This is a genomic window from Nocardia gamkensis NBRC 108242, assembly GCF_001612985.1.
GTDB lineage: Bacteria > Actinomycetota > Actinomycetes > Mycobacteriales > Mycobacteriaceae > Nocardia > Nocardia gamkensis.
Genome location: NZ_BDBM01000023.1, coordinates 1 through 114,243 on the forward strand (window position 1 = coordinate 1; position 114,243 = coordinate 114,243).

Below are 114,243 nucleotides of genomic sequence, written 5' to 3' on the forward strand. Positions count from 1 at the left end.
CCGCGCCCGCGGCCAAGGCAGCCGAGACCGAGGCTCCCGCGGCCGAGCCGGTCAAGGGGCTGGGTATGAAGGGCGCCGCCAAGGCGCCCGGTGGTGGTCTCGCGATGAAGGGTGCGGCCAAGGCGCCGGGCGCCAAGGCGTCCGCTGCCCCGGCGGCCGAGGCAGCGCCCGAAACCGCCGCCGAACCGGCTGAAGCCGAGTCGGCCGAAACCGGGCCCACCGAGACCAAGCCGACGGTGCCCGCCAAGGGTCTGGCCATGAAGTCCGGCTTCAAGCGGCCCGGCGCCAAGGCCCCCGGTAAGCCTGCCGCGGCTCCCGCGGCGTCGGCCCCGGCGGAGGCGGCTCCCGCCGAACCGGCTTCGACGGAGCAGGCTCCCGCCACGGAGACTCCTGCGGCGCAGGCCGAACCAGCTGCCGAGCCGGAGCAATCCAACGGCGTGAGCGGCAACGGCGCGTCCGAAGCCGCGCCGCCCGCCGCCAAGCCCGGCGGTCTCGGTTTCAAGGCGGGTGCGAAGGCGCCGGGCCGGAAGAACTGAGCTAAGAGCCAACTCCACACCGAACATCGGCCGGGTCCAGAAATGGACCCGGCCGAGTCGTTTCGGGCTGTCGCCGACTTCGCCGAGGTGACCAGCGCGCCCGGCGCACTTGTCGCCGGTTGTCATCTCACCGCTCTCGAGATCGGTTACTCGGCTCGGTCTCATGCCGATTACCTAGCCAAGATCGCCGGACAGAAGTCTTTGGTCTGGCTTCCGGTAACGGAAGAAGCGATGGACCGGGCATTGGACGTCCAGGGTCTGCTCGCTGCCCGAGGCGCACATCGCCTGCCGATCCCCGATCTGATCCTCTCTGCGACCGCCGAGGTGCACGGGACGACCGTCCTGCACGTCGACAGCGACTATCAGACGATCGCGGACATCACCGGTCAACCGCACCGGCGGCTCGGGACGAGCTGACGCGGTAACCGGCCGGTACAGCGGACAGCGGAAGTCGGTGCCGGGCCGGGATGACAGCCCCGGCCCGGCACCGGACTACGGGCGGGTCAGTGCGGCGTACCGGGCGAGATGTTCGTCGGTGGAGCCGAATTCGTGCTCGACCACGGTGAGCCGCTTGAAGTAGTGGCCGATGGCCAGCTCTTCGGTCATGCCCATCGCACCGTGCAGTTGCACCGCGTTCTGTCCGATGAAACGCGCCGCCCTGGCGACGGTGACCTTCGCCGCCGAGACGGCGCGTGCGCGGTCGTCGGCGGGCGCCCGCAGCGAGTGGACGGCCAGATGTACTGCCGCGACGGCTTGTTCGAGTTCGATGTACATATCGACCATGCGGTGCTGCAACGCCTGGAAACTGCCGATCGGCTGACCGAACTGCTCGCGCTGTTTGGCGTAGTCGATGGTGTCGGCGAGCACCTTGCGCATGCAGCCGACCGCCTCGGCGCAGATCGCCGCGGTGGCCTCCGCGATGGTCGGCTCGATGACGGTCCAACCGTCCGACTCCGTGCCCAGCAACGCGTCGGCGGGCAGGCGCAGGCCGGTGAACACGAGATCGGACGCGGTCCGGTCGTCGATGGTGCGGTAGGAATGCACCTCGACTCCGGCGGGCGGATCGGACGCGTCGAATTCGAGCCGGAACAGCGAGATGCCCGCCTTGTCGCGCCGTTCGCCGGAGGTGCGCGCGGTGATCAGCAGATCGGTGGCCAGCGGGGCGCCGGTCACCACGGTCTTCGCACCGTCGAGCACCCAGGCGTCGCCGTCGCGGCGGGCGGTGGTCGACACGTCGTGCAGCGCGTGCCCCGACGTCGGTTCCAGCGCGGCGAACGCGATGAGCGCGTCACCGGACACGATCCGGCGCAGCACGGCGTCGGCCTGCTCCCCGCCGGACCGCTCGAGCAGTCCGGCGCCGATCACGACGGTGTCCACGAACGGCTCGACCACCAGTGCCCGGCCGAGTTCCTCGGCGATCACCATGAGTTCGACGGGGCCGCCGCCGGTGCCGTCCACCCGCTCGGGCAGCGTCGCGCCGAGAATGCCCAGTTCGTCGGCGAATCCGCGCCAGACGGCGGGCTGCCAGCCCGACTCCGATTTCGCCGCGGCGCGGCTCTTCTCCAAGTCGTAGCGGGCGCCGAGGTATCCGGCGATCGCGGAGCGGAGCATTTCCTGCTCGTCGGTAAGCGTGAAGTCCATCAGAGCCCCAATGCTGCTTTGGCGAGGATGTTTCGCTGAATCTCGTTGCTGCCCGCGTAGATCGAGCCCGCTCGGTCGTTGAAGTACTTCAGCGGCGCGACGGCCTGCCAGTCCGCGCCGCTGTGGTAACCGTCGGCAGGCGGCGTGAACTGGGCGATCGGCCCGCCCGGCTCGGTGGCGTGCGGCTGGTAGACGCGACCGCGCGGTCCCGCGGCTTCCAGCGCCAGCTCGGTGAGTTTCTGGCTGAGTTCGGTGCCGAGGATCTTGAGTATGGAGGACGCCGGCCCCGGATTCTTGCCCTGCGCCATCGCGGAGAGGGTGCGGTACTCCAGGACTTCGAGCACCTCGGTGCGGATTCGCAGGTCCGCCAGCTTCGCCGCGAACGCGCGGTCGTCGATCAGCGGGTTGCCGTCCGGGCCGGGCTGCTGGGCGGCATTGACGGCGATGTCCCGGGCCATGACCTGGAGCCAGGGCGCCGCCGCTCCGCCGCGCTCGTGCACCAGCAGATACTTCGCGACGGTCCACCCGTCATCGATCCGGCCGAGCACATTGGTCTTGGGCACCCGCACGTTGTCGAAGAAGACCTGGTTCTGCACCTGCTCACCCGAGGTCATCACCAACGGCCGGATCTCGATGCCCGGCGCGGTCATGTCGATCAGCAGGAACGTGATGCCCTGCTGCTTCTTACCCGTGCGCGAGGTGCGCACCAGGCAGAAGATCCAATTCGCCTCGGTGGCGTGGGTGGTCCAGATCTTGCTGCCGGTGCACACGAAATCCTCGCCGTCGTCGACGGCGGCCATAGACAGCGCGGCCAGGTCGGATCCGGCCTCGGGTTCGGAGTAGCCCTGGCAGAAGAAGACCTCGCCGGTGAGGATGCGCGGCAGATAGAACGCCTTCTGTTCCTCGGTGCCGAACGCGATGATCGCGGGCGCCACCATCCTGATGCCCATCGGCGACAGCGCGGGCGCGCCGGCCAGCGCCGATTCCCGCTGGAAGATGTAGTGCTGGGTCAGGCTCCAGTCGCATCCGCCGTGTTCCACCGGCCAGGCGGGCGCCGCCCAGCCGCGCTCATGGAGGATGTGCTGCCATTCCATGCTCGCCTCGTGGTCGGGATACACGCTCGTCGCCAAGCGCCCGGCCCGCCGCAATTCCGGCGTCAGCTTCGCGGCGAGGAATTCCCGCACCTCGTCCCGAAACGCCAGATCCCCCGCTGACCAGTCGTATTCCATCTGCCCTCCCAGAGGGTGTGCACCGTTGCTTCCGTGGCGAATATCCCGCCACCACGAGACAGAATGTACGGCCGCTTCTCTCAGCGAGTCAAACTGACGTCACACGCCCGCAGATTACCGGCGGAGGTGCGGCGAGCGCCGCCGAGAGCCGGGCCCGCATCACGGACCCGGCTACCCATGGGCACACCTGGAGCGTCAGCCGCAGGAACTCGGTTCACCGATCTTGACCACCGACAGCACCGCCTCACCTTCGCCGATCAACGATCCCGGCGCGGGCGCCTGCGCCACCACGATCCAGTTCCGGTCCCGCACCTGCATGCGCCCCTTCCCGGTCGCGTCCTTGGATCGGGAGAAGAAGACACCGGCCGCCTGGATCGTGTCCTGCGCATCCTGCAAGTTCATGCACACGACGTTCGGCATAGGGGCGCGGGGAGCCGCCGGTTGTGATGCCTGCACGGGAGCAGGCATCGGTGCCGCGGGAGCGGCAGGCACCGCCGCAGCGGATGTCGACGAGGCGACCACAGCGCTTCGACCGGCCGGAGTCGCGGAGGTTCGTTGCGACGTCGAGTGGTCCTTGCCGTTACCACCGACAGCACTGCCGATCGCGGCCAGTGCCAGCAGCCCGCCAAGGACGGCCGCCACCCAAACCCATAGCGGCGTCCGCTTCTTCTGTGGCTGCTGCCCGATAGGCGGACCGTACGCGTTCGGCGGTGGCGGATATGTCATCGGCAGTTCCCTTGCTCTCATCCGTTTTCACGCACCGGGGTCGATGCGCACGGGCATCACATCGAGACGTCGATCACATTTGTTACTGATTTGCTATAAATCTAGGTGGGAGCAGGACGAAGCGGTCAGCAATCCTCGAAGAAGGCCTTCGCGAAGCCCACCGACTGGTAGGCGTAGTCGTAAGCCCAGCGTGGGGGGGAGAGGTCGGGTTCGGGGTCGGTGAAGAGGAGTTCTCCGTCCCAGCACTTCCGCAGGATGTAACGGGCGCGGGAGATGTGGGGAGTGAAGGTGACGACGATGACTCGGCGCCAGTTGTTGGCGCGGGCGAGGCGGGCCAGTTCACGGCCCTCGCCGCGAGTGGTGCGCGGCGACGGGTCGAAGCACAGGACCTCGAAGCTGTAGCCGCCGTGGCAGATCCGGTTCAGCACGGCGCTGTTGTCGTAGGGATCGGAGAACACCACGCGCGGCGCGTACCCCTCGCGCGCCAGGCGCAGGCCCAACTGTTCACGGCCGTCGTGCGCCCCGCCCAAGACGAGAACGGCATCCGCCGGAGCGGGCGGGTCGGTGCGCGGACGCACGTACACCGGCCACAGCGCGACCGTCGCGACGACCACCGCCAGACCGGCGCCGAGCACGGTCCAGGCCCATCGATGACGTCGCACCACGCCGATGCTAGCGGGGCCACGACTACCGTTGTGCCAGGTCAGGGCACCCGGTCCGGCGCCGTCGCCGCATGTACATCTGCTGTTGCCCCGACCCTTGCCTCGCTGACGTGGCGTGGCCACCGGCGGGGCTTACCAATCGATCATGCGATGCACAGTCTTCGGAACCGGGTATCTCGGGGCAACGCACGCGGCGTGCATGGCCGAACTCGGGCACGACGTCATCGGAGTGGACGTGGACCCGGGCAAGGTCGCGAAGCTGTCCGACGGAGTGGTGCCGTTCTACGAACCGGGCCTGGAGGGTGTGCTGCGCCGCAACCTCGATGCGGGCCGCCTGCGGTTCACCACCTCCTACGCCGAGGCGGCGGCGCACGCGGAGGTGCACTTCCTCGGCGTGGGCACCCCGCAGAAGAAGGGTGAGTACGCCGCCGACCTGAAGTACGTGCACGCGGTGGTCGACACGCTCGCCCCGCTGCTGGAACGCCCCTCGGTGATCATCGGCAAGTCCACGGTCCCGGTCGGCACGGCGGCCGCGCTCGGATCGCGCGCCCGCGCACTGAGTTCCACCGACATCGAGGTGGCCTGGAATCCGGAGTTCCTCCGGGAAGGCTTCGCGGTCAAGGACACCTTGCGGCCGGACCGGCTGGTTCTCGGCGTCGACCGGGAACGCGCCGCCGCAGGATGGGTGGAAGACCTGGTACGCGAGATGTACGCCGACCTGATCACCGCCGAGGTGCCGTTCTTGCTGACCGACCTGGCCACAGCGGAATTGGTGAAGGTATCGGCGAACGCCTTCCTGGCGACGAAGATTTCGTTCATCAACGCGGTGTCGGAGGTGTGCGAAGCGACCGGCGCCGACGTGACGATGCTGGCCGACGCACTCGGCTACGACGCGCGCATCGGCCGCCGATTCCTCAACGCGGGCCTCGGCTTCGGCGGCGGGTGTCTGCCGAAGGACATCCGCGCGTTCATGGCCCGCTCCGGTGAGCTCGGCGCCGATCACGCCGTCGCCTTCCTGCGCGAGGTGGACAACATCAATATGCGCCGCCGCACCAAGGTGGTCGACATGGCCGCCCGCGCCTGCGGCGGCTCGCTGCTCGGGGCCAACGTCGCGGTGCTCGGCGCGGCGTTCAAACCGGAATCCGACGACGTCCGCGACTCCCCCGCGCTGAATGTGGCCGGCATGATCCAACTGCACGGGGCGGTGGTGACCGTCTACGACCCCAAGGCTCTGGAGAATTCGCGCCGCGTGTTCCCCACCCTCAACTACGCGACCTCGGTCGCCGAGGCGTGCGAACGCGCCGACGTGGTGCTCGTGCTCACCGAGTGGGACGAATTCACCGCCCTGCGCCCGCGGGATCTGGAGGGCGTGGTGCGCGCCCGCTCGATTATCGACGGCCGGAACTGTCTCAATCGTGCCACGTGGAGAGCAGCCGGATGGGTGTACGCGGGACTCGGTACACCGTAGAGTTGCGGGGCGAGGCGGGCTACTGCCAGACAGACGACCAGTCCGCCCTAAGCACAGCTGATCGCCGGCGGTAGGGTCCGTCCAGCGGGCCTCCGCCGACGGACGGCGCAGGCTCGCATGTCGTGCAGTGTGAAACGAGATGGGCAGCTGATGAGTTCGGTACTGGGAGTTTCGGTGGGGGCCGGCACTGTCCGCATGGCGCGACCACACGCCGACAACCCCCACGGACATGTCTCCCCGCATTCCTTCGATCTGCAGACCATTCCGGTTGTCGACCAGAGCGTGGAAGAGCTGGCTGCCGAAGCCATCGGCGTCACCCTGGAAGCCACGCCGGGGATCGGCGCCACCGCGATCGCCTACCGCAGTGAGCAGCACGCCCGCGCCATTCGCGCGGCCATGGCGCGGCAGCAGCTGACCAATTACGAACTCGTGCCGGAGATCGCGGCGGCACTCGAGTTCGCGCAGGCCACCGGCGATATCCGGGGCATCTCCTCGCTGGTCGTCTACGACCTGGGCAGCTCGGGCCTGACGGTGAGCGTGGTCGACACCCACTCCCGCGAGGTGCGCCACAGCGAGCGCACCAGCGACATCAGCGGCGACTATCTCGACTCGTTGATTCGCGAGCAGCAGATCGCCTCCGGGCGGATCGCGCATCCGCCGAACGCCGCGGGCCTGGCCGCCCTGGACGGGCTGTGCCGGGAGGCGAAGGAGCAGCTGACCAGCAACACCGCGGTGGCGCTGCCGAGCGAGCAGGGGCTGGTCCTGCTCGCGCAGGAGAACTTCGAATCGTTGATCATGCTGGCGATCGAGTCCTCGGCGCGGATGGCACGCGACGTGATCGTGCGCTCGGACCGCCCCGTGCACGGTGTGCTGGCCATCGGCGGTTGCGCCCGGATCCCGTTGGTGGCCAAGGTGCTCGAACGCTGGATGGGCGTGCCCGTCATCGTGCCGGACAGCCCGGAGACCGTGATGGCCCGCGGCGCCGCGCTGCTGGCCAGACCGGTGCGCAAGGAGACTCCCGCCGCGAGCGCCGCCCTGGACGACGAGCTGTCGCCCGCCTGGTTGGCCGCCCCCGCCCAGCGTGGCAAACGTGAGATCAGCGGGGCCGTGCTGACGGTCAGCGCGCTGGCCGTGGTCGCCGCGATCGGGCTCGGCCTCGGGTACGGACCGCAGGTGCTGGAACGGGATTCGCACACCAGCGAGGGCTCGCCGTCGTTGTCGCCGACCACCGCACCGCGCACGACCAGCTTGGACCCGCAGATCGCCGTCGCGCCGGGTACCACGGAGTCGCCCGCCCACGAGTCGGTCGCCGCGCCGCCGCCGAACCGGCGGCAGACCACCAGCGAGGCGCCGCCGACGCCCGGCCCGAACACCATCGTGGTGCCCGGCCTTCCGCCGATCGTGGTCCCCACGATCCCGCCGGAGGTCTTCCCCTTCCCTCCCCCACCGCCCCGCTGAGCGAGCGATCGCGCGACTGGGGGCGCGGTGAAATCAGACCCTGACGTGCCGGACTCCGCGACGACGCGGCGGCGGTGAAGTTCAGTCCCTGGCGTGCCGGGCTCGGCGCGGACGCGGGGGCGGTGTGGGCTCTTTGGCCTTGAACGGCCGGGCCAGCAGCACCGCGATGCCCGTGGTCAACGGCACCGACAGCGCCAGCGCGATACCGCCGACCGCCGAGCGCGCGATCTCGATGGCCACCGCGTCACCGGTCAGCACGTCGCGGATCGACCGTCCCGCCACGCTGAACAGCAGCAGCAGCGGCAGCGCCCCACCCGCATAGGCCAGCACCAGCGTGTAGACGGTGCTGGCGATGTGGTCGCGCCCAACGCGCATGGCGGCGGCGAAAACCTCGCGGCGGGAAGCCGATTCGTCGAGGGCGGCCAGCTCGAACGCGGCCGACGCCTGGGTGATCGTGACGTCGTTGAGCACACCGAGCGAACCGATGATGAAGCCGGCCAGCAGCAGGCCGGTGATGCTGACGTGCTCGATGTAGGTCGCGACGTTCGTGTTCTGTTCCTCGGAAAGCCCGGTCAGATGGGTGATCTCGATGGTGAGCCAGGACAGCGCGGCGGCGAGCAGCATCGAGGTCAGCGTGCCGAGCAGCGCCGAACTGGTGCGCAGGTTCACCCCGTGGGCCAGATACAGCACCGCGTAGAGGATCAGGGAGCCCGCGACCAACGCGACCGGGATCGCGGGTTTGCCGTCCAGCAGGGCGGGCAGCAGGAACAGCACCAGCACCGCGAAGGCGAACACCAGGCCCAAGAGCGCACGGACGCCGCGCCAGCGCGCCACCGCGACGATCACCACCACGAAAACTACGAAGATCAGCGCGAGCGGCATCCCGCGTGAGTAGTCCTCGAACGAGTACAGCGGCGTGCCGCTCGGATCGGTCTGGCGGACCAATCGCAGTTCGTCGCCCGCGTGCAGGTCGGGTTGCCCTGGGCCCGGGGCGATCTCCAGCAACGTGCGGTTGCCCTTGTGCGGCCCGGACTCGATCGAGATCAGGCTGCGCTGGCAGGTGTAGGCGGTGCTGCGCGGTGGTTCGGGCTTCTCGACGAACACCTTGCCCAGCGACGGGCTGCCGCACGGACCGACATCTTGCAGCACCACGGTGCCCGCTTCGGTCTGCACCGCGCCGCCGCCCGCGTTCTGCATCGGCAGCGGGATGTCGATGTGCTGCTTGCTCGGCCACAGCACGATCGCGGCGATGACGACGACGACCCCGATCACGGTGAGTAACCCGACGACCACGCGCGCCGCGGTCGCGCCGATCGCGATCGGCCCCGAATGATCGTGGTGATGGTGGTGGTGGTCGCTCACCGCGCTCCTACCTGTCAGATGTGGTTCTGCCCGGAGCGAGCCTAAAGGATTTCATTTTCAAGACCGTCGCGGCGTCGCCGAACACAGTGGATACACGGTCAGAGCGATCCGATCGAAAAGAAAGGGGAGATTTTAGAGGGGGCGGCGGAGAGCAGGGGGATGTCTCCGCCGCCCGCAGGGCAGGCGGCCCAGGGGGGTAGGCGGCCTAACCCGAGGCCGGATGTGCCCAGGGGGGGTAGGCAATCCGACCAGGCACTCAGAGTGCCGAGAACCACTGTACACAAAAGTACTTCTTTTGCGCTAGTTAGTCGCCAAACCCGACATGTATCCGTACGTCGAGTTTGTTTACCGGCTGGAAGCCGGGCGATTATATGGTTCGCCGCCAACTTCTCACTACTGGCGATAGCTGGCGAGGAAGTTGCCGAAGCGTTCGATCGCGACCGCGAGATCGCGGGCCCACGGCAGCGTAACGATCCGCAGATGGTCGTGATCGGGCCAATTGAAGCCGGTGCCCTGCACCATCAGGATCTTCTCCTGCAGTAGCAGATCCAGGATCAACTTGGAGTCGTCGTAGATCTCGTAGACGTTCGGATCCAGCTTCGGGAACGCGTAGAGCGCACCCTTCGGCTTCACACACGACACGCCGGGGATCATGTTCAACCGCTCCCAGGCGACGTCGCGCTGTTCGAGCAGCCTGCCGCCGGGCAGGATCAGATCCTCGATGCTCTGATGACCGCCGAGCGCGACCTGAATCGCGTGCTGCGCGGGCACATTCGGGCACAACCGGGAAGAGGCGAGCAGGTCGATGCCCTCCAGGAAACCGGCCGCGTGCTCCTTCGGGCCGGTGATCGCCAGCCAGCCCGAGCGGTAGCCCGCGACCCGGTAGGCCTTGGACAGCCCGTTGAAGGTCAGGCACAGCAGGTCGGGCGCCATGGTGGCCAGCGAGATGTGCTTGGCGTCGTCGTAGAGGATCTTGTCGTAGATCTCGTCGGCGAGCAGCAACAGCTGATGCTTGCGCGCGAGGTCGGCGAGCTGCTGGAGCACTTCCGCGGAGTACACCGCGCCGGTGGGGTTGTTCGGGTTGATCACCAGCAGCGCCTTGGTGCGGTCGGTGATCTTCGATTCGATGTCCGCGATGTCGGGCTGCCAGCCGTTGGCCTCGTCACACAGGTAGTGCACGGGAGTGCCGCCGGCCAGGCTGGTCATGGCGGTCCACAGCGGGTAGTCCGGGGCCGGGATCAGCACCTCGTCGCCGTTGTCCAGCAGGGCCTGCATGGTGATCGTGATCAGCTCGGAGACGCCGTTGCCGAGGTAGACGCCGTCCACGTCGAGTTCGGGGAAGCCGGGCACGAGTTCGTAGCGGGTCACGATCGCGCGCCGCGCCGACAGGATGCCCTTGGACTCGGAGTAACCCTGGGCGTACGGGAGCGCCGCGATGATGTCGCGCATGATCACGTCCGGCGCCTCGAACCCGAACGGGGCGGGGTTGCCGATATTGAGCTTGAGGATGCGGTGGCCCTCGGCCTCCAGCCGTGCCGCGTGCGCGTGTACCGGTCCACGGATCTCGTAGACGACGTTCTGGAGCTTCGTGGACTGCTCCAGAACACGCGGGGGGCGGTGCGGATGATGAGGACTCACCCGTCCCATGGTGCCATCCGTCGCAACCGGATAAACCGTCACTCCGAGCTGGTCCCCGGGCTCCGCGCCCGCGACGGCGTCCCGGGCACAGCGAAGTGTGACACGTCACTCACTAGGCCGGGCCGCCCGGCGGGATGCCCTTCGCCGCGGTGGAGCCGCAGAATTCCTCGATCCGCTCGTCCAACCGGCGCGCCTCGACCGAGTCACGGAAGGCCGGGGCCGCGATCCCCCTGCGCATATCGGTCAGCCGCTCCTCGAGCTGCGCGATGCGCTTGTCCTCGTCGAGCCCCAGCACCGGTTGCAGCGCCTCGGCCGCGCCGTCCAGGCTGCCGTTGATCAGGTGGGCTGCCGCGCAGTCGACCCTGGCCAAGGCTTCCGCACCGTAGGAGCGCTGTTCGGACGGCCCGTTCGAGTACAGCTCGATGGCCCGCTGCGTGGCGCCGAGCGCGCGCTCCGCCTGACCGAGGTGGATATAGGTGGCGCCGGCGTAGTAATTGGCCTTGGCGTCGTTGAACCCGAAGACCCCGCCGACTTCGTCGTGCAAGGTGTCGGTCGCGGCGATCTCGCGGGCGTCGTCGGCCGCCCGGACGCAGCGATCGGTGTCCGCGGCGCTGCCCAGCGCCGACCAGATGCGCGCCTCGATGTTGAGCAGGCGCACCTGCGCGGTCGCCGACTCGGCGAACTCCTGCCCGCTCTGGGCGAGCTGAACCGCCCGGCGGGGACGCTGCGACCAATACTCGATCAGCGCGTGCATGCCGCGGGTCCAGGCGCGAAGCCCGTTGTGCCCGCACAGCTCCGCGTAGGCCCAGGCGGCACGGACCTGCTCCCCGGCCGCGTCGTAGTAGCCCAGGTCGGTGCTCGCGTTGGCGAGCAGACCCGAGAGCGTGCCCGCCAAGAGATACAGATGACCGGTATCGGCGGGCCGCTGATGGCCTTCCAGCAATCGGTACACCCGGCGGCGCACCCGCACCATGTCCACCATCATCGGCACCGGCGGAATGCGCACGTAGTCGTTCGCGATGCGCATCACATCCGCGTCGAGCTGTTCCAATGTGCTCGCACCGACATTGGTGCTCTCGGCCTTGCCGGCGTGCTCGCTGGCCTCGTGGGCAGCCGCCATGATCAGATCCCTCTCCGAAATCGCTGCTAACGCAACACCTCTCATCGCACCGGCGTCTATGAGAGCCAAAAGGTCCGCGTCACTCGAATAATCAACGCGCGCCGAGGCGTCGGCGCGCGCATCGAATCCCGGCGGGACGGCTCGATCGCTCGAGGGCTGATCGATCAAAGCCGCGAACCGGGCTCGCACCACATCGTCGGACCTGGCCAGTGAGGTATCCAGAGCGGCTTGGTTGATCGGTCGTGGATGAACCCGGACGCCCCCGGCTTCCCACTTCGACACCAAGCGTTCGTGCACACCCAGATGGGCGGCGAATTCCCTGATGCTCATCCGCTTGGCATCGCGAAGGGCGCGGGCCTCTTTGCCTGACCAATGCCTGACCACGGTGCCATCCCTTCCGAACGAACCCCTTCCAGAGTACGAGCGCTTTGTGAGCACGGCCACAGCTGAAATGCGACCGGTATCAAAGGCAGCGGAAGGGCAGCGGTAAGCGGGCTGACGGGCGATACCCAATCACACTGCGGGCAGCGAACATTGAGTCGGAAGGCAAGGAGTTCGCCGTGAATGTCGAGAAGCTCAGGACCGTGGACGATTGGGTGGCGTTCTATCGGCACGAGTTCGGGTTGCCGGTCACCGAGCGTGGCGGTTTCGCCATGTTGCCGGTCACCGGTCGCGTCTGCGTAGTCCACCTGCCGACCGCGCGTGCCGAAAAGGTCCGCGTCGCACTGGAACAGCAGGGAACGAAGGGTCCCATGTTGGCCAGGCAGATCCGATGGAGTTTCCTCGCCGAGCCCGACAGTCGACCGGGACCGCAGGTGCTCGAGGTGCTCAATCGGCTGGATATCGGCCTGCCCGCCGTGGGCAGCGCCGTGATGTTGCCGACCGGTCTCGGTCGCTGGACCCGGGAAGGGTGCTTCTGGGTCAGCCCGCCGAGCCGCGGTGACGCGCTTCCACCGCTGTCCGTCATCCTCACTACGGCGCTCGCGGTGGGAGCGGGCGGCGGGGACTGATCACCTCCGCGATCAGATCCCCGCTGCCGTCCGCCGGGTCCGCTTCTCCCGCACAGTCGACGAAGCGGACCCGGCGGTCAGCGTGTTTCGGCGGCGTCGATCGCGGCGGCCGGAATCGGGAAGTTGAGATAGGACCGCGACGGAGTCGGCCCGCGCTGGCCCTGATACTTCGAACCCGCCACGGCGCTGCCGTACGGATGCTCCGCCGGGCTGGTCAGCCTGAGCAGGCACAACTGGCCGATCTTCATCCCGGGCCACAGCGTGATCGGCAGATTGGCCACGTTGGACAGCTCCAGCGTGATGTGCCCGCTGAACCCGGGATCGATGAAGCCCGCGGTCGAGTGGGTCAGCAGGCCCAATCGGCCCAGGCTGGACTTGCCCTCCAACCGTCCGGCCAGATCGTCCGGCAGCGTGCACACCTCCAGAGTGGAGCCGAGCACGAACTCGCCGGGGTGCAACACGAACGGTTCACCGTCGGCCGGCTCGACCAGACTGGTGAGCTCGTCCTGCCGCTTCGCGGGATCGATGTGGGTATAGCGGGTGTTGTTGAACACCCGGAACATCCGGTCCAGGCGCACGTCGATGCTCGACGGCTGGATCAGGTTCTCCAGCAGCGGCTCGACCCCGAGACGCCCAGCGGCGATCTCCGCACGGATGTCACGATCGGAAAGCAGCACGCGACGAGCGTAGCGCCTGCTCGCCGGGGCTCCGCAGCCGCACAGTGATACAGAGAGAGCGATATCCTCGCATTCACTCGGGCGGCGCCGCCCGCGATCGAAGGGATGAACCATGACCGAGGGCTCGCTATTCGACCTGACCGGCCACGTCGCCGTCGTCACCGGAGGCAACTCCGGCATCGGTCTCGGCTTCGCCCGTGGGCTCGCGCGGGCCGGAGCCGACGTCTGTGTGGTCGGCCGCGACACCGAGCGCAACGAGGCCGCCGCAGCCGAATTGAGCACCTTCGGCGGCCGCGTGCTGGCGCTGAGCTGCGACGTGAGCGAGGAGCAGCAGGTGATCGACACCTTCGGGCGCGCGGCCGCCGAACTCGGCCGCATCGACTCCTGCTTCGTGAACGCCGGTGTCAGTCAGGGTTTCATCCCGTTCGTGGAGACCGATCTCGCGGAATTCCGCCGGGTCACCTCCCTCAACCTCGACGCCGCGTTCGTGACGCTGCGCGAAGCGGCGAAGGTCATGCTCGCCCAGGGCGAGGGCGGCAGCCTGGTCGCCACCGCGAGCCTCGCCGCCCAGCAGGGTGTTCCGCGCGGGCAGTCCTACGCGGCCAGCAAGGCGGGGCTGATCGCCATGGTCAACTCGATCGCGGTGGAACTGGCCAAGCACGGTATCCGCGCGAACTCGGTGCTGCCCGGCTGGGTCGAGACGCCGATGACCGAGGGGGCCTTCGCCTGGGACCGTTTCCGCGAACGCGTCCACCCGAGGATCCCGGTTCGCCGCTGGGGCCTGCCGAGCGATTTCGAATCCGTCGCCGTCTACCTCGCCAGCCCTGCCAGCGCCTACCACACCGGCGATACTCTCTTGATCGACGGCGGTTACAGCAAGTTCTGAGGTCTTTCCGCGTCGGTACTGCGGCGCTTGACCCGCCCACCTGCGCTCGGAGCGTCGACTGGCAGTGGCGGTCATCACAGGATGGCCGAGCCCTGTCATCGCCTCCCTCGAGATGCCCAAGCCACAACGTGACGATGGTCGGCCCCGGAGACATCCGCCGTAGCCGACGCTGTCGCCCCGGCGCAGGAAGCACTTGGCGCTGGCGCGGATCGCGGGGCGGTCGCGGGGCATCAGTTTCTCGACGACCAGCTCGCCCCCGGCCGACGATCCGCTCAGTGCGGCCGTCGCGGACGGCAATGCCGGTCGAACACCGAAGGCGGCATCTTCGGCCTGCACCCTTGGTGTTCGCCGACGTCGCCGGTGCCATCCGGGGCGGGAAGCGGACCGGGTTACCTCGCAGCGTCCGGCATGGCAACGTGGAGTGGTGACCTCCTCCCGCATCCGGAACGTCATCGTGGTACTCACCGTGTTGCTGGTGCTGTGCGCCGCGGTTCTCACCGCAGGCGTTGTCGGGGGCGGCGGTCCCGGCAGGATCGATCGCGGCATCGCCGACTGGGCGATCGCGCACCGCAGCGACGCACTCACCCCGGTCGCGGTGGTCGTCAGCGTGTTGGGCGGCACGCTCGCCATGACGGCCCTGGCCACCGCGACCTGCCTGGTGCTGTCCTGGCGGCGGCGGTGGACGTCGGCCGCGCTCGTCGCGACCACCGGGCTCGGCGGTGGGTTGCTGGTGCGCGGCGGCAAACGGCTGACCGACCGCGACCGCCCGCCCGTCGAGGAACACCTGATCAACGTGTCCAACCAGGCCTATCCGTCCGGGCACAGCCTGGGCTCGTTCGTCGTGGTCGGCATCGTTCTGGTGGTCGCGCTACCCGGCATACACGGACCCGCCCTCCGCGCGTGCACGGCGATCGCCGCCGCCTTGTTCGTCGCAGCGGTCGGCCTGTCCCGCATCTACCTCGGCGTCCACTGGACCACCGACGTCCTCGGCGGCTGGTGCTTCGGCGCCCTGTGGCTCATCCTTTGCTTGACCGTCTACCGGTACTTGATGTCCGGCGAGCCGGGCCCGACCCCGTCACCGGACGGCTATCCCGGCGAAAATTCCGATAAGGCCGAGTCCACTTCCGGCCGTCGAGCGAAATAGGTCGGCTGGACTTTTCCCACCCCACACGAGGCTTCTGCTACAGTCTCGATTGGCACATCTGCCTCTGCCGATGTAGTTCAATGGTAGAACTTCTGCTTCCCAAGCAGACAGCGCGGGTTCGATTCCCGTCATCGGCTCCACACGAAACCCCGCCCTTACCTGGGCGGGTTTTCTTTTGAGACCAGCACAACAGCAGGGCACTGTACTCAATGCACCTCGCGGTGGCGTGCAGCTGAATCGGGCGAATCGGCCCAGGTCAGGCGGATGCGGATCTGTTGCCGGACATGGTCGCTCGTGGATCCGTACACTCACGGCGTGGTTCCCACGAAGCGCCCATTCCCGCTGCTGCAACCCGCATCGACGTCCGATCCTTCGGCCATTCGCTCCAACGATTGGACCGCGTTCCGTCAGCTCGGGAATGTGCATGACCACTGGACGTTGAAGTCCTGGGCGCCCGGGCAGTCGGGCTACTACTGGTATCTCACCTTCGATGATCCGGCGCTGACCGATCTCGCCGAGCGGTGCCAGAAGACTCTCGCCGACGACTGGATCGACCCGGTCCCCCTCGACGCTCTGCACATGACACTGCTGAGTGTCGGCAAGGTCGGCGACGTCTCCGGTGAACAGCTCGCGGGTATCGCCACTGCGGCACGTTCACGGCTGGCCGACATCGCGCCGTTCGACGTCGAGGTCGGGCCGCTGACCGGATCCCGTAGCGCGCTGCGATTCTCGGTCGCCCCATGGGACAACCTGCTCAGGCTGCACCGCGCTCTTCGCGAGGCGACCGCCGTGCACCGGCCGACGAGTCACCTCGCCGAGACAACCGCGCTCCGGCCGCACCTCGGAATCGGCTACATCAACCGCCCCCAGAATGCTGCGGCGCTGATCGCCGACGTGGCCGCGCTGCGAGATCTGCCGCCGGTCAGCGTGCGCGTGAACAAGGTCGACCTCGTCGAGTTGCGCCGCGACGGCCGCCAGTATCGCTGGACCGACCGCGCCGTCCTACCCCTCGGCTGAGCGCCTAACCTTCCGGTGCCGAGAACTCGCGCGCGGACGACGACCACTCCTGCAAGGAGTCGAGGTACTCGCCTGGGCCGCGTGCAGGGATCGCTCTGATGAGCGCGCCGAGTTCGTGTGCCCGCTGCCAGACCGATCGGATCGGCCGATCGCTGGATACTTCGAGCGCCTCGACGCCGAGCTGCGCGGCCTGCTCGACATCGCGACGCCGTCCGGCACCGAGCATCGCGGTCGCCATGTCGAGCCGCACCAGAGACCGGCTCCATACCGAGTCGGATTCGGCGACTCGATCCTCCACCTGCTGCCCGTAGTCGAGGCAGCGCTCATACTCACCGGCTGAGAGGAACGCGGTGGCCGCGTTCGCCATCAGCCGCGCCTCCCCGTACGGAGCGAAAGTCAAGGCGGGAGTCAGTCCCGGCCCAGTGTCGAGCGCGGCTGCTGCAGTTGTCGCGGCGGCGATCGCCGCCGCGACACCGGTCGAGTCTCCAACCTTGCCGAGAGCACGCGCCAGCCCGTTCGAGTACAGGCGGATGGACTGCGGGCCACCGTTCGCCAAGTCCAGTCCCTCGTAGGATGTCCGGACAGCTGTCGCATAGTCGCCTTGGTAGTAGGCGCAGAAGCTCTCGGTGCCTTTCACCCATGCCTGCAGGTCTGTGTCGCCGAGCAGTTCACAGATGGCGAATGCCTCGCGGCAGTACATCCGGGCGTGCCCGAATCGTCCGCGGTTGACCGCCATGTAGCCGAGAACGCCCGACAGACGGGCCGCGATCGCATAGAGCGTGTGCAGCTGGGCGGGGTGCCGACGCTGGCCGAGCATCACCTCTACCTGGTGGCGCGCCGTGATCACTTCCGGTGCCAGTCGGCGCGGACCTTCCAGTTCGTAGCGGGCGATGACGTCGTCGACGGCGATCGTCAGGATGTCGAGGACGTTGCCGTCCGCCTCCAGCTCGGACAGGCCCTGTACACGCCGCGCGATGTCCGTTGGGCTCTCGAAGGTGTCAGCCGCCGCCCGCATGCTCGTTGGGCGCGGCCCCGGCATGAGTGCGGCTTCGAACCGCGCCCGCTCGGAATCAGTAAGCCGATCGAGCAGGGTATCCATTGCCGCAGCGCACTTGCCTGACAGCTCTATGGTTTCGCGCCGACCCTCCCACTTGCGCACGACTGCGACGGTGAACCCGAGGATCTCAGCGAACTCCGGCTGGCTGACACGCAACGCCGCGGTGCGTAATGCACGAACCTCGACCCCCGTCCACGTGGTCACGATCATCTGATCTGGCCCATCTGTGCGTCCGTCCGTGAATGCCAGCGTAGATCTTCCGTAGTAGTCACGTGGATTCAATCGTCGGTATTTCCGCTGGAAAGTGCTGGTAGGCACCCGACGCCGGGTGATGCCAGTCCATCGGTAGCACTGAGCCGCCGCTCGATGGCGAGAGCCCCGGCGCCGGGTGCACACCAACGGCACCCAGCAGTGAGGACGGCATGACCGCGAAGGCAATCGGTTTCGTGCGCAAAGACTTGGCTGACGATCCGCGACAGGACGCGACGACGATCCGCGAACTGGCCGACCGCGTCGGCTACACGCTCATCGAAATGCTCACGCCCCGTGAGGAGATCGAGCCCGACACGGCGACCTGGTTACTCGCGCGGGTCCACGAGCACCACGCCGCGGATGTTGCGATCGCGGACGAGCGCCACATTCCCGAGCCCATGATGGACGCGGTCACCGCGGTGTGCAGTGTGGTCACTCCCATACGGATCATCCCCGGCCACGTCCGGTACCCGGAGGGCTGAGCCATCAGCCTCGGACCGAACGCGATCGGATTCCTGCGGGTCGACGTGCCCGGAGACGAGAGAGCGATCGAGCGCCTCGCCATAGAGCACAACTACTTCCTGATCGACACACTGAAGTTCGACGCCAGCGCGAAGACCATGGGTCTGATTCTCGTGCAGGGCATCCACCAGGCGGACGCTGCCGCAGTGATCGCGCCGAGCCTTCATCATGCCGCCGGGCTCCGGCGGGCGATCACGGAACTGTGCGACCTCGTGACGCTCGAGCAGACGTACGAGCGGGGGCACAAGTGGCCCTCGCAGATCCCGACGATGTTCCCCTCTGGGATGTGATCGGCATGAATGGATTGATCACCTTCGCGATCGGTCTCGGCGCCGCACTCGTGGTCATGGTGCCGGTAGTCGCGGCTTCGATGTGGTGGCAGGTTCCCGCTGACCCCGACACGGTCAAGGCTTACGTGACTGAGCAGCGAATGGATAACACGTTGTGGGCCAGAGGGTTCCCGCACGACGCACCCGATCACGACCTCGGCGTCCAAGAGGCACACCAAACGATGCAGCGGCATCGCGGGTGCCGCGCAGACGAGTGCCGGCGTAAGGCGGCAGCACGGCAAACCCTGATCAGCGCGGGCCGGATGAAGCCCGATACCTCACGGGAGTACTGAGCGTCCGCCGCATGGGGCGGTTCTGATCTCTCCCGTGGGGTGGGGGAGCAGTAGGTAATGGAGGATATCCATGAGATACAACGTCATTCGGGCAGCCGTCACGGTTGTCGCTGTCGGCGCCGCACTGCTCGCCGGGCAGACGCTCACCACCACGCCGGTCGCGCAGGCAGCTGACCGTGCCTGCACGTTCGCGTTGGACTGCCTGCCCGGCGTGTGGCAGGGCAAGATCGTCATGCGAGCTACCTGGGGCACCGGGACGGATGAGGTCCGCAAGGAGACCACCCCCGTTGCGCCAAACCCTGCACCTCCGGTTCCGGGGTGTCTCCCGCCCGCCCGGCTACACCAGGAAACTCCAGTGGAATTCTCGCCGCGAATACGGCGGATGGGTCATCCGTCCATCCATAGGATGGCGTCGGATCCGCTGGATAACCCCACCGCTGCATTACACGCGCGCCATCCCCGCTGACGACATGTACGCCGTCGGCACTTGGATGTTGGAGAAGCTGGAGAAATAGGGCGGGCAATCCAGATACAGCGGCGGCCCCGCCCGGTCCCCTTCCGGGTAGGGCCGCTTCGCGTCCGGGCTCCGGCTGCGCCCGCCTCCGAATGGAGCATCGGGCGCATGCTCCAGCACAGATCGATACGCCCACGACACACTCGACGACAACTGCGTCACTGCGCGCCGAGGACAACCACGCTGCGCACTCTTCGTCGGCGGCGGCCGCACCGGCAGTGATTTCGGCGCCCGCTGCGGCCATCCAACTCTCGAGGAGTGCAGCGGATCGGACAACCCGCCGACCGTAGGCCCTCACCGTCGAGTGCCACACGGCTGCGGCGATACGCGAAGGCCCCTCCGTCATGTGCCACTCACGAGGCGCCAGGCGGCGGGGGACGGCACCTACGCAGCTCGGGCTGCACGAAGCGGTGAGCGAGGCTCCTGGGCTTCGGGGGAGGCGGGTCCTGCATTGTGTGATATAGCTCACTAACTTGTCACAGTGTTCGCTCGCGCGGTGTCTGGATGCCGACACACCAGAGACGGAGGAGTTTCCGATGAACATCGCACTGTGGATCGCTACGGCACTGTTGGCCGCCCTCGCCCTCTTCGGCGGCATCACCAAGGCGTTCGTCCCTCGGGAGAAGCTCGCCGCGTCGCCCGGCGGGGAATGGACCGCCGCTGCCGGCGACGGCTTCGTCAAGGGGCTGGGGGTTCTGCAGATCCTGGCGGCGGCCGGTCTGATCCTGCCCGCCGTACTCGACATCGCCCCGGTGATGGTGCCGGTCACGGCCGTCTGCTGGGTCGGGCTCATGGTCGGCGCGATGATCACCCACGGTCGGATCGGGGAGTACAAGTTCGTTGTGCTGAACTCGGCGTATCTCGCGGTGGCGGTATTCATCGCGTGGGGCCGGTTCGCCCTCGAACCTTTCACGAGCTGACGGCCCGGACCGAGTGCAGCCCACTCCCGAGGAGAAGGGTCGAGAAGATGAGCGACCATGCGACCGACACTTTCGTCGCCCACCGCGACCTGTTGTTCACCGTCGCCTACGAGATGCTCGGCTCGGCTGCCGACGCCGAGGACGTTCTCCAGGAAACCTGGCTGCGATGGGTGAAAGCCGACCTGGAGCAAGTGAGCGATGAACGTGCCTACCTGGTCCGGATCACTACCCGGCAGTCGCTCAACAGGCTGCGCACGATGAAGCGCCGCAGAGAGTCGTACGTCGGCCCCTGGCTGCCGGAGCCGATGCTCACCACACCCGACGTCGCCGAGCACGTCGAGCTCGCCGAGAACATGTCGATGGCGATGATGCTCGTCCTCGAGACGCTCTCGCCCACCGAACGTGCCGTCTTCGTGTTGCGCGAGGTCTTCGCCGTCGACTATGACGAGATCGCGGCGGCGGTCGGCAAGACCCCGCCGACCGTCCGTCAGATCGCGCACCGCGCCCGACGCCACGTCGAGGCCCGCCGCCCGCGTTCGGTGGTATCGCCGAGCCAGGCCCGCGCGTCGGTGGAGGCGTTCCAGCGTGCGCTCGAATCCGGCGATCCCCAAGGCCTGCTCGACGTGCTCGCCCCGCATGTCGTGCTCATGAGCGACGGCGGCGGCATCAAGCGAGCCGCACTACAGCCCGTCATCGGCGCCGAGAAGGTCGCCCGCTACATCACCGGCGGCACCGGCAAGGTCCAGGGCGATCTGAGTTGCGAAACCATCCTGATCAACGGACACCTCGCACTGGCGCTGAGCCTGGACGGCGTGCTCGACGGCATCATGGCCTTCCACGTCGAGGACGACCACATCACCGGCCTCTACTTCGTCCGCAACCCGGAAAAGCTGACCCGCGTCGCCTCCGAGACACCGCTCGCCCTGCGCTGAACACGGGCTCAGGCGGGAACGCACACGATGGAGGGAGATCGCGAGTGACCTCTCCGTCATCTGCCGCTCAACGAGGTGTCAGGCGGTAGAGGGAGGTGGTTTCTCGGGCGCGGGCGTGGTGCAGGGGAGAGGTGGGATTGTGGGCTCGATGGTGGGTGGGGCGGGTGGTCAGTTGGGCGGTGATGCCGAGGCCGGCGGTCGTGATGCGGTGCAGGAGTTCGTTTCGAGTGCGCAGGCCGAGGTGTTCGGGGAGGTCGGAGAGGATCAACCAGCCTTCGCCACCAGGCCGCAAGTGGGCGCGGAGACCGGAGAGGAAGGCGTGCAGCATGGACGAGTTCTCGTCGTAGACGCCGCCTTCCAGTGCGGAGGTCGGCGTGCCGGGGAGCCACGGCGGATTGCACACGACGAGATCGGCCTTGCCGTCCGGGAAGAGAGCCGGGCCTCGCACGGCGACGGATGACAGGCCCAGCCGGTCGAGATTGGCGCGGGCGCAGGTCAGTGCGCGAAGGCTATTGTCCGTGGCGATGATTCGACCGCATCCGCGGCGAGCGAGGATCGCGGCGAGCACGCCGGTACCCGTACCGAGATCGAACGCTGTCTCGACCCGCGCGGGTGGTGGCGCGGACGCGACGAGATCGACGTACTCGCCGCGTACCGGGGAGAACACGCCATAGTGCGGATGAATGCGCTCGCCGAGGGCGGGCACGTACACCCCCTTCTCCCGCCACTGCGCAGCACCCAGCACGCCGAGCAACTCGGTGAGCGCCACCACGGTGCGCCCTGCCGGTGCGCCGTACGCCTCGGTGCACGCGCGCCGCACATCGGGGGCGCGGCGCAATGTCAGCGAATAGTCGTCTTCCAGCAATACGAGCAACTTGCCGAGCACTTCCGCGCGCCGCCGACGCGACGCGCGATACCGCCGGAACGCTTCGGCCGGGTCGCCGCCCAGTGGCGCCTTCCGATCGACCCGCCGTCCCATAGCTCGCAGCAGCTGCCGCGCATTGTGGAAATCACCGCGCCACAGCATGCCGGTTCCCGCTCGCGCCATTCGGCAGGCCACGTCAGCGGTTGTCGAGTCGTCGACCAGCACAATGGCATCGGACGGCAGTGCGCCGTTCTCGGAATGCCAGCGGGCGGTCGAACAGATGTCGTCTTCGGTCCAGGAAACGGTGGACACCGCGTACTCCTCGTGATCGAACGTGCATGGGCACGACGAGCACTTCGCCGCGGAGTCGCGAAAGACCTGTGTTACCGCACAGGGTCAGTGATTTGTCTACGCCCGCGCCGAAGTGCGCGGCTGATCACCGAGAACCATCCCGAGCGTCATGGCCGGACCTTTCCATAGGAGACGCCCGAGTCTCCCACAGCGCTGCGGGTGAGCCGAATCCCGGGCCGTCAGGCCGCCCCGTTCGCCGTTTCTGCGCGCAACCGGCGGAACTTGCTGCCATGGAAAACCAGAGGGTCGACGTCGGTGCGGCTGGCGATGCGGTGGATACGCAGGATGACGACGGCGTGGTCGCCGGCCGGTACATGCGCCTCCTGGACGCCCTCGATCCAGGCGGACGCGCCGTCGATGAACACGGCGTCGCCCGAACCGCGGTGCAGCCGGATGTCGCGGAAGCGGTCGCCGTCGCGGGTGCCGAGCGAGCGGGCGGCGGCCTGCTGGTCGGTGCCGAGCAGGCTGAGGCCGAGGTGGCTCGCGGCGGCGAGCTTGGGCCAGGTGGCCGAGGAGTTCTGCACGCAGAACGAGACCAGGGGCGGGTCCAGCGAGACGGGGACGAACGTGCTCACCGCCAGACCATGCGGGGTTCCGTCGATTTCGGCGCACACCGCGACGACACCGCTGGGGAAATTGGCGAACGCGCGACGCAGGCCGGCTCCGTCGGCGGGAAATTCGAACAGGTCATGCATGATTCGCAGCCTTCGAGCTGTGGGCCAGTGCCTGGGCGACCGAACGCCACCGACCACTGTACCGGTCGATGACGCCGTCCTCCGCGAATGTGCGATCGGACAGGTAGAGCCCGGGTAGTGCCGCGGTGGCCCCGATTTCGACGAGCACGGGCTTGAGCAACAGGTCGGGTGCGAGGGCGTGGGCCGGTCCCGCGCCGAGCATCACCGGCACCGCGAGCACGCCTTCCAGGCCGGTTCCGCCCTCGAACTGTTCGAGGAACAGCTTCAGCAGCCCGGTGTAGGTGGCCTTGAAGGTGGGACTGGCGAAGACTACGAGTTCCGAGCCCGCCACGGTGCGCACCGCCTCCGACACGGCCGGGTCACCCCAGCCGAGCAGGCCGGGTCCGAACTCGACCAAGTCGATCACGGTGGGTTCCGCCTCCGGCCGCAGCCCCTTCGCGACCAGGGTGGCCGCGGTGAGCGTGCGTGAGGCGGGTTTCGGATTTCCGACGACGACGGTGACTGTCATTCCGTCTCCTTTCAGATCACACCGTGCAGCGGCGGCGCGGCATCGTGCAGCAGGGCCCTTCCGATGTGCTGGTACTTCCAGCGCACCGGATCGTGCAGGGTGTGCGTGCGCGCGTTGCGCCAGAAGTGGTGCAAGTTCAGATCCGCCGCGGCGCTGCGCGTTCCGCCGACTTCGAACAGCGCGGCGGACACGTCGTTGGCCGCGCGGTCGGCGAGCACTTTGGCGGTCGCCGCGGCCAGGGACGCCCGGGCGACGCCGTCGACGCCCGGATCGGTCCTGGTGGCCGCGTCCACGGCCCATCCGGCCGACGAGAGCGTCGCCTCGGCGGCGGTGACCGCGACCGACAGCTCACCGAAGCGCTGGATCAACAACGGGTCGTCCGCCGCGTTCGCCACCCCTGCCTCGAACCACGGGCGGCTTCTCGTGCGCACGAACTCCGTTGCGGCGCTGAGCGCACCCCGCGCGATGCCGGTGTCGATGGCGGCGTGCAGCAGCTGCGCGAACGCTCCGTAGCCGGTAGGTGCGCGTACCGCGCCGGAGCGGGGGATCACCTGGTCGCGGTCGACGAGCACCTCCTCGAAGGACACCGTTCCGCTGCCGGTGGTGCGCTGCCCGAGCCCGTTCCAGTCGTCCACCACGCGCACACCGGGGGTGTTCGCGGGCAGGTAGGCGATGTACTCCCCTGGCTCGAGGCCTGCGCGTCCCTCGGGATCGTCCAGCCGGGTGAGCACCGCGAACAGGTCGGCGAACAGCGATCCGGTGCAGTAGTACTTCACGCCGTCCACGCGGAATCGGTCACCTGTCGGCCGCAACGTGGTCGCGATGTCGGCGACGGTCGCGCCGCCGCGCTCGGACTGCGCGTTGGCGATGCGCCCACCGTCGAGCACCCGGCCGAAGTATCGCGCCTGCTGCTGCGGCGTGCCCGCGAGCCGGAGCAGGTTCACGTACACGAAGTGGCTGTGCGGGATTTGCGCGATATTCGGGTCGGCGGTGGCGAGGGTTCGCGTCACTTCCGCGACCGCACTCGGCGGCAGATCCGCGCCACCGTAGGCCGCGGGCACGGTGATCGCGAGCAAGCCACTGGCCGCCAGCCGATCGATCTCCGCGTACGGCAGCAGGCGATCCCGGTCGCGTTCCGCGGCCCCCGGCGCGAAGTCCGCCGCCAGCCGCTGCGCGACCGCGAACGCCTGTGCCGCCGACAGGATGCGATCGGCGGCGACCGCGGTCATCAGTTCACCGCCGCGACAGGCCGCTGCGCGGCTTCCAGCTCGCGCACCAGCGGGAGCACCTTCGCGCCGAAGTACTCGATCTCCTCCTGGAAGTGCAGGAAGCCGCCGAGGATCAGGTCGACGCCGAGCTGCTTGTAGGCGACGATCCGCTCGGCCACCTGCTCCGGCGTACCGATCAGCTGGGTGCGGAAACCGTCGTTGTACTGCACCAGGTCTTCGAACGTCGAGTCGGCCCACATGCCCTTGCGATCCTTGGTGGACGCGCCCGCCTGCTGCACCGCGTCCCGGAAACCCTCCACCGCGGGCTTGTTCGCCTTCGCGACGATCTCGCGCAGGGTATCGCGGGCCTCCTTTTCGGTATCGCGGGCGATGATGAAGCCGTTGAGCCCGAACTTCACCTCGCGATCGTGGGCGCGTGCGACGGCGCGCAGGTCGTCGAGCTGTTCGGTGACGCCGTCGAAGTCCTTGCCGTTGGAGAAGTACCAGTCGGCGTAGCGTCCGCCGTTGCGCCGGGCGGCGGTAGAGTTACCGCCCTGGAACAGTTCGGGATTGGGGCGCTCGGGGGTGTTCAACGGCTTGGGCTTCAGGGTGAAGTCCCGGATGCGATAGAAGTCGCCGCCGTAGTTCACGTTGTCCTCGGTCCAGATCTTGCGGATCACCTCGAGGAATTCCGCGCTGCGCCGGTAGCGCTCGTCGTGCTCGAGCCACGGCTCGCCGAGCGCGGTGAATTCTCCGGCGAACCAGCCGGAGACGACGTTGATGGCGAACCGGCCGTTGGACAAGTGATCGGCGGTGGCGCCGAACTTGGCGAGCACCGCCGGGTGCCACAGCCCGGGATGCACGGCCGCGATGACCTTCAGCCGTTCGGTGGCGCCGAGCAGCGCGAGACTGAACGAGGTCGATTCGTGCTGGTATTCGGCGCCGTAGGAGGCGGTATAGCGCACCTGGGACAGCGCGTAGTCGAAGCCGTTGTTCTCCGCGGTCCGCGCGAGCTTCTTGTTGTACTCGAAATCCCAGCCGGTGCGCTGTTCGATGTCGCTGGTGACCAATCCCCCGCTGACGTTGGGCACCCAGTAGGCGAACCGGATCTGCTCGGCGATCTGCTCCGTGGTCATAGCTGCTCCATGGTTTTCGGGGGGAAGCCGTCGGATCGGAGGCCGGACGCCACGCATGCGTCCGGCGCTCCTCTCACTCCAGCACCGGCCCCGGGTCGGGACGAGGTTTTGAATCTGTGCGATTCGGATCAGGCGTCGGCGAGCGCGGCCGAGTAGCTCGACCTGCTGAACGTGCCCGCGGGCGCGAACCGGCCCAGCAGCGCGGCGGCGTCCTGGCCGGTGACCCGCGTGATGAACTCGTTGACCGCTTCCGGCGAGTCGACCGGTAGGAACGGCTGCGGACGATGCAGCAGGCCGACCAGCGCCGAGGCGAACGCCGGGTCGACAGCCGCCGCGGCGAAGAACGCGTTGCCGATCTCGCCCAGCTCGGGATCGCTGAGGAACAGCCTGGTCACCTTGTTGGCCGCGTCACCACGGGCGGCCAGGAACGCCGCGTACTGCCGCGCGATCCACGCCTCGTCGAACGGTCCGTCGTGCACGGCGGCCGCCGCGACCAGCCGCTGTGCCTGGATCAGGCCGCTCTGCGCGCCCTGCCCGGCGATCGGGTCGTAGGCGATGGCGGTGTCACCGAGCGCGGCGACCACGTGCCCGCCCGCGGTGCGCCCCACACCCGCCCGCACCACCGGGCGCACAGCGCCTTTCAGCCACGAGTGCGGGTCCTCGGGGATGGTCGTGGTGGCCAGCACCTCCGGCAGATCCCAGTCGATGTAGTCGCGGTAGAGGTCTTGCACGATGCGGTGCGCCGACTCGGCGGAGTCCGCCGCGGCGAAACGCTTCTCCCAGTCGCTGCCGGGACGCGCCCAGCCGAGGAACGCCCAGCTCGGCCCCGCGTCCTTGTGCAGATAGGGGCCCCACCACCCTTCACCCTGGTCGGCGAGGATGGAGAAGCCGCTGTGCGCGCCACCCGCGACGCTGCGATGAGCGAAAACGTTCTCGTCGTGCCCGATTCCGGTCACGGTGACGGTGAGCAGCGAGCGCTGCGGCGCGTCGTAGGGGGTGCGCCGCGCGTCGACGGGGAACAGGTCCGACAGTCCGCCACGTCCGCTCGCGACCAACGTGAGGTCGTTGGCGGCGGCGATGCCGTCGAGCGTCTCCGGCGTCACCTGCTCGACCACGAACCGGCCGCCGCGCTCCAGGAACGCGGTGAGCCGCTCGTCGGCCTTGAGCCTGGTGTCCACCGCTACGCCGACGTATCCGTCGAAATGACCGTCGAATTGGATCAATTCGGGACGATCGGGTCCGGGTCCGGCGATGCGCACACTCAGGCCGGTGTGCCGGGGCGCCCGCGCGGTGTAGCTGTCCAATCCCAGCGCGGCCTCGGCCTGCTGGGTCTCACCGAATTCGAGCGCGGTGCCGGTGGCGGGCACATCGTCACGCAAGGAGCGCTGATCACGCTCGCTGTAGATGGTGACGCCGAAACCGGCGTCGAGAAGTCCCAGCGCCGCAGTGACGCCGGTCTGTCCGGCGCCGATAACCGCGGCCGAACGAGTGGAACGGGAAACGGATTGCTGCGATGTCATGCAGGGATGATGCGATGCCCGCCAGTTGCGGGCAGAGTGTTGCGATCACCGAGAATGAATGGGCAGACAGCGAATTCCGAGCGCGTACCATTCGGGCCATGTCGTTCGTCGCCGCCGATTTGACCGGAGACCGCCCCGAGCAGTACCGACAGCTCGCCGCGCAGGCCGAGGCGCTGGTCGCGGACGAGACCGACCGCATCGCGAACGCCGCCAATCTCTCCGCGCTGGTATTCCACGCGCTACCCGATGTGAATTGGGTGGGTTTCTATTTCTACGACGGGCGGGAATTGGTCGTCGGCCCGTTTCAGGGCAAGCCCGCGTGTGTGCGCATCGCGCTCGGAAAAGGTGTGTGCGGCACTGCGGCCGAATCGAGGACCACTCAACTCGTGCCGGATGTGCACGCGTTCGACGGCCATATCGCCTGCGATGCCGACACCCGTTCGGAAATCGTCGTGCCGCTGGTTCGGGACGGGGATCTGATCGGGGTATTCGATCTCGACAGTCCGCGGCCGGCCCGTTTCGATGACATCGATCGGGCGGGGCTGGAGGCGGTAGCCGGGATATTTCTCGCCGCTCTCTGATCGCGTCGCCGGGCAGCGCCGGACCGGGGGCGTCCGGCGCCGTCCGACTACGTTACGAGTGCGTCTCGGCCGTTGCTCCCGCTCGCGAAACCTCGTCCGGCAAAGCGGTCGATCCAACACCACCCAACCGGTAGCTCGCGCCGCGGTGTTCCGCGGGCAACCGGTCACCGGTGCCGAACAGCGCATTGCGCAGGGTGCCCGGCACGTATTCCTCGGTGTAGGCGCCTCGGGCGGTCAACGCCGGAACAACATGCCGCACAATGTCTTCGAACGAGCCCGGGGTGATCGCGTAGGCCAGGTTGAACCCATCCAGATCGGTCTCGGCGGCCCACTCCTGGAGCAGATCGGCGACCGTCTCCCCGGAGCCGACGAACACCGGGCCCATGCCGCCGATCCCGGCCCACTTGCCGATATCGCGGACGGTCCACTCCCGGCCGTCGTCGTCGAATTCCTGGAACGCCGCGACCGCCGACTGGATCGCGTTGCTCTCCACCTGGCCGATCGGGTCGTCGAGGTCGTAGCGGGACAGGTCGATGCCCATCCAGCCGGACATGAACACCAAACCGCCTTCGACACTGGCGTAGGACAGGTACTCCTCGTGCTTGCGCCGTGCCGCCTCATCGGTCGCGTCGGTGATGATCGTCGCGAGAGCGTAGACGCGCGCCGCGTCCCGGGCACGGCCCGCCGCTTCCAGCGCGTCCCTGATCCGGGCGACCGTCTGCGCCAGCACCCGTTTCGATGGACCCGCGATGAAGATGGCTTCCGCGTTCTCCGCCGCGAAACGCACGCCGCGCGGCGAGGCTCCCGCCTGGTAGATCACCGGCGTCCGTTGCGGCGACGGCTCCGAGAGATGGATGCCCGGCACGGTGTAGTGCGCGCCGCGATGACCGATGTGGTGCACCTTGGCCGGGTCCACGTAGACGCCCGCGGTCGCGTCGCGGACCACCGCGTCGTCCTCCCACGAGCCTTCCCACAGCTTGTACAGCACCTCGAGGTACTCGTCGGCCTGGTTGTAGCGCTCGTCGTGGTCGAGCTGGTCGGCGGCGCCGAAGTTGCGCGCCGCCGAGGGCAGATAGCCGGTCACCACATTCCAGCCGAGCCTGCCGTCGGTGAGATGGTCGAGCGTCGACAACCGCCGCGCGAACGGGTACGGGTGCTCGAAGCCGGTGCCGGTGGTGATGCCGAACCCGAGATGCTCGGTCACCGCGGCCATGGCGGAGACCAGCAGCAGCGGGTCGGCCACCGGGATCTGCGCACCTTGGCGCAGCGCGGCGACGTCGTTGCCGCCGTATACGTCGTAGGTGCCCAGCACGTCGGCGATGAAGATGCCGTCGAAACGGCCGCGTTCCAGCAGCTTCGCCAGCTCGGTCCAGTAGCCCAGCTCTTTGTAGCGGTGCGACTGGTCGTCGGGATGCCGCCACAGCCCGGGTGACTGATGGGCGACACAGTTCATGTCGAAAGCGTTGAACCGGATGCGGCGGGTCACTGCGGCGCTCCCCCGGTGCGCTCCCCCGCGCTCCACGCGAACGGCAGGTCGGCGCCGTTGAGCAGATGATCGCCGATGGCCCGCGCCTTCTGGATCGCGGGGTTGTGCACCGAGATGGTGCGGGCGTTGCGCCAGTGCCGATCCAACCGCAGCCGTTCGGCGACCACCGAAGCACCGCCCACTTCGAACAGCAGCGACGTGGCGGGCAGCACCAGGTCGATGACGGCCAGCTGAGCCCGGGCCGCGGCGAGTTCGGCCGCCACCAGGGCGCTCTCGTCCTTCGCGCCGCCCGCCAGCACCTCGTCGAGCACGTCGGCGACGGCGAGCACACTGGCTTCGGCGGCGAACGCGGCCGCCGAGAGGCGCCCGATCACCTGCTGCACCAGCGGGTCGTGCCTGGGCAGGTCGGCGGTGGAGTGCGTGTAGCCGCGGGTGCGCCCCGCGACCCACTCCCGGATGTCGCGCTCGGCGCGCTTGGCGATGCCCGCGAGCACCGAGAGCTGGACCAGTTGCAGATAGGAGGTCGCGTAGGTCGGGCCGGGCGCGCCGTAGCCGGGACCGAGAATTCGATCCTCGGTCACCACCACGTCGGTGAATTCGGTAGTGCCGCTGGCCGTCAGCCGCTGGCCGAAGCCGTCCCAGTCGTCGTGCTGACGCACTCCCTCGGCGTGTGCGTCCACCAGAACGCCGACGCGCTCACCCTCGCGGTCGGCGGCGGCCAGGATGTAGTCCGCGTACAGCGATCCCGTGCTGTAGTACTTCACACCGTTGAGCAGCCACCGTCCGCCGTCTTCGGTGAGTGTGGTGCGGTAGCGGTCCACCGCGCCGACGCCCGGTTCGGTGATCGCGTTGCCCACCAGCGTGCCCTCGGCCACCGCACGCAACCAACGTTCTCGCTCGGGCCCCTGGTCGGCCAGCAGTTGGTCCTCGACGAACGAGAAGTGCACCCGCAGCGCCTGCGGCAGGTTCGATTCGGCGGCGGCGAGTTCGATGAGCAACCGGAACAGCTGCCGGACGGTGACGCCGTATCCGCCGGACTCGACCGGAACGCGCAGCGCGCCGAATTTCGCCGCACGCAGCTCGCCGACCTCGTCGTAGGGCAGGGTGCGATCGATTTCTCGCGCTACGGCGCCCTGGGCGATCCGGTCGAATATCGGGCCGAAGATCGCATCCAGTTCGGAGTCGGTAGTGGATTTCGCCTCGGTGGTCGTCATCAGTTCACGATCGCGCACCACGGCCGGGTACTCACGGGTTGCGCGCAGCGCGATCGGAATGCGGAACCCGGCCGTCGGTCGGTGCCGCGGTCTACCTCTGCGCCACCTTGCGCTGACCCGGGACAGGCTCGGCCGATGCCGCTCAGGAGATCTTGCGGCGGTAGGCGTTCATGGCGAAGAGGTAGGCGACGATGAGGATGCCGACGCACCAGGCGAGGGCGATCCAGATGTCGGTGCCGACGGGTTGCTGCGTGAACAGGTTACGAATGGCGTCGATGATGGAGGTCACCGGCTGGTGTTCGGCGAAGGCTCGCAGCGGGCCGGGCATGGTGTCGGTGGGTACGAAGGCCGAGCTGATGAAGGGCAGGAAGATCAGGGGGTAGGAGAAGGCACTCGCGCCGTCCGGGGTCTTCGCGGACAGACCGGGGATGACCGCGATCCAGGTCAGCGCGAGGGTGAACAGGATCAGGATGCCCGCGACCGCGAGCCAGGCCGATATTCCGGCCCCTGAGCGGAAGCCCATGAGCAGGGCGACGAGCACGACCACCACAAGCGAGATCACGTTGGCGACCAGCGAGGTCAGCACGTGCGCCCACAGGACCGACGATCGGGCGATGGGCATGGATTGGAATCGCTCGAAGATGCCGCTCTTCATATCCAGGAAGAGCCGGAACGCGGTGTAGGAGATGCCCGAAGCGATGGTGATGAGCAGGATTCCGGGCAGCAGGTACTGCACGTAGGAGTCCGACCCCGAGTCGATCGCGCCGCCGAAGACGTAGACGAACAGCAGCATGAATGCGATCGGCATGATCGTGGTCGTGATGATGGTGTCCACGCTGCGGGTGATGTGGCGCAGGGATCGTCCCAGCAGCAGCGTGGTGTCGGCGAAGAAATGCGTGGTCATCGTTGTTCCTTACTTCGTCCGTACCGCGCTGCGGTCACTATCTGGAGCGCCCTCGTCGCTTTCGTCACCGACCAGGGCGAAGAAGACGTCTTCCAGGCTCGGCTTCTTCTCGACGTATTCGACCTCGGCGGGCGGGAGGAGCTGCTCGAGCTCGGCGAGGGTGCCGTTGACGATGATCCGGCCCTTGTGCAGGATCGCGATCCGATCGGCGAGTTGTTCGGCCTCGTCCAGATATTGCGTCGTGAGCAGCACTGTCGTGCCGTGCTCGGCGAGTTCCTGCACCGCCCGCCACACCTCGATGCGCGCCTGAGGGTCGAGCCCGGTGGTCGGCTCGTCGAGGAAGATGACCGGCGGATTCCCGATGAGACTCATGGCGATGTCGAGGCGGCGGCGCATGCCACCGGAGTACGTCGACACCTTCCGTGTGGCCGCGTCGGTCAGCGAGAAACGCTCGAGCAGGTCGTCTGCCACCGTTTCCGCGTTCTTCAGGTGCCGCAACTTGGCGATGAGCACGAGATTCTCCCGCCCGCTGAGGATCTCGTCGACGGCGGCGAACTGCCCTGTGAGGCTGATGGACTCCCGCACGTCGCCCGGTTGCGTGGCGACGTCGAAGCCGTTGACCCTGGCTGTGCCCGCGTCGGCTTTGAGCAGCGTGGACAGGATTTTCACCACAGTGGTCTTGCCGGCTCCGTTGGAGCCGAGCAGGGCGAAGATGCTGCCCCGCTCGACTTCGAAATCGACGCCGCGCAGCACCTCCAGTTTGTTGTAGGACTTCTCCAGACCCCGCACATGGATCGCCGGAGCTTGCTGTGTCGTCATCGAACGCCCCTACTTTCCTTCTCCGGCGGCGCGCTCGATGGCGCTGTTCAACCGTGCCCGTTCCCGGTTGATCCACGAATCTTCCTGGTAGTTCCGCGCGAACGTCTCGATGAAGGCCACTGGGTCCGCCCCGACGACCTCGCGTATCGGGGATCCGTCGGCCGCGCTCCGCTCGAACAGCTCGGCGAGGTCCTCGAACATCGAAACGCCGCCTCCCGATCCGGTGTACATCAGATACCGCTCGAAACCATCGACCGCTGTGCGATAACCCGCGGGAAGCTGCCCCGCCCGCGTCTTGTACTGCCGCCACCGCCGCTTGTCGCCGATGTCGCCGACCAACTTCGAGGTGAGATCCGAGATGCCCATGTCATCCGCCTCCTTCGTCGTGGGGCGGTTCGAGCCGCCCATAGATATAAGTAGATGTATACGTACACGTGCTGGCCTAACTATAAGTAGACATATACGTAGATGCAAGCCCAGGCAGTAGGAACCGCCGCGCGGTCGATGCGAAACCTTGTCGGTGCCCGCCGTTACAGTCGCGGCGTGGCTGGTTCGCGGTACTCGTTCACGGCGGAAGTATGGGAATTACCGGGCGATGCCGCCTGGCATTTCGTGTCGCTACCCGAGGACGTGGCCGATGAGATCGAGGAGCGCTACGCACATCGCTCCGGCGGGTTCGGCGCGGTGCGAGTGCACGTGGTGGTCGGCGGCACCCGGTGGTCTACTTCGCTGTTCCCGGACAAGTCACGGGCGACCTATGTCCTGCCCATGAAGAAAGCGGTGCGCGTCGCGGAGGGACTGGAGGCGGGGTCGGCCGCGCACATCGAACTGACGGTCGCGCTGTAGGCCACGAACCGCGGTGCGGCGACCCGAGCGCTCAGTACCCGAGCCCTCCCACAGCGGCATTGCGCTTGCTCGCACTTCGCTTGACGGCCATCACCACGATCACGAGCACGCCGAGCGCCACCCCACCGAAACCGAGCGCGAGCGCGCCGAGCAGCGTGCCGACGAAGGAAGAGCCGAGGCCTTGGCCGATGGCAACCGTCACTTCGGAACTACCGGCCGTGGTCACCCGATAGCCGCCCGGCTCGGCGGCCTCGAAGGAGAATCCGGCCCGCCCCTCATGGCTGCCGAAGGAATAGGTGATGCTCGCGTCGTACTTCCGCAGCTCCACATGCTTGCCGTGCGGGTCGAGCACCCGCAGATTCACTGTGCCGGAGGCGCCCTCGGACGACGCCCCCGGGTACTCGAAGTACACGGTGTACCCGCCGGACTCCGCGAGGTTCACCACACCGGAGCCGGGCACCCCGACCCGCTGGAAGTCATCGATGCGTCCCGAGGTCTGCAGGAAACCGAAAGCACCGAGGGCGATCCCGCCGATGACGCCGAGGGCGATCAGCGCGCCACCCAGCGCGAACCAGCGACCGGACGGGGTGATGACCGGCGATCCAAGCGAAGTCGGCGAGGTCGGAAAAGGCGGCTGTGACACGGTCGGATCCTCGGCTTCTGGTCGACACCCTCGCCGACGTAGCGACAGCGTACGGTCTGCCCTACCGCATCGCTACGCGAAGCATCCGCCCCACCGTGACAACTGTCTCCGACCGTCGATGATCAGCGCGGTTGGGCCGCCGACATGCACTCGCTCGCGATGCGACCGCTGGCGGAGCGCGCCTTGTCCGCGTCTTCCTTGCTCATCCCCAGCGTTTCCTGGTCGGGAGCCTTGGTGTCGTACTCGTCGCTGATCATGATTCGCAGTCCGTCCTGCGAAATCCCCTGATCGACGAACACCTTCGCGGCGCAATCGGCCAGCTGCTTGTTCTTGAGGCCCTTGTCCTGCAACGACTTGGACAGATCGGCCTGCGTCACCGTGGGCGCCGCCGTGTCCTTGTCGCTGCCGCATGCCGCGAGCACCGGCAGCGCGATCAGCGCCGCGGCGATCATGCAGATCCGCACCTGACTCCTCTTCCTCGACTGACCACTGTCGGTGGCGTGGCCACCATAATGCCGTGCGGCGTCCAGCGGTAGTCGTCTGCCACGGCGAATACGGGATACGTTGCCGTCCAACGGGCTACGTGCGAGATCTCAGAGGTCCATCGCCGCACGCAACGCGGTGTCGAGTCGCTCCAGGGTGTCGCTGTCCACCGCGTCCACCCGCTCGGCCAGCCAACCGCGGAAGATCCGCCCGATGTTCCCGGCATGCACCCAGCCGTGTTCCTTGACCGGAACCGCGAGGATGTCCTGCGGATCGTCCTCGATCACCTCGGCCGCGATCAGCCAGGGACGCGGCGATTCGTTGATGCCGTCACTGCTGATGAGCACGACCGTTCGGCGGCGCGGCGAACCATGCGGGTTGTAGATCCACAGTTCACCCCGACGCACGCATCTCCTCCTCCGCGGCCGCCAGCTCGGCCGCGTCCGCGGCGGCCTCGGCGGTCACATCCGATACCGGACCGACACCGGTGCGCACGGCCTCCCGTCGCGCGGCTTTCGAAATCCAAGCCGACGGCGACATTCCCGCCCGAGCCGCCGCCTGTTCCGCGAATGACCAGGCGGCTTCGTCCAGCGAAAGGGTGACCTTACGCGTTGCCATACCAATTATCGTACCGGCACCGCGGTGCGCGGACCAGCCCTGATGATCGCGCGCGACATCCCATCTGAGGACAGGTGACTGCTGTTAGTGTTGGCGCATGACGACCTTGCACCATCATCGCGTCGGCGCGGGTGAACCACTCGTGCTGGTACACGGCGTCGGGAGCCGGTGGCAGGTGTGGGAGCCGATCATCGACACACTGGCCGCGTCGTACGAGGTCATCGCGGTCGACCTGCCCGGCTTCGGCGGATCGACGCACCCGCTCGCGCACACCACGGTGCCCAACCTGACCGAGGCGCTCGCCGAGTTCCTCGCCGCGCAGGGGATCGATCGCCCGCATCTCGCGGGCAATTCGATGGGCGGGCTGATCACGCTGGAACTGGGCGCCGGCGGGCTGGCTCGGTCGGTGACCGCCTATTCGCCGATCGGGTTCTGGGACACCGCGGGCCGGGTGTGGTGCCAGCAGTCGCTGGGCAAGTCACGGGCACTCGCGCGCCGGCTGCGTCCCGCGCTGCCGTCCGTGCTGAGCACCGCCGCGGGCCGGACCGTGTTCCTCTCGCTGGTCTTCGGCAAGCCATGGGCGCTGGATGCGAAGGTGGCGCTGGAGACCGCGCTCGGCGCGGCGGACTCGGCCGGATTCGACGAGGCGCTCGCCTCGTTCACCGACGTCCGGCTGCCCGAAATCGGCGCGCTCGCCGACATTCCGGTGACGATCGCCTGGGGCAGCCGCGACATCCTGCTCACCTACGCGACGCAGAGCCGCAAGGCGCGCGGCGTGCTGCCGAACGCCGAGCACGTCACGCTGCACGGCAGTGGGCACACGCCGTTCTTCGACGACCCGGCCGGCTGCGCACAGGTCTTGCTCGAGACGATCACCCGCGTGCGGTAGGCGTCCGGCCCCGGTTCAGTCCGCGGGCGGATCGAGCAACGTGTCCGCGGCCGCCGTGCCGAGCAGGACGCGCACGGCGTTCCCCCATCGGTGCCGGAGCAGCCGGTTGCGGGACAGGTCGCCGGTGAGCAGCACCCGCAAGGCCTGGCCGGTCATGATCTCGATGGTGAACTCGGTGATCGTCGGAACCCGGGGATCGTCCGGGAATTCGCGCCGGAAGCTGTCGCGGATGCTGGTGTGCATCAGTTCGAACAGGCGGACCTCCAGCGGCAGGAACGCCGCTCGCAGTTCCGGATCGGTCCGCGCGCCGACCCACATCTCCAGCGCCGCCCAGAACGACGGGCCGCTGAGCATCCGCATGGTCAACTCGACGGCCGTCTCCAGCCGGTCCGCGCCATCCGGAATGGCCTCGAATTCGCTTGTCAGCTGGTCGAATCGACGCCGCGCGACGTGCTCCACGGCACCGGCGAGCAGGTCGGCCCGGGTGGGGAAGTAATGCTGCAACGTCCCCCGCGGCACATCCGCCCGTTTCTGCACCTCGAGCGTGGTGGTGCCCGCGTAACCGACCTCGACCAGGCTCTCCACCGCCGCGTCCAGCAGCCGCGTGCGCATGCGCTCCCTGCGCTGCGCCTGCGGCTGCCGGACGTGTCCCGCGCCCGTCAGCGGCCCTGCCACTGCGGCTCGCGCTTCTGCGCGAACGCCAGCGCCCCCTCGGCGGCGTCCTTGGACAACAGTGCGGGCAGGGCGATCTCGCCCTGCTTCGCGAACGCCTCGGCGACCGTCCAATCCGGCGACTCGTCGATGATGCGCTTGCTCGCGGCCACCGCGAGCGGAGCGGCGGCGGCGATCTCGGCCGCGAGCTCGAGCGCGACCGACAGCGCCGCCCCCGGCTCGGTGACCCGATTGACCAAACCGAGCTGGTGGAGCCGCTCGGCGCCGATACGGCCGCCGGTGAGCGCGAGTTCGGCGGCGGTGCTGCGCGGCAGCCGCTGGGTCAGGCGAAGCACGCCACCGCCCGCGGCCACCAGACCGCGCTTGACCTCGGGGATGCCGAACTGCGCGTCGCGCGCGGCGACGATCAGATCGCCCGCGAGCGCCAGCTCGAAACCACCCGCCAGCGCGAAGCCTTCGACCGCGGCGATCATCGGCTTGGCCGGGGGCTTCGCCGTGATGCCGAGCGGACCGCGACGTTGCGTCATCGGCATCTCGCCTTTCGATGCGGCGACGAGATCCATTCCGGCGCTGAAGGTTCCGCCCGCTCCGGTGAGCACGAGCACGCGCGCGGCGTCGTCGGCTTCGAACTCGTCGACGGCGGCCTCGATGGCCTGCGCGGCGGCCAGGTTGATCGCGTTGCGGGCTTCGGGACGGTTGACCGTCAGCACGGTGATCGCGTCGCGCCGCTCGATAAGGACGGGATCCGTCATCGGGCGCTCCTCTCGGTGAGCAGGGTGAAGGTGTCCGCGGCGATCTCGGCGTCCGCGCCGAGCGGATCGCCCGCGGTGAACGCCGCGAGGGTGTCGGCATCCGACGCCCGGACCAGTATGCGGGTCCCCTCGGGTGTCAGTGCGCTCACCACAACGGCTTCCGGCTCGTCGGCGCGGTCCGGCGCCGGGCCCTTGCGATAGGCGACGGTGTACGCCTCGACCGAGGCGGGACCGGTGTACCCGGGCGCCGGTTCGCGCCGCGCCGCAGGCACCTCGGCCTCGATCGCACGGAACAGCCGCTCGGGCGGCCTGCCCGAATAGACGCCGACGCCGTGCTTGGTGCTGTACCAGCCGAGTGCCGTCGCCAAGCCGTAGGCTCCCGGGTCCGCGCGCAGCATGCCGGACAGCGTCGCGATCGAATGCGTCGTGTAGTTGTTGCCCGGCCCGCCCGCGAAGGTGAGACCGCCGGTGACCGACAGCGGCCGGGACGGATCGTCGATCGGCAGGCCGAGCTCCTCGGCGGCGATCTGCACCGCGACCGGGAAACAGGAGTAGAGGTCGATGTGCGCGACATCGTCGATCCCGATCCCGGCCGCACCCAGCGCCGCTTTCCCCGCCGCGGCGATGGCGGGTGAGCGGGACATGTCCGCGCGCTCGGAGACGAACCACTCGTCGGTCGCGGTGGCGCCCGCGTGCGGGAACACCCACCGGTCCCGGGGCACACCGGCGGCGTCGGCCGCCGCCGCGCTGCACAGGATGAGCCCGGCGCCCAGATCGACGGTGAGATTCGCGATCATCAGCTTCGGGTACGGCGTCGACACCATCCGGTTGGCGGGCGCGGGCGTCACCAGGTCGGCGGCGGCATGCGCAGTGGGCTGCCACGCGTACGGATTGCGCGCCGCGATCTCCGACAGCCGCGACCACAATGCGCCGATCCGCTCGCGGTGCGCGGCTTCACTCGACCCGAGGCGGTGGCGTAGCGCCGTCTCCATGAGCGCGTAGAAGTACACCGGACCCCACAGGCCCGCGGCGGTTTCCATATCCGAGTTCGGCCCGCGATCGGAGCCGATGACCTCGTCGGGACCCACGTCCTCCGGCTGCTCCGGCCAGTCCACCGCCGTGCCGGCGCGGCTGGCCGCGTTCCCGGAGTACACCGCTTCGGACCCGGTGAGCAGCGCGACGTCCGAGCGGCCGTCGGCGATGGCCTGCGCGACCGTGTTGAGCAGCCGCTGCGGTGCGTCGCCGCCGAACCGCACCGACTGCACGGTCCGCCTCGGAGTGGCGCCGAGATCGGCGGCGACGAGCGCGCCCAGATCGCCGTAGGGGCGGCTGACCGGGGCGACGGCGGCGATCAAGTCGGCCGACCGCAGCAAACGGTCACCGACTCCGCTGTCGGCGCCCGCGCGGCGCAGGGACTCGGCGGCGAGTTCGACCGGGCCGGGCAGACCCGGCTCACCCGGTCGGTGTACGGCCTGCCCGGCGCCGACGAGCACCGGCGTCCTCGGGTCCATTCCGGCTGGCAGCATGCGTCCTCCGCTCCATAACCGTCAACATTGACGGTAATTCGAGTCCGATTAGAACAGAGCCCGAGCGCGCGGGCAACAGCGCGGGCGGCAACAACTGACCGGTGAGTAAGATCGGAGGATGGGCAGCAACATCGCAGTGCGGTTCGACGACCACCGCGCGTACGTCACGCTCGATCGGCCGGACAAGCACAACGGCCTGACCATAGCCATGCTTCGCGAACTGGTTGCCAGCGCGAAGCTGGTGGCCCGTCGCAGTGAGATTCGGGCGGTAATCCTGTCCGGGAACGGCCCCAGTTTCAGCAGCGGCCTGGACATCGCGGCGGCCAATAGCGATCCACTGGCAATCATCCGCAACTTCGTTCCGCTGCCTTGGCGCGGCACCAACGCCTTCCAAGAGGCGTGCTGGGCTTGGCGCCGCCTGCCCGTGCCGGTGATCGCCGCGGTGCAGGGGCGCTGCTTCGGCGGCGGACTCCAGCTCGCGCTCGCCGCGGACGTCCGTTTCGCCACCCCCGACGCCGAGTTCTCCGTCATGGAGACCAAGCACGGCCTGGTCCCGGACATGACCGGGGCGGCAACGCTGTCCAGACTGATCGGCATCGACAAAGCCCTCCTGCTCACGATGACCGCGGACACCGTGGACGCCGCCTACGCCGCCGAGATCGGCTTGGTCACCGAGCTGACCGCGGACCCGGTCGCGGAGGCCGAGAAACTGGCCGACCGGATCGCGACGCGGTCACCGCATGCGGTCGCCTCCGCCAAGCGGCTGTTCGACAAGTCGTGGCAAGCATCCCCCCGGCGAACCTTTGGTGTCGAGCGCGCGGCCCAACTCCCCCTGATCCTCCGCAAAGCGCTCGGTAGATAGCTGTAAATTCGCTAGAAGCGCCCGGCCGACTGGTTCCGCTGCTACCATTTGCACGATTTGCCAGCCAGTCGACTAGTGGTGCGCGGCACGCTGCGAAGGGTCTGTGTATCGCGGGACGTCCATGGTTCGCACCGCTCTCGGGAAGAAACCGGAGGGCTCACAGACAGTGATCAAGACCGCATCCTTCCTACTCTCGGCGCTGGCGGGTGTCTCGGCCCTGCTCTTCACGGCGACCACCCCCGCCATCGCCAACCCGAACGCCATCAATCCGATTCCGGTACTCAACGGCACGACCGGATTGCCGAACCTGCTCGGCCGCACCAAAGCGGTGTTTCAGGTGACCGGCATGGCCAGCCCGAACAACACCCAGACCTATAACGTCCTCGGCACCGATCTCGGCATCATGTGGGACAACGGACACGGTGAAATGCTCACCGCGTTCGGCGACACCGCCGGCGTCGGCTTCCCGAATCTGCTCGCGGGCAGCATGTGGGCCTGGCGCAGCAATATCCTGCTGCGCAGCCACACCGCGAATCCGGCCGACGGCATCTTCTTCGACAGCGCGGTACGCGATATCTTCGGCCAGGCCCGCGATCTGATCCCGAGCCCGAAGATCCCGTTCCTGGAGATCAGCCGGATCCCCACCGCGGGCATCTCGGTCAACGGCGTGCAGTACATGAGCCTGATGTCGGTGCGGACCTGGGACGACGTCGGTCAGTGGAGCACCAATTTCTCCGGCCTCGCCACCTCCGGGGACAACGGCGAGAACTGGGCCGAACTGCCGGAAACGCGGCGCAACAACGAGGGCGGAAACGCCAACTTCCAGATGAACGCCTTCCTCGCCGACGGCGGATACATCTACGAATACGGCACCCGATCCGGGCGCAATCACACCGCTCACGTCGCTCGCGTACACGCGCAGGACATCGGGAACCTCGCCGAATACGAATATTGGGACGGCGGCGCCTGGCGAAAGAACGACGTGGACGCCGCCGCGCCGATCATGTGGGGTGTCGGCGAACTCTCGGTGATGTACAACGCCTATCTCGGGCAGTACATCTCGCTCACCACCGATCAATTCAACTCCGTGGTGATGCGGCGCGCGCCCGCACCGGCCGGCCCGTGGAGCGATCCCGAAGTGCTGATCGATACGCGCGAATTGCCCACCGCGTACGCACCCGCGATCTTCCCATACCAGACCGGGCGCGATCTGTACTTCCTGACGACGGTGCACAGCCAGTACAACGTCGTACTGATGCGCACGACGCTGTAGCTCGCGGACCGGCGATCCGGCGCGGGGCTTGACCTCAACAATGGTTCATGTATGAGGCTGCTTCGCGTTGGATCGTTCACATTTCCGGGAGGCATCATGCTCAGCACCACCGTCGACGTCCGCGCTTGGCTGCGCGACAACGCCGTCGCGATCGATAGCTCCGACCCCAGCTCCTCCGGTTCGGACCTCGACGCTCTGATCGCTCGGCTCGGCGCCGCCACGGTGGTGGGACTGGGCGAGTCCACGCGGTTCTCCCGGCAGACCTTCGGTGTGCGTGAGCGGTTGTTCCGCGGACTCGTCGAACGGCATGGCTTCCGCGCGTTGGCGATTCAGGACAGCGCGCGTTCCGGCGCGCGCTGGGACCGGTTCGTCACCGCGGGCGACGGCGATCCGGAAACGGTGCTCGCCGACGCCTGGCGCCCGTGGCGAACCGAGGAATCGGTGGCCGCACTGCGCTGGATCCGCGCGTGGAACCTGGCGCATCCGGAAGACCCGGTGCGGATCTTCGGCGTCGAACCGCCCCGCGCCGAGCCGAGCGACTACGACGCGGTGCTCGACTACGTGCGCCGTGCGGCTCCAGACCGGTTCGCCGCGATCGAGGCGCAACTCGCGCCGATCCGCACCGCCCATCAGGTCGATGAGCACGTTCAGCGCCACCAGGGCATCCACCCCGGCCGCCCGTTCGCCGAACACGCCGAAGACGCCCTCGCGCTGCTGGCCGGGTTGCCGGACACGAACGAGCGCGCCACCGCACTCGCCCATGCCCGTCTGATCCTCGACTTCCACCGGTCCAGCGTCGCGAGTCAAGGATTCGCCCGGGACGAACGGCCCTCGGCCGAGACGGTGCTGCGTCGGCAGCGCTCGACCGGTGCCAAGATCGTCTACTGGGACGGGCTCGCGCACACGACCAGCCTTCCGATCGTCTACGACACGGCCGAGTTCCGCGGTGCCGGAAGCCATTTGCGTGATCACCTGGGGGACGGATACGTGTCCGTCGGTATCGGGTTCCATCACGGCGACCTCGGTATGGCGGTGGCACCCGACCCGTCGCCGGACCTGGTCGATGCCGCACTGGGCGAGGTAGAGCTGCCCGCCTACTACCTGGACCTGGGCGCCGCCGCGCCGGAACCGGTGCGTGACTGGCTGACCGGCCCGGTGAAGCTGCGCACCATCAGCGGCGTCTACGACCCGGCCGCCGACGCCACCGCGAACATCCGGCTCTCCTCGCTCGCCGCCGCGTTCGACGTGCTGATCCACGTGCGCGAGACCACGCCGGTGCATTGGCTCTCGCAGGTATCGGACTGACTCGAGCAACCCTCGGGGGCGCGGGCCGCGCGGTCAATAGACTCGGAATATGGATGCGGCCGACTGGGATGAGCGCTACGCGCAAACGGAATTGGTCTGGGGCGCACCGCCGAACAACACCGTGGTGGAACACGTCTACGGGTTGGAACGCCGTGCACCGCTCCAGGCCGCCACACCCGAGGGGGAGGCGCCGGAGTTCCCCCGTGCCCTCGATCTGGCGTGCGGTGAGGGGCGCAACGCCCTCTGGCTCGCCACGCACGGCTGGCAGGTGCATGCCGTCGACTACTCCCAGGTTGGCATCGACAAAGGCCGCACCGTGGCCTCGCGCCTGTCCCGCTCGGTGCGCCACCGCATCAGCTGGCAGTGCGCCGACGTCACCGACCTGGACGAGGCGGAGATCACCGGGCCGTTCGAGCTGGTCTTGATGGTCTTCCTGCACTTGCCCGCCGAGCAGCGCGGCGCGCTGGTCCGCAAGGCGGCCGGCCTGCTGGCTCCGGAAGGCACCCTGCTCGTGCTCGGCCACGACACCACCAACATCACCGACGGCTGCGGTGGTCCGCAGGACCCTTCCATCCTCTTCACGCCCGACGACATCGTCGCCGACCTCGGTCCCATGGCGGCGGCAGGGCGAATTCGGGTGCGCATCGCCGACCGCGTCTACCGGCCGACCGAGACCGGCGACGCCATCGACGCCCTGGTCATCGCCACCCGGCCGGCCGACTAGGGGTTCAGGACCAGCGCTCCAGCCAGGGGGTCACGGTCTCGGCGATCAGGTCGAAGCCCGCGCGGAAGGCGTGCGGCTGGCCCGGGATCACGCGGACTTCGGCGGCGTCGGCGGGATCGGGTATCCCGAACGGATCGTTGGCGCCGTTGACGACCACCACTTCGATGTCACCCGGCGCGAGCAGCTCGTCCCGGCGCGAGTTCTCCGGTTTGCCGGGCGGATGCAGCGGGAACGACAACGCGAGCACGCCGCGGGCCCGCGCCGCGATCGCCGTCCTACAGGCGACCCGCGCCCCGTTGCTCCGCCCACCTTGGATCAGCGGAATGCGTTTGCGACCACGCAACCGAGCGACGACCTCGAGCCAAGCCTCGTCCTGCTTGACCGCCGACCCCGGCGCCCGTCGCCCAGCGACCCGATACGGCTGCACCACCCGCGCGACCCCACCCCCCAGCCGCAGCGCGGCATCCCGCACCGCGAGCAGATCCTTAGCCTCCACCCCACCGCCCGCCCCATGCGTGAGCAGCAGCAGGAACGCGGGCCTGCGCGGCTGTTCGAGCTCGACCTCGGCCGGCCCGGCACTCGTCTCGATCAGCATCGTGCTCATTCTGCCCCGCCGGTTCCTCGACACCAGGGAGGCTACGGCGTCACTCCCCGCGCCCGCCCCGACCGCCGCACAGTCCTGCGCACTGCCATGCCCTCCGGCCGGAACCCGAGAGCCCTCCCGTGAGCCGCCCAGCACGACCAGGACCGGCACGCGTCTCCCCGCACCGAAGCAACGGCACCATCGGTGGCGGAATCACAAACCACCGGACGGCTCGGCATCGCCCGAATGCGGAAAGCCCACAGCGCAGCGGCGCGGGCGCGCGGCGAACCATAAGCACAGCCTGGGCAGCCCCCGAGAGTCGAGAGATGTGCACCGCCTCGTTACTGCTGGCGGCGGACATCTCGTAGGCCACGAATGGGGACGAGGACACCGATCCAGCCGCCGGATCTGTGGGCCGGTCCGTTGGGGAGGGGCCACGGTCGGCTGTGGAGTTGCCGTTAACGGGGCATGCATGAGTGTGCTTGAAGCTGGAATGGGCTAGGCGGAGCGTCGACCGGGGGGCCGGACGTGGTGCACTTGGTCTCGCCACCCATGTCACGCGCACCGAATCCTTCCTTCTAATGCGCACGCGCCCGGCGCACCTCAACTCCCGGTTTCGAGCGAAGCGAGACCGAGCATGCGCCGTTCGCGGCCCGGCTCGCGTTTGCGCGGCCGTCGCGTAGGCGACGAAGGAGCAAGCGGCGGTCGCGCAAACGCGAGCCATAAGGGGGCCGCGAACACGCCGCGACGAAGTCGCGGCCATCAAACACTGTAAAACTCGTCACATTGCCTGCTCAGCTCTTTGCGCATTCATTACCGGCCGGTAATATGGCACATAAGTTACCCGCGAGTAGCATGCGGAAAACCGGCACGACTACCCCGGTGGAGCGAACAACGGGCGGGAACGGCAACCATACCGACCGCACCAACTCAACGGAGAGTGAGTACTGACAATGGGTCACTACAAGAGCAACGTCCGGGACCTGGAGTTCAACCTCTTCGAGGTCCTCGGCCTCGGGTCGATCCTGGACAGCGGCGCCTACGGCGATCTCGACACGGACACCGTGAAGGAGATGCTCAACGAGGTGCGTCGCCTGGCCGAGGGTCCACTCGGTGAATCGTTCGCCGACGCCGACCGCAACCCGCCGGTCTTCGATCCCGCGACCCACACCGTCGCGCTGCCCGAGTCCTTCAAGAAGAGTTACCGCACCCTGCAGGACGGCGGCTGGGACCGGCTGGGCATCGCCGAGGAGCTGGGCGGCCTGCCGATCCCGCGCGCGGCCTACTGGGCCGTCGCCGAGCTGATCCTGGGCGCGCAGCCCGCCGCCTTCATGTACGCCGCGGGCCCCGGCTTCGCGAACATCTTCTACAACAACGCCACCGAAGAGCAGAAGGGCTGGGCGAAGATCGCCGCCGAGCAGGGCTGGGGCGCCACCATGGTGCTGACCGAGCCCGACGCCGGTTCCGACGTCGGCGCGGGCCGGACCAAGGCGATCAAGCAGGAAGACGGCACCTGGCACATCGAGGGCGTCAAGCGGTTCATCACCTCCGCCGACTCCGACGACCTGTTCCCGAACATCATGCACCTGGTGCTGGCCCGCCCCGAGGGCGCCGGGCCGGGCACCAAGGGCCTGTCGCTGTTCTTCGTGCCGAAGTTCCACTTCGATCACGAGACCGGCGAGCTGGGCGAGCGCAACGGCGTCTTCGTCACCAATGTCGAGCACAAGATGGGCCTGAAGGTCTCGGCCACCTGTGAGGTCACCTTCGGCGGCCACGGCATCCCGGCCAAGGGTTGGCTGGTCGGCGAGGTGCACAACGGCATCGCGCAGATGTTCGAGGTCATCGAGCACGCTCGGATGATGGTGGGCACCAAGGCCATCGCGACCCTGTCGACCGGTTACCTGAACGCGCGGGACTACGCCAAGGAGCGGGTCCAGGGCGCCGACCTGACCAAGATGACCGACAAGGCCGCGCCCCGCGTGTCCATCACCCACCACCCGGACGTCCGTCGCTCGCTGGCCACCCAGAAGGCGTACGCCGAGGGCCTGCGCGCGGTGTACCTCTACACCGCCGCCCACCAGAACGCCGATGTGGCCCAGCTGGTTTCCGGCGCCGACGCGGATCTGGCCGCTCGGGTCAACGACCTGCTGCTGCCGATCGTCAAGGGCGTCGGCTCGGAGCGGGCCTACCAGTACCTGACCGAGTCGCTGCAGACCCTCGGTGGTTCCGGCTTCCTGCAGGACTACCCGATCGAGCAGTACATCCGCGACGCGAAGATCGACTCGCTCTACGAAGGCACCACCGCCATCCAGGCGCAGGACTTCTTCTTCCGCAAGATCGCCCGCGATCGTGGCGTCGCACTGGCCCACGTGGCCGGTCAGGTGCAGAAGTTCATCGACGCCGAGGCCGGCAACGGCCGCCTGAAGGGCGAGCGCAAGCTGCTGGCCACCGCGCTGGAGGACGTGCAGGCCATGGCCGCGACGCTCACCGGCCACCTGATGGGGGCCCAGGAGCAGCCGAGCGAGCTGTACAAGGTCGGCCTCGGTTCGGTGCGCTTCCTGCTCTCCGTCGGCGACCTGCTGATCGGCTGGCAGCTGCTGCGTCAGGCCGAGGTCGCCATCGCGGCCCTCGACAACGGCGCGACCGGCGCGGACGAGGCGTTCTACAACGGCAAGATCGCGGTCGCGCAGTTCTTCGCCCGCAACGTCCTGCCGGAGCTGACCGCCACCCGCGCGGTGCTGTCCAACCTGGACAACGACATCATGGAGCTGGACGAAGCCGCATTCTGACGCTCTGCGATGCGGCACGACGGCCCGGAGATCATCTCCGGGCCGTCGTCGTCTAGATTTGTCGTTTCGTGACGTTCGATCACCGCTCGACGCCGATCCTCTCCGGTAGATTGCGTGCTCCCGGGGGGCAGCAGGAACCTCCCTCTTCACACGGTTCGACACGAGAATTGTCGGCAGAGGTGCCCGAGGTGACGCGCAACGCAACTGGCATCGGCGCTTATCTGCGCGAACGACGCCTCGCCGCGGGGCTCCCGCCCGCCCATCTCGCCCAGCGCGCCGGCCTTACCGAAGCGGTGCTGGAGCAGGTCGAAACAGGTTCGGTGGCACCGGATCACGCCTTGCTCCAGCAGTTGTTCGACGCGCTCGAGGTGCCGATCTGGTACCGCAAGCACATCGTCGTGCTGACCTTGCCGAGCTTTTTCACGGCCGCCTACGGCCCCGGTCCCGACGCGCCGACTCCGGACGACCGTGCCGACCTGCACAGCCTCCCCGACCCGGCCTGTTACCAGCGGATGCCGACGCAGGATCTGGTGGAGGCCAACTCCGCCTACGAACGCGCCTTCCCGGGGGCGGTCGCCCGGGGAAACGTACTGGAGTGGATGTTCCTCGACGCGGCGGCTCGGCGGGTGATGGTGGAGTGGGCCGTGGAGGCGCACCTGCTCGTCGACGCCTTCCGCATCCTTTCCCCGCTCGCCCCGCGCGAGCGCGTGGAGCAGATCGCCGAACGCTGCCGCCGCTCCCCCGATTGGGACCGCATGTGGACCACCGAAGTGCGCGCCGCGGACATCCCCCGCCGCAGCTTGCAGGTGCGTGACCTCGCCACGCGCCGGATCCGCTCGATGAGCATGCGGGTCTACAGCCCCGAACTCCCGGAACGGCCGTGGTGGCTCTACCGGCTGGTGACGATCGGCCGAACGCGCGAAGCACACGCGGCGATGTAGGCGACAGCGGGGCGGCCGGCGGGCAGAATGACCCAGCATGACCCGATCGCTGTCCGCCCTCGCCCGAACCGGCGCCCTCGCCGCGATCCTCGCGCTGGCCGTGGCCGCGCCCGCCGGAGCCGACCCGAACAACGTCATCCCCATCCCGGCGCTCAACGGCATTCACGGCCTGCCCGAGCTGCCCGGACCGACCAAAGCTGTGTATCAGGTGACCGGCATGGACAGCCCGAATCGCACGCAGAGCGTCAACGTGCTCGGCACCGACCTCGGCATCATGTGGGACGACGGCAACGGCCGGATGATCACCGCCTTCGGCGACAGCGCCGGCATCGGCGTACCCAACCTCCTCGCGGGCAGCATCTGGGCCTGGACCAGCAACGTGCTGTTCCGCAGCTCCACACACGACCCTGCCGCGGGCATCGTCTTCGACGATGTGGTCCCGAACCCGTTGCCCAGCCCGAAGATTCCCGGCATCGAGATCAGCCTCATCCCCACGGCGGGCATCTCGGTGGGCGGAGTGCAGTACATGAGCATGATGTCGGTGCGCGAATGGGGTGATCACGGGAAGTGGCACACCAACTTCTCCACCCTGGCCTCCTCCGGTGACGGCGGCAGCACCTGGACGCAGCTCACCCACACGCGCCGCGCCAACGTCGACGGCCACGAGAACTTCCAGCAGAACGCCTTCCTGAAAGCGGGCGGCTACGTCTACCGCTACGGCACACCCGCGGGACGCAACAATCCCGGATTCGTCTCTCGCGCGAAGGAATCCGACATCGCGAATATCGATGCCTACGAATACTGGGACGGCAAGGAGTGGAAGCCCACCGACGCCAAGACCGCGGCCCCGATCGTCGGTGGCGTCGCCGAACTCTCGGTGATGTGGAACGAATACCTCGGTCAGTACGTCATGCTGACCACCGACCCGGCCAACAGCGTCGTCCTGCGCACCGCGCCCGCTCCCGAAGGGCCGTGGAGCGAACCCCGCGTCCTCATCGACGCCCGTTCCCTTCCCACCGCCTACGCACCCATGATCTTCCCTTACCAGACCGGCCGCGATCTCTACTTCCTGGTCACCCAGCACACCCAGTACAACGTTCTGCTGATGCGAACGCCGTTGTGAAAAGGCGAATCCGGCCTTCAATCACCGGTCACGGGTGATTCCCCGGCTGCGTTCTTGCCCTTGTCCAGTACCCCCACGCAGAACGCCCGGTGCATGACCAGGCGGCTCCCGCACTGCGGCTGACGGTGGCTGCGCTTGCCCGAGCCCGAGAAGCTTCACCACTTCCGGGCGAACTCCTTGGGCTTGCAATCGCGCCAGTTCTTCCGCGCGTTCCTTGTTGTCGGCCGCCTCGCGGGCAATTCGGGCTTCTTCGCGCGCTTTCTCCTCCGCCGTGCGGGCGTCGGCTGCTGCACGCTCCGGGCTGGCAGCGTCGGCCGCCTCTCGGGCCGCCCGTTCCCGAGTGTCGGCGGCTTCCCGTTCCTGGAGCTGACTTGGCACCGGGAATTCCAGCGCTACCCGATCGGCAGCTGCCCGTTCGACCTGCGCGCGTTCGGCGGCCTCCCTGGCTCGTTGGCCTGCCTCGGCCCTCCCGCGAACGGCTGCGTTACGGAATCGTTCTATTTCCCTGAACCGGTTGGCAGTGTCCCTGGCCCGGTTCTCGGTTCTCTCGATGGCGTGCTGTTGCGCCCGCGCCTTATCGCCCACCCCCGGCAGTTCCATCGTCTTTCCCGGAGTCAGCGTCTCGCCCAGGCCGATGGCCCGCACCGCCATTTCTCTCGATACTTCGACATGCTGGAACTTATCCTTGAGATCGCGTGCCATTTCCTCGATCAGAGTACGGATTTCCGGTGCGATCAATTCTCCCTTGACGGTCACCCACCGCCCGGATTGGTATATACCTTTCTCCAGGAGGTACCGGTGTGCGGCGAGCTGGTCGCGTGCCTTGCCGTCGACCCGGCCGCTCTTGTATTCGGAGAATTCTTTCTCGCCGCCGAGAACGCGCGCCTGATCGAGCTTCACATACTTACTGCCAGGCAAGTCTTCCCGATGTTCCCGAACCCATCCGCTTTCTCGGGTCTCGCCACGGATCTGAGCCATTCCCCGATGGAAATATTCACCCCTGGTGTTGTTATTTCTGCCGCGTTGACGGTCGGCCGCGTCCTGCCGCAATCGCGCGGCACGCTGGGCGTCCTGCCGCAATCGTTCGGCACGCTTGTCGGCGTCGTCGGACATGACTCCGCCACCCCCCCGTGAGGTGTAGTTGTCAAATGAAACGTCGGGCGGCAGGCGGTCAAGCCGCAGCGTGGGGCGCGGGCGGCTTTCCGGCGGCTGTCCACTCCCGAACGTGTTCGGCAAGTTCGCCCGTCACCACCGCAAACAAGCCGTCGTCGGCGACCGTTACCGCCAGATACACCGGATTCACCACGATATCGGTATATCCGAAATGCAGCGACGGGCCGATCCGGTCATACAGGACCGAGCCGTTTCCCGGAATATTGATCCACCCGGCACCAGCGCAGCGAACGAACAATTCTCCGAGGAAACGGATCAATTGATCAGCCGCATCTTGGTTTTCGGTAGCGACGAGCGTTTCCGTATCAGGGAAAACCTCGGGCAGTTGATCGCAGATCCGATACAGCAAGGGCGGCTCCCACCACGGACACAGCGACAACTCCGGGTGTACATCCGGAAGCGTTTCGGTAAGAAATTTCCGTATCTGCGATTCCATGCATTGCGGCGCGATCCACTCCGCCCACTCCCGCCGCTGCCGCACCAGATCTTCGTCCACCTCGATCTCCACACCGAGGTCCATCATCATCTGCTCGTCATTCCCCACGGCCACTCCTTTACGTGATGGTCCGAACAGGTCAGTCTCGCGCCTGCACGGTCACAAGGGCAAGCGGAGATGGCTGTCGCATCATCGCTCGACATACAGCCGCTCCCCCGGCAACCTCGGCAAGCGGTCGGGGACGCCACCGCTCACATGCACGCCGTCCGTGTGGCGGCGTACACCTTCGTCCTGGACGAAGATCAAGGCCGCAGTGAGACATGCCGCGTAGTGCAACTGGTAGCCGCGCAGCTGCACTATCAGGTGCACGTCAGGTTCGTCCGGCAGCGGGGATGCCATCACATGCCCCGATCCCGAAAATACCGGTAGTCGTCACCCGAAACGATCACGGCCGCTACCCGCGTCGAGCACTCCAACGGGTCGCAATCCTCATGCATCATGAGCGCTTGAACGGCCGCTTTCCGGCTCGACACAGGCCACGCCGGATTGTAGTGCCCCCAACGTCTATAGAACTCAGCTAAACCCACCCGGGCGCCATATCCGCCGGACCTGCCGCCCTGTAGCAGCGTCAACACAGGTCGACCAGCGGGTACACCATCAGGCATACGTCATCACCCGCCGACGCCGCGCGGTCTTCTCGGCTCGGACCGCGCGGATAGCTTCCACGATCACGTGACCAGAAGGACGAACGTGGCTGTCGGGGCGCACTATCCACGCGCGGAACTTCGTCCCGACGTCAGCGGGGCTGGGTAGGCCGATCGTTCCGCCCTCACGCGCAATGGACACATCCAACCGAAACATCTCAGCGAACAACGGAATCTCATCCGGCAGGTCCGGCCGGATGATGAACGTCCACCTTTTCGACCGTGGATGCGACAGGATCGGACCGAGCTTGTACCCCTGGTTCTGCATCCACACCTTCACCGCCTGCCCCAGCACAGCGGGCATGGTGATCGCCCACACCGACCCGCAACGGGCCACGATCCGGCCCACATGAGGCGGGTCGACCGTCGCGGGTAGGTCACACACGTTCCGGTAGTAGTGGCATCGAGACAGCGGCGTGTCCCCAAACGCTATGTGGCCCATCAAGACCTCTGCTCGTATCGGATGAATAGTGGGTGCGCCCCGGAACCGAGGTCTGGGCGCACCACCCGGCAACGGTCGCTCCTGAACCGCGCCGGATGCCTCACTCGCACAGGTCAATTGCGAAGGGCTTTCCCGGTTCCGGGCGCGGCACCAGTAGACACCCGAAACGCGCAAGTGGACGGACCATTTGGACGCGCCATCGGAATTCGTCCATTCCCCCAGCAACCCGTCCGCGCTGGCGGCACAATGTCACCCAGCATCACTCGACAGACCATCCATGAAATCGACCAGATGCCATCCACGAACCGGGGGACACAACCACATGGGGAAGATTCCGAGCACCATCCCGCGCCGTCAGCTGGGCAGGCGTCTCCGCGAAATCAGGCTCGAAGCGGGGCTCTCCATCCAAGACGCCGCCCGGCTGATCGAACGAGGCGCGGGCACGCTCCAGCGCCTGGAGAGGGGCGAGGCCAACCGCGTCCGAATGCTCGATATCCAGGCGCTCTGCCAGATCTACGACCGGCTGGACATGCTGGACGCACTGCTGGAGCTGGCGAAAGTGGCCGCGAGCGGTGACGGCGAGGACGGCTTGTGGTGGAACGAGTACGGCCATGCGATTCGCGCGGACTTCGAGCTGTACGTGAGCCTGGAGGCATCGGCGTCGAAGCTGACCGTCTATCGGCCCGACATCATCTCCGGCCTGTTTCAGACGCCGGACTATGCGCGGATGCTCGACATGCTGTACTTCCCCGACGCCTCGATAGAAGACCTCGACCAGCGCGTGAGCGTGCGGCTGAAAAGGCAACGGGTCATCACCAGACGACGCAACCCGATCGACGCCGACCTGCTGCTCGATGAGAACGTGCTCCGCCGAGTTGTCGGCAATCCTGATGTCATGTCGGGGGCAATGCGTCATCTCGCGGACTTGCCCGCCAACGTGACGGTGCAAATACTGCCGTTCTCACGGGGATTCCCGCTGGGAGTCGCTTGCGGGCCTTTTGTCGTGCTCGACTTCGACCGAGCGACTGGCGAGCCGCCTACGGTGTACGTGGAGGGATACCGGGGCAACATGTACTACGACATGGTCGAGGCGGTCACCCAATATCGGAACACATTTCAAACCCTGCAACGGGTAGCGTTGTCCCCGGCAGACAGCAAACAGATGCTTCGGCGGATGGCTAGGGAGTACGAGCAGTGAAGGCTGATCTTACTGGCGCTAGGTGGTACAAGAGCAGCCACAGCGGCGGCGGCAATGATTGTGTAGAGGTTGCGCATCTCGACGGCGGCATGGTCGGCGTGCGTGATAGCAAGAACCCGACCGGCCCGGCACTGGTCTTCGCTCCGCACGAGTGGGACGCATTCAGCACAGGCATTGCCGAAGGCGAGTTCGAGCGCCCGTAGACGACACCGGAAAGCCCGCCCTCCTTCGAGTGTGGCGGGCTGTTTCCGCCGTGCGTTCCGGTCTGATCCCTCACTCGCACTTGACGACCGGAACAGGGTCGTACTTCACCGTGCGGGTCTTGCGGGATACTTCGCGGCCGGTTTTGCGATCGGTGATGACGCGGGTGTCGGAGATCGTGAAGCCGGGAGCGCCCTCGGTGGCGATGCAGTCCTTGCCTTTCGGCAAGGTGACGGTGGTGGGTTCGGTCGGCTTGGTCTTCTCACCCGTGATGGATTCGACGTCGACCGTCTTGGTCCCCCACAGGCGGACGGTGATGTCGGAGTCGGTCGCGAACGTCTCGATGTAGATGCCGGTTTGGGTGTTGTTGCGGAATTTCAGGTCGATCGCGCCGTCGAAGACGGTGGCTTCGCGGGCGGCGGGGTAACGGGAGATGTAGTAGCTGTGCTCGGTGTGGCCCGCGTCCTCGAGACCGGCGAAATACGCCGCGTTGTAGAGCGTGGTGGCGAACTGGCTGATGCCGCCGCCGACCGCGGTGCTCGGACGGCCGTGGTCGATGATGCCGGATTCGACATATCCCTCGGCGGTACCGCGCGGGCCGGTGAAATCGTTGAGCGAGAACGTGTCTCCCGGCTTCACGATCGCGCCGTCGACCTTCCTGGCCACGGTGCGGATATTGACGCCGGAGGGACCGCTGAACCCGCTGGTGGTGAACGATCCGACGGTCTCGATCACGCCGAGGCCCTGCGCGGCCTCGGTGGTCAGTTTCGGTTCGATCCGCTCGTAGACCACCTGCGCGGTCCGCTCGCCCGGTGCGGTCAGCAGCGCGGTGAACTGTTCGAAGGTCTTCGGCCAGTTGATCTTGTCTCCGACCACGGCGGGTACGACCGACGGCTTGCCGCCCGACACCGCGAACGTCGCGTCCTTCGGCTCGACTTCGGTGGTGACCAGCTGCGGCGCGAGCAGACCGATCGCGGCGTCCTGATTCACCGAGACGGCGAGACCGCCCTGCCCGTCCGGCCCGAAGGCCAGGACGGACGCGATCTGCTGGGGATCGAGCCGCCCCGCACCACCTTTACCCGCGAACGCGATCGGCGTCCGCACAGCGGGCTGAGCGATCTCGCGCAGGGCTTTGTCCACCGCTTCCGGACGCACCTGCAACGGCGCGGGGACAACCGGCAGGTCCACCGTAGTCCCGGTGATCCACCGGTCGGCCAATTCCGTACGCGCGGCGGCGATGTCGAGGACCCGACCCGGGACAGGAGGCACCGCGACGGGTACGGCCTTGTCGAAGGTGATGGTGCCGTCGACCGAGGCCCGGTCGTGCACCCGCAACTCGGTGAGCTGACGATCCAGCGCCGGTTCGTCGATCGCGCTGACGATCGACACCTCGCGCGTGGTGAAGACGGAGGCGAGCCGGGTGAACGGGTTGAGCGGCTGCGAGCCGATCCGCGACCAGGTGGCGTCCCAGTCGACGGCCAGTCCGGCGGCGCTCGGCACGATGCGGGTCTGCACGTCGCCGATGCGCAGCGGCAGCTCCCTGGCCGCCCTCGGGTCGAGTTCGGCGCGCAAGCGGGCGTCGGCGGCGGAGGTGTCCATGCCGCCCACGTCGACACCCGCGACGACGGTGCCGCGCGGTACCTCGCCCGAGGAAAGCATCAGGTCGACCACGTAGCCGAGCCCCGCGACCGCCAATACGGCGCCCACCGCGATACCCACCCGGCGCACGAGCGCGCTGTCCAAGCGCTTCGGCGGCGGGGTGGAGATCGGACGACGCGCGGACGCACGGCGGGGTGCCGGGGGCGCGGGCCGGCGCGGGGTAGTTTGCAGGGGCTGCGTGGGCTGCGCGTCGCCGCTCCATGCGACCGACCGGTCCGATTCCGGAGGTCGCTCCGCCCCGAGGAGCTGGCGCCATCCGACTTCGCCACCAGGATGTGGGCCGCGTCCTCCGGTGCTCGGCTGGCTCGTCACGAACCGTCCTCCCCGTTCGATTGAATTGTGGACCCGCACCGATGCGAGTCCCCATCACGATAGTGGTCCTGCCGAGGGCGATCGGCACAGCACGGACATAGCGCACATCCCGCGCAAAGAACCGGGTACACCACACAAAGAGGCACCGCGCAGTTGCCGGGTCGGGGGTCTGGCAACTGCGCGGAGCCGACCTGTTTATCGGACCGTCGCGGGCGGCGTTACACCCGCGAGCCCGACCGTGATCGATCCCACGCGGGAGAATCGAACAGGACGATCCCGCCGCAACACTTCGCATACGCAAGGGAGATGGATGGCATGCAGCTGGGAATGATCGGCCTCGGCCGGATGGGCGCGAACATCGTGCGCCGTGTCGTCGAGGACGGGCACACCGCGGTCGGATACGAACGGCGCTCCGCCCACATCGACGAACTGCGCGCGGAGCTCGGTGACGGCTTCCGGGGCAGCACCGATCTCACCGAGTTCGTGGGCATGCTGGAGACCCCGCGCGTGGTCTGGGTGATGATCCCGGCCGGCGCCACCGGGGCGGTGATCGAACAGGTCGCCGAACTGCTCGAGCCGGGCGACATCGTCATCGACGGCGGCAACAGCCGCTACCACGAGGACCTCGAGCGCGCCGCGAAGCTGCGGCCCAAGGGCATCCACTACGTGGACATCGGCACCTCGGGTGGGGTGTTCGGCCGCACCCGCGGCTTCTGCCTGATGATCGGCGGCGAGTCCGAGCCGGTGAAGCACCTGGACCCGCTGCTGAAATCCATCGCGCCGGGCGTCGGGGCTGCGGAGCGGACACCGGGACGCACCGGCGAACCGTCCACCGCCGAACTCGGTTACCTGCACTGCGGGCCGGTGGGGGCGGGTCACTTCGTGAAGATGGTGCACAACGGCATCGAGTACGGGGCGATGGCCGCCTACGCCGAAGGATTGAACGTGCTGCGGCGAGCCAACTACGGGGCCGAGCACTCGGGCGAGTTCTCCGCGGAGGAGACGCCGCTGGAGCATCCCGAGTACTACCAGTACGACCTCGACGTGCCGGAGATCACCGAGGTGTGGCGGCGCGGGTCGGTGGTCGCGTCCTGGTTGCTCGATCTCACCGCCGCCGCACTGCACGCGGACCCGAACCTGGATTCCTACAGCGGCCGGGTGTCCGATTCCGGCGAGGGCCGCTGGACGATCGATGCCGCCATCGACACCGGCGTGCCCGTGCCCGTGCTGTCGTCCGCCTTGTTCGCGCGATTCTCTTCGCGGGGAGAAGCGCTGTACGCGGACAAAGTGCTCTCGGCGATGCGCAAAGCCTTCGGCGGGCATCTCGAACTGCCCGGCGAGTAGGCGAAACGCGAAGGTGGTCCGGCCGGAAATCCGATCGGACCACCTTCGTAGTGTGCGCCTACGCCCGCGGTCAGCGCTCCAGGATGGCGACCACGCCCTGGCCGCCCGCGGCGCAGATGGAGATCAGCGCGCGGCCGGAGCCCTTCTCGGCCAGCATTTTCGCGGTGGAGGCGACGATACGGCCGCCGGTCGCGGCGAAGGGGTGACCCGCGGCCAGCGACGAGCCGTTGACGTTGAGCTTGCTGCGATCGATCGACCCGAGCGCGCCGTCGAGGCCGAGGCGCTCCTTGCAGTAGGCGTCGGACTCCCACGCGGCCAGGGTGGCCAGCACCACCGAGGCGAACGCCTCGTGGATCTCGTAGTAGTCGAAGTCCTGCAGGGTCAGGCCGTTGCGGGCGAGCAGGCGCGGCACCGCGTAGGTCGGCGCCATCAGCAGGCCGTCGGGGCCGTGGATGTAGTCGACCGCGGCGACCTCGCTGTCGACCAGGTGGGCCAGCACGGGCAGCTTGTGCTCGGCGGCCCACTCCTCGCTGGACAGCAGCACCGCGGAGGCGCCGTCGGTCAGCGGGGTGGAGTTGCCAGCGGTCATGGTCGCGTCGCCCGCCTTGACGCCGAAGACCGGCTTCAGCGTCGCCAGCTTCTCGATCGAGGAGTTCGGGCGCAGGTTGTCGTCCCTGGTGAGGCCGAGGAACGGCGTGATCAGGTCGTCGAAGAAACCGCGGTCGTAGGCCGCCGCCATGTTCTTGTGCGACAGGTAGGCCAGCTCGTCCTGCGCCTCGCGCGGGACACCGAACTCCTTGGCGGTGATAGCGGCGTGCTCACCCATGGACAAGCCGGTGCGCGGCTCGGCGTTGCGCGGGATCTCGATGCCGAGCATGCTCGGGCGCAGCTGGCCGACCAGCTTGAGGCGGTCCTTGCCGGTCTTGGCGCGGTTGGCGTCGAGCATCCACTCGCGCATGCCCTCGCTCACCCCGATCGGAGCGTCGGAGGTGGTGTCGGTGCCGCCGCCGACACCGGCTTCGATCCGGCCCGCGGCGATCGCGTCACCGACGGTGACGATCGCCTGGAGTCCGGTGCCGCAGGCCAGTTGCAGGTCGTGCGCCGGGGTGTACGGGCTCAGCTTGCTGCCGAGCACGCTCTCCCGGATCAGGCCGTGCTCGCCGACCCGCTTCAGCACGGCGCCGCCGACGACCATGCCGAGCCGCTCGCCCTGCAGGCCGAAACGGCTGACCAGCCCGTCCAGCGCGGCGGTGAACATGTCCTGGTTGGAGGCGCGGGCGTACGCCTTGTCGGAGCGAGCGAACGGAATCCGGTTGCCACCCACGATCGCGACCGGACGGGTGGTCTTACCGGTCTTGGCGGTGCTCTTCGCCGAACGGGCTTTGCTAGTCACTCGAGTCTCCAAGGTCTCGTGGATGGATGTCCCGGCGGCCCGGTCGAGCGCGGACATTCCGCACTGCTCGGCGCCCCGTCGCGGTTGTTTACATTAAACTTACTCTGGAGTAAGTTTAATGTCGATACGTACCCCCGCAAAAGTGGCGCAGCAAACCATGCCGGGGCGACCCCAGACCCGAGAGACAGAACTCAGAAAAGGTAGGAATAGTGGCAGCCAGCAAGAGCAAGGGTGCTCCCAACCTCTATGGATCGTTCGTACACTCCGCACCTGGCGCGTTCCTGGCCAGCAAGCTCGGCCTTCCGAAGCCGGAGACACTGCGCCGCTACGCCGAGGGCGAGCCGCCGCTGTCGGGCCCGGTGCTGATCGGCGGTAAGGGCCGGGTCGCCGAGCCGGTGCGAGCCCTGCTGTCGGACTACGACTTCGCCGACGCGCTGACCCAGGGCACCAAGTACGGCGCCCTGGTGTTCGACGCCACCGGCATCGGTTCCATCGAGGACCTCTCCCAGCTGTTCGAGTTCTTCCAGCCCGCCCTGCGCAGCCTCACCGCGTCCGGGCGCATCGTGGTCATCGGCACCACGCCCGAACTGGCGGGCGGCGTGGACGAGCAGATCGCGCAGCGCGCGCTGGAGGGCTTCACCCGCTCGGTGGCCAAGGAATTGCTGCGCGGCTCGACCGCTCAGCTGGTCTACCTGCACCCCGAGGCGTCCGCCGCGGCGACCGGCCTGGAATCGACCCTGCGCTTCCTGCTCTCGGCGAAGTCGGCGTTCGTCGACGGCCAGGTCATCCGGGTCGGCAAGGACGACGCGAGCGCACCCGCCGATTGGGACCGCCCGCTGGCCGGCAAGGTCGCCGTGGTGACCGGTGCGGCGCGCGGCATCGGCGCGACCATCGCCGAGGTGTTCGCCCGCGATGGGGCCCAGGTGATCGTGGCCGACATCCCGGCCGCGGGCGAGGCGCTGTCGCAGACCGCGAACAAGGTGGGCGGCACCGCGCTCGCGCTCGACGTGACCGCGCCCGACGCGGCGGAGAAGCTGGCCGAATTCGCCACCGAGCGGTTCGGCGGCATCGACATCATCGTGCACAACGCGGGCATCACCAGGGACAAGCTGCTGGCGAACATGGACGAGGGCCGCTGGAACTCGGTCATCAACGTGAATCTCGCCGCGCCGCACCGGATCACCGAGGGCCTGGTGGCCAGGGGCGCGCTGAAGGAGGGCGGCCGCGTGATCGACGTGTCCTCGATCGCGGGCATCGCGGGCAACCGCGGCCAGACCAACTACGGCGCCTCCAAGGCGGGTGTCATCGGCATGGTGAACGCCGAGGCGCCGAAGCTGGCGGAGAAGAACATCACCATCAACGCCGTCGCGCCCGGTTTCATCGAGACCGCGATGACCGCCGCCATCCCGTTGGCCACCCGGGAAGCGGGACGACTGATGAGCTCGCTGCTGCAGGGCGGCCAGACCGTCGACGTCGCCGAGACCATCGCCTACTTCGCGAGCCCGGCGTCGAACGCGGTGACCGGCAACGTCGTCCGGGTCTGCGGGCAGAGCCTGATCGGAGCATGATGACCCAGGCTCCGGCAGGCAAGGAGAAGACCCAGGTGATCAGCCTCACCGAACCGCCGAAGAACAGCCGCCTGTTCGTCAAGGCGGCGCTCGGCGCGGTGCCGCTGCTGTCGGCGCGCAAGCCGGCGCTGCCGGACCGGGCGGTTCAGCTCGACGGGCTGCGGGTGGACCCCGATCACCTGGCCGCCTACTGCCGCGCGACCGGTTTGCGGTTCGGCGACGCGCTGCCGCTGACCTATCCGTTCATCCTCACCTTCCCGCTCGCCATGCAGCTGGTGGTGGCACGCGACTTCCCGTTCGTCGCGGTGGGCGCGGTGCACGCGCAGAACGTCATCGAGCGGACCCGGGACATCTCGGTGAGCGAGCCACTGGACATCCGCACGCACATCGAGAACCTGCGCGAGCACCCGAAGGGCCTGCTCGTGGACGCGATCAGCGATGTGAAGGTGGGTCGCGAGCTGGTGTGGCACCAGGTCACCACGTTCCTGCACCAGCAGCGCACCTCGTTGTCGGGCGGTCCGAAGCAAGAGCCGAAGCCGGACGAGGTTCCGCCGCCTCCGCTGCGCACGCTGCGGGTGGATCAGAAGACGATCACCCGGTACGCGGCCGCGTCCGGTGACCACAACCCGATCCACACCTCTGCGTTGGGCGCCAAGGCGTTCGGCTTCCCCCGGTCGATCGCTCATGGCATGTGGTCGGCGGCGACCGTGCTCGGCGCGGTCGAGGGCCGCATTCCGGAGCAGACCACGTACTCGGTCAAGTTCGGTAAGCCGATTCTGCTGCCCTCCACCGTCAACCTGTATGCCGATCAGGCCGAAGGCGGTTGGGACCTGGCGCTGCGCCATCCGAAGAAGGGATACCCGCATCTGACGGCGACCCTGCGCTGAACAAGCCGGAGCCGCATTCCGATTCGCGTGAATCGGAATGCGGCTTCGCGCTTTCCGGTGACATCGGCCTGCCTGCCGCCGCGCGTCCGTCGGGCACCGATCAGCAGTCGCATCCGCAGTCGCAGCAGTTGCAATCCCCGCAATCGCAGCAGCCGCAGTCACACTCGCCGCAATCGCCGCAATCGCAGTTCTTGATCCACGCGTCCTTGCGTTCACCGGTGCACGGTTGCGTGTGATCGGCGCAGCACGCGTAGCCGGTGCAGTAGGCGCCCAGGATTAGCGTGAGGGATTCGCCGATACCCGGGCGACGAGTCGGCGGACGGTGGCCACTTCTTCCGCGGGCGTGTGCGCGGACCTCGGCGTCGGGCGACACCGCGCACGTGTGGGCGGCGAGTGCGCCGAGCCCGCCGCCGAGCCGGCGCAGCACCGCGGTCAGCGGGTCGAGCAGCATCCAGCGGACGGTGGGCACCCGGCTGAGCTCGGCCGCCGCGACGGCGGCGCGCAGGCTCGAATTCGATTGCCGGAGCAGTTCGTAAGCCTCGGGCACGGTGGTGCCGGTGGCCGCGAGGGGGTTGAAGCGGTCATGGGTGGCGTCGTCGTCGTAGTCGGCGACGGCGTCGGCCAGGTGCGCGATCCGCCCGAACTGCCAGCCCGCCTCCCGCAACGCGTCGATGTTGTCCGAACGATCGGCCAGCACGGCGGTATGCGCGAAGAACGCCGACGCGCACAGCTGGGCCGGCGCGGTCAAGCGATCCAGCGGATCGGCCGACGGCGCCATCGCCGAGCGCCAGTGCGGCGAAGCGGCAAGCGATTCCGGCACCGATCCCGCGCCCGAACCACCCACGGCGACCAGCTCTTTCGCCTCCTGCTCCAAGCGCACCTGCGCGTCGAGCGCCGCGACGAGCGGCTCGACGTCCAGGCCGATCCGCGCCGCGCCCGCGCGCGCCTCCCGGTTCCATCGCGTCGCGGCTTTCGCCAGCGGCCTGCGGGCGATCGCGGAGACGTCACCGTCGTCCACGTGATCGCGAATCTTGGCCGATGCCAGCAGCAGTGACGCTGTGGTGGCGAGCTGGACGCCGGGAGAGTCGGCGGTGACCACCGACGCCCGGCGCATCCCGCGCAGCGGACACGGCGCCGCGGTGGTGCGTGCCGCGGAACCGGACTGCGCCTCGGTGAGCATGCTCAGCACCAGCGCGTCTTTGTTGGTGGTGGCGCGGGCGAATTGACCGTGCCCGTCCCGCAGCCCGAGACACAGACCGCACAGATGCGCCTGCCACTCGGCCGCATCGATTCCATACTTCTGAGCGCCGTGCGCACACGGCCTGAGCAACCCGAACACTTCCGCCCCGTTTCTCCCCGGCTCGATCGCGTGAGCCGGCCCGCTGTTTTGCGAACTCACGCACTGTGGCAGGAGGGCGGCGCCGAAGCAACCGAAACGGGCAAAAGGCGGGCTACTCGGTTTTCTTCCGGCCGGCCAGACCGCGCCAGGCCAGATCGTCGAGTAGGTCGACGGCCTCGGCGACCTCGATCCGGCCGCTGGCCAACCGGTCGGCGATGGCCTCGCCCGCGCCGATCACGGCGACCGCGACGACGTCGAAGTTCGTCCCGGGCTCGGCGTGCTTGGCGCTGGATTCCAGCAGTTTGGCGGTCAGCTCGATGACGCGTTCACGCGCGTTCTCGATCTCCGAGGCGAATGCCTGCTGGCCGATGGCCTGCCGGTAGAGCACCTGCCAGGAGCGCCGGTTGCGGTCGACGAAGCCGAGGAAACCCTCCAGCGCGGTGCGCACCTGCTCGTGGGGGGTGAGCAGCGGGTTGCCCGCGGGCGCGACGGATTCGATGAAGCGCAACCCCTCCCGCTGGATGCAGGCGCGGAACAGTTCGTCCTTGGAGCCGTAGTACAGATACAGCATCGGTTTGGAGATCTTCGCCTCGGCGGCGATCGCGTCCATCGATGTGTCGTGGAAGCCTTTACGCGAGAAGACCTCCACGGCGGCGTCGAGCATCTGCTGCTCGCGTACCGCCCGCGGAAGCCGCTTCGTACCGCCCGCCATCCACACTCCTACCACAGGTGAATCTCATATATTACTCCAAGGTAAGTTCCGGCGGTCCGATTTGCTCACCGGTCGCCCGACTCGGCCGTGCGGCGCGCCTCAGCAGCGCGGCAACGCACCCTTGAACGCGGCCACACGCAACACCGACGCGTCCACCCGCGCCATCGGCAGCCGTCCGCTCGACACCGCCTGCTCCAGCCGGTCGAGCACCTGCGGCACCGCGTCGGTGGTGATCCACAGGGCGCTGTCCGCACCGGCGACCAGCGCGGCTTCCACGGCGTCCTCGATCGACATCCGGCTGGTGATCGCGGCCATGCCGCCGAGGTCGTCGGTGAAGATCGGGCCCTGGAACGGCGCGGCGCCGTAGCCGCTGCCGTCGCGCAGCAACCGCATCGCCTCCGGGCTGATACTGGCCGGGACATCCGGGGTGGTCAGACCGGGCACGTCCAGGTGGCCGACCATCACGGCCGCGCCCGAGCCGATCAGGTTGCGGAACGGCATCAGGTCCACCTGCTGCATCTGGTCCAGCGGTGGGGTGCGCACCGCGCCGGTGTGCGAGTCGCCGGATCCGGAGCCGTGACCGGGGAAGTGCTTCATCACGGTGCCGACGCCGACCTCGCGCATCGCGCGGATGTAGGCGTCCGCGTAGCGGGTGACGACGTTCGGATCGTCGGAGAAGGAGCGGTCGCCGATGACCGAGTCGTCCGGCTGGGAACTGACGTCGACGTCGGGTGCGAAGTCCACCGTCACGCCGAGGTCCTTCAGCGCGCGGCCTCTGGTCACCGTCGCGTCGTAGAACTGCTCGGGGGTCATGGTCTGCGCCGTTTCCCGCGCCGACGGAGCCGCGCCGATCAGGTCGCGCACCCGCGAGACTCGGCCGCCTTCCTCGTCGATGGTCACCATCAGCGGCACCTTGGCGGCTTGCTTCACCTGGGTGATCTGGCCGGAGGAGAGCAGCGCCTGGTCGGTCCATCCGCCCACGAAGATGCCGCCGATCTGCTCGTCGCGCACCACGTTCGTGGCGTCGTCGGCGCCGGTGACGCCGACCGTCAGCAACTGCGCGAGTTTCGCGCGGGTGGTGAACTGTGCGAGATACCCGGCGTTGCAGTCCGGCGGCGCCGCGCTGGTGACGGGAATCGCCGCGGTGGTCGCTTCGGGCGTGGTGGTGCTCGATGACGCCGACTCGGTGGAGCCGCCGTTCGAGCAGGCAGTCGCGACGGCGGCGAGAACGGTGAGGACGAGCAGAGGCGTCTTCCGCATAGAGGTCAACCGTACTCGTGGTGACGTGCGCGACCGCAGTCGCTACGTCGCTACCCGACGGGTAACACACGCACCGGTACCGAATCGTTGTCTCGCACTCGGCCATACCGGACCGATGGGTCACCGCCTTGTCCGCATCGTGATTTCGGCGGTCGCCATTCGCCGGGCCTGCCCACACCCGCCGTCGCATGCCGACAACTCGCCCGGATGACTTCGCGCGGATCACGGTCGGTTGTCGTACCCGGCGACGCGGCCCGCTCGCCCAGTGGTTTCCAGCGGCACAGCCGAGTCGGACGCGGCGGGCACAGGCTCGCCCGGCCGGTGGTTTCCCGGCCGCACAGTCGAGTCCGACGCAGCGCAGCCCAGGTCACCGGGCCAGTAGTTCCGAGCGGCAAAAGAGAAGTCCGAGGCTCATCGACGTGACCATGAGGGGCCGACATTTACGCAGGTCACACCACTTGACAAGCCGGTTCACCCGGGCCTGCGCGGGGTAATCTCGAGGTGTCGCCGTGTGTCTCCCTCAGGAGGTCATCGTGCCCTGCGATCTGATGCTCATCGCCTACGACGGCTCCGAGAACGCCAAGCGGGCCGTCGAATACGCCGGACGATTCCTCAGCGCGAACCGCGCCGTCGTGCTGACCGCCTGGGAGCCCATGGTGCGTCAAGCCGCTCGCCTGTCCGGGCTGTCGGGTGTCATGCAACCGGAATGGGTGCCGGACGACGAGATCGAGGACATCGCCTACGTCGACGCGCGCGCCACCAATGACGAGGGTGTGCGGCTGGCCGAAATGGCGGGCCTGAACGCCGAGGCGCGCACCGCGGAATGCACCACCACCATCTGGAACGCCATCGTCGATTGCGCCGACGAACTGGACGTCGACATCATCGTCGCGGGCACCCGGGGCGCCACCGGGATCCGCGCGCTGCTGCACAGCAGTGTCGCCGACGCCGTCCTCAGGCATTGCCATCGCCCGGTCCTGCTCGTACCGCCCGGCAAGAATTCCTGACCCGCGTCCGGCGTGAGATCTGGATCGCTCCACCGCGATGGGGCGCGGCGACGGGGCTAGGTTGGGGTCATGGATGGGTTCCTGCTTGCTCGGGCCGACGGGGTTGTTCGGGGTCATGGGAGCCGGGTCTTCTTCGAGGACGCGCGACGAGCGCGGGCCGCGCTGCGGGACGGCCGGGCGCGGCTGGTGGTCGGTGCGCTGCCCTTCGATCCACGCGAGCCCGCGGCGCTGAGCGTGCCGGAGCGCGCCGTGCGCACCGCGGGTCCGTGGCGGCCCGCCGCGCTGCCCGACCTGCCCGCGGTACGCGTGGTGACCGAGATACCGAGCCGGGCGGAGCATGTGGCGCGGGTGACCAAATTGGTCGAGCAGCTCAACGATCCCGGGCAACCGTTGCGCAAGGTGGTCGCGGCGCGTTCGGTGCTGGCCGAGGCACAGTCCGCGCTCGACCCGGAGGTCGTCGCGGGGCACCTGCTGACCAGGCACCCGCACGCGAACGTCTTCGCGGTCGATCTCACTCCCGCCGGACGCCCCGGCGCGACGCTGGTGGGCGCGACGCCCGAAGTGCTGATCGCCCGGCAAGGCGACCTGGTGACCTTGCGCCCGCTGGCCGGCACCGCGCCACGGCTGCTCGATCACGGCGCCGATGCCGCGCAGGCCCGAGAACTGCTGGCCAGCACCAAGAATCGCGACGAGCACGCGTTCGTGATCGACTGGATCCGGGAGCGGCTCGGACCGGTCTGCGCCGAGCTGTCGATTCCGGAGAGCCCGGAGCTGGTCAGCACCCCCGAGGTGTGGCATCTGGCGACTCCGATCACCGGGCGCCTGCGCGACACCACGATCACCGCGCTGGACCTGGCGTTGCTGCTGCACCCCACGCCGGCGGTCTGCGGCACTCCCACCGATCTGGCGCTGGACGCCATCACGCACATCGAGGACGACCGCGGTTTCTACGGCGGCGCCGTCGGCTGGTGTGCCGCGGACGGCGACGGCGCCTGGGTGGTCGCCATCCGCTGCGCGGAACTCTCGGCCGACGGTCGTACGGTGCGGGCGTACGCGGGCGGCGGCATCGTCGCGGCCTCCGAGCCGCAGACGGAACTCGACGAGACCACCGCCAAACTGCGCACCCTGCTCGGCACGCTGCACTGCGCTCTTCCCACCCACTGACGCACCCGCTTCGGAGTGGTCCGGCGCGTGGTCTACAGGGCCGGCCGACGCGTGCTCACCGGAGATTCCCCGGCCTGAACGCATACAAATACCGGACGTCCTGCTAGGTTGGCCGGGAACGTGCCTGCATCGACGTATTGGAGTGCCGCGATGAAGTTTGCTGTCCCGGGTGTTGCGAGTGCTGTCGCGGGCGCCGTGCTGGGCGTGCTCAGTGTCTTCCTCATCACCCTCGCGGTGCAGCAGAACTCGCGCCCGGAAATCGACCGTAGCGGCGACAAGGACTCCTCGCTGCTGAACAACGTTGAGTACGGCAGCCGCTGACCCGCTGACCTCCGCTTCAACCGCGAATTCGTTCGGATCTTCCGCGGCGCCGGGGCAGCACAGCACCGCGCCGCTGGGCAGACGTTGGTTCGCCGCGACCGTCCTCGCGGCGTTCCTGCTGACCTTCGTACAGGCGCCGGGACTCACGGTCGCCGACACGAAGTACGACCTGGCGCAGAATCCGCTCGGCTTTCTCGCGCGCGCCGCACATCTGTGGAGTAGCCAGGCGCCGATGGGCCAGGTGCAGAACCAGGCCTACGGATACTTCTTCCCACACGGCGCGTTCTTCTCGCTCGGTCATCTGCTGGGCGTGCCCGCCTGGGTGACGCAGCGGGTCTGGTGGGCGCTGCTGCTGCTCGCCGGTTTCTGGGGAATCGTGCGCCTGTGCGAGGCGCTCGGCATCGGGACGCGCGGGTCGCGGGTCGTCGCCGCGCTCGCGTTCGCGCTGTCGCCTCGGGTCCTGACCACCGTCGGGTCGATCTCCTCGGAGACGCTGCCGATGATGTTGGCGCCGTGGGTACTGCTCGCACCCGCCGCGCTCGGCGTCGCCGGGCGCGCCCGGCGGCGGGGCGGAGCGGAGTCGCCCGCGGGCAGTGCGCTGGCGCTCGCCCTGATGGGCTCGGTCAACGCGGTCGCGACGGTGGCCGCCTTCCTGCCCGCGCTGCTGTGGTGGGCGGCTGCCTCGCCTGCGCTCGCCCCGGCGCGACGCGGCTCCCCTCGGCCGGATCGCCGTTGGTGGCGTTTCACCGCGGCGTGGATTCCGCTGCTGGTGCTGGCCACGTTCTGGTGGGCGGTTCCGCTGCTGCTGCTGGGCAAGGTGAGTCCGCCGTTCCTGGACTACATCGAGTCGTCGGGGGTGACGACGCAGTGGGCCTCGCTGGGCGAGGTGCTGCGCGGCACCGACAGCTGGACCCCGTTCGTCTCGCCGGAACGTATCGCGGGCGCGGTATTGGTGACCCAGCCCGCGGCGGTGCTCGCGACCGGGCTGGTCGCGGCGGCGGGCATGGCCGGCCTGGCCCTGCGATCCATGCCGTACCGGGGCAGGCTCGTCCTGATCCTGTGTGTCGGGCTGGTCGGCATCTGCGCCGGATTCGTCGGTGAGCTGAGCGGCCCGTTCGCCGAGTCGGTACGCGTCTTCCTCGACTCCGGGGGCGCTCCGCTGCGCAACGTGCACAAGCTGGAGCCGCTGATCCGCATCCCGCTCGTGCTCGGGCTGGCGCAGTTGCTCGCCCGGGTTCCGCTGCCCGCCTCCGTACCTTTCCGGGTTTGGCGCGGCGCGTTCGCGCACCCGGAGCGGGACCGCGCGGTCGCGGTGGCGGCGCTGATCCTCACCGCGCTCGCCCTGTCCAGCTCACTGGCCTGGACCGGCAAGCTCGCGCCGCGCGGCGCCTACGACCGGGTCCCCGCGTATTGGCAGCAGACCGCGGACTGGCTCGCGAACAATGCCTCCGACACCCGTGCCCTGGTCGTGCCCGGCGCCCCCTTCGGTAGCCAAATCTGGGGACTCACGCGCGACGAACCGCTGCAAGCGCTGGCCCGGACGCCGTGGGCGATCCGCGACGCGGTGCCGCTGAACCCGCCCGGCACCATCCGCGCGATGGATTCGGTGCAGCGGCTCATCGCCGACGGCAGGCCCTCGGCGGGCTTGGCCGCGACGCTGAGCGCTCAGGGCATCGGCGTCGTCGTCCTGCGCAACGATCTCGACCCGGAGACCTCCCGATCGACTCGGCCGATGCTCGCCCACCAGGCGCTCGACGAGTCGCCCGGTCTGCGCAAGGTGGCCGAGTTCGGCAACCCGATCGAATCGGTGGTGCTCGCCGACGGCTTGGTGGCCGATGGCGACCTGCGCCCGCCGTATCCGGCGGTCGAGATCTACCGGGTCGACGCGCCGGCGCTGGGCACGCCCGCCGAGGTGCGCGGCGGTACCGGTGCGCCGGAGGCGTTCCCCGGCGCGTATACCGTCCCGTTGGGCGATGTTCCGGTGATCCAGGGCGGACCCGAAGTGTTCGAGCGGATGCGCCGCGACCCTGCCGCCGCCCGGACGCCCGGCTTGCTCGCCGCCGACGCGATCGGGGCCGGGTTGCCGATCGGCCCCGTGACGGTCACCGATACGCCGATGGATCGCGAAGCCGATTTCGGCCGGGTGGACAACCACAACTCGGCGTTGCGCGCCCCCGACGACGCGCGCCGCACGCACAACCTGGTGCCCGACTATCCGGTACCCGGCGCGGAACTGGTGCGCGGCGAATGGTCCGGCGCCACCATCACCGCGTCCAGTTCGGCCGCGGACGCCACGCAGCTCGGCGGCGCGGCGCCGGGAAGCTCCACCGCGGCCGTCGTCGACGGCGATCCGGCCACCGCGTGGATCAGCAACGGCATCGAACGCGCGCTCGGACAGTGGCTGCGACTCGATCTCGACCATCCGATCCAGACCGGGCAGCTGAAACTGACCACCAGTTCGGCCGCCATCGGCGACCCGGTCAAATGGATCGAGGTGCGCACCGCGAACGGCACCGTCTCCGTCCGGGTGCCCGAACCCGGGGCGCCGGTCTCGGTTTCGCTTCCCGCCGGCCGCACGGAGTGGCTGACGATCACCGCCATTCGGACCGAAGGCGGCTCGGGTGGTGGGCAATTCGGCATCAGCGAACTCGCGCTGGACGACTATTCGGTGCGTAACGCGCCGGTCCGCGTCGACATCAGGCATCGGACCGTGGTTCCGTCCGCTCCAGCGGGCGCGCGACTGCGCGGCTGGGACCTCGGTCAGGAATTTCCCGGCCGCAGCGCGTGTTTCGATGCGCCCGACCGGGTGCGTTGCAGCAAAGGTCTCGCTTTGGCCCCGGAGGAACCCGGCACGTTCCAGCGCACCCTGACCGTCCCGGAACCGATGTCGGTCGCACCGGAACTGACCGTCCGCACCAGGCAGGGCCCGGCCTTGGAAGCGCTGCTCACCGACCACGCCCGGCCGGTGGCCAGGGGCAAGGCCGACGTCGGCGACTTGCGCGGGGCCGCGTTCGCCGCGACCGACGGCGATCCGCGCACGAGCTGGACCGCGCCCGAGGCCTCGGTGCGCGAGCCGACCGGCGGCAGGCCGACGCTCACCCTCGAGCTGCCCGAGCCCACGCTGGTGACCGGCCTCGAGCTGACCCCCTCGCTCGGGGGCCTGCCCGCGACGCCCACCTCGGTGACGGTGAATCTCGGGGACGGCCCGCAGGTGCGTGAACTCGAGGACGACGGCTCGGGCACACCCATCCGAATCTCCCTGCATCCCACCGTGACCGACCGCATCGAACTCAGCATGCGAACCTGGCGGCCGGTGCTGGACCGGACCGCGCTCGGGTTCGTCCAGACCCAGCCGCCCGGACTGGCGGAGGTGGCGGTGCTGGGACCGGACTACCCCCCGGCCGCCGCATTGGACCGCGAGATCACCGTGCCGTGCGCGCTGGGGCCGACGATCGATGCGGGCGGTCGGACGCTGCGCACGTCGGTCACCGCCACCGTCGGCGAATTGCGCTCCGGCGCACCCGTTCCCGCCCGGGTGTGCACCGACGACGCGGGCGAGCCGGAGGCCGGGGCACCGGGCGAGATCGCGCTGCCGCAGGGCCGGGCCGACGTGGCGGTCGGGCCGACCGACCTGTTCTTCGTGGATCGGCTGCGTTTGCACCGAAGCGGGACGGAAACCGCCCCGGCACCCGCGGTGGACGCGGGCACTCGACTGCTCGTGCTGCCGCTGAGCACCAACGTCGGATGGCGCGCGACCAGCGCGGACGGACATGTGCTCGAACCGGTGGTGGTGGACGGCTGGCAGCAGGCCTGGCTGCTGCCAGCCGATGCCACCGGCCCGGTGACGATCGCTTTCCCGGACGACCGGTGGTACCGCCTCGGCATCTTCGGCGGCCTGCTGCTGCTCCTGCCGCTCGCGGTCCTGGCCTTCCCCCGCCGCGCGCGGCCGGGCACCACCCGGGCCGAGGCGGGCAGAGCGGAATCGGAGGTGCCCGCCGAGCAGCCGGATGCGAGCGCCGATGCTCGCGGTACCTGGGGCAGACGCTGGATGGGCGCGGTAGGGCTCACCGGTGCGGCCACCGTGATCGCGGGCCCGGTGGGTGCTGCCGCCACGGTGATCGCCTTGGCCGCAACCCGTTTCACGCGGTACGTCACCCCGCGTGCGCTCGTCGTCGTAGCGGGCGCGGGCACCATGCTCTCCGCCGCCGCACTGTCCACGGGTCCGTGGCGCTCGCAGGACGGTTATATGGGCGGCTCCGTGCTGGTGCAGCTGCCCGCATTGCTCGCGATCATCGCGGTGGGGATCGCGGCGCTGCCCCGGCCGAAGCACGCCGATCGGGCCGGTGCGAGCGGGGCGGACGAGCCGCATCCCCCGACGGTCGGGGACTGACGGTCCACACCGATCGACAACCCGACCGCCCCGGTCAGCGCGCACGCGAGGCGTTCCGCTCGACGAGGCGCGCATTCGCCGTGCGCCGCAAGCGCACTCGTTGCTAACGTGACCACGCGTGAACACCTGTGCCGAATGCGGTTTCGTCTACGACTTGGCTTCGGCGGCCGATGTGCCGTCGCTGGCGCGGGAGCACGCAGTGGAATACGCCGATCTGCTCGGCGCCGACATCGGCAAGTTACGCCGGCGGGGCAAGCCGGACGTGTGGTCACCGCTGGAGTACGCCTGCCACGTGCGGGACGTACTGCTCGCCCAGCGCGAGCGCGTGCTGGCCGCGCGTCGTTCGGACAACCCGCCCGCTACCGCGATGGGCCGGGACGAGCGCGTCGAGCACGACGGATACGCCGAACAGAACCCCGCGGACGTTGCTCGCCAGATCCGCGACGCCGCCCTCCTGTTCGCGAACGTGCTGGAGCGACTCGGCGACGACGACTGGGAGCGGACCCTGGGCTTCCCCTATCCCGAACCCGCGGATCGTTCCCTGCGCTGGCTCGCCGTGCACACCCTGCACGAGCTGCGCCATCACCTGCTGGACATGCACCGGCAACTCGACGGCTGACTTCGCGCGGGCGGCAGATCAGGGCGCGGGCGCGGGCTCCGGGTTGCGCCGCATCCGGTCCCGGCGGCGGGCCCAGCGCCGCACCGGCTCCTCGATGAGCGCGTAACTGGCCGCGGCGACCGGAAGGGTGACGGCGATCGTGAGGACGAGGACGTAACCGAACTCCCCCTGGAAGGGCAGGATGCCGAAGACCGGGAACACGATCGACAGCACCGCGAGGTGCCAGATGAAGATGCCGTAGGACCAGCGGCCGAGCGTCGCGGCCACCGGCGACTCCAGCCAGCGGTGCGCGCGCGCCGCCGGGTCGCGCAGCACCAGCGGCGCGAGCAGCGCGAATCCGATGATCGCGCCGAGCCCCATCTTCACCACGTACTGCCAGGGCTCGGCCCGGTTCAGCCCCGCGGGACCGGCCAGATCGGTCGCCGCGAGCAGAAAGGCGCACACCGCGACGGTCCACATCAGTGGCTGATTAGCCCCGACTTTCCACCACCGTGATAGCCGGACGCTATGTTCGGCGAGCTCGGCGAGGATCATGCCCGCGGCGAACCAGGGCAGATAACCGGGCAGCCAGTTGTCCGCGTGGATCGCGTCGGGCGTCGGCACCGGAATGAAGTTCCAGCTCAGGCTGAGCAGAGCGAGCGCGAGCAGCACCGGAACCCGCCGCCGCGCCGCGGGGCCGCGCAGGCGCACCAGCGCGAACGCAAGCACGGGCAGCACGAGATAGAAGGCGACCTCCACCGAGAGGCTCCACATCTGCGTGAGGCCGTCGGTGAGCGTCAGCGGCACGAATACCTGCAACAGCGCCAGGTTCGACACCCACACCCGCAAGCCCGCCGTCCCGGCGGCGCTGGGCAGCAGCACCAGAACCGCGCACACCACGACCCAGTACGCGGGCAGGATGCGAGCGGCACGATGTCGCAGGTAGTAGCCCACCGGCGGGGCGGTGTCCAGCCCGCGCGCGGCCGCGGCGTGCGGACGCCAGAGCAGGAACCCGGACAGGGCGAAGAACACCGCCACCGCCATGTCGAACCGACCCCAGACCCGGCCGACGACCGGTGTGCCCGCGGCGCCGGTCTGGAAGGCGACGTGGGTCAGCAGCACGCCGAGCGCGGCCATTCCGCGCATGCCTTCCAAGGCGGGCACGAAGGCGCGCGGGCGCACCCGTTCGGTCGCGGGCGCGGCGGTGGGCAGGGTCGCTGTCATCGGACTCCAGTCTGCCTCGGCGAATCCACAGTTGATAACCCGGCGTTTCAGATTTCGCGCTAGACTCGGGCGATTTCTCGGCCGTTTCGGCCTCGACGCCGCATGGTACGACATCGGACTGTTAGTGTCGGGGCTCACGAGTGCCGCGGCCTGCCCGCAGTGCTCGCCGGAGCGACCTGTGTTCTACGACGAGGAGAGTTTGCATGGCACTGAGTGCCGGTACCAGAAGGACGGTGGCCTGCCTGCTCGTGGGTCTCGGCGCGTTGCTGATCGTCGCCGCAATCATGATCCCGACATACACCGTCGACAAGCTGGCCAAAACTCCCCTCGATCTGGAGATCACCACGATCGCCACGAACCAGCCGGGTGAGGACAGCCTGGTGCTCGACTCCAAGTCACTGACCGCTCCGGAAGGCGCGGCGAAGGTCGACACCAATGTCCCGCTGGTCTCGCAGCGCTTCCTCACCGTCGAGGACCCGGCCGACGCCGAGAAGATGACCGTGCAGGCGGGCCAGACGCTGCGGCGCATCGACAAGCAGGGCGACACCGGCCTGCTCACCGCGACCGTCGATCGGGTGACCATCGACCGGGTGACCGGTGAGCCGGTCGGCACCGAGCCCAACGGCTCGATCGCGGTGACCGCGAACCTCGAGGGCCAGAGCCTCGCCGAGCCGGTGCAGCACACCGGTCTGCAGTACCGGTTCCCGATCGGCACCGAGAAGAAGACCTACCCGTACTTCGATCTCAACGTCCGCAAGACCTTCGACGCCAACTTCCTCGAAGAGACCGAGATCAACGGCACCAAGGTCTACCACTTCCAGATGTCGGTGCCCGCCACCAGCCTGTGGGACGTCGTGCAGGCGCCGACCAACCGGCTGAGCCTGCCCGCCGCCAAGTGGGGCGTGGAGGGCGGCGACGCCCCGGTGACCATGACCCGCTACTACACCAACACCCGTGACCTCTGGGTGGAGCCGAAGACCGGCACGGTCGTCAAGGGCGGCGAGGCGCTGCACCTCTACTACTCGCGCACCGCGGACAAGCCGGAGGTCACCGCGCTGAAGTCGCACATCGTGTTCGACGAGAACACGATCGAGTCGCAGCTGTCGGTGGCCAAGGAGAACATCGACAAGCTGTCGCTGTACGGCCGGGTGATGCCGATCATCCTGGGCGTCCTCGGTGTGATCGCGCTGATCGCCGGTGTGGTGCTCGGCATCCGCGGCGGCTCGGCTCCGGCGCCCGCGCGGGCGGGCGGCTTCCCGGGTCAGCGTCCGAGCGGCACGGCTCCGGCCGCCCCCGCACCGCGTGCCAACCGCGGCGCCGACGACGCGCCGACGGAGCAGATTCGGATCGACAAACAGCCCTGACCGGCTGATCGCCATCGACTTCGGCTCCCCCGCCTACCGGCTGGGGAGCCGAAGTCGTTCACGGGTTCTCAGGGTCGGTGCGGCCGAGCGGATAGGCGACCGGGTGCCGCGGCTGATACAGCAGCATCGTGCCCGCGCCGGGAATACACAGGTCCACGCACCGGCCGAAACCCCGCTCGGTGACCTCCCCCTCGAACCGTGCTCCACGGGCGGCCAGCTCGGCCGTCGTCCGGTCCAGGTCGTCGCACATCAGCGAGATCTCGTGGCACGGCGTGCCTTCGGTGGGATGTACGCCGAGTTCACTCGGGCCGGGAGCGAACAACAGCCAGCCGTCGTGGGCGTCGAGGTGCGGCCAGCGCAGGACATCGCGGAAGAACGCGCGGGCCGCGTCGGGATCGTCCGCGTAGACCAGGGTGTGCACCGCGGTGATCATGGAACGATCGTAGGCGCTGGGGTCAGCCGACGGGGCGAAGCGGTTCGGGGCGCGTCGTGTGGTCTGCCGCGCGCAAAACGATGACGGCGACCACGAAGGTGGTGGTCGCGGCCACCGACACTGCCGTGATGATCAGCGCCGGAACCGAGCGGGCCAGCGACAGCATCAGGGTGACTTCGACGGCCAGCCCCAGCCAGGCGACCATCGCCAGCGAAGTGCGGTCCACGGCGATGGCCGAGAGCACCGCGCCTTGCAGCACGGCCAGCAGCGCGCCGTGCAGCGCGAACACCCACAGCAAGCCCTGGATCGGGGCGTAGTCCTCGCCTGCCAGCAGCGGAGCGAGCGGCGCGGCGAGCGCGGCGCCGAGCACCGCGACGAGGCCGATCCCGCTGAGCACCGCCAATGCCGCCCGGATCGCGCTCGCGGAGTGCGTCGGCTGGGCCATTCGCGGGTAGAGCACGACACCGACCGCCTGCGGCAGCCAGAATGCGATCTTGGTGGCGATGGTGCCGAGTGCGTAGCGGCTGGCGTCCACGTCGTCGAGCACGATCCGCACCACGATGAGATCCGCCGACGACAGCGCCATCATCGCCGCCTGCACCTGGGCGGCCCGCAGCACCGGCAGCACGCCGGGAGCCGCGGCGACCTCACCCGGCTCCACGGCGCGGACGCGTGCGGACGGCGCACCGGCGACGATCCTGGCCAGCAGCGCCGCCACCGCCACCCCGCAGGCCGCGCCCCACAGGGCGAGCGTCGCGCCGCCGCCGAGCGCGAGGATCACCAGCGCGGGCGCGACCCGGGCGATCCCGGCGGCGCCGAGCACCGTTCCCAACGCCCGAAATCGCCTGCCGCCCTGCAACATTCCCTGCTCACCGGACAACAGCACCAGCGCGGGCGCCGCACCGAGCGCCGCCGCGGTGGCGGCCACCCCCACGTTCAGCGTGACGGCGACCAGCGGCACCAGCGCCGCGGCCGCCAAGGCCACGATCACCGCGCACCGCCACTGGAGCCCGCGCAGCGCAGCCGTCCTCGCGCCGCGCACGAGTTCCCTCGCCACCACGTTCTGCAACGCCAGCGCCGGAACCGCGCACAGCAGCTGCACGGCGAGCAGACTCGCGAACTCGCTGTAGCCGGTGACTCCCAGCCACCGCCCGGCCAGCAGCTGCAACAGATATCCGGCGACGTTCGCGGTCATCGCACCCGCCGTCACCCACGTCAGATCCGCCACCACAGGAAACCGACGGACAGCAGACACGTGGCCCATCGTCCCACCCGCGCAGGCTGTTGCCCGTCCCGCCCCGCCGCAGCGCGAACGTTGCTCGCCGTGGATCAGGCAGCTGCGAAGCCAGAACTGCGCCCGAACTCCGTGCAGGTGCCGCCGGACAGCGCCGACCAGCATCGATCCACCGAGCCCCGGACACCGACCCGCGAGCCCCGCTGACTCGGCGACGGAAGAGAGCGGGACGTACAGTGCTCAGGCGTGAATGGGAGCGGTCGAGACCGAGCGGTGGCTGCTGGATACAGCGCGGCCGGGGCGCTGCTGGTGACCGCACCCTTGCTGGGGCCGGGATATCTGCTCTTACGCGACGCGGTGAGCACCCCGCGCAGCTATCCGACCGACTCGGCGCTCGGCCTCGGCGACGCGGCGCCACGGGCGGTGCCGCAGGATGCGCTGCTGGCCGTGCTGTCGGCGTTCGTCGACGGCGGGCTGCTGGTCAAAGCGATTCTCGTCGTCGCGCTGTGGGCCGCGGCGTACGGGGCGGCGGCGCTCGCGCGCGAACTGCTGCGCGCGTCGCTCGGCCCGCAACTGGTGGCCGCGACGGTCGCGTTGTGGAACCCGTACGTGGCCGAGCGCCTGCTGCAAGGGCATTGGAGCCTGCTGGCCGGATACGCCGCACTGCCGTGGACGGCGCTGGCCGCGCACCGCCTCCGAACGACAGCCACCGTGCGGCGACGCCGACGGCTACTGTCGAACACATCGGCGAACCCCCCGAACAACCTTCTGACACCGGCCGGACGGTCCTCCGGCACTCCCGACGACGTCGCGCCACCCGATCCGACCGAGCCTTCCCGCTCCGCACCGACCAGTGCGGCGGGTGAAGGAGGGACGGACCGCCCCAGCGTCACGACGGCACAGCACGAGCCCATCCGAACCGCATCCACCTGGGCGGCCCTCGCCGGATCGCTCGCCGCGGCCGGGCTCACCCCGACCGGGGCGCTGCTGGCGGGCGCGACAGCGTTCGCCTTGGTCCAGCGGCGACAACTTCCAGGGACGCTCGTCCTCTGGCTCGCCGCCTCGGCGCCATGGCTGGCCGCGACCGTGCTGTCGGGCTCAGGTGCGGCACCATCCGATCCAGCGGGCATCGCGGCCTTCGCCGCGCGGGCCGAACCCGGCCTGGGCACGCTGGGCAGCCTGGCCGGCCTCGGCGGAATCTGGAACGCCGAGGCGGTGCCCCATTCGCGCACCACACCATTGGCCGCGATCGGCACCGCGGCGCTGCTGGCGATCGTCGCGCTGGGTCTGCGCGCCGTGGCCACCGGTGGCGCCGATCCGGACAATCGGCGCGCCCGCCGCGCATTGCTGCTGCTCGCCGCCGGCGCGCTCCTGTTTCCGGCGCTCGGCGCGACGGCGGGAGGCATGGCAGCCATGGAGTGGCTGGTCGCCCACGTGCCCGGCGCGGGCCTGCTGCGGGACACCCAGAAGTACGTGGCCCTGGCCATGCCCGCATACGCCCTGTGCGCGGCGGCTGGATGCGCGGTGACGGCCCGGCGTCTTTCGTCCGTATTCCGGCGCGCCTCGGCGGGCCGGCGCGCGAGGGCGCACCCCGCCGTGACATCCACGGCCGCTGCGGTATTCGTCGCGCTTCTGGTCTTGCCGTTGTACGACCTCGCATGGGGCGTCGGTGGAGCTGTTCGCCCGGTGCACTACCCCGCCGGTTGGCAGCTGGTCGCCGCGCGGATCGACGGTCCCGGCGACGTTGCGGTGCTACCTGGCGGGATGTTCCGCAAGTTCCGCTACAGCGGCCGCGCACCCGTGCTGGACCCGGCGCCGCGCATGCTGCCCGAGGATGTCCTGCAGACCGGCGAACTGCCCGTGCGGGGACGCACGGTGTCCGGCGAAGGCGCCCGCGCCAGGGAAGTGGAAGCCGCGCTGCTGCACGGCGGTTCGGCCGCGGAGCCGGCTCGCCTCGGCGTGGGCTGGGTCCTCGTCGAACGAACCACGCTCGGGCCGCTCGGCGGATCGGCTTCGACCCTCGCCTCGCTGGAACGGGTCTACGAGGACGCTGACCTGGCACTGTATCGCGTGCCCGGCGTCGTCGAACACGGTCGATCGACGACCGCGCACCGCTGGACCGCCGCAGCGGCCCACCTACTCTGGGGAGCGCTGCTCGTTGCGGGCCCGCTCGCCGCTCTCGGCATACGCGCACGATTCCGCCGGAGACCGCGGACGTGACGCACACCGCCCGCCGCACGCTTCAGCTGCTCGAGCGACGACCGCTCACCCCATGCCGCCGCGTCCAGCGGCTGCCGTCGCGTCTGCCACAGGCTTCCCGGGGCCCGATCGAGTGGTGACCGCCCCGGCGTAGAGCGCATCCAGCCGGCGCCGCGTCGACTCCACCGCCGCCTGCCGCGCGGCCAGTCGCGCGGCCAGGCTGTCGAGTTCTTTCCGCAGCTCAGGGCACATATCGAGGATGACGTCGTGCTCGCCGGTACGCACACAATCCAGGTATCGCCGGATGGTCGCGGCGTTCAGCCCGGCCGCCAGCATGATCTGGAGTTGCGCCACCGTGGCGACGGCGGACTCGTCGTAGTGCCGGTACCCGTTCGCGTCGCGCCTCGGCGCCAGCAGCCCTTTCTCCTCGTAATGCCGCAGAGCGCGCGCACTCACCCCGGCACGCTTCGCGAGTTCCCCGATGAGCACATAACCTCCTTGCCTTGACCTTCACGCCGGCGTGAGCCCATACCGTCGATTGCCGTGACCTCACAACCAACGCACGCCCGCGCCGTCGTCATCCACGGCTACCGCGCCACGCCCGACGACCACTGGTTTCCCTGGCTCGCCGACCGCCTGGACGCCGCGGGCACCCCGACATATGTGCCCGCCCTCCCCGGCGCCGACGATCCTGATCGGGTCGCCTGGCTCGCCGCCACCGCCAAAGCCGTCGGCACGCCCGACAAGGGCACCGCGGTGATCGCCCACAGCCTCGGCTGCCTCACCGTGCTGCGCTACCTCGCGGCACTTCCGGGCGAATGGCGTCTCGGCCACCTGATACTGGTCGCGGGTTTCCTCGATCCGCTCCCGGCCCTGCCCGAGCTGGACGCCTACATCGAATCCGGCTGCGACGTGAGCGCGATCCCCGAACACCTGGACCACCTGACCATTTTCCGCTCCGACGAGGACGAGTTGGTCCCCACCACGCATACCGATCGCCTGGCCGGCCTCCTCGGCGTCACAGCTCGAGCGGTACCCGGCGCAGGCCACTTCCTGGCCGATGACGGAATCACCGAACTCGCCGAGGTGGTGGACGCGCTACAGGGCGTCAGACCGTCCGGGGGGCGAGCAACCCGCTCGTGTGCTCGCCTCTAGCTGCCGCGGCCAGCACTTCGTACACACCGTTCCCGGTCTGTTCCCAGGAGAATTCGCGAGCGCGAGCGCGGGCCTTCTCACCCATCACCGTGCGCGCACCGGGGTCTTCCAGCAGATCACCGATGGCATCGGCCAACTGGGCGACGTCGTCGACCAGGATTCCGGTGGCGCCGTCGACGATGGAATCGGTGAGTCCGCGCGAACTCCGGTAGCCGACCGTCGGCACGCCGTGCTGGGCGGCTTCGATCACCGCGAGCCCCCACCCTTCTTTGCGGGACGGCAGCACATGCACCCATGCGCGGGCGAGGAGTTCGTGCTTGCGGCGCTCGTCCACGTGCCCGTGGAAGGTGACGGCGTCGGCGATGCCGAGTTCACGGGCGTTGTCCCGCAGGTTGTCCGCCCACCAGCCGTCGCCGATCACGTCCATGCGCAGGCCGGGAACGCGGTCGCGCAGCCGGGCCACGGCCGCGAGCGCGTCCTCGATCTGCTTGTGCGGCACCAGACGGGAGAGCACCACGACAGTGGGTGCGGGAGTACGGGTTTCCGCGGCGCCGGTGGGCGCGTCGACTGGAACAGGTTCAGCTCCGTTGCGGACCACCGCGATTCGCGTGCGGTCCACACCGAGCGTGGCCAACTCCTCCGCCGACGGGAGCGAAACGGTCAGATATTGGTTGTGCCGGTGCACGCGCGGAGACAGCCGCGATTCGATCCACCAGCCGATGCGGCCGACCAGCCGGCCCGCCACCGGCCACTGTTCACGGTGGCCGTGGTGCACGAGCACCACCGACGGCGCGGTGGTGACGGCGGTGGCGAAGAACGGGATGCCGTTCTGGGTGTCGATCACCGCGTCCGGCCGCAGGCCGCGCAAAGGGCCGAGACCGATCCTGCCGAGCAGCAGCGCGGCGAGCGCTCGCGGATACACCGTGTAGCGGCCGCCCGCGCGGCTGATATCGATGCCGTCGAGGCGTTCCCGCCGCGGCGCTCCCGGGTAGCGGGCGGTGCGCAGGGTGACCTTGACCCCGCGTGCCGCGAGCTGCGCGCCGACCTGCTCGAGGTACCGCTCGCTGCCGCCGCCCTGCGGGTGCCCGGTGTCACGCCAGCAGAGCAGGAGGACTTCGCGCACGGTGGAGCTTCTCTCGGTCGGTAGGGGGGAACGTAGGATGTCGCGCTACACCCTAACCTGAGCACCCGCCCGAGATGCCGAGCATCGGGGTTGTGCGAGACTCGGCGCCGTGCTCGAAGCCGAAACGATGCCGACGCGCAGCGACTCGCCCCGGTTCGCCCGCCGGGCGACCCTGCGCCGGTCGCTGCGGCTGCTCGGTAGTTTTCGGTTCGAGCAGACCGATCCGGCGCTGTTCTACGGGGGCCTGGCCGCCGACACCTCGGCGATGATCGCCGACTTCTACTCCGACCTCACCGGCCGGTCGCTGGACGGTGCGACAATCCTCGACGTGGGCGGAGGGCCGGGCTACTTCGCCGACGAGTTCGCCCGCACGGGGGCGAGCTACATCCCGGTGGAGCCCGACCCGACGGAGATGCACGCCGCGGGGCTCTCGGTGGCGGGCGCGGTCCGCGGATCCGGGATGGCGCTGCCGTTCCGTGACGACGCCGTCGACATCTGTTTCTCGTCGAACGTCGCCGAGCACGTTTCGAAGCCGTGGGTGATGGCCGACGAGATGGTGCGGGTGACCAGGCCCGGCGGGTTGATCGTGCTCTCCTACACGGTGTGGCACGGCCCGTTCGGTGGGCACGAGACCGGACCCTGGCACTACCTCGGTGGTGAGTACGCCGCGCGCCGGTACCGGCGCAAGCACGGGCGCGAACCCAAGAACAGGTTCGGCACCTCGCTGTTCGCGGTGCGGGCCGCGGACGGATTGCGCTGGGCGGCAGGCACTCCGGCGGAGGTGCACACCGTCTTCCCGCGTTACCACCCCCGGTGGGCGTGGTGGTTGGTCCGGGTGCCGATGGTGCGTGAGTTACTTGTGAGCAATCTGGTCGTGGTGGCAACCAAAAGTTAGCGGAGCTAAGCCTCCAGCCACCCGCGGCGCCAGTGCCGCTTACCGCAGGGCGCGTGCACGGGCTCACTCCACGGCGATTCCCGCATGGCCAGTCCGACGGTCTCGAGCGTGGTGAGGCCGACCAGATCGGCCAGCATCCCTACGGCGGCGACCGCCTCCGCGGCCTGCATAGCCGCGGTCGCCTGCTCGATCGTCAGGGTACGGCCGGGTAGGAAGGAGACCACCCACCCGCCGTGGCCGACACACTTCGCCTGATGCTCGGTTTGATCGCTGGTCATCAGCGACCGGCCGATCACTTGCACCGCCATGACTCGGACTCCCCAGTTTGCGGTAACGGTTCGGTAATGGAGCGAGCTGATATGTCGATACAGCATCCCCCGTACAGCAACAGAACGCAATAGTGCGTTCTGCAAAAAGCGAACCGAGAGGTCGGGATTCACACTGGCCAGAGCGCTGCCATGGCGCAAAACTGGAACAGGTTACAGACAATGGCAGCGCAAAACTGTAACGTGTTCTCATGCATTACGACAGCTTGTTCATCGGCGGCCGCTGGACCGCGCCAGCCACCGCCGAGCGCATCCAGGTCATCTCGCCGGCCACGGTCGAGCCGGTGGGCAGCGTCCCGGCGGTGAGCCGGGCCGACGTCGACGCCGCGGTCACCGCGGCAAGGCACGCTTTCGACCACGGCCCGTGGCCCGCGACACCGCCGAAGGAGCGCGCGGAGGTGCTCACCCGCGCGGCCCGGCTGATCGAGCAGCGCTCCGCGGACCTGCTCGCCGCGCTGACCGCCGAGGTCGGCGTGCCGCAGATGATGGCGATGACGCTGAATCAAATCCCCGCGGTCGCCGCGCTGGACGCCTACGCCGCCCTGGCCGAGTCCTTCCCCTGGCGGGAGACCCGGGTCGGCGGGTTCGGCACCACGCGGGTCACCCGCGAGCCGCGCGGTGTCGTCGCGGCGGTCACCGCGTGGAACGTCCCGCTGTTCCTCGCGGTCAACAAGCTCGCACCGGCCCTGCTGGCCGGTTGCACCGTGGTGCTTAAGCCCGCCCCGTTGACGCCGATCACGGCCAACATGGTCGCCGACATCTTCACCGAGGCCGGGTTGCCCGAAGGCGTGCTGTCGGTGCTGCCCGCCGAGCCCGACGCGGCCGAGTACCTCGTCTCACATCCCGGCGTGGACAAGGTGACCTTCACCGGAAGCACCGCCGTCGGCCGGAAGATCGGGGCCATCGCCACCGGTCAGCTCAAGAGCGTCTCGCTCGAACTCGGCGGCAAGTCGGCGGCGATCCTGTTGCCCGACATGGACCTCGCGGCCAATATCCCGGTGCTCGCGTTCTCCGGCCTGATGAACAGCGGTCAGGGCTGTGTCGCGCAGACCCGCATCCTCGCCCCGCGCAGCCGGTACGACGAGATCCTCGACGCGCTGGTCGACCATGTGAAGACGATGAAGGTGGGCGACCCGAACGACCCGAGCGTGCTGCTCGGCCCACTGATCTCCGAGCGCCAGCGCGACCGGGTCGAGGGCTACATCGCCGAGGGCAAGACCGAGGGCGCGCGACTCGTGCTCGGCGGGGGCCGCCCGGAGGGGCTGGACCGGGGCTGGTTCGTCGAGCCGACGATCTTCGCCGACGTGGACAACAAGTCGACCATCGCCCAGGAGGAGATCTTCGGGCCGGTGCTGTCGGTCATCCCGTACGAGACCGAGGACGAGGCCGTCGCCATCGCCAACGACTCGGTCTACGGCCTCGCGGGCTCGGTGTGGACGACCGACATCGAGCACGGAGCCGAGATCGCGGCGCGCGTGCGCACCGGCACCTACGCGATCAACTGGTACGCCTTCGACCCGACTTCGCCGTTCGGCGGCTACAAGTCCTCCGGGCTCGGACGCGAGAACGGCCCGGAGGGTCTCGATGCGTTCTGCGAGCAGAAATCGCTGCTCATGCCACTCGGCTGGACCGGGTAGTCAGTCGGGCGGCATGACCACCCGCAGCAGCGGCGCACGGTTGCCGTAACGCCCGGGTGGCGCGTCGACGACTTCGACGCTCCACCCTGGCGGCAGCACCGCCAGCAGCCGCCCCGCGGCCCGGCGCAGCGGAGTGCTCGCGGTCGCCGACTCGAATCCGGCAACCATGGGGGCAAGGGACGTCGCCGTCTCCAGATCGGCCATGCTCCAACCACCTCTCGCGTCGATCTCGCCGTACGCCGCGGGCATCGCGGGTCCGATGTCGGTAGGGAAGTAGTTCAGTCGATCAGTTAACCGTTGGTAATCCGACTGTGTGATGGGGAAGGTAGAACACGCCAAGCATAAATCACGAGTACACGAAATCTCTCAATAAGATCATTACCCCGATCCACCCAGGGCTAAACCCGTTCAGCCGTGGAAAATTCGCGAATCCTCGCTCGCCACCGGCACTCTCTTGCGCGACCCCTCGGGCCACACCTCGGTCACGGCCATCGAAAGACCTGCTCCACAATGACATTCGCCCTGGTGGACAACTGTCCAGCCGCGTTCACCGGCCCAGGGATCGGCGATACGCAGCGGGTGTGGCGCCCGTCGCCGCTCGCAGATGCACGCGCAGTGCGGTGACGCTGCCGAAACCGGCCTTGGCCGCGACGACTTCCACTGGCAAACGCGTAGTTTCCAGAAGTTCGCGGGCACGCGCGGTGCGCTGGGCGTCCAGCCACCGCCGCGGGGTGGTCCCCACTTCCGCCTTGAAGCGACGGATGAAGGTACGTTCGCTCATCAACGCGTGCGCGGCCAGCGCCGAGACATCCACCGCCGCAGCGGGTTCGGCGACCGCCCAGGCCAGGGTGGCGGCGAGACCGCCATCGCGGGCGGCCGCGCCCGGCCGATCCGGAACGTACTGCGCCTGCCCGCCCTCTCGATGCGGGGCGGTCACATTCCACCTGGCCAGCTCCGCCGCCGCATGCGCGCCCAGCTCGCGGCGGACGAGGTGCAGGCACAGGTCGAAACCCGCCGACAGCCCGGCGGAGGTCAGCACGTCACCGTCATCCACATACAGCGCCGTCGGGTCCAGTTTCACCGCCGGATACAGCTCGGCGAACTCGCCGCAGTAGGCCCAGTGCGTGGTCGCCGGTCGTCCGTCCAATAGCCCGGCCTCGGCGAGGACGAACGCCCCGACGCAAACGCTCACCATCGTCGCGCCCCGCGCCGCCGCGCTCCGCAAGGCGATCAGCGCCTTCGGCGGGGTCGGAAGCGTCGGAATCCCGATCCCCGGCACGACGACGACATCCGCCTCCTCCAGCGCCTCCAGCCCGTGCTCCACCCGCAGCTCGAAGCCATTGGGCGTCCACACCGGCCCAGGCCGCACCCCACAGGTGCGCATCTCGAACCCGGACGGCTCGCCGGTCTTCCCGGGCCCGTGCCGGAACGCTTGAACGGCGCAGGCCAGATCGAAGGCCATCACGCCGTCCAGCGCGAGGGCCACCACTCGCTTCATCACTCCCAGTTTGGCACGAATCCGAGTATCACTGTCATTTCCGCCACTCGTCGGGAATCCCATCGCACACTTGACTCGAGTGCACACCGAGTACCGAGGAGAAGGAGGGCGAAGTGGCCGGACCGACGGGCCTCGATTGGGCATGGGCCACCCGCACCGGGGGCGCGTTGTCGAAGGAGCAACGCCGCGGGTTGGCCGTCGCGACCGCCCGCACGCTGCCCGCCATGGTGCCCAACCGGGTCCGGATCGCGCTGGGGCGGCGGGGACGCGGGAAGCTGGAGTTCGCCGGGCTGCGGCTGCCGGATTCGAAGCTCGCCGTCGCGGCGGAGACCGAGGCGCGTGAAGCGCTTTCTCCGCACGTACTGAACCATTCGCTGCGGACCTACTACTTCGGGCGGGTCCTGGCCGACCTCGACGGCGCCGCCCATGACGACGAACTCGTCTACGTCTCCTGCCTGCTGCACGATCTGAAGCTCGAACATCCCACGCCCGGAAGGTGTTTCGCGGTAGCAGGCGGAGAGCGGGCCGCCGCCGTCGCACTCGGCGCGGGCGCTACGCCGGAACGGGCCGACGCGATCGGCGCGGCCATCGCCACCCACATCACACCCGGCGTTGCCGACGATCTCGGTGACCCCGGCGGCTTCGTCTCCGCGGGAGCCTCGGTGGACGTGCTCGGAACACGGCTGGCCGAGCTGGACCGGGTCTGGGTCGCCGAACTGCTGCGACGTCATCCGCGGCTGGAGTTCAAGCGGCACGTCGTCGCGGCGTTCCGAGCGGAGGCGAAGGCGATGCCGACCGGCCGGATCCGCTGGCTCAACCGCGCCGGCTTCCTGGCCATGATCCGGATGTCGCCGTTCCCCGAATAGCGCCGCTGCTCGAACGATTCGGCGTCCGGTCGGCAAAACGTTTGTCGCGCAGAACAAATCGCCCGCACCATCCGACAGATGGTGCGGGCGAGGTGCTACTTTGGGTGGAGTGTCAGCCCAGACGCTCCTTGAGCGCCTCGAACTCGTCGCGCACGCCGGAAGGCAGCTTGTCACCGACGAACTCGAACCACTCTTCGATCAGCGGGATCTCCTTGCGCCACTCCTCGGCGTTCACCGCGAGCGCCTCGTCGACGTCCTCGGGGTCGACGTCCAGCCCGTCCAGGTCGAGCTGCGTGGCGGTCGGCACGTTACCGATCGCGGTCGCCTCGGCCTCGGCGGAACCTTCGATGCGGCCGACGATCCACTCCAGCACGCGGGAGTTCTCGCCGAAGCCGGGCCACAGGAAGCGGCCGTCGTCGCCGCGACGGAACCAGTTGACGTAGAAGATCTTCGGCAGCTTGGCGGCGTCGGCGTTCTTGCCGAGGTTGATCCAGTGGCCCAGGTAGTCGCCGACGTGGTAGCCCAGGAACGGGAGCATGGCCATCGGGTCGCGGCGGACGGTGCCCACCTTGCCCTCGGCGGCCGCGGTCTGCTCGGAGGACAGCGTCGCGCCCATGAACACACCGTGCTGCCAGTCGAAGGACTCGGTGACCAGCGGAACGGTGGTCTTGCGGCGGCCACCGAACAGGATCGCGGAGATCGGCACGCCCTGGGGGTCGTCCCACTCGGGCGCCAGGATCGGGCACTGCGCCATCGGCGTGCAGTAGCGCGAGTTCGGGTGGGCCGCCAGCGTCTCGGTCTCCCGCAGGTACCAGTCGTTGCCCTTCCAGTCGATCAGGTGATCGGGCTCGCCTTCCAGGCCCTCCCACCACACGTCGCCGTTGTCGGTCTGCGCGACGTTGGTGTAGACCGTGTTGCCCGCCTCCATGGTGGCCATGGCGTTCGGGTTCGAGCTGCGGTTGGTGCCCGGCGCGACGCCGAAGAAGCCGTACTCGGGGTTCACCGCGTAGAGGCGGCCGTCCTTGCCGAAGCGCATCCAGGCGATGTCGTCGCCCAGGGTCTCCGCGCGCCAGCCCGGCACGGTCGGCTGGATCATCGCGAGGTTTGTCTTGCCACAGGCGCTCGGGAACGCGGCGGCGATGTAGTACGCCTTGTTCTCCGGGGAGATCAGCTTGAGGATCAGCATGTGCTCGGCCAGCCAGCCCTCGTCGTGGGCCATCGCCGAGGCGATCCGCAGCGAGTAGCACTTCTTGCCGAGCAGCGCGTTGCCGCCGTAGCCGGAGCCGTAGCTCCAGATCTCCCGGTCCTCGGGGAAGTGGGTGATGTACTTGGTGTCGTTGCACGGCCACGGCACGTCGGCCTGGCCATCGGCCAGCGGCGCGCCCACGGAGTGCAGCGCCTTCACGAACGGACGGTCGGCGCCCAGCTTCTCCAGGGCGGCGGCGCCCATGCGGGTCATCACGCGCATCGACACCACGACGTACTCGGAGTCGGTGATCTCGACGCCGAGCTTCGGGTCATCCGCGCCCAGCGGACCCATGCAGAACGGCACCACGTACATGGTGCGGCCCTTCATCGAGCCGCGGTACAGCTCGGTCATCGTGGCGCGCATCTCGGCGGGGTCGACCCAGTTGTTGGTGGGGCCCGCGTCGGCTTCGGACTTCGAACAGATGAACGTGCGGGACTCCACCCGGGCCACGTCCGAGGGATCGGAGAGGGCGAGGAAGGAGTTCGGCTTCTTCTTCTCGTCCAGCCGCTTGAACGTCCCCGCTGCCACGAGCTGCTCGGTCAGCCGCTCCCATTCTTCGTCGGAGCCGTCCGCCCAGACCACACGATCCGGCTGGGTGAGTTCGGCGACTTCTTGTACCCAGGCGAGTAGTTCGCTGTGCTCGGTCGGCGCCTTGCCGTCGGATCCACGAAGACCAGGAATGGTCGCTGACGTCATGAAAACTCTCCTGAGATGGGCGGCTACTCGCTACTTCGCCGCCTGGCCCTAGGCCCATGACCAGCGCGAATGCACCGAGCGCCACCGTTGGCGGGAAGGCGCCCGCTCCGACCGGTCGAACGCGCACCCAGGAGGGCGGCAGATCAGGACTTAGCGGACGCCCAAGTTCCTGAATAGAGGTTAACGCGATGTGACGGCCGGTACGGTATCGGGTTCCTCACTGTGTACCCAATCGGTCGTTCGTTTCAACAGGCGAGATCCATCGATCGAGGATCCCGACATCGCGCTCGCATGCGGCGAGCTGTCCCGGCTGCTCGGCCGCCATCCGGCGCAAGTCGGTCTCCAACCGGGCCACCCGGCGATCCGTCTCGATCATTCGCGCGGTGCTTGCTCGGACCACGTGATCTGCCAAAACAGCTTCCGCTTCCACGAGCGCGGTCGCCACCCGCTGCTCGAGCTGGGCTTTTACATTGACCAACGCGTCGGCGATCCATTGCCGGATATGCGCTCGATCGGCCAGCTGCCTGCGGGCACGGACCACCCATGCCGCAGCGCCGCCGCCGAGCAGCAGCGTGACCGGCACACTCGCCACGTCCAGGGCCGGTACCAGCGAGAACGGAGCAACCAGCAAGCGACCCAGGCCGACACCGGCCGACGCGCCGAGCGCGACCATAAGGTGATCTTCGACACCTTTATGGCGGGGCTCGGGATCCGGGCCGACCCGAGGGGCCGGGTCGCGCCTGCGCGTCGGCGCGTCGTTCGTGCGCTCGATCCGGGCGCTCAGTTCGGCCAGTCGCAGGTCGATGACGTGGTCGAGCGCGCCGGTCATCTCGGTGACGGCCTGCTGTAACCGCGCGGGGTAATCGGCGAGTTCCGCGGGACGCAGCCGATCCAGTTCGGCGCGCACCGCGGTGTGCAGCGCCCGGATGCTCGCACCGATCTCGGTCATCAGATCCACCCGGGCCAAGTGCAGCTGCCCGCGCAAGGTCGACATGGCGGTGGCGCGTCCACCGTCACGACCGGCCAGGAGGATGGCACGTTCCTCGCGCAGCCGCGCCGGTTCGGCGCCGGAGCGCAACGCCGCCACCTGCTCGGCCACCCGCTGACGGGTGTCGGCCAAGACCCGTGCGGTGACCGCGCCCCGCCGGTCACCCCCGGCGGCGGCCGCCGCGGTGAGTTGCGCGTGCAGCGCGCCCAGACCGGAGCGATCGAGCAGTCCGGTGTCGCCCGCGGTGCGCGCGGCGGCCGCGAGCCGGGCGGAGACCGGCACGATGTCCAGCTCGGCGGAGCCCTGCGCGGCGAGCAATTCCAGGTTCCGCTCCCGCACCGCGCGCCAGTCCTGATAGGCGTGGATGCCGTTCATGGCGAGCAGCAGACGGGTGCCGTCCGCGCGCAGCCGGGCGATCGCCTCCAGCACGTCCGCGCCGATGATGGAGCCCGCGTCGAGCAGGATCAACGCCACCGCGGGAGGGACCGCCCCGGCGGGTGCGGCGGTCTCCGCGCCCGAGTCGGCGCGCGGCTCCGACAGCGTGACACGCGGTTCGAACCGCGCGAGTTCGGTCCGCAACAACGTCGTGTTGACGTCGTCCGGACCGATCACCGTGACGACCCCGACGGCACCGGGCCCGTCCATCGCGCGCAGCAGGGCCATACCCTGCGGATTCCAACGTTCCACCACGGCCGCCAGCTCGGGCGTGAGCGCGCGGTCGGGGTGCTCGGCGTCGCCGTCGGCGGGCAGGTCGACGCCGCCCCGGCCCGTCGTGCCCGCGCGGACGATCTGGTCTCGATCGACCCCCACGAGAGACGCCGGATCCGCCTCGGACGACGTACCCACCGGCTCCGGGGGCTCAGAGACCGGCACTGCTCATCCGTTCCCATAGTCGAACGTAGCCGTTGTGCACGCGCAACGCGGCGCGGCGGGCGGGCGGCGGCATATCGCTGGTGACGACGGCGCGCCAGCGGCTCGCTCGGGCCAGCGCGTCGTCGGCGTCGGAGGGCGCGGGCGCCTCGTATCCCGCGGCCAAGTGGGCCACGTCGGGCCCGGCCAGGCCGGCGCAGAGCCCGAGCCAGAGGGCGTCGTCGCTGTAGAGATAGGACTCCAGCAGGTCGCGCGCGCGGCCGCCCTCCTCCGGGACCGCGCGCGCGGCGAGGCGGGCCAGCTCGTCGAGCAGTTCGCCGCCGCGCAGCGCGGACACCTGCTCGTAGCGGCGGTGCAGCAACTGGTGCAGCGCGTCGATGCCGGTGGCCGCGTGCAGGATCTGCGACAGCTGCTGCGGAGCGAGGTCCGGATCGTGGCGCAGGGCGGCGCACGCGCAGGCCACGCCGTACAGGTCCCAGCGCTGCAACAGCTGTTCGCGCTCGGCGGCGTCCGGCCCGGGTGCGACGAACAGGTCCGGCGCGAGGAGCAGGGCGGGGTCGGCTTCGGTGGCGAGCTTGCGCAGCAGGTCGACATCGGCGTCGGTCAGCGCGCCCGTCCGGGTGCGGGTCGCCAGGGACGCGACCACCGGAACCACCGGGATCCGCAGTTCCCTGCCGTACTGCTGGGCCGCGGCCACCGCATCGCTCCAGCGGGAGCCGATCGCGTCGGCCTTGTTCAACACCGCGATCGTGCGCTGCGGCGGCAGCGTGGCGAGCACCCTGCGATCCGCGGGCGACGGCGCGGCCGACAACACGTAGACGACGATGTCGGCGTCGAGTTCCGGATCGGGCGCCCCGGGCCGGTCCACCGGATCGGTCTCCACCGCCGACATCAGCGCGAGCGCGTGCAGCACCGTGGTCCGCCCCGCGTGCGCGCGTCCGGCCACCTGGATTCGCGGCGGTTTGCGCCAAGCGCTGACGGCGGCCGCCGCGGCGTATCCGATCTGCGGATCGCGCCCCGTGCCGAAGCGCAGCTCGGCGAGCAGTTTGTCGAGCTGATCGTGAGCGGACGTGGGAACGCCGCGCTCCCGCAGCGGCCCATCGGAATCAGTGGCTGTCGACATGCCGCACACCCCCTTTACGGTGCGCAATTCTGTCAGAAGTCCGGTCGAGGGACAGGCTCGACCGCTCAGCTGCCACTGAAGTACTTGTTCGCGGTCCGCACCGCCCAGTTCGGCGCGTATTTCGCCACCGTCGCCAGCACTTTCGCCTGCGCGCCGATCTCGTAGTGCACCTTCGGCAGCCGGGCGCGCTTGCGGGTGGCCTCCCAGATCCCGGCGGCGACATCGTCGGCGGTCAGCCGCACACCCAGCGACTTCGTCGTCCCGGTCGTCACGCCGTCCACCATGGCCGTGGCCACGAACATCGGCCAGATCGCGAGCACCCGGATGTCGTGGCGCTCCCATTCGAGGTCGAGCGCCTCGGTGAAACTCTTGACCGCCGCCTTGCTGGCACCGTAGCTCGCGAGTTCGGCTTGGCCGTAGATCGCCGACGCCGAGCAGAGGTTCACCACCTGGGCGCCCGGGGTGTCGCGAAGGTACTGGAACGCGCTGTGCGTTCCGGTGAGCACGCCGGTCAGGTTGACCTCGATGATCGCCCGATGGGCTGCGAGGTCGATCGCCTCGAACGGTCCGGCGCGCAGAATGCCCGCGTTGTTGACCAGGATGTCCAGCCGCCCCGTCGCCGCGTGGAACTCCGCGAGCCGCTCCGCCCACTGCGTGGCGTTCGTCACATCCAGTACCCCGGTGTGTGCGGCGCCACCGGCCGCTGTGATATCACCGGAAAGCCTGGTCAGCCCGACTTCATCGATGTCGTAAGCCCCGACCTGGTATCCCTGCGCAGCGAAAAGCAAGGCCGTAGCCCGGCCGATACCGGCCGCCGCGCCGGTGATGAATACTGTCGGTCTGCTCATGCCCGGGGAGTCTAGTGCCGGGAACGCCGTGTACTCCGGGGTTCCCAGACGCCCGCCGGTCACTTACCCTGCAGAAGTGGTCGGCACCATAACCGGTGCGCAGCTTCACCTTTCGCATGCGGCAACCGACCTCGACGATGAGGAGGTTGCGATGACCGCGAATGTCATCGGCGCTGTGGACCCGGAGCCCGCCGGTCCCGCGGACCGCAAGCCCTTGCTGCCCAGCCTGGACCCGTTCCATCGACCGCCGAAGGGGTTCGCGGCCAAGTCGCCCGGCACCATCCTGCGCAGCAGGAAGATCGACGTGGCACTGTTCGGAATTGTCCCGCAACAGGTCTCGGCCTGGCAGCTACTGTACCGCAGCTGTGATCTGCACGGGGCGGCGGAAGCGGCGATCACCACGGTCCTGCTGCCGCTGGACGCCGAACCGGACGAGGATCGCCCGCTGCTGGCCTTCCAGACCGCGATGGACGCCGTCACCGAGAAGTGCTCCCCCTCCTACGCCCTTCGCCACGGCGCGCGGGCGCTCGGATCGGTCACCCAGTTCGAATGGCTCCTGGTCGCGAACGCACTGCGGCGCGGATGGGCGGTGACCATCGCCGACCACGAGGGACCGCACGGGAACTTCGGCGCCCCGCGGGAGCCCGGCTACCGGGCGCTCGACGGCATCCGCGCCGCCCTGCGCTTCGGCCCGCTCGGCCTCGGCCCGCGCACCCGCGTCGCGGTGTGGGGCTACTCCGGCGGCGGCATGGCCAGCTCCTGGACGGTCGAGATGGCGCCGACCTACGCTCCGGAACTCGACATCGTCGGCGCGGTGCTCGGCGCCCCGGTCGGCGACCCGGGCCAGGTCTTCGACCGGCTCAACGGCACCCCCTACGCGGGCCTGCCCGCCATCGTCATCGCCGCCCTGCGCAGGCTGTATCCGGCGTTGAGTTCGCTGATCGATGACGAACTGAGCCCCGACGGCCACCGGTTCGTCGTCCGCGCGGAGAACGCGACACCGTTCGGGGCGATCCTCGGGCTCGCCAACAAGAAGGTGGACGACTTCCTCGACCGCCCGCTCGCCGAGGTACTCGACACCCCGCAGCTGCGGGCGATGTTCGACGACCTGCGGCTCGGCAACGCGACGCCCGCCTGCCCACTGCTGGTGGTGCAACCCATCCACGATCAGATCATCCACATCGACGGTATCGACGGTCAGGTGGCGCGCTACCGCCGTGGCGGCGCCGCGGTGACCTACGTCCGCGACCGGCTCAGTGAGCACTTCTCGCTGCTGCCGCTGTCCACGCCGATCAGCCTGGACTGGCTGGCCGACCGGTTGGCCGGGCAGCCGGTGCGCGATGTGGGCGACACCACCGTCTGGTCGGTCGCGGCATCGCCCTCGGGAGTGCGTGGCCTGCTGGAGATGGCGGTGACCGCGGCCAAGGTCGCGCTGGGCAGGCCACTGCGCCAGCAACAGCCCACGGTGACCAGAATCGCGCCGGCACGCGCCGCCTGACCTCCTGCTCAGCGGTCCGCACGCAACCGCTTACCGCACCGATCGCAGGATGCTGGACAATGGACGCCGTGAACGACGCCGCGAACCATACTGCCGAGTCAGTTCCGGGCCCGCCGTCCACAGCTTCGGCTCCGGCCGAGGGCGGGCCCGGACACAAGACCGGCTCCCGCCTGTACCCACGAGTCACCAGCTTCCGGTCGCGCAGGGGCGCGCTGACCGCGACCCAGCAGCAATCCTGGGACCGGATGTGGCCCTCGATCGGCCGCGAGGTCGCCGACGAGCCACTGGACGCGGCCGCCTGGTTCGGCCGCGACGCACCGCTGGTCATCGAGATCGGCTGCGGCACCGGCACCGCGACGGCCGCCATGGCGCAGGCCGAACCACACCTGAACCTGATCGGCATCGAGGTCTACCAGCCCGGGCTCGCGCAGCTGGTGCAGCGCATCGAGCGCGAAGGCATCGAGAACATCCGCCTGCTGCGCGGAGATGCGGTCGACGTGCTGGAGAACATGATTGCTGCCGAGTCGCTGACCGGCGTCCGAGTGTTCTTCCCCGACCCGTGGCCGAAGGCGCGCCACCACAAGCGACGGCTGCTGCAACCCGCGACGGTCGCGTTGATCGCCGGCCGCCTGAAGCCGGGAGGTGTGCTGCACGTCGCCACCGACCATGCCGACTACGCCGAGCACATCCACGCCGTCGGCATGGCAGAGCCCCTGCTCCAGGGCCTGAACGAGGCCACGGGCGGGGTCAGCGAGGAGCATCGCGGCACGGCGCCGATCGGTTTCGAGCGTCCCGTCACGAAATTCGAAGGCAAGGCACATCGCGCCGGTAGCGCCATCACCGAGCTCATATGGGGGAAGATCGACCGATGAGCGTCAGTGAAATGGCCCACGAAGTGGTCGATGTTGCCGGGGAGGTGCACGGGGGCGGAGCGGAAGGTCTGGGCGGCTCGACGCCGGACGTGCGCCGCGTCCTGTTGGTCTGGGACGCCCCGAATCTCGACATGGGCCTCGGCGCCATTCTCGGCGGTCGCCCCACCGCCGCCTACCGCCCGCGGTTCGACGCGCTCGGCCGCTGGCTGCTGGCCAGGACCGCCGAACTGTCGGTGGGCGCGGTGCACCGCGTGGAACCCGAGGCCACCGTCTTCACCAACATCGCGCCGGGCACCGCCGACGTCGTGCGCCCCTGGGTGGAGGCGCTGCGCAACGTCGGCTACGCGGTCTTCGCCAAACCCAAGATCGACGACGACTCCGACGTCGACGCCGACATGCTGGCGCACATCGCCCTACGCAGTCGCGGCGCCGGCCTGGCGGGCATCATGGTCGCCTCGGCCGACGGCCAGGCGTTCCGCGAACCGCTGGAGGAACTCGCCGCCAAGGGAGTGCCGGTCCAGGTGCTCGGCTTCCGCGAGCACGCGAGTTGGGCCGTCACATCCGATACTCTCGAATTCATCGACCTCGAGGACATTCCGGGCGTGTTCCGTGAACCGCTGCCCCGGGTGAGCCTCGACTCGCTGCCCGACGAGGGTGCCTGGCTGCAGCCGTTCCGGCCGCTGTCGGCACTGCTCACCTCTCGCCCCGCCCAAGGAGTCGCTTAGTGTTCACACGCTGGGGCGATCTGGTATACCGGCTGCGTTTCGCCGTCATCGGCGTCGTCGTGGCCGGTCTTCTGGCTCTCGGTGGCTACGGCCTCGGGTTGGAGGACCACCTCAGCTCCAGCGGGTGGGACGATCCGACCTCGGAGTCGGCGCGTGCGGCGCGGATCAAAGACGGGGCCTTCGCACGGAATCACGACTCCGATGTCATCGTCTTGTACACCGCGCCGGATGGGAAGACCATCGATGATCCGGAGTTCAGCGGCAAGATCGTCGAGAATCTCGCCGCTCTGCCCCGCGAGCATCCGGACGAGATCACCAAGATCAACGGGATGTACTGGCGGAACGACGCGAACATTCCGACTCAGGCCAGCATTTTCGGGTCGAAGGACAAGAAGTACGCCTTCGCCTCCATCGCCATCAGGGGCGATAACGACACCGATATGGTGCGCAACTACCGCAAGGTGAAGAACGTCTTCTTCATCCCCGGCGTCGACGTCCAGGTGACCGGGTTGCAGGCCGTCGCGGGCACATTGAACGACACGATGGCCGACGATCAGAAGCGCATGGAGATCCTCGCCATTCCGGCCGTGGCCCTCCTGCTCTTCTTCATCTTCGGCGGGATCGTCGCCGCCGCGCTGCCGCTGGTCGTCGGTGGCCTCACCGTGGTCGGCGCCTGGGGGATCGTCCGCTTCATCACCGAGTTCACCGAGGTGAATTCGTTCGTCTCGCCGGTCGTCTCGATGATCGGCCTCGGTCTTGCCATCGACTACGGCCTGTTCATCGTGAGCCGATTCCGCGAGGAACTCGCCGAGGGATACAGCACAAAGGCGGCTGTGCGTAGATCGGTGATGACGGCGGGCCGCACCGTGGTGTTCTCCGCCACCATGATCGTCGCCAGCCTCGGCGGCATGCTGCTGTTCCCTCAGGGCTTCCTGAAATCGGTCGCCTACGGCGCCATCGCGACGGTCACCTTGGCGGCACTGACCTCGATCACCGTATTGCCCGCGATGCTGGCGGTGCTCGGCAAGCGCGTCGACATGCTGGGCCTCAAGCGGTTCCGCAAGACAAAGACTGCCGACGAAGTGGAGGGCGGCCTCTGGGGGCAGTCGACCCGCTGGGTGATGAAGCATCCGCTCAAGATCGCGATTCCACTCTGCATCGTCTTGCTGCTGCTGATCATTCCGGTCAAGAACCTGACTTTCGGCGGCATCAACGAGCGGTATCTGCCGCCGGACAATTCGACCCGGCTGGCGCAGAAGCAATTCGACACGATCTTCCCGCTGCGCAAGTCGGATCCGATCGAACTGGTCTTCGTCGTCGACGATCCCAGCCTCGCTCCCCAGGTGGGCAAGGTGGTGAAGGAGGCGAGCAAAGCGCCCGGGTTGGCCGGCGAATTCGCTTACCCGCCGAGCACGGCTCCCAACGACAAGACCATTTACAACACGTCCGTCACGTTGACCAATTCGGAAGACGCCGATCCGACCATCGAGTACCTGCGCTCGCTGGAATTGCCCGACGGTGTCACCCTGCTCGTCGGCGGTCAGCCGACGATCCAGAAGGACAGCATCGACGCCCTGCTGGGCCGGATGCCCCTGATGATCGCGCTGGTCCTGTTCGTGACGACGCTGCTGATGTTCCTGACCTTCGGGTCGCTGGTGCTGCCGATCAAGGCCGCGCTGATGAGCGCCCTCGGCCTCGGGTCCACGCTCGGCATCCTCACCTGGATCTTCATCGATGGCCACGGCGCGGGCCTGCTGAACTTCACTCCGCAGCCGATCATGTCGCCGGTGCTGGTGCTGATCATCGCGATCATCTACGGTCTGTCGACCGACTACGAAGTCTTCCTCATGTCGCGCATGGTCGAGGCGCGTGCACAGGGCGCGAGCACCACCGAGGCCGTCCGGATCGGCACCGCGCAGACCGGCCGGATCATCACCGCCGCCGCGCTGATCCTGCTCGTCGTCACCGGCGCGTTCGCCTTCTCCGACCTGGTGATGATGCAGTACATCGCCTACGGCATGATCGCCGCGCTGTTCATCGACGCGACCGTGCTGCGCATGCTGCTCGTCCCGGCGACCATGAAGCTTCTCGGTGACGACTGCTGGTGGGCGCCTGCCTGGATGAAGAAGGTGCAGGAGAAGGTCGGGCTCGGTGAGCCGATTCTTGATGACGAGCGTCCCGGCGACGGCGATCTCGTCGACCTGGTCAAGACCACGCCGATCACCGACCCGGTGACCATGCAGATTCCCGCGGTCGCCGACGCCAACAAGGTGCCGCGCAGGCGTAAGCCGCGTACGGTCGCCGAGATCGAGGCCGAAGCGCCCACCAGGCGGCTGGACCGGGTTCCGCCGTCGCCGGCGCCGCAGGCGACGCCCGTGCCTCCGCCGCTCGATCCGAGCAGGCAGCGACCGGAACCGCCGCGGAATGCCACCCCTCCGCAGGGTGAGCCGATTCGCCCGCGGCGGATCTCGCAGGCGCCGAACCCTCCGCGCTCGACACCGGACCGGACGGAGCAGCGGCCACCGTCGCCGCCCGCGAACCCGCAAGGCCTCGCAGCGCCCCGCCCGATTCCGCCCACGGGTCTGCCGCAGGACCAGAACGCGCCGCACGCCGGTGTGCCGTCGGTCGTTTTCCCCGAGCACAGCCCGCGACCCGTCGTGTCCTCGGTCACGCCGCCCGCACCGCGCCCGACCGCCGCACCGGAACCCCTTCCGCTGTCCGGCATCTCGCAAGACCCGACCCTCGACCTCGCCCAGCAGCCCGGCGCCCCTCGTGCGGCGCGGCATCTGCCGCCCGACGCCCCTGGCGCTTTCGACGGTCCCGCTCACCGCGCACCCGAGCCCGAGCCCGAGCCCGAAGCGCCCGCGGAGCCGTACAACGGACCGGACACCACCAACCGCAGCAGTATCGAGAGCTGGATGGCCGAACTCCGCTCTTCCCGCCGCCACGTCGGCAGGCCCGAGGAGGGCCGCCATCACGGCGGCGACGGCCGCACGGTGAGCGTGAACGAACTACTGCGCCGCCGCGACCGCGAGTGAGCGTGTAGGCGTCGCGAATGGAAACGCCGACGCGCCTTGGCCGGGTAGTTCGCCCGGAAAGAACGCAGCGGCCTTACCGATCAGTGTTTACGGACGCGCTGTGTAGTACCACCAGTCCGGCTCGCCATTCGGAATGTACGGTTCGCATCCGGTGTAGACCGTTGCGCGTTCGTTGATCACTGCGATTCGCGGCTGCAGGGCTGCGCACCCGAGGTGGCTCAGTCGACGGGCGTTTCCTCGGGGTCGACGGTTTTCGCGTCGGCGAAAGCGCGGGCGTAGCGTGTTCCGGCCAGGAGCAGCAGGATGCCGACGACCAGGAAGGCGGCGACGCGGACCAGGCCGTCCAGGGTGGCCAGGTCGAAGAGGAAGAGTTTGGCCAGCGCGGCTGCCGTGACCAACAGTCCTGAGCCCAAGGCGAGTTTGGCCACGGCGGGTGCGGTGGCGAGCCTGCGCAAACCGAACAGGAGGGCGACGGTCGCGGCTGCCATCCAGAGGATGGTGGCGGCGCTGTGGCCGACGAGGAAGCCGTTCGGCGTGCCGGTGGCGACGCCGATGGAGACCGTGGACGCGGTGACGGCGTACAGCCCTGCGACGCTGGCGGTGATCCAATGCCACTCGTTGCCCGCGGCCGGGCCGGGCACCCGCCGCGCGCACCACAGGGCCACCGCGACCACGCCAAGGGCGAGTACCGCGCCGAGCACGGTCGCCATGCCCAACTCCGCTTCCGAGCGATGTTGCGAGGCGAGGATTTCCGGGCTCGCGACATTCAGCAGTGCGAAGCCGCCGAGCACCGCGAACGCCGTGCCGAGACCCGCCGCCGGGCGTGATCTCCGCTGGCCCGCTACGCCCAGGAATGTCAGCGCCACCAGGAGCAGCGCCGTGGGGAGCGTTCGCGGCCCGGTCGCACCGACGCACGCCTCGAGCAAGGCGATCGAGCCCGCGACAGCGGCCACGAGCGCGGTGTGTCCCGGAATCCGCAGGTAGGCGTTCAGTTTCGGCACCATGGTCACCGCCGCGACGAGCAGAAGCACTGCGGCGGTGATCGAGGCCACCGATACCGTGACGAACCGTTCCTCGAACATCCCCGGCGCCACCAGGATCGGCGCGAGCGCCGCTGCCATCGTCAGCGAGGCAGTGACATCGGCGGCCCGATGCCGGACGACGACGAGCGTCCCGGCGACCCCGACCAGCGCGACCGCCACCGCGGCCACGAGCACCCAGGTGCGCTCCTCGACCGCGGGCGTACCGAGGATCGCCCCCGCGACGAACGCGAACGTCGCCAATACAGCCGGCAAAGTCCGTGCCACGTGCAGATACGGCCAGTTCCGCGTCAATTGCACCGGCACGCAGGCCAGTTGCAACACGATCAAGAACGCGAGCAGGACCAGCCGCGTGGTCAGAACCGGAGACAGCGCCGCCGCGGCGAGCACCACCAGCACCGCGAGAGGCTGCGAACGCCACTGCACCGCCAGCCCGACGCCCGCGGCGGCGACACCGAAGGCGACCGCGAGCCCGAGCACCGGATGCAGCCAGTGGTAGACGGCGGTCAGCGCGACGACATCGAGGTAAGCACCCGCGATACCGGTGGCCGCCAGCGCGATACCGCCGACCCGCCCGCCGGACCGCCCGAAGACGCGCACGCCGGTACCCACCAGCGCAGCCGAGAAAGCAGCTCCGGCGACAACCCTCGGCACCGGCCCGAAGAACCCCGCCTGCGCGGCCAATACCAGCAGCATCGCGACGCCGATCAGCGTCACCGCGACACCGGCCAGCGCGAGGATCCGGCTGATCACCCCGTCGCGCTGCCACCACGGGGTGTGCGGCACCGGTGGCTTCGCGCGCGGTGGGACAGGCGGTCGAGGCGGCATCGGACCGTGTGCGTTCGGCGGCCACGGAGCAGCGCCCCACGCGCCACCGGGCGGCGGGGTAAAACGCGGAGCGTAGTGCGGCTGCGGAGGGGGAACCGGCATACCGGTCGGAGGCGAATGGCCCGGCCAAGGCGGCATCCCAGACGCGGCACCGGCTGGAGCGCGCTCCGATCCCGCGAATCCACCACCGGCGGGCGTATGAGCCGTACCGGACGACGGGACCGCATCGGATGCCATCTGACCAGGCACGCCGGATGCCTCGTCACCCGTCCCGCTCAATGCGGCACTTCTCGGCGCCGGAGCACTCGTTTCGTCGGCCGTCCGCCCGCGCGTCCCCCCGGCAACGGACCCGCCCCGTGTACCAGCCGTCCACCCGCGAGCGTCTCCGGTCACGGACGTACCCGACGTGTCAGCCGTAGACCCGCGAGCCTCTCCGGCGACGAGGCCGCCCGCCGTATCGGATCGGCCGGTATCCCCCCGAACGCCGCCCGTATCCGCGGCGAGCTGCTCGTGCAGCAGCCGCAGATCCTGTCCGAGCACGCCCAGCTGCGTCCCCAACGTGGTGAACTCGCCGGAGAGCCGCGCGAGCAGCGCCGGATCGATGGAGGTAGTCATGACTCTCATGCTGATTTCCGCGAGGTGCGCGGGCATGAGTAGTTACCCCTGGTAGACAGCCGGGTTCTACCCGACCGGCCCGCACCCGGGGCTGTCGGACACGGACCGGTCACGCCAGGTGGTCAGTAGGCGCGCGAGCCGATGACCTCGCGCACGGCATCGATCACCGCGGCGCGCGGGGGCATGCGCAGGACGCCCGGCGCCGGTTCGCCCGCCCAGTGCCAGCCGAGGGCCGTATCGGAGCTGGGCAGCAGGATGATGCGACCACCGGGGACCACGGTGACGCCGTGACCGGCGAGGCAGCGGCGAACCGGGACCTCGACCGGCCGAGCGGGGCTCGGGGGCGTGACGAGGAAGGTCCAGGTGCGTTCGCCGGGGTCGGCGATCACGGGCGCGGTGTGGTTGCGGTCCAACTGGGCCAGCACTTTCCGGCCCAGTTCCGGCGGCATGACGATCGCCCCGATGATGGATCCGGTGGTGATGATCGGGCGTCCGGCCAGAAGCTGGACCGGCAGCCCGTAGGTATGCCGCAGCAGATGCGCGACCTCATGCGGAGTGTGACAGCTCTCGAACATCGTCCTACTCCGCATCACAGAAGCCGAATTCGGTCATAACGGCGGACTTTCGAGATAGCAACCCGCGCTGGTCGCGCATCCCTGTGCTGGGATTCGCGGGAAGAGCGCTGCGCACCGGTCGGGTGGTCTGTGCACCAGGCCGCGACGCGCGATCGGCGCGCCCGGCCTGCACGGTGGTATTCGGCATGGTTTTCATCGCCGCCGCCCTTTGCAGTCAAAGTTGCAGAAAGGCAACGGTATTCCAACCAGCGGCGAACGAGTCGTACGCAATGTCCCACTTCGGTAGTCCCAGATAACATAGCGTCGTACTCTGAAACCCAGATTTAACAAAGGACTTGGGTATGGACGAATCGTCGATCGGAGTTCGGATCCGCCAGTTCCGCGGCAAGGCGCTCACCCAGCGTCAACTCGCCGACCAGGCGGGAGTCAGCGTGGATCTGGTGCGCAAGCTCGAGCAGGGCGGCCGCCAGACCGCCTCCATCGCCAGCTTGCAGAAGATAGCGCGTGCCCTGGACGTGGACATCGCCGATCTGATCGGCAAGCGCCAAGGTGTGCCGTCCGCCGATCCGGACGCGGGCATCGTTGCGATACGCCGCGCCCTGACACCGGTCGACGACCTGCTCGGCGAGACCAAGGAGGAGGCGGCGGTCAGCCTCGACGACGGCCGCCGGGCGGTCGACTACGCCTGGGGCGCCTACTGGTCGGGCCGCTACGAACTGCTGACCTCGATCCTCCCGCCCGGGTTGACCCAGCTCCGCGCCACCGTGCACGCCGCGCGCAACGGTTCGGTCGCGCCTGCCAACGAGTTGCTGGCCCGGATGTACTGGGTGACCGGTTGCACGCTGGTGCATCTCGGCCAGACCGATCCGGCGTTCCTGGCGATCCGGCAGGCGCTCACCGCCGCCGAGCTCGGCAACGATCCCCTGCTGCTGGCCACCATCCGCGGTTCGGTGGCCTGGCAGTTGCTGGTGCAGGGCCGCTACGACGAATCGCGCGGCGTCGCGCTCAACGCGGCCGCGACCCTCGAGCCCTCCGGCGACGTCACGCCGACGCACCTGTCCGCCTACGGCTCGCTGGTGTTGCAGGGCGCGACCGCCGCGGGCCGGGCGCAGGACGTGCGGGACGCGTTGTCCCTGGTCGAGGCCGCGAGCGAAGTAGCCATGCGGATCGGCGTGGACCGGCAGGACTACGAGACCTATTTCGGCCCCTCACAGGTCGTCATGCAGACGGTCGATGTCAACGTCTCCTCCGAGCGCTACCCGGAGGCACTGGCCGCGGCCAAGAACATGCCTGTCAACGGCAGCCTCCCGCAGGCGTCGCGGGCCCGGCACCTCGCCGACACGGCGGTCGCGCTGACGCGCACCGGACAGCACCGGCGCGCGCTGGACGCCTTGCTCACCGCGGAACGGGTGGGCGGCGCGGACTGGCTGAAATACCAGACCCTGCCGCGTCATATCGTCTCCGAACTGCTCGACCACGACCGGAAGGTGCCGCTGCGCGCGTTCGCCCGCCGGGTCGGGGTCAACACCTAGGTCGCCGCCCGTTCACCGGCCCGTTCGATCACCTCGTCCAGCACCTCGCGCGAGCGCACGAGATCGTTGATGGTGCGGGTGATCCGCTCCCGCTCCGTCCGCAGCTCGTCGACCAGCGCGGGTGTGGCGTACTCGTTGGGACCGCCGTCCGCGTCGCGCATGCAGGGCAGGATCCGCGAGATCTTCTTGCTGGTGAGTCCCGCCGCGAGCAGCTCCTGAATGTGGATGACCCGGTCCACCGCCCGCTCCGGATAGTCGCGATGACCGCCGGGTGTGCGATCGGAGGCCAGCATGCCTTGCTGCTCGTAGTAGCGCAGCGACCGCTCACTCACGCCGGTCCGCTCCGCGAGTTCCCCGATTCGCATCCGCCACCTGCCTTTTCCCGTTCCGGCTTGAATCTCACATCGGTGTCAAGTTTTACCGTACTACCATGACGAACACAGCGGCTCCCGCCCTCTTCCAACCCGCGGCCATCGGCTCCCTCGCACTGCCGAACCGCCTTGTGATGGCACCGATGACCCGCAACCGCGCCGCGTCCGACGGCACGCCGTCCCCGCTCATGGCGACCTACTACACCCAGCGCGCGAGCGCGGGCCTGATCATCGCCGAGGCGACCACGCCGAACCGGGTCGGGCAGACCTACGCCGACATCCCCGGTATCTATACCGAGCAACACATCGCGGGCTGGCGCGCGGTGACCGGCGCTGTCGCGGCCGCGGGCGGTCGCATGTTCCTGCAACTACAGCACGGCGGCCGCGTCGGTCATCCGGACAACAGCGGGCTGTCGCCGATCGCACCCTCGCCGATCGCGCTGCCCGAACCGATTCACACACCCAGCGGCGCGCAAGATGCCGTTGTCCCGCTGGAGATGTCCACCGCCGACATCGAGACCACCATCGCCGATTTCGTGTCCGCTGCCCGCAACGCCATCGCGGCCGGATTCGCGGGGGTGGAGATTCACAGCGCGAACGGTTATCTGTTGCACCAATTCCTGGCGCAGAACACCAATCAGCGCACCGACTCCTACGGCGGGTCCGTGGCCAACCGCATTCGTTTCACCCGTGAAGTGGTCGAAGCGGTCGTGGATGCGATCGGCGCCGAGCGCGTAGGTGTGCGAATCTCTCCCGGAGTCTCGGTCAACGGCATCGACGAGGGCGACACCGACGATATCTATCCCGCGTTGGTCTCGGCACTGGCGGAAAGCGGCCTCGCCTACTTGCATTACGTCTTCGCCGACCCTGATCAGCCGCTGTTCCAGCGGATTCGGTCGCTGTGGCCGGGCACCTTGATCGCCAACCCGAACCTGGGCTGGGGCGTTCCCCTGCCCGAGGACGGCGGCGGGCAAGCCGCGCGGCGCCTGCTCGCCGGCGGCGCCGACCTGATCTCCCTGGGCCGTTCCTTCCTGGCCAACCCCGACCTGGTCGAGCGATTCCGTGCGGGAGCGCCGCTGAACCCGGTCCGCGACGCGCACCTCATGTACGTGGGCGGCGCGGAGGGCTACACCGACTACCCGACGCTGGCCATGGCGCCCACGACCCACTGACCCGGCCGCTCAGCGACCCATCAACCGCCGCCACTGCGCGATGAACGGATGCTTCGCGGTGACCGATCCGAATCGCAGTTTGCCGTGCACCACCAGATGCAGCGGGCCGATCGGCGGGCCGGTGCGGACCTTGTTGTTCACGCTGGACCCGATCAGCTCCAGACCGTTCAGGTCGACGGTGGCCTCCGCGGGCACGATCAGGTTGATCGAGCCGAAGAAGTCGTCGACACGCAGTTCGACCACCTGGGTCGACATGATCGCGGCGGTGAAGTCCAAGGTGACCCCGGATAGCCAGTTGTTCAGAAGCAGCGTGGGCGGCACCTGCCACGAGCCGCGGCGGTTCACCCCGGACAACCGCGAACGGATCACGTTGCCCGTGGCATTCGAGCCGGAGGCCTGCCTGGCGAACGCGGGCGAGGTGTTCACGAACGTCGACGGCGCCGCGGCGGGCTGCCCGACCAGGCGCACACCGGGCAGATCGATGAGGACGGCGTTCAACTCGCCGCGCGTCCTGGCGGCCAGAGCCGTGTCCATCCGCTCGGTGAACTCGCCGAGCGAGAGCATGCCGAGGCCGACGGCGCGCTGCAACAGTTGACCGACGTGTTCCCGCTCGGCGTCCGACACGCGCAGTTCCCGGTCGCCCACCGCGCCGCCGGAGCCGACCGCCTTCGATACCGATTCGGGCCCACCCATGCGATCGAGGTTACCGAGCGCGCGGCCACCTCCGCATCAGGGCGATCCCTGATTCGGAGGGCGCCGGGGGCCTACTCGAGCCCCTGTTCGATGGCGTAGCGGGTCAACTCGACCCGGTTCGCCAACTGCAATTTGCGCAGCGTCGCCTGCACGTGGTTCTCCACGGTGCGATGGCTCAGTCCCAGCCGCGTCGCTATCTGCTTGGCGGACAACCCCTTCGCCACCATCCGCAGCACCTCGGTCTCCCGCTCGGTGAGCGCGGGCCGGTGTGGCTCGTCCGGTTGCGCGGGCGCGGTCGCCATCCGCCGGTATTCGCCGAGCACCAGCCCGGCCAGCCCGGGAGTGAACACCGCTTGACCGGCCGCGGTGGCGCGCACGGCGTCGACGAGCTCGGCCGCCGACGCGCTTTTGACCAGGTAGCCCGACGCGCCCGCCTTGATCGCGTCTAGTACGTCGTCGCGCTCGGCCGAGGCCGAGAGAACCAGCACCCGGCTCTGCGGCGACACGCGCAGCACCTCGGCGGTGGCCTGCGCCCCGTTGCCGTCGGGCAGCTGCATGTCCATCAGCACCACGTCCGGGCGCACCGCGGCGGCGCGCCTGCCCGCCGCGGCGACACCGTCGGCCGTGGCCGTCACCTGGAAGCCCGCCTCGGTGAGATCACGGGAGACGCCGTCGCGCCACATCGGGTGGTCGTCCACCACCATCACCGAGATCGGCTCGGCCACCTGGTCCGTCATCCGCGCCTCCCGTCGTCGCTCATGCCTGCGCCTCGCTGACGCTCGGCTCCGGCACGAGCGAATGCTCGGCTGTGTCCATTGTTCACTCGCTGCGCTCGCTCATGCCTGCGCCTCGCTCGCTCCTCTGGGCACCCGGAATTCCCATTCGGTACCGAACCCGACCCCGCCGTCGATCTCGGTGAGCAGGTCCGCGCTGCCGCCGAGGGCCGCGATCCGGCCGACGATCGATCGGGAGACCCCCATGCGCCCTTCGGCTTCCGCCTCGGCCAGCCGCCCCGGCGGGATGCCGACGCCATCGTCGCGCACACTGATCACCAGTTCGTCGCCGGTGTCCTCCAGTAGGACATAGGCTCTCGCGTCCGGCCCCGCGTGCAGTTCCACATTGGACAGCGCCGTGGCCACGGCCGAGGCGATCTCGTTCGCCATCCAGCGGCCGACCCGCACCGGCTCGCCGGGCGTGGACACCGACACCGCGGGGGTGGATTGCGCGGTCAGCAGGGGCCGCAGGTCGACCTCGGCGCCCCCCGCGTCCCGGTGATCGGCCTGCTCGGTGATCAACACGCGCAGCGCCACCTCCTGCTCACCGGCTCGCAACGCCAATTCCTCCGTGGGCCCGCCGATCTCGCTACCGCGACGCTTGATGTAGCTGAGTACTTGCAACACCCCGTCGTGCACCTCGCGGGAGAGCCGTTCGCGCTCCTCGGCCGCCGCGGTCAGGCGCACCGCTTGTTCCAGCTGGTCTTGGGCGCGGCGGGCGGTGTTGGCGGCCAAGCCGAGCGCCAGACCCACCGAGACGAGCACCGGCACCGTCGCGTCCGTCCACACGTCCTCACCCCACTGGTCGCGCACCGTCAGTGCCACCGCGGCGATCAGGGCTCCGGACAGCACACCGGCGAACGGGCCGCGCAGGATCGCCGCCCCGATCACGGCGTTGGTCGCCCACAGCGTGGTCGGCAGCGTCTGATGTCCGTGATACCAGCCGTAATCGGCGACCAGGCGAGTAGCGGCCATCAACCCGATCACGACGACGTGGTCGCCGATCACCACCCAGACACGCAGCCTGGCCACCTCGGGGAAATGCCACTGCGACAACATGATCGCCGACGCACCCGACCACACCGCCATCAGGGCGACGAGCACCCAGCTCAACCGCTGATTCGTGTAGTACGGCACCGAGGCGATCTGCTGTCCGACCGCGTACAGCAGCGTGACCAGCCGCAGCGCCTGCGCGGCCCGCCACAGCGGTGTGGTCGCCACGTCGGCCGAGCGCAGCTCAGGCCTGCGCCGTGCCGTCGCCGGCTTGCGCGCCGTCATCGGATTCCACCTTCTCCTGCGCGGCCTTCATCGCCTCCGCCCGCTTCCGGGTCGCCTCCATCAGCGTCGCGGCCACGTCGAACCGGCCGGGATCGGGGTGATCGGGTTCGGCTTGATACAGCCCGCGATGATCGTCGCCGGTCTGTAGTTCCTCGTACAACTCCTCCGGTCCGTCGAGCAACGACCGGATCGCGGTGTTCATCACCGCGACGAACGGCACCGCGAGCAGACCGCCCGCGATCCCGCCGATCACCACGCCCGCCGTGATCGCCAGCACCACGGCCAGCGGATGGATGCTCACCGCCCGCCCGAGCAGCAGCGGTTGCAGCACGTGACCCTCGAGCTGCATCACCGCGATGATGATGCCGAGCACGATCAGCGCGGTGACCAGACCTTTGGTCACCAACGCGATGAACACGGCGATGAACCCGGCCAGGAACGCGCCGATGATCGGGATGAACGCGCCGATGAACACCAGCGAGGCCAGCGGGAGCGCCAAGGGCACCCCGAGAATGGCCAGTCCGGCGCCGATGCCGATGGCGTCCACCGCGGCGACCACGACGGTCGCGCGGACGAATCCGACCAGCGTGCCGAACCCGAGCTGTCCGGCGGTGCGGACCCGCTCGCGGTGGTCGGTCGGCACGATCCTGGTGACGAATTCCCAGATCTGATCGCCGCCGTAGAGGAAGAAGATGAGGATGAACAGCGTCAGGAAGGTGCCGGTCAGCAACTCGCCGATCACGGTGGCGGTGGTGAGCGCACCGCTGGTCAGGCTGTCCTGATTGGACTGGATCGCCTTGACGGCGGCGTCGCCCACGTTGCGGATCTGCTCGTTGCTCAGGTGCAGCCTGCCGTTGATCAGCCAGTCCTGGATCTGGTGGATGCTGTCGGTGAACTTGTTCGACAGCTCCGGCACACCGGCGACGAACTGTTCGACGACGAAGGTCATGATGCCGGCGACCACACCGATCGACCCGACCAGCGCCACGAAGACGCCCACCGCGCGCGGCACGCCCAAGCGCTGCATCCAGTCCACCAGCGGTGCGAGCAGAGCCGCCGCCAGCAGCCCGATGGCGAGCGGAATCACCACGGTCGCCAGTTTCTGCACGATCGCCGCCGCCGCGATCGCCAGCGCGAACAGCACCAGCAGCCGCCAGCCCCACTCCGCCGACACCCGGACGATCGGGTGCACCGTCTCCGCGGCGTTCCGTGACAGCGTGATTTTCCGCTCTGGACTTGGCTTCGGGTCGGTCACCTCCGTGAGCCTAATGTCTGCTGCCGGACGTAGTCCGTCTCGAGCCGGCGCATGGCCGGAGCGAAGGCGGAGGTACGCCTAACCGGCCCGGCCGCACCCTGTCCGCGATCACCGGCGCCGCGACCGCCCCGCAGCGCCGCGGACATGCCGACATGATCGAAACGCTAGATTGGACCCCGTGTCGGCGCCTCTGGAAGCGGTCAAACAGACCATGCGAACGCGCTGGCCGCTGTACCTGACATCGATGCTGCTGGCGAACGCTTTCGGCGCGGTTCTGGTGTGGGCGTTCATCCAGTACGGGCTACCCGTCCCCGAGGGCGAGCCCTCCGGTGCCAGGCGCACCGGCCTGCTGATCCCCGGCGCGGTCTTCGTGGCGGGCGGCCTGCTCAGCATGGCCGCCTCCGCGCTGATGCTGCGCCCGGTGATGCGCTGGCAGATGCGCGGCGGGCCGCCGAGCCGCCAGGAGCAGATGGCCGCGCTGCACGCGCCGCTGCGCCAGGCGATCCTGCATCTCGCGCTGTGGCTGATCGGCGGCGCGGTGCTGGCCACGCTGATCATCAAGGACACTCCCGCGCTGGCAGGCGCGGTCATCATCACCGAGTGCATGGCCGCGACCATCGTGTTCGGTTTCACCTACATGCTGGGCGAACGCATTCTGCGCCCGGTCGCGGCCCAGGCGCTGACCGAGGGCACCTTCGACCACACCCTGACCCCGGGCGTCGGCACCAGGATGGCGATGACCTGGGGCATGGGCACCTTCGCGCCCACCATCGCGATCGTGCTGCTGTGCGTCACCCAGATCTCCTCGGAGGTGAAGTTCTCCGCGCAGTCGCTCGCCATCTCCATCCTGCTGCTGTGCGGCGTGGTGATCATGCAGGCGCTCGCGCTGTCCATGCTCACCGGTTCGAGCATCTCCGACCCGGTGCGCCAGCTCAGCCAAGCCATCGACCGGGTGCAGGCCGGGGCGCGCGACGTGCAGGTCGAGGTCTTCGACGGCAGTGAGATCGGGCTGCTACAGGTGGGCTTCAACCGGATGATGGAGGAGGCCGCCAAGCGTCGCCAGCTCCAGGAGCTGTTCGGTCAGCACGTCGGCGAGGAGGTGGCGCAGCGGGCGCTGGACTACGGCACCGAACTCGGCGGCGAGACCCGCTTCGTCGCGGTGCTGTTCGTCGACATGGTCGGCTCCACCGCCGCCGCCGCCGAGCGGCCGCCCACCGAGGTGGTGAGCCTGCTCAACGAGTTCTTCCGCATCGTGGTCGACGTGATCCACCGCCACCACGGCTTCGTGAACAAATTCGTCGGCGACGCGGCGCTGGCCATTTTCGGGGCGCCGCTGGACCGCCCGGACGCGCCGACCGCCGCGCTCGCCGCCGCGCGCGAACTGCGCGAAACCCTCCGGGAAGTCCCCGGCCTCGACATCGGTATCGGTGTCTCGGCCGGCCTGGCCGTCGCGGGGAACATCGGCGCGGCCAACCGCTTCGAGTACACGGTGATCGGAGATCCGGTCAACGAGGCATCCCGGCTCACCGAGCTGGCCAAAGAACGTCCCGGCCGAACGCTGGCCTCGGGTAGCGCGCTGTATTTCGCCGAGGAAAGCGAGCAGGACCAGTGGGAAACCGGCGACGAGGTGCAGCTGCGCGGAAGACGCAGGAAAACGCTGCTGGCCTGGCCCCGAGAACAGGCCGACGCGCCCGACGCTACCGATGCCGAAACGGCGCGTTCGTTAGGCTGACCGCGTGACGGCCGACGGGGAACTGGCAGGGGATCCTGCGCCGCCGCCCACGGCGGGTTCCCGCCGTGGCAGATTCCGCTGGCTGAAGTGGGTGCTCGGCGCCGCCCTGCTGGCCCTGCTGATCGCCGAGGGCGTGTACCTCTGGCCGCGCCTGCACGAGTCCTGGCGCAAGCTCACCGAGATCCACTGGGGTTGGCTGGCCGCCTCGATCTGGCTTCAGGCACTGTCCATGAGCGGCTTCGCCCGGGTGCAGAAGCAGCTGCTCAACGCGGGCGGCGTCGCGGTGAGTCAACGGAAATCCGTCGCGGTGGTCTACGGTGCGACGGCGATGTCGGTGACCTTGCCCGCGGGCCAGGTGTTCTCCACCGCGTTCACCTACCGGCAGACCAGGCGCTGGGGCGCCAGTCCGATCGTCGCCTCGTGGCAGCTGGTGTTCTCCGGCGTGGTCGCGGCAGTGGGCCTGGCGCTGCTCGGGGTCGGCGGCACGCTGCTGTCGGGCGGGCGAGTGGGTCCGCTCAATCTGATCCTCTCGCTGGCCGCCGTCGTCGCGCTGGTGTGGGCGGGCAATCACATATCGCGCGATCCCGGTTCGCTCGAGGCGCTGGCACGCAGGCTGCTCGCACTGGTCAACCGGGTGCGCAAACGGCCACCGGGGCAGGGGGCGGACAAGATCGCGGACGTGCTCGGCCAACTGGAATCGGTTGACCTCGGCAAGCGCGACGGCCTCTTGGTTGCGCTCTGGGCGCTGATGCACCGTTTCGCCGACGTGGCCTGCCTCGGTGCGGCCTGTTACGCGGTGGGCGCCGATCCGCGCATCGCCGGTCTGTTGCTCGCGTTCGCCGTGGGCAAGGCGGTGGGATCCATCCCGTTCGCGCCGGGCGGCATCGTCTACGTCGACGCGACGCTGATCTACGGTCTCACCGCCGCCGCGGGCCTGCCCGCCGCGCAGGCGGTCGCCGCGGCGTTCGTGTATCGGATGGTGAGTTTCGTCCTGGTCGCGATCGTCGGCTGGATCGTGTTCGGGTTCCTGTTCCGCACCCGTGAGGCCGACGACGAAGAGTTCGAGAAGGAATTCGAGCAGCGGCGGCTGTGACAGGTCAGCCCGCGCGCTGGTCTTCGGAGGCCCCGTTACGCTGGCCCGCGTGAGGAAACTGCTGCCCTTCGTGGTCGATGCGCTGCTCGTCGTCGTCTTCTGCGCTATCGGCAGGCGCAGCCACGACGAGGCGGTGCTCACCGGCCTGCTGCGCACCGTGTGGCCGTTCGCGACGGGTCTGATCGCGGGCTGGCTCGTCGTCGTGGCGCTCAGGTGGCGCGCCGCCGCGGGCGACATCACCGCCCTGTGGCCGGCCGGTGTCGTGATCTGGGCTTGCACCCTGATCGGGGGCATGCTGCTGCGCGTGGTCGGTGGTCAGGGCACGGCGGTCAGCTTCGTGCTGGTGGCCGGCGTGGTGCTCGCGGTGTTCCTGCTCGGCTGGCGCGCGGTGTACGAAGCCGTGCGCTGATCACGGCTCCGGCGTCGCCAGTGCCTGCAACATCCTGGCCGCCATCCGAGCGGTCGCGTCCTTGCTGTCCACATCGTTGATGTGGACGGCGAAGACCAGGTCGCCCATCGCCCCGATCAGCCACCCGTCCGGACCCGCGGTCGCGGCGAACGCGTCGACGTCTCGGTAGCGGCGCACGCCGGCCAGCTCCGGCGCGTTGGTGGCGTCGCGCAGCATGGCGCGCAGCCGGTCGGCGGTCTGCGGCGGCAGCGGGTCGAGCGGGGCATCGGTGGTGCTCGGGCGGCCTGCCTCGATCATCGGCGGCGGCACCGCTCCCCGCACGATCGCGGCCGCGGCGATGGCCATGCCGAACGGGCTGGCCAGCACGGCGTCCGAACCGCCGCCTTGCAGTACCTGCTCGGCACTGCGTCCCGCGACGGCCAGGCGGCCGGTCACCTCGTCGAGGCCGGGCACTTTGAAGTCGATGCCGACGCCGAGTGCGGTCGCCGCCTCTGCCGCGTCCTGTACCGAGACGTCCTGTGGCGCCTTCGCCTTCGCCGAGGCCGCGACGGCCCGGAACAGCTCCATGTTGCCGCCCACCGGATACAACCCGGTGAATGCCACCGAGCCGTGCTCACTGGCCTGGCTGTTCTGCGCGGCCGCCACCACCGCCCCGGTGGACGGCTGTATCGCCACGATCGAGGCCTGGGTGGCCACGCTGACCACCGCGTCCTCGGCGGCACGCTGCAAACGCTGGTCCATGGTGCCCGCGATGTCCGGTCCCGGCGGACCCTGCTGCCCGGCGAGCTGGGTGATGAACCGTCCGTCCTGTTCGAACAGCTGGACACCCCAGCCGGAATGCGCCTCCTGGCTTTCCTGCTGCACTTTGCGCAGCGCGTCGAGCATCGGTGACCAGACCCGGCGGTCGGCGGAGATCAGCCGCGGCTGCTTCTCCAGCACCACGCCGGGAATCGGCGCCATCCGCGGTTCCAGGATCTCGAAGTCACCCTCGCGCAGGTTCACCGCGACGATCGGCTTGCCCTGCGAGGTGGCCAGCTGCTGCATCAGCGACGGGCCGGTGATCAGCGGGGCGACCGGCTCGATGGCCTTGGCGAGCGCGTCGGTCGACGCGACCGGGTCGGGCATCTTGCCGGGATCGAGCTTGACCACGTTGATGGTCTGCTCGGTCATCAGCGGCGCGCCCGCGATGTCGTTGACCTTCGGCGGGGGCGTCGGGTAGGTGCGCACCAGCTGCACCGTTCGGTTGTGCGCGAGCTGCGGCATCACGACCGCGGGCTCCCAGGAGATCCGCCAGCCGATGGCCAGCTTGCGCACATTGCCCTCGAGGCTGTAGTTCCAGGTCTTCCGCTCGCCGAAGTTCCACTCGACGTCCATGCTGAAGATCGCGGACTGCGGGTCCAGACCGATGAACTGGGTCTTGCGGTAGTCGACCTTCGCGCCCTGCAACCCGGTGAACATTTGCTTGAGGGTTGCTGTGGCCGCGGTGGGGTACGACGTCAGGTCTGCCGCCTTGGTGTAGTCCTGATCGTCGAGCAGATCGGTGAAGCGCTCCACGACCGCTTCGGCTTCGTTCTGCTTCTCGTGTATCCCGCACGACCCGATCCCGAGCGCGAGCGCCGCCACCCCCATGAGTGCCATTGCGCCGCGAACACGAAAGCGGCGGGATCCCCACACGTCCATGTCGCCCACTCTTCACTCTTGTCACTCCAGTAACAAGACCACCGTACCCGAAAAAGACCAGACCGCGATGCCTCCGTAGCGAGGACGTTACCCATGCTCAGCATCCCAATTGTGCCCCGGGATCTTGCATCTCGGGGGGCCTTTCATGATCATCGCCCGGCCGCTCGGCGGCAACCGGCGCCGCTACCGTACCGGCCTTCCCGAAAAGTCGCGCGGTTACCCCCGCGGTCGACGTTTCGAATCAATAAATACCCCGAAAGGTGCGGAACGAAGCAATCGGACCCTCGTTCGCGTACAGCGGAACTCCGATCGCTCGATTACGACGTAATCTTGTAATCAGTGAAAGCACCGCAGCATAGTAAGTAGGTGACTCGTCATGAGAAACGCACACCGCGGCCGAGGTTTCGGGCGAACGGGTGGCTGGCAGCAGGCCGACCTGCCGGACCCGTCAGACGTCCCCGATTGGTTCGCCGGAAGATTGCCGAGTGAGTGGTTCACCGGCCCGCCGGTGATCGAGGTCGATCGGGACGAGATCGTCGTCATCGGCGAGCTGGCGATCCCGCAACCGGAGAAGACGCCGGAGACCGACGACGCCGACACCCCGGCCGAAGAAGTGCCGCGCGCGACCAAGGAGGGCGCGGTCGCCCGGTTCCGCGAGTCGACCCGCCCCGCCCGCATGCAGATCGCGAACGAGGCGCAGCACCGCTACCGGCGCAATGTGGCCTGGGGCGTGTCGGTGGACGGGGAACGGATCATGTTCACCCACCTGGCCGTGCCCGTCATGACCCGGCTGCGCCAGCCGGAGCGCAAGGTACTCGACACGCTGGTCGACGCGGGTGTCGCCCGTTCCCGCGCCGACGCGCTGGCCTGGACGGTGAAGCTGGCGGGCCAGCACGCGGAAGCGTGGCTGGAGGAACTGCGCGAAGCCATGCGCAAGGTCGACGACCTGCGCTCGGAAGGTCCGCAGGGGTTGTAGCCGGTCGGGTCCGGTCCGAACGGCGTGGTCCGGCGCGGTATCTTGCCGTGCATGGCTGTGACCGCGACGCCGGGCCCGATCCTGGTTCTGAACGGCCCGAACCTCAACATGCTCGGCACCAGGCAACCGGAGGTGTACGGGTCGGCCACGCTCGAGGACGTCGTGGAGTTGTGCAGGCGGACCGCCGCGAGATTCGACCGGGAGATCGTCGCCTTCCAGTCCAACTCCGAAGGCGCCCTCATCGATCGCATCCACCAGGCGCGCGGCGCCGAGTCGGGCATCGTGATCAATCCCGGTGGGCTCACCCACACCTCGGTTTCGCTACGGGACGCGCTGGTGATTCCGGAACTCCCCATCGTCGAGGTGCACATCAGCAATGTGCACGCCCGCGAGGAGTTCCGGCACCACTCCTACATCTCTCCCATCGCGACCGCGGTGGTCGCGGGGATGGGCATCCAGGGTTACGCCGCCGCCATCGAATTCCTGGCCCGTTCGGCCTGAGCTCACCGCAGCTGGAAAACCGGGAACCCGGGAGCGATGGCGGCGAGTTCCTCGTCGGTGGCGTCCTTGGTCACGCCCTCGAAGAACCTGCCGACCTCCCAGCCCCACTTCCGCAGGTAGAGGCGCAGCAGCGGCACCTTGTCGGCATCGGCCACCTCGGTGGCGGTGAACGTCTCCACCTTGCGGCCGAGCCGCAACTCGCCCCCACCCGCCACGCGCAGGTTGCGCACCCACTGCGTGTGCCCGCGCGGCGCGACGAGGAAGCGCTCACCGTCCTCCCGCACCATCAGGTTGACCATCGTGGTGCGCCATTCCCCGCTCTTGCGCCCGCGCACCGCGAGCAGTCGCGACCCCATCACACTGATGCCGAGCTTGGGCAGCAGGTTGGCGAACCGGTTGAAGATCGCGTCGAATCCGGCGGGGCCGAGGTAGCGGGTGCTGAGGTCCATGACTACTCCTTGTTGTGAGCACTGCTCTCTATAGAGAGAAGTGTTCCACGAAGTGTGCTGCAAAGTCAAGAGCACTGCTCTCCGTAGTTCCCCGCCCAACTCGAGGTTCATGATCAACGGCACATGAGCGCGGCATTTCGCGAGTAGCTCCCTCCACCGCGTGCCGCTGATCAGAAACGCCTCGCAGAGCCGATTGGGTCCCCGCATGGCTGGGCGTACGGGAAACGGCTCTGCGAGGCGGGGTGTACGAGGGTCAGGCGTCGCCGCGGAGGAGGGCGTAGGTGGAGATCGGGTTGCCCGCCTGCTCGCTCGCGGCTACGGCCTTGCGCCAGAGCCCCTGGGCGGTGTGCGAGAGGACGGCGTCGATGCCGACTTCCTCACTCGCGTCGATGACGTGCTGTGCGCCCGCGTCCATCATCTTCAGACTGGCCAGGGAGGCCCAGCCGCCGTTCTGGTTGGCGACCGAGAACTCCTCCATGAAGTACGGGAACGCGGCGGCCGAGCGGATCGCGAACGGGACGAACGCGGCGATGTCGTGGCCGGAGCGATCGATCATCGCGGTGGCCTGGTCGAAGGCGAGCAGCCAGGGATGG

108 protein-coding genes, 1 tRNA gene and 1 pseudogene (1 of these 110 only partly in view) are annotated in these 114,243 nt (G+C 68.8%); 51 read left to right on the plus strand and 59 right to left on the minus strand.

The genetic code is table 11. From position 1 onward, the window contains the following. Both NG1_RS37510 and NG1_RS19770 read left to right on the plus strand, forming a co-directional pair. Nucleotides 1–536, plus strand: a pseudogene (locus NG1_RS37510) (Fe-S oxidoreductase); the annotation flags it as partial. A gap of 42 nt (nt 537–578) precedes the next feature. Next, a complete protein-coding gene (locus NG1_RS19770; RefSeq protein ID WP_174315366.1) occupies nt 579–953 on the plus strand; it encodes a PIN domain-containing protein in 375 nt (124 codons plus the stop codon). 75 nt (nt 954–1,028) lie between these two features. Here NG1_RS19770 and NG1_RS19775 read toward each other — a convergent pair whose 3' ends face one another. The 4 genes from NG1_RS19775 to NG1_RS19790 form a co-directional block, all read right to left on the minus strand. Continuing rightward, nucleotides 1,029–2,177, minus strand: a complete 1,149-nt coding sequence (locus NG1_RS19775; protein ID WP_062972914.1) for an acyl-CoA dehydrogenase family protein — start codon at nt 2,175–2,177, stop codon at nt 1,029–1,031. Next, nucleotides 2,177–3,406: an acyl-CoA dehydrogenase family protein gene (locus NG1_RS19780; RefSeq protein WP_062972917.1), complete on the minus strand. Its 1,230-nt coding sequence runs from the start codon at nt 3,404–3,406 to the stop codon at nt 2,177–2,179. Before NG1_RS19780 ends, NG1_RS19775 begins: the two co-directional genes overlap by 1 nt. Nucleotides 3,407–3,601: 195 nt before the next feature. Further along, nucleotides 3,602–3,808: a calcium-binding protein gene (locus NG1_RS38410; RefSeq protein ID WP_245659963.1), complete on the minus strand. Its 207-nt coding sequence runs from the start codon at nt 3,806–3,808 to the stop codon at nt 3,602–3,604. Between the two features lie 449 nt (nt 3,809–4,257). Further along, nucleotides 4,258–4,794, minus strand: a complete 537-nt coding sequence (locus tag NG1_RS19790) for a YdcF family protein (RefSeq protein ID WP_062973119.1) — start codon at nt 4,792–4,794, stop codon at nt 4,258–4,260. Between the two features lie 145 nt (nt 4,795–4,939). Here NG1_RS19790 and NG1_RS19795 point away from each other — a divergent pair, with 145 nt between their 5' ends. Continuing rightward, a complete protein-coding gene (locus NG1_RS19795; protein WP_062972922.1) occupies nt 4,940–6,262 on the plus strand; it encodes a UDP-glucose dehydrogenase family protein in 1,323 nt (440 codons plus the stop codon). 117 nt (nt 6,263–6,379) lie between these two features. Continuing rightward, entirely contained in the window at nt 6,380–7,720 is a 1,341-nt protein-coding gene (locus tag NG1_RS19800) for a DUF7159 family protein (protein WP_501193576.1), read from the plus strand. 81 nt (nt 7,721–7,801) lie between these two features. Here NG1_RS19800 and NG1_RS19805 read toward each other — a convergent pair whose 3' ends face one another. From NG1_RS19805 to NG1_RS19815, 3 genes are all read right to left on the minus strand, one after another. Next, on the minus strand, nt 7,802–9,082 hold the full coding sequence (locus NG1_RS19805) for a YibE/F family protein (RefSeq protein ID WP_062972926.1): 1,281 nt from the start codon (nt 9,080–9,082) through the stop codon (nt 7,802–7,804). A gap of 393 nt (nt 9,083–9,475) precedes the next feature. Then, the gene (locus tag NG1_RS19810; protein WP_040870789.1) at nt 9,476–10,729 is read right to left on the minus strand and encodes a pyridoxal phosphate-dependent aminotransferase; all 1,254 of its coding nucleotides are present in this window, start codon (nt 10,727–10,729) and stop codon (nt 9,476–9,478) included. A gap of 103 nt (nt 10,730–10,832) precedes the next feature. Further along, nucleotides 10,833–12,170, minus strand: coding sequence for an NsdA family TPR-like regulatory protein (locus tag NG1_RS19815; protein ID WP_084499046.1), 1,338 nt, complete (start codon nt 12,168–12,170; stop codon nt 10,833–10,835). A gap of 230 nt (nt 12,171–12,400) precedes the next feature. On the opposite strand from NG1_RS19815, the gene NG1_RS19820 reads away from it, so the two are divergent. Next, entirely contained in the window at nt 12,401–12,850 is a 450-nt protein-coding gene (locus NG1_RS19820) for a hypothetical protein (protein WP_062972930.1), read from the plus strand. 77 nt (nt 12,851–12,927) lie between these two features. Here NG1_RS19820 and dcd read toward each other — a convergent pair whose 3' ends face one another. Then, nucleotides 12,928–13,527 carry a dCTP deaminase gene (gene dcd / locus NG1_RS19825; RefSeq protein ID WP_062972932.1) on the minus strand — a complete coding sequence of 200 codons (600 nt, stop codon included), beginning with the start codon at nt 13,525–13,527 and terminating at the stop codon, nt 12,928–12,930. Nucleotides 13,528–13,639: 112 nt separating this feature from the next. Here dcd and NG1_RS19830 point away from each other — a divergent pair, with 112 nt between their 5' ends. The 4 genes from NG1_RS19830 (at nt 13,640) to NG1_RS19845 (ending at nt 16,574) form a co-directional block, all read left to right on the plus strand. After that, nucleotides 13,640–14,413, plus strand: coding sequence for an SDR family NAD(P)-dependent oxidoreductase (locus NG1_RS19830; protein ID WP_062972934.1), 774 nt, complete (start codon nt 13,640–13,642; stop codon nt 14,411–14,413). A gap of 424 nt (nt 14,414–14,837) precedes the next feature. Beyond that, nucleotides 14,838–15,557, plus strand: a complete 720-nt coding sequence (locus NG1_RS19835) for a phosphatase PAP2 family protein (RefSeq protein WP_157114131.1) — start codon at nt 14,838–14,840, stop codon at nt 15,555–15,557. A 66-nt stretch (nt 15,558–15,623) separates the two neighbouring features. Further along, a tRNA-Gly gene (locus tag NG1_RS19840) sits at nt 15,624–15,697 on the plus strand. A gap of 175 nt (nt 15,698–15,872) precedes the next feature. After that, nucleotides 15,873–16,574 (plus strand): 2'-5' RNA ligase family protein, encoded by a 702-nt coding sequence (locus tag NG1_RS19845; protein ID WP_168434123.1) that lies wholly within the window; start codon nt 15,873–15,875, stop codon nt 16,572–16,574. A 4-nt stretch (nt 16,575–16,578) separates the two neighbouring features. Here NG1_RS19845 and NG1_RS19850 read toward each other — a convergent pair whose 3' ends face one another. Beyond that, nucleotides 16,579–17,835, minus strand: coding sequence for a helix-turn-helix domain-containing protein (locus tag NG1_RS19850; protein WP_157114132.1), 1,257 nt, complete (start codon nt 17,833–17,835; stop codon nt 16,579–16,581). A 218-nt stretch (nt 17,836–18,053) separates the two neighbouring features. Here NG1_RS19850 and NG1_RS19855 point away from each other — a divergent pair, with 218 nt between their 5' ends. The 5 genes from NG1_RS19855 to NG1_RS19880 all read left to right on the plus strand — a co-directional run bounded on the left by NG1_RS19855 (nt 18,054) and on the right by NG1_RS19880 (nt 21,393). Continuing rightward, entirely contained in the window at nt 18,054–18,365 is a 312-nt protein-coding gene (locus tag NG1_RS19855; RefSeq protein ID WP_062972942.1) for a hypothetical protein, read from the plus strand. A 45-nt stretch (nt 18,366–18,410) separates the two neighbouring features. Beyond that, entirely contained in the window at nt 18,411–18,695 is a 285-nt protein-coding gene (locus NG1_RS19860; protein ID WP_062972943.1) for a hypothetical protein, read from the plus strand. Further along, complete coding sequence (locus NG1_RS19865; protein WP_157114133.1) at nt 18,653–19,027, plus strand: hypothetical protein; 375 nt, start codon at nt 18,653–18,655, stop codon at nt 19,025–19,027. Before NG1_RS19860 ends, NG1_RS19865 begins: the two co-directional genes overlap by 43 nt. 1,050 nt (nt 19,028–20,077) lie before the next feature. Beyond that, nucleotides 20,078–20,461, plus strand: coding sequence for a DoxX family protein (locus tag NG1_RS19875; RefSeq protein ID WP_062972949.1), 384 nt, complete (start codon nt 20,078–20,080; stop codon nt 20,459–20,461). A gap of 47 nt (nt 20,462–20,508) precedes the next feature. After that, nucleotides 20,509–21,393, plus strand: a complete 885-nt coding sequence (locus NG1_RS19880; RefSeq protein WP_062972951.1) for an RNA polymerase sigma-70 factor — start codon at nt 20,509–20,511, stop codon at nt 21,391–21,393. Between the two features lie 67 nt (nt 21,394–21,460). Here NG1_RS19880 and NG1_RS19885 read toward each other — a convergent pair whose 3' ends face one another. From NG1_RS19885 to NG1_RS19910, 6 genes are all read right to left on the minus strand, one after another. Beyond that, nucleotides 21,461–22,570 (minus strand): methyltransferase, encoded by a 1,110-nt coding sequence (locus NG1_RS19885; RefSeq protein WP_062972953.1) that lies wholly within the window; start codon nt 22,568–22,570, stop codon nt 21,461–21,463. 218 nt (nt 22,571–22,788) lie between these two features. Further along, a complete protein-coding gene (locus NG1_RS19890) occupies nt 22,789–23,304 on the minus strand; it encodes a flavin reductase family protein (protein WP_040870800.1) in 516 nt (171 codons plus the stop codon). Further along, nucleotides 23,297–23,812, minus strand: a complete 516-nt coding sequence (locus NG1_RS19895) for an NADPH-dependent FMN reductase (protein WP_062972955.1) — start codon at nt 23,810–23,812, stop codon at nt 23,297–23,299. Before NG1_RS19895 ends, NG1_RS19890 begins: the two co-directional genes overlap by 8 nt. An 11-nt stretch (nt 23,813–23,823) precedes the next feature. After that, nucleotides 23,824–25,041, minus strand: coding sequence for an SfnB family sulfur acquisition oxidoreductase (locus NG1_RS19900; RefSeq protein ID WP_062972957.1), 1,218 nt, complete (start codon nt 25,039–25,041; stop codon nt 23,824–23,826). After that, on the minus strand, nt 25,041–26,156 hold the full coding sequence (gene sfnG, locus NG1_RS19905) for a dimethylsulfone monooxygenase SfnG (protein WP_062972959.1): 1,116 nt from the start codon (nt 26,154–26,156) through the stop codon (nt 25,041–25,043). The genes NG1_RS19900 and sfnG overlap by 1 nt, the downstream gene beginning before the upstream one ends. Before the next feature lie 128 nt (nt 26,157–26,284). After that, the gene (locus NG1_RS19910; RefSeq protein WP_062972961.1) at nt 26,285–27,676 is read right to left on the minus strand and encodes a styrene monooxygenase/indole monooxygenase family protein; all 1,392 of its coding nucleotides are present in this window, start codon (nt 27,674–27,676) and stop codon (nt 26,285–26,287) included. Between the two features lie 98 nt (nt 27,677–27,774). Between NG1_RS19910 and msrC the strand changes: the two genes are divergently transcribed. Next, the gene (gene msrC / locus NG1_RS19915) at nt 27,775–28,257 is read left to right on the plus strand and encodes a free L-methionine (R)-S-oxide reductase MsrC (protein ID WP_062972970.1); all 483 of its coding nucleotides are present in this window, start codon (nt 27,775–27,777) and stop codon (nt 28,255–28,257) included. 52 nt (nt 28,258–28,309) lie between these two features. Here msrC and NG1_RS19920 read toward each other — a convergent pair whose 3' ends face one another. The 5 genes from NG1_RS19920 to NG1_RS19940 all read right to left on the minus strand — a co-directional run bounded on the left by NG1_RS19920 (nt 28,310) and on the right by NG1_RS19940 (nt 33,046). Beyond that, nucleotides 28,310–29,743, minus strand: coding sequence for an LLM class flavin-dependent oxidoreductase (locus tag NG1_RS19920; protein ID WP_062973121.1), 1,434 nt, complete (start codon nt 29,741–29,743; stop codon nt 28,310–28,312). Further along, nucleotides 29,740–30,957: an acyl-CoA dehydrogenase family protein gene (locus NG1_RS19925; protein ID WP_062973124.1), complete on the minus strand. Its 1,218-nt coding sequence runs from the start codon at nt 30,955–30,957 to the stop codon at nt 29,740–29,742. Before NG1_RS19925 ends, NG1_RS19920 begins: the two co-directional genes overlap by 4 nt. Nucleotides 30,958–31,099: 142 nt before the next feature. Further along, complete coding sequence (locus NG1_RS19930) at nt 31,100–31,861, minus strand: ABC transporter permease (protein ID WP_062972972.1); 762 nt, start codon at nt 31,859–31,861, stop codon at nt 31,100–31,102. Nucleotides 31,862–31,870: 9 nt separating this feature from the next. Beyond that, nucleotides 31,871–32,680, minus strand: coding sequence for an ABC transporter ATP-binding protein (locus NG1_RS19935; protein WP_062972974.1), 810 nt, complete (start codon nt 32,678–32,680; stop codon nt 31,871–31,873). 9 nt (nt 32,681–32,689) lie between these two features. Continuing rightward, the gene (locus tag NG1_RS19940; protein ID WP_040870810.1) at nt 32,690–33,046 is read right to left on the minus strand and encodes a DUF1048 domain-containing protein; all 357 of its coding nucleotides are present in this window, start codon (nt 33,044–33,046) and stop codon (nt 32,690–32,692) included. Between the two features lie 177 nt (nt 33,047–33,223). On the opposite strand from NG1_RS19940, the gene NG1_RS19945 reads away from it, so the two are divergent. Beyond that, nucleotides 33,224–33,526, plus strand: a complete 303-nt coding sequence (locus tag NG1_RS19945; RefSeq protein ID WP_063052760.1) for a DUF1905 domain-containing protein — start codon at nt 33,224–33,226, stop codon at nt 33,524–33,526. A 31-nt stretch (nt 33,527–33,557) separates the two neighbouring features. Here the strand turns inward: NG1_RS19945 and NG1_RS19950 are convergent, their stop codons facing one another. The 4 genes from NG1_RS19950 to NG1_RS19965 all read right to left on the minus strand — a co-directional run bounded on the left by NG1_RS19950 (nt 33,558) and on the right by NG1_RS19965 (nt 35,270). After that, complete coding sequence (locus tag NG1_RS19950; RefSeq protein ID WP_062972978.1) at nt 33,558–34,169, minus strand: hypothetical protein; 612 nt, start codon at nt 34,167–34,169, stop codon at nt 33,558–33,560. A 122-nt stretch (nt 34,170–34,291) separates the two neighbouring features. After that, nucleotides 34,292–34,621: a hypothetical protein gene (locus NG1_RS19955; protein ID WP_210750312.1), complete on the minus strand. Its 330-nt coding sequence runs from the start codon at nt 34,619–34,621 to the stop codon at nt 34,292–34,294. A gap of 141 nt (nt 34,622–34,762) precedes the next feature. Next, complete coding sequence (locus tag NG1_RS19960) at nt 34,763–35,059, minus strand: hypothetical protein (protein ID WP_040870817.1); 297 nt, start codon at nt 35,057–35,059, stop codon at nt 34,763–34,765. Then, a complete protein-coding gene (locus NG1_RS19965) occupies nt 35,046–35,270 on the minus strand; it encodes a hypothetical protein (RefSeq protein ID WP_040870818.1) in 225 nt (74 codons plus the stop codon). The genes NG1_RS19960 and NG1_RS19965 overlap by 14 nt, the downstream gene beginning before the upstream one ends. Before the next feature lie 97 nt (nt 35,271–35,367). Between NG1_RS19965 and NG1_RS19970 the strand changes: the two genes are divergently transcribed. Beyond that, nucleotides 35,368–36,159: an alpha/beta fold hydrolase gene (locus tag NG1_RS19970; protein ID WP_062972982.1), complete on the plus strand. Its 792-nt coding sequence runs from the start codon at nt 35,368–35,370 to the stop codon at nt 36,157–36,159. Nucleotides 36,160–36,174: 15 nt separating this feature from the next. On the opposite strand, the gene NG1_RS19975 is transcribed toward NG1_RS19970, so the two are convergent. Genes NG1_RS19975 through NG1_RS19985 form a run of 3 tightly spaced genes read right to left on the minus strand, consistent with a single transcriptional unit; the run spans nt 36,175 to nt 39,109 of the window. Continuing rightward, entirely contained in the window at nt 36,175–36,834 is a 660-nt protein-coding gene (locus NG1_RS19975) for a TetR/AcrR family transcriptional regulator (RefSeq protein ID WP_062972984.1), read from the minus strand. Further along, nucleotides 36,819–37,583, minus strand: a complete 765-nt coding sequence (locus NG1_RS19980; protein ID WP_062972986.1) for a crotonase/enoyl-CoA hydratase family protein — start codon at nt 37,581–37,583, stop codon at nt 36,819–36,821. The genes NG1_RS19975 and NG1_RS19980 overlap by 16 nt, the downstream gene beginning before the upstream one ends. Next, a complete protein-coding gene (locus NG1_RS19985; protein ID WP_062972988.1) occupies nt 37,580–39,109 on the minus strand; it encodes an acetyl-CoA acetyltransferase in 1,530 nt (509 codons plus the stop codon). Before NG1_RS19985 ends, NG1_RS19980 begins: the two co-directional genes overlap by 4 nt. 118 nt (nt 39,110–39,227) lie before the next feature. Here NG1_RS19985 and NG1_RS19990 point away from each other — a divergent pair, with 118 nt between their 5' ends. The 4 genes from NG1_RS19990 to NG1_RS20005 all read left to right on the plus strand — a co-directional run bounded on the left by NG1_RS19990 (nt 39,228) and on the right by NG1_RS20005 (nt 43,273). Further along, nucleotides 39,228–39,971, plus strand: coding sequence for a crotonase/enoyl-CoA hydratase family protein (locus NG1_RS19990; protein ID WP_062972990.1), 744 nt, complete (start codon nt 39,228–39,230; stop codon nt 39,969–39,971). A 166-nt stretch (nt 39,972–40,137) separates the two neighbouring features. After that, nucleotides 40,138–41,244, plus strand: coding sequence for a glycoside hydrolase family 183 protein (locus NG1_RS19995; RefSeq protein WP_062972992.1), 1,107 nt, complete (start codon nt 40,138–40,140; stop codon nt 41,242–41,244). A 96-nt stretch (nt 41,245–41,340) separates the two neighbouring features. Then, a complete protein-coding gene (locus NG1_RS20000; protein WP_062972994.1) occupies nt 41,341–42,549 on the plus strand; it encodes an erythromycin esterase family protein in 1,209 nt (402 codons plus the stop codon). Nucleotides 42,550–42,598: 49 nt separating this feature from the next. Next, nucleotides 42,599–43,273, plus strand: coding sequence for a class I SAM-dependent methyltransferase (locus NG1_RS20005; protein ID WP_062972997.1), 675 nt, complete (start codon nt 42,599–42,601; stop codon nt 43,271–43,273). A 4-nt stretch (nt 43,274–43,277) separates the two neighbouring features. Here NG1_RS20005 and NG1_RS20010 read toward each other — a convergent pair whose 3' ends face one another. Then, entirely contained in the window at nt 43,278–43,868 is a 591-nt protein-coding gene (locus NG1_RS20010; RefSeq protein ID WP_062973127.1) for an alpha/beta hydrolase family protein, read from the minus strand. Between the two features lie 941 nt (nt 43,869–44,809). Between NG1_RS20010 and NG1_RS20015 the strand changes: the two genes are divergently transcribed. The 3 genes from NG1_RS20015 to NG1_RS20025 all read left to right on the plus strand — a co-directional run bounded on the left by NG1_RS20015 (nt 44,810) and on the right by NG1_RS20025 (nt 48,709). Beyond that, entirely contained in the window at nt 44,810–46,645 is a 1,836-nt protein-coding gene (locus NG1_RS20015; protein ID WP_062972999.1) for an acyl-CoA dehydrogenase, read from the plus strand. A gap of 188 nt (nt 46,646–46,833) precedes the next feature. Beyond that, nucleotides 46,834–47,586 carry a helix-turn-helix domain-containing protein gene (locus NG1_RS20020; protein WP_062973129.1) on the plus strand — a complete coding sequence of 251 codons (753 nt, stop codon included), beginning with the start codon at nt 46,834–46,836 and terminating at the stop codon, nt 47,584–47,586. A gap of 37 nt (nt 47,587–47,623) precedes the next feature. After that, nucleotides 47,624–48,709: a glycoside hydrolase family 183 protein gene (locus tag NG1_RS20025; RefSeq protein WP_062973002.1), complete on the plus strand. Its 1,086-nt coding sequence runs from the start codon at nt 47,624–47,626 to the stop codon at nt 48,707–48,709. 21 nt (nt 48,710–48,730) lie between these two features. Here NG1_RS20025 and NG1_RS36785 read toward each other — a convergent pair whose 3' ends face one another. The 4 genes from NG1_RS36785 to NG1_RS20045 form a co-directional block, all read right to left on the minus strand. Further along, nucleotides 48,731–49,822, minus strand: a complete 1,092-nt coding sequence (locus tag NG1_RS36785; protein ID WP_157114134.1) for a hypothetical protein — start codon at nt 49,820–49,822, stop codon at nt 48,731–48,733. A gap of 58 nt (nt 49,823–49,880) precedes the next feature. Continuing rightward, nucleotides 49,881–50,426, minus strand: coding sequence for a hypothetical protein (locus NG1_RS20035; protein ID WP_157114135.1), 546 nt, complete (start codon nt 50,424–50,426; stop codon nt 49,881–49,883). Nucleotides 50,427–50,507: 81 nt separating this feature from the next. Next, the gene (locus NG1_RS20040) at nt 50,508–50,717 is read right to left on the minus strand and encodes a hypothetical protein (protein ID WP_062973006.1); all 210 of its coding nucleotides are present in this window, start codon (nt 50,715–50,717) and stop codon (nt 50,508–50,510) included. Nucleotides 50,718–50,975: 258 nt separating this feature from the next. Then, nucleotides 50,976–51,326 (minus strand): hypothetical protein, encoded by a 351-nt coding sequence (locus tag NG1_RS20045; protein WP_245659965.1) that lies wholly within the window; start codon nt 51,324–51,326, stop codon nt 50,976–50,978. A gap of 460 nt (nt 51,327–51,786) precedes the next feature. On the opposite strand from NG1_RS20045, the gene NG1_RS20050 reads away from it, so the two are divergent. Beyond that, entirely contained in the window at nt 51,787–52,662 is an 876-nt protein-coding gene (locus tag NG1_RS20050) for a helix-turn-helix domain-containing protein (protein WP_062973010.1), read from the plus strand. Next, nucleotides 52,659–52,865 carry a DUF397 domain-containing protein gene (locus NG1_RS20055; RefSeq protein WP_062973012.1) on the plus strand — a complete coding sequence of 69 codons (207 nt, stop codon included), beginning with the start codon at nt 52,659–52,661 and terminating at the stop codon, nt 52,863–52,865. Before NG1_RS20050 ends, NG1_RS20055 begins: the two co-directional genes overlap by 4 nt. 70 nt (nt 52,866–52,935) lie before the next feature. On the opposite strand, the gene NG1_RS20060 is transcribed toward NG1_RS20055, so the two are convergent. Next, nucleotides 52,936–54,570 (minus strand): VanW family protein, encoded by a 1,635-nt coding sequence (locus tag NG1_RS20060; protein ID WP_245659966.1) that lies wholly within the window; start codon nt 54,568–54,570, stop codon nt 52,936–52,938. 579 nt (nt 54,571–55,149) lie between these two features. Here NG1_RS20060 and gnd point away from each other — a divergent pair. Then, nucleotides 55,150–56,178 (plus strand): phosphogluconate dehydrogenase (NAD(+)-dependent, decarboxylating), encoded by a 1,029-nt coding sequence (gene gnd, locus NG1_RS20065; RefSeq protein WP_062973131.1) that lies wholly within the window; start codon nt 55,150–55,152, stop codon nt 56,176–56,178. A gap of 70 nt (nt 56,179–56,248) precedes the next feature. Here the strand turns inward: gnd and NG1_RS20070 are convergent, their stop codons facing one another. Then, entirely contained in the window at nt 56,249–57,571 is a 1,323-nt protein-coding gene (locus NG1_RS20070; RefSeq protein WP_040870928.1) for an acetyl-CoA C-acetyltransferase, read from the minus strand. Nucleotides 57,572–57,780: 209 nt separating this feature from the next. On the opposite strand from NG1_RS20070, the gene NG1_RS20075 reads away from it, so the two are divergent. Both NG1_RS20075 and NG1_RS20080 read left to right on the plus strand, forming a co-directional pair. Then, nucleotides 57,781–59,139, plus strand: a complete 1,359-nt coding sequence (locus NG1_RS20075) for a 3-oxoacyl-ACP reductase (protein ID WP_062973016.1) — start codon at nt 57,781–57,783, stop codon at nt 59,137–59,139. After that, nucleotides 59,136–60,026: a MaoC family dehydratase gene (locus NG1_RS20080; RefSeq protein WP_245549141.1), complete on the plus strand. Its 891-nt coding sequence runs from the start codon at nt 59,136–59,138 to the stop codon at nt 60,024–60,026. Before NG1_RS20075 ends, NG1_RS20080 begins: the two co-directional genes overlap by 4 nt. A 100-nt stretch (nt 60,027–60,126) precedes the next feature. On the opposite strand, the gene NG1_RS20085 is transcribed toward NG1_RS20080, so the two are convergent. From NG1_RS20085 to NG1_RS20095, 3 genes are all read right to left on the minus strand, one after another. Beyond that, nucleotides 60,127–61,365 (minus strand): DUF5685 family protein, encoded by a 1,239-nt coding sequence (locus NG1_RS20085; RefSeq protein WP_062973018.1) that lies wholly within the window; start codon nt 61,363–61,365, stop codon nt 60,127–60,129. A gap of 112 nt (nt 61,366–61,477) precedes the next feature. Beyond that, complete coding sequence (locus NG1_RS20090) at nt 61,478–62,077, minus strand: TetR/AcrR family transcriptional regulator (RefSeq protein ID WP_040870930.1); 600 nt, start codon at nt 62,075–62,077, stop codon at nt 61,478–61,480. Between the two features lie 99 nt (nt 62,078–62,176). Next, nucleotides 62,177–63,337: a glycoside hydrolase family 3 N-terminal domain-containing protein gene (locus tag NG1_RS20095; RefSeq protein ID WP_062973020.1), complete on the minus strand. Its 1,161-nt coding sequence runs from the start codon at nt 63,335–63,337 to the stop codon at nt 62,177–62,179. A gap of 533 nt (nt 63,338–63,870) precedes the next feature. Between NG1_RS20095 and NG1_RS20100 the strand changes: the two genes are divergently transcribed. From NG1_RS20100 to NG1_RS20115, 5 genes are all read left to right on the plus strand, one after another. Next, nucleotides 63,871–64,344 carry a universal stress protein gene (locus NG1_RS20100; protein WP_062973022.1) on the plus strand — a complete coding sequence of 158 codons (474 nt, stop codon included), beginning with the start codon at nt 63,871–63,873 and terminating at the stop codon, nt 64,342–64,344. Between the two features lie 69 nt (nt 64,345–64,413). Beyond that, complete coding sequence (locus NG1_RS20105; protein ID WP_062973025.1) at nt 64,414–65,508, plus strand: isochorismate synthase; 1,095 nt, start codon at nt 64,414–64,416, stop codon at nt 65,506–65,508. Nucleotides 65,509–65,658: 150 nt separating this feature from the next. Then, the gene (locus NG1_RS35800) at nt 65,659–65,829 is read left to right on the plus strand and encodes a DUF2613 domain-containing protein (RefSeq protein WP_083864100.1); all 171 of its coding nucleotides are present in this window, start codon (nt 65,659–65,661) and stop codon (nt 65,827–65,829) included. Beyond that, nucleotides 65,810–70,219, plus strand: a complete 4,410-nt coding sequence (locus tag NG1_RS20110) for an alpha-(1->3)-arabinofuranosyltransferase (RefSeq protein ID WP_084499050.1) — start codon at nt 65,810–65,812, stop codon at nt 70,217–70,219. The genes NG1_RS35800 and NG1_RS20110 overlap by 20 nt, the downstream gene beginning before the upstream one ends. Before the next feature lie 118 nt (nt 70,220–70,337). Next, complete coding sequence (locus NG1_RS20115; protein WP_174315367.1) at nt 70,338–70,838, plus strand: DinB family protein; 501 nt, start codon at nt 70,338–70,340, stop codon at nt 70,836–70,838. Nucleotides 70,839–70,856: 18 nt separating this feature from the next. Here the strand turns inward: NG1_RS20115 and NG1_RS20120 are convergent, their stop codons facing one another. Then, nucleotides 70,857–72,041: an acyltransferase family protein gene (locus NG1_RS20120; RefSeq protein ID WP_062973027.1), complete on the minus strand. Its 1,185-nt coding sequence runs from the start codon at nt 72,039–72,041 to the stop codon at nt 70,857–70,859. 203 nt (nt 72,042–72,244) lie between these two features. Here NG1_RS20120 and pgfA point away from each other — a divergent pair, with 203 nt between their 5' ends. Then, a complete protein-coding gene (pgfA, locus tag NG1_RS20125) occupies nt 72,245–73,405 on the plus strand; it encodes a cell envelope lipid trafficking protein PgfA (protein WP_062973029.1) in 1,161 nt (386 codons plus the stop codon). Nucleotides 73,406–73,463: 58 nt separating this feature from the next. Here pgfA and NG1_RS20130 read toward each other — a convergent pair whose 3' ends face one another. Together NG1_RS20130 and NG1_RS20135 are read right to left on the minus strand one after the other, a co-directional pair. Then, nucleotides 73,464–73,838, minus strand: coding sequence for a VOC family protein (locus NG1_RS20130; protein ID WP_062973030.1), 375 nt, complete (start codon nt 73,836–73,838; stop codon nt 73,464–73,466). Between the two features lie 22 nt (nt 73,839–73,860). After that, on the minus strand, nt 73,861–75,033 hold the full coding sequence (locus tag NG1_RS20135; RefSeq protein WP_245659969.1) for a polysaccharide biosynthesis protein: 1,173 nt from the start codon (nt 75,031–75,033) through the stop codon (nt 73,861–73,863). A gap of 312 nt (nt 75,034–75,345) precedes the next feature. Between NG1_RS20135 and NG1_RS38415 the strand changes: the two genes are divergently transcribed. Next, nucleotides 75,346–77,292, plus strand: coding sequence for an MmpA family trehalose lipid delivery protein (locus NG1_RS38415; RefSeq protein ID WP_063910382.1), 1,947 nt, complete (start codon nt 75,346–75,348; stop codon nt 77,290–77,292). Nucleotides 77,293–77,337: 45 nt separating this feature from the next. On the opposite strand, the gene NG1_RS20145 is transcribed toward NG1_RS38415, so the two are convergent. After that, nucleotides 77,338–77,760 (minus strand): MerR family DNA-binding transcriptional regulator, encoded by a 423-nt coding sequence (locus tag NG1_RS20145; protein WP_062973036.1) that lies wholly within the window; start codon nt 77,758–77,760, stop codon nt 77,338–77,340. A gap of 54 nt (nt 77,761–77,814) precedes the next feature. Between NG1_RS20145 and NG1_RS20150 the strand changes: the two genes are divergently transcribed. Next, on the plus strand, nt 77,815–78,426 hold the full coding sequence (locus tag NG1_RS20150; RefSeq protein WP_062973038.1) for an RBBP9/YdeN family alpha/beta hydrolase: 612 nt from the start codon (nt 77,815–77,817) through the stop codon (nt 78,424–78,426). Here NG1_RS20150 and NG1_RS20155 read toward each other — a convergent pair. Further along, the gene (locus NG1_RS20155; protein WP_062973040.1) at nt 78,380–79,549 is read right to left on the minus strand and encodes a glycosyltransferase family 4 protein; all 1,170 of its coding nucleotides are present in this window, start codon (nt 79,547–79,549) and stop codon (nt 78,380–78,382) included. The two genes, NG1_RS20150 and NG1_RS20155, sit on opposite strands and share 47 nt — an antisense overlap. A 127-nt stretch (nt 79,550–79,676) precedes the next feature. On the opposite strand from NG1_RS20155, the gene NG1_RS20160 reads away from it, so the two are divergent. After that, nucleotides 79,677–80,444, plus strand: coding sequence for a class I SAM-dependent methyltransferase (locus NG1_RS20160; RefSeq protein WP_062973135.1), 768 nt, complete (start codon nt 79,677–79,679; stop codon nt 80,442–80,444). A gap of 5 nt (nt 80,445–80,449) precedes the next feature. Here the strand turns inward: NG1_RS20160 and NG1_RS20165 are convergent, their stop codons facing one another. Further along, nucleotides 80,450–80,752, minus strand: a complete 303-nt coding sequence (locus NG1_RS20165; RefSeq protein ID WP_040871049.1) for a hypothetical protein — start codon at nt 80,750–80,752, stop codon at nt 80,450–80,452. 209 nt (nt 80,753–80,961) lie between these two features. Between NG1_RS20165 and NG1_RS20170 the strand changes: the two genes are divergently transcribed. Further along, complete coding sequence (locus NG1_RS20170; protein ID WP_062973043.1) at nt 80,962–82,407, plus strand: aldehyde dehydrogenase; 1,446 nt, start codon at nt 80,962–80,964, stop codon at nt 82,405–82,407. On the opposite strand, the gene NG1_RS20175 is transcribed toward NG1_RS20170, so the two are convergent. Together NG1_RS20175 and NG1_RS20180 are read right to left on the minus strand one after the other, a co-directional pair. Next, nucleotides 82,408–82,611, minus strand: a complete 204-nt coding sequence (locus NG1_RS20175; RefSeq protein WP_157114136.1) for a hypothetical protein — start codon at nt 82,609–82,611, stop codon at nt 82,408–82,410. It abuts the gene before it with no gap. 343 nt (nt 82,612–82,954) lie between these two features. After that, nucleotides 82,955–83,905, minus strand: coding sequence for a GlxA family transcriptional regulator (locus NG1_RS20180; RefSeq protein ID WP_157114137.1), 951 nt, complete (start codon nt 83,903–83,905; stop codon nt 82,955–82,957). A gap of 113 nt (nt 83,906–84,018) precedes the next feature. Between NG1_RS20180 and NG1_RS20185 the strand changes: the two genes are divergently transcribed. Beyond that, a complete protein-coding gene (locus NG1_RS20185; protein WP_062973048.1) occupies nt 84,019–84,771 on the plus strand; it encodes an HD domain-containing protein in 753 nt (250 codons plus the stop codon). A 112-nt stretch (nt 84,772–84,883) separates the two neighbouring features. Here the strand turns inward: NG1_RS20185 and NG1_RS20190 are convergent, their stop codons facing one another. The 4 genes from NG1_RS20190 to NG1_RS20205 all read right to left on the minus strand — a co-directional run bounded on the left by NG1_RS20190 (nt 84,884) and on the right by NG1_RS20205 (nt 90,545). Next, entirely contained in the window at nt 84,884–86,716 is a 1,833-nt protein-coding gene (locus NG1_RS20190) for a phosphoenolpyruvate carboxykinase (GTP) (RefSeq protein WP_062973050.1), read from the minus strand. A 217-nt stretch (nt 86,717–86,933) separates the two neighbouring features. Continuing rightward, nucleotides 86,934–88,514, minus strand: a complete 1,581-nt coding sequence (locus NG1_RS20195; protein WP_084499057.1) for a hypothetical protein — start codon at nt 88,512–88,514, stop codon at nt 86,934–86,936. A gap of 49 nt (nt 88,515–88,563) precedes the next feature. Next, nucleotides 88,564–89,697 (minus strand): P-loop NTPase family protein, encoded by a 1,134-nt coding sequence (locus tag NG1_RS20200; RefSeq protein WP_062973052.1) that lies wholly within the window; start codon nt 89,695–89,697, stop codon nt 88,564–88,566. Nucleotides 89,698–89,762: 65 nt separating this feature from the next. Next, nucleotides 89,763–90,545, minus strand: a complete 783-nt coding sequence (locus tag NG1_RS20205) for an SDR family oxidoreductase (RefSeq protein WP_062973054.1) — start codon at nt 90,543–90,545, stop codon at nt 89,763–89,765. 151 nt (nt 90,546–90,696) lie between these two features. Between NG1_RS20205 and NG1_RS20210 the strand changes: the two genes are divergently transcribed. From NG1_RS20210 to NG1_RS20225, 4 genes are read left to right on the plus strand one after another with little or no spacing between them, the layout of a single operon-like run. Further along, entirely contained in the window at nt 90,697–92,043 is a 1,347-nt protein-coding gene (locus NG1_RS20210) for a lipase family protein (RefSeq protein ID WP_062973056.1), read from the plus strand. A 59-nt stretch (nt 92,044–92,102) separates the two neighbouring features. Beyond that, nucleotides 92,103–92,915, plus strand: coding sequence for a tRNA (guanosine(46)-N7)-methyltransferase TrmB (trmB, locus tag NG1_RS20215; RefSeq protein ID WP_062973058.1), 813 nt, complete (start codon nt 92,103–92,105; stop codon nt 92,913–92,915). After that, nucleotides 92,912–93,640 carry an NYN domain-containing protein gene (locus NG1_RS20220; protein ID WP_084499051.1) on the plus strand — a complete coding sequence of 243 codons (729 nt, stop codon included), beginning with the start codon at nt 92,912–92,914 and terminating at the stop codon, nt 93,638–93,640. The genes trmB and NG1_RS20220 overlap by 4 nt, the downstream gene beginning before the upstream one ends. After that, nucleotides 93,640–96,678: an MMPL family transporter gene (locus NG1_RS20225; protein WP_062973060.1), complete on the plus strand. Its 3,039-nt coding sequence runs from the start codon at nt 93,640–93,642 to the stop codon at nt 96,676–96,678. The genes NG1_RS20220 and NG1_RS20225 overlap by 1 nt, the downstream gene beginning before the upstream one ends. A 218-nt stretch (nt 96,679–96,896) precedes the next feature. On the opposite strand, the gene NG1_RS20230 is transcribed toward NG1_RS20225, so the two are convergent. Both NG1_RS20230 and NG1_RS20235 read right to left on the minus strand, forming a co-directional pair. Continuing rightward, nucleotides 96,897–98,504, minus strand: coding sequence for a DUF2339 domain-containing protein (locus NG1_RS20230; protein WP_245659970.1), 1,608 nt, complete (start codon nt 98,502–98,504; stop codon nt 96,897–96,899). Between the two features lie 779 nt (nt 98,505–99,283). Continuing rightward, nucleotides 99,284–99,736 (minus strand): hypothetical protein, encoded by a 453-nt coding sequence (locus NG1_RS20235; RefSeq protein WP_062973064.1) that lies wholly within the window; start codon nt 99,734–99,736, stop codon nt 99,284–99,286. Between the two features lie 341 nt (nt 99,737–100,077). On the opposite strand from NG1_RS20235, the gene NG1_RS20240 reads away from it, so the two are divergent. Then, nucleotides 100,078–101,268, plus strand: a complete 1,191-nt coding sequence (locus NG1_RS20240) for a helix-turn-helix domain-containing protein (RefSeq protein WP_062973065.1) — start codon at nt 100,078–100,080, stop codon at nt 101,266–101,268. Here NG1_RS20240 and NG1_RS20245 read toward each other — a convergent pair. Further along, nucleotides 101,265–101,633, minus strand: a complete 369-nt coding sequence (locus tag NG1_RS20245; protein ID WP_040871073.1) for a MerR family transcriptional regulator — start codon at nt 101,631–101,633, stop codon at nt 101,265–101,267. The two genes, NG1_RS20240 and NG1_RS20245, sit on opposite strands and share 4 nt — an antisense overlap. A 65-nt stretch (nt 101,634–101,698) precedes the next feature. Here NG1_RS20245 and NG1_RS20250 point away from each other — a divergent pair, with 65 nt between their 5' ends. Beyond that, nucleotides 101,699–102,811: an alkene reductase gene (locus NG1_RS20250; RefSeq protein ID WP_062973068.1), complete on the plus strand. Its 1,113-nt coding sequence runs from the start codon at nt 101,699–101,701 to the stop codon at nt 102,809–102,811. A 9-nt stretch (nt 102,812–102,820) separates the two neighbouring features. Here NG1_RS20250 and NG1_RS20255 read toward each other — a convergent pair whose 3' ends face one another. The 4 genes from NG1_RS20255 to NG1_RS20270 all read right to left on the minus strand — a co-directional run bounded on the left by NG1_RS20255 (nt 102,821) and on the right by NG1_RS20270 (nt 106,810). Continuing rightward, on the minus strand, nt 102,821–103,456 hold the full coding sequence (locus NG1_RS20255; RefSeq protein WP_157114140.1) for a DUF1707 SHOCT-like domain-containing protein: 636 nt from the start codon (nt 103,454–103,456) through the stop codon (nt 102,821–102,823). A gap of 119 nt (nt 103,457–103,575) precedes the next feature. Continuing rightward, entirely contained in the window at nt 103,576–104,241 is a 666-nt protein-coding gene (locus NG1_RS20260) for a response regulator (RefSeq protein WP_062973072.1), read from the minus strand. A gap of 99 nt (nt 104,242–104,340) precedes the next feature. Then, complete coding sequence (gene macS / locus NG1_RS20265) at nt 104,341–105,555, minus strand: MacS family sensor histidine kinase (RefSeq protein ID WP_062973074.1); 1,215 nt, start codon at nt 105,553–105,555, stop codon at nt 104,341–104,343. Further along, entirely contained in the window at nt 105,515–106,810 is a 1,296-nt protein-coding gene (locus NG1_RS20270) for an AI-2E family transporter (protein ID WP_084499053.1), read from the minus strand. Before NG1_RS20270 ends, macS begins: the two co-directional genes overlap by 41 nt. 211 nt (nt 106,811–107,021) lie before the next feature. On the opposite strand from NG1_RS20270, the gene NG1_RS20275 reads away from it, so the two are divergent. The 3 genes from NG1_RS20275 to NG1_RS20285 are packed head-to-tail and all read left to right on the plus strand — an operon-like array spanning nt 107,022 to nt 110,044. Beyond that, entirely contained in the window at nt 107,022–108,542 is a 1,521-nt protein-coding gene (locus NG1_RS20275) for an adenylate/guanylate cyclase domain-containing protein (RefSeq protein ID WP_174315372.1), read from the plus strand. A gap of 4 nt (nt 108,543–108,546) precedes the next feature. Further along, complete coding sequence (locus NG1_RS20280) at nt 108,547–109,635, plus strand: lysylphosphatidylglycerol synthase transmembrane domain-containing protein (RefSeq protein ID WP_062973076.1); 1,089 nt, start codon at nt 108,547–108,549, stop codon at nt 109,633–109,635. Between the two features lie 49 nt (nt 109,636–109,684). Continuing rightward, nucleotides 109,685–110,044 (plus strand): DUF3054 domain-containing protein, encoded by a 360-nt coding sequence (locus NG1_RS20285; RefSeq protein ID WP_062973078.1) that lies wholly within the window; start codon nt 109,685–109,687, stop codon nt 110,042–110,044. Here the strand turns inward: NG1_RS20285 and NG1_RS20290 are convergent, their stop codons facing one another. Beyond that, the gene (locus tag NG1_RS20290; protein ID WP_245659967.1) at nt 110,045–111,724 is read right to left on the minus strand and encodes an NTF2-like N-terminal transpeptidase domain-containing protein; all 1,680 of its coding nucleotides are present in this window, start codon (nt 111,722–111,724) and stop codon (nt 110,045–110,047) included. Between the two features lie 376 nt (nt 111,725–112,100). Here NG1_RS20290 and abmR point away from each other — a divergent pair, with 376 nt between their 5' ends. Next, nucleotides 112,101–112,700 carry an ATP-binding transcription factor AbmR gene (gene abmR / locus NG1_RS20295; RefSeq protein WP_062973082.1) on the plus strand — a complete coding sequence of 200 codons (600 nt, stop codon included), beginning with the start codon at nt 112,101–112,103 and terminating at the stop codon, nt 112,698–112,700. A gap of 51 nt (nt 112,701–112,751) precedes the next feature. Next, nucleotides 112,752–113,201, plus strand: a complete 450-nt coding sequence (gene aroQ / locus NG1_RS20300) for a type II 3-dehydroquinate dehydratase (RefSeq protein WP_062973084.1) — start codon at nt 112,752–112,754, stop codon at nt 113,199–113,201. Between the two features lie 2 nt (nt 113,202–113,203). Here the strand turns inward: aroQ and NG1_RS20305 are convergent, their stop codons facing one another. Both NG1_RS20305 and NG1_RS20310 read right to left on the minus strand, forming a co-directional pair. Further along, nucleotides 113,204–113,650 carry a nitroreductase family deazaflavin-dependent oxidoreductase gene (locus tag NG1_RS20305; RefSeq protein ID WP_062973086.1) on the minus strand — a complete coding sequence of 149 codons (447 nt, stop codon included), beginning with the start codon at nt 113,648–113,650 and terminating at the stop codon, nt 113,204–113,206. 253 nt (nt 113,651–113,903) lie between these two features. Next, nucleotides 113,904–114,243 carry the final stretch of an NAD(P)-dependent oxidoreductase gene (locus tag NG1_RS20310; protein WP_062973088.1) on the minus strand. Its footprint extends 539 nt past the window's final position, so the window shows 340 of its 879 coding nt (coding positions 540–879); the start codon falls outside the window, past its right edge — the gene reads right to left on this strand; the stop codon is at nt 113,904–113,906.

Excerpts from the sequence above, each read along its gene's own strand:
- sfnG (WP_062972959.1), bottom strand. The coding sequence starts at position 26,156 with ATGACCACGGAGCAGATCGCCGAGCAGATCCGGTTCGCCTACTGGGTG.
- NG1_RS19875 (WP_062972949.1), top strand. The coding sequence starts at position 20,078 with ATGAACATCGCACTGTGGATCGCTACGGCACTGTTGGCCGCCCTCGCC.
- NG1_RS20095 (WP_062973020.1), bottom strand. The coding sequence starts at position 63,337 with ATGCGGAAGACGCCTCTGCTCGTCCTCACCGTTCTCGCCGCCGTCGCG.
- NG1_RS20290 (WP_245659967.1), bottom strand. The coding sequence starts at position 111,724 with ATGGACGTGTGGGGATCCCGCCGCTTTCGTGTTCGCGGCGCAATGGCA.
- NG1_RS20045 (WP_245659965.1), bottom strand. The coding sequence starts at position 51,326 with ATGCCCGCTGTGCTGGGGCAGGCGGTGAAGGTGTGGATGCAGAACCAG.
- NG1_RS19925 (WP_062973124.1), bottom strand. The coding sequence starts at position 30,957 with ATGACGACCACCGAGGCGAAATCCACTACCGACTCCGAACTGGATGCG.
- NG1_RS20005 (WP_062972997.1), top strand. The coding sequence starts at position 42,599 with ATGGATGCGGCCGACTGGGATGAGCGCTACGCGCAAACGGAATTGGTC.
- NG1_RS20050 (WP_062973010.1), top strand. The coding sequence starts at position 51,787 with ATGGGGAAGATTCCGAGCACCATCCCGCGCCGTCAGCTGGGCAGGCGT.
- NG1_RS20040 (WP_062973006.1), bottom strand. The coding sequence starts at position 50,717 with ATGGCATCCCCGCTGCCGGACGAACCTGACGTGCACCTGATAGTGCAG.
- NG1_RS36785 (WP_157114134.1), bottom strand. The coding sequence starts at position 49,822 with ATGTCCGACGACGCCGACAAGCGTGCCGAACGATTGCGGCAGGACGCC.
- macS (WP_062973074.1), bottom strand. The coding sequence starts at position 105,555 with ATGACGGCGCGCAAGCCGGCGACGGCACGGCGCAGGCCTGAGCTGCGC.
- NG1_RS19940 (WP_040870810.1), bottom strand. The coding sequence starts at position 33,046 with ATGGGCATCTCGGATCTCACCTCGAAGTTGGTCGGCGACATCGGCGAC.
- NG1_RS38410 (WP_245659963.1), bottom strand. The coding sequence starts at position 3,808 with ATGAACTTGCAGGATGCGCAGGACACGATCCAGGCGGCCGGTGTCTTC.
- NG1_RS19830 (WP_062972934.1), top strand. The coding sequence starts at position 13,640 with ATGACCGAGGGCTCGCTATTCGACCTGACCGGCCACGTCGCCGTCGTC.
- NG1_RS20190 (WP_062973050.1), bottom strand. The coding sequence starts at position 86,716 with ATGACGTCAGCGACCATTCCTGGTCTTCGTGGATCCGACGGCAAGGCG.
- NG1_RS19880 (WP_062972951.1), top strand. The coding sequence starts at position 20,509 with ATGAGCGACCATGCGACCGACACTTTCGTCGCCCACCGCGACCTGTTG.
- NG1_RS20160 (WP_062973135.1), top strand. The coding sequence starts at position 79,677 with ATGCCGACGCGCAGCGACTCGCCCCGGTTCGCCCGCCGGGCGACCCTG.
- NG1_RS20130 (WP_062973030.1), bottom strand. The coding sequence starts at position 73,838 with ATGATCACCGCGGTGCACACCCTGGTCTACGCGGACGATCCCGACGCG.
- NG1_RS20210 (WP_062973056.1), top strand. The coding sequence starts at position 90,697 with ATGACCGCGAATGTCATCGGCGCTGTGGACCCGGAGCCCGCCGGTCCC.
- NG1_RS19770 (WP_174315366.1), top strand. The coding sequence starts at position 579 with ATGGACCCGGCCGAGTCGTTTCGGGCTGTCGCCGACTTCGCCGAGGTG.
- NG1_RS19900 (WP_062972957.1), bottom strand. The coding sequence starts at position 25,041 with ATGACCGCGGTCGCCGCCGATCGCATCCTGTCGGCGGCACAGGCGTTC.
- NG1_RS20080 (WP_245549141.1), top strand. The coding sequence starts at position 59,136 with ATGATGACCCAGGCTCCGGCAGGCAAGGAGAAGACCCAGGTGATCAGC.
- NG1_RS20170 (WP_062973043.1), top strand. The coding sequence starts at position 80,962 with ATGCATTACGACAGCTTGTTCATCGGCGGCCGCTGGACCGCGCCAGCC.
- NG1_RS20165 (WP_040871049.1), bottom strand. The coding sequence starts at position 80,752 with ATGGCGGTGCAAGTGATCGGCCGGTCGCTGATGACCAGCGATCAAACC.
- NG1_RS19775 (WP_062972914.1), bottom strand. The coding sequence starts at position 2,177 with ATGGACTTCACGCTTACCGACGAGCAGGAAATGCTCCGCTCCGCGATC.
- NG1_RS20305 (WP_062973086.1), bottom strand. The coding sequence starts at position 113,650 with ATGGACCTCAGCACCCGCTACCTCGGCCCCGCCGGATTCGACGCGATC.
- NG1_RS19970 (WP_062972982.1), top strand. The coding sequence starts at position 35,368 with ATGACGACCTTGCACCATCATCGCGTCGGCGCGGGTGAACCACTCGTG.
- NG1_RS20180 (WP_157114137.1), bottom strand. The coding sequence starts at position 83,905 with ATGAAGCGAGTGGTGGCCCTCGCGCTGGACGGCGTGATGGCCTTCGAT.
- NG1_RS19955 (WP_210750312.1), bottom strand. The coding sequence starts at position 34,621 with ATGATCGCCGCGGCGCTGATCGCGCTGCCGGTGCTCGCGGCATGCGGC.
- NG1_RS19985 (WP_062972988.1), bottom strand. The coding sequence starts at position 39,109 with ATGCTGCCAGCCGGAATGGACCCGAGGACGCCGGTGCTCGTCGGCGCC.
- gnd (WP_062973131.1), top strand. The coding sequence starts at position 55,150 with ATGCAGCTGGGAATGATCGGCCTCGGCCGGATGGGCGCGAACATCGTG.
- NG1_RS20120 (WP_062973027.1), bottom strand. The coding sequence starts at position 72,041 with ATGACAGCGACCCTGCCCACCGCCGCGCCCGCGACCGAACGGGTGCGC.
- NG1_RS20175 (WP_157114136.1), bottom strand. The coding sequence starts at position 82,611 with ATGGCCGATCTGGAGACGGCGACGTCCCTTGCCCCCATGGTTGCCGGA.
- NG1_RS35800 (WP_083864100.1), top strand. The coding sequence starts at position 65,659 with ATGAAGTTTGCTGTCCCGGGTGTTGCGAGTGCTGTCGCGGGCGCCGTG.
- NG1_RS19780 (WP_062972917.1), bottom strand. The coding sequence starts at position 3,406 with ATGGAATACGACTGGTCAGCGGGGGATCTGGCGTTTCGGGACGAGGTG.
- NG1_RS19930 (WP_062972972.1), bottom strand. The coding sequence starts at position 31,861 with ATGACCACGCATTTCTTCGCCGACACCACGCTGCTGCTGGGACGATCC.
- NG1_RS19910 (WP_062972961.1), bottom strand. The coding sequence starts at position 27,676 with ATGACATCGCAGCAATCCGTTTCCCGTTCCACTCGTTCGGCCGCGGTT.
- NG1_RS20000 (WP_062972994.1), top strand. The coding sequence starts at position 41,341 with ATGCTCAGCACCACCGTCGACGTCCGCGCTTGGCTGCGCGACAACGCC.
- NG1_RS20010 (WP_062973127.1), bottom strand. The coding sequence starts at position 43,868 with ATGCTGATCGAGACGAGTGCCGGGCCGGCCGAGGTCGAGCTCGAACAG.
- NG1_RS19815 (WP_084499046.1), bottom strand. The coding sequence starts at position 12,170 with ATGAGCATCAGGGAATTCGCCGCCCATCTGGGTGTGCACGAACGCTTG.
- NG1_RS19980 (WP_062972986.1), bottom strand. The coding sequence starts at position 37,583 with ATGACGGATCCCGTCCTTATCGAGCGGCGCGACGCGATCACCGTGCTG.
- msrC (WP_062972970.1), top strand. The coding sequence starts at position 27,775 with ATGTCGTTCGTCGCCGCCGATTTGACCGGAGACCGCCCCGAGCAGTAC.
- NG1_RS20205 (WP_062973054.1), bottom strand. The coding sequence starts at position 90,545 with ATGAGCAGACCGACAGTATTCATCACCGGCGCGGCGGCCGGTATCGGC.
- abmR (WP_062973082.1), top strand. The coding sequence starts at position 112,101 with ATGAGAAACGCACACCGCGGCCGAGGTTTCGGGCGAACGGGTGGCTGG.
- NG1_RS19795 (WP_062972922.1), top strand. The coding sequence starts at position 4,940 with ATGCGATGCACAGTCTTCGGAACCGGGTATCTCGGGGCAACGCACGCG.
- NG1_RS20105 (WP_062973025.1), top strand. The coding sequence starts at position 64,414 with ATGGATGGGTTCCTGCTTGCTCGGGCCGACGGGGTTGTTCGGGGTCAT.
- NG1_RS20025 (WP_062973002.1), top strand. The coding sequence starts at position 47,624 with ATGACCCGATCGCTGTCCGCCCTCGCCCGAACCGGCGCCCTCGCCGCG.
- NG1_RS19855 (WP_062972942.1), top strand. The coding sequence starts at position 18,054 with ATGACCGCGAAGGCAATCGGTTTCGTGCGCAAAGACTTGGCTGACGAT.
- NG1_RS19935 (WP_062972974.1), bottom strand. The coding sequence starts at position 32,680 with ATGACGACACAGCAAGCTCCGGCGATCCATGTGCGGGGTCTGGAGAAG.
- NG1_RS19890 (WP_040870800.1), bottom strand. The coding sequence starts at position 23,304 with ATGCATGACCTGTTCGAATTTCCCGCCGACGGAGCCGGCCTGCGTCGC.
- NG1_RS19990 (WP_062972990.1), top strand. The coding sequence starts at position 39,228 with ATGGGCAGCAACATCGCAGTGCGGTTCGACGACCACCGCGCGTACGTC.
- NG1_RS19895 (WP_062972955.1), bottom strand. The coding sequence starts at position 23,812 with ATGACAGTCACCGTCGTCGTCGGAAATCCGAAACCCGCCTCACGCACG.
- NG1_RS19965 (WP_040870818.1), bottom strand. The coding sequence starts at position 35,270 with ATGGCAACGCGTAAGGTCACCCTTTCGCTGGACGAAGCCGCCTGGTCA.
- NG1_RS20235 (WP_062973064.1), bottom strand. The coding sequence starts at position 99,736 with ATGTTCGAGAGCTGTCACACTCCGCATGAGGTCGCGCATCTGCTGCGG.
- NG1_RS20135 (WP_245659969.1), bottom strand. The coding sequence starts at position 75,033 with ATGACCGCGAACGTCGCCGGATATCTGTTGCAGCTGCTGGCCGGGCGG.
- NG1_RS20200 (WP_062973052.1), bottom strand. The coding sequence starts at position 89,697 with ATGTCGACAGCCACTGATTCCGATGGGCCGCTGCGGGAGCGCGGCGTT.
- NG1_RS20260 (WP_062973072.1), bottom strand. The coding sequence starts at position 104,241 with ATGACGGACCAGGTGGCCGAGCCGATCTCGGTGATGGTGGTGGACGAC.
- NG1_RS20250 (WP_062973068.1), top strand. The coding sequence starts at position 101,699 with ATGACGAACACAGCGGCTCCCGCCCTCTTCCAACCCGCGGCCATCGGC.
- NG1_RS20245 (WP_040871073.1), bottom strand. The coding sequence starts at position 101,633 with ATGCGAATCGGGGAACTCGCGGAGCGGACCGGCGTGAGTGAGCGGTCG.
- NG1_RS20090 (WP_040870930.1), bottom strand. The coding sequence starts at position 62,077 with ATGGCGGGCGGTACGAAGCGGCTTCCGCGGGCGGTACGCGAGCAGCAG.
- NG1_RS20015 (WP_062972999.1), top strand. The coding sequence starts at position 44,810 with ATGGGTCACTACAAGAGCAACGTCCGGGACCTGGAGTTCAACCTCTTC.
- NG1_RS19800 (WP_501193576.1), top strand. The coding sequence starts at position 6,380 with ATGTCGTGCAGTGTGAAACGAGATGGGCAGCTGATGAGTTCGGTACTG.
- NG1_RS19810 (WP_040870789.1), bottom strand. The coding sequence starts at position 10,729 with ATGGGACGGGTGAGTCCTCATCATCCGCACCGCCCCCCGCGTGTTCTG.
- trmB (WP_062973058.1), top strand. The coding sequence starts at position 92,103 with ATGGACGCCGTGAACGACGCCGCGAACCATACTGCCGAGTCAGTTCCG.
- aroQ (WP_062973084.1), top strand. The coding sequence starts at position 112,752 with ATGGCTGTGACCGCGACGCCGGGCCCGATCCTGGTTCTGAACGGCCCG.
- pgfA (WP_062973029.1), top strand. The coding sequence starts at position 72,245 with ATGGCACTGAGTGCCGGTACCAGAAGGACGGTGGCCTGCCTGCTCGTG.
- NG1_RS20275 (WP_174315372.1), top strand. The coding sequence starts at position 107,022 with ATGCGAACGCGCTGGCCGCTGTACCTGACATCGATGCTGCTGGCGAAC.
- NG1_RS20220 (WP_084499051.1), top strand. The coding sequence starts at position 92,912 with ATGAGCGTCAGTGAAATGGCCCACGAAGTGGTCGATGTTGCCGGGGAG.
- NG1_RS20240 (WP_062973065.1), top strand. The coding sequence starts at position 100,078 with ATGGACGAATCGTCGATCGGAGTTCGGATCCGCCAGTTCCGCGGCAAG.